Below are 115343 nucleotides of genomic sequence, written 5' to 3' on the forward strand. Positions count from 1 at the left end.
GTCGGATCTGCGGGTCGGTGACCTGGTGATCGTCCGGCCGGGCGGCAGCGTCCCCGTTGACGGCCGGATCACCGACGGTGCGGCCGATATGGACGAGTCGATGGTCACCGGTGAGTCGCGGACAGTGCGGCGGAGCGTGGGCGACGACGTCGTCGCAGGCACCGTCGCCACCGACTCCGGGTTACGGATCCGGGTGACCGCCGTCGGTGACGACACCGCCCTGGCCGGCATCCAACGACTGGTCGGCGAGGCGATGAACTCGTCGTCGCGGGCGCAGCGGCTGGCCGACCGGGCCGCGGGCTGGCTGTTCTGGTTCGCGCTGGGATCGGCAGTGCTGACGGCGCTGGCCTGGACTCTGTTCGGCGAACCCGATCAAGCCGTCGTCCGCACCATCACGGTGCTGGTGATCGCGTGCCCGCACGCCCTTGGCCTGGCCATCCCGCTGGTGGTGTCCATCGCGACCGAACGAGCCGCCCGCGGTGGCGTGCTGATCAAGGATCGGCTGGCGCTGGAAACCATGCGCACCGTCGGGGCGGTGCTGTTCGACAAGACCGGCACGCTGACCAAGGGCGAGCCGGCCGTCACCGCCATGGCGACCACCGACCGTCCGGACAACGATGTGCTGGCGCTGGCGGCGGCCGCCGAGGCCGACTCCGAACACCCGCTGGCCCGCGCCATCGTCGACGCGGCCCGGCGCCGCAACCTCGACATTCCGTCGGCGAGCGACTTCAGCTCGTCACCCGCGGTCGGTGTCAGTGCCGTGGTCGGTGGGCGCAGGGTGCAGGTCGGCGGACCCGCATTGCTCGATCAGGAGGGGCAGTCTGCGCTGCCCGATGCCTCCGGGTGGGATGGCGCCACGGTGCTGCACGTGCTGGTCGACGGGGAAGTGGCCGGCGCGCTGGCGCTGGCCGACGAGGTGCGCCAGGAATCCAGGCAGGCCGTGGACGCGCTGCACGACCTCGGGATCGAAGTGGTGATGATCACCGGAGACGCGGCTCCGGTGGCTTCGGCGGTGGCGGCAGAACTGGGTATCGACCGGGTCTTCGCCGGTGTGCGGCCCGAAGACAAGGCAGCCAAAGTCGCCGAACTGCAGGGCGAAGGTCTGACCGTTGCGATGGTGGGTGACGGCGTCAACGATGCGCCGGCGCTGGCCCAGGCCGACGTCGGCATCGCGATCGGCGCGGGAACCGACGTCGCCATCGCATCGGCAGGCGTCATCCTCGCCAGCTCGGATCCCCGTTCGGTGCTCTCGGTAATCGAGCTTTCCCGGCAGTCGTACCGGAAGATGAAGCAAAACCTTTGGTGGGCAGCGGGTTACAACCTGATCTCGGTGCCGTTGGCCGCGGGAGTGGCCGCTCCGCTGGGCTTTGTAATGCCGATGTCGGTCGGAGCGATACTGATGTCAGCGTCGACGGTTGTCGTGGCACTCAACGCGCAGTCGCTACGTCGCCTCGACCTACGGCCCGAGGCCGGCGTGCGCAGCGTTGCGCGGGCCTCGGGACGTTGATCATGCAATTCTAAGAATCTGACTAAGCTTTCGTGCAAATATTGATTGTTGATATAACGGCACTATAACGGCACAATGTGATGTGTATGGCAAACTAAATTGACGCATGGGGCTACTGCCGGGCCCGACGGGTGCTGAGATGCCCCCGATGGAGTCGGCATGAAACCCTAAGGGCTGCACTGGAATTCGCTGGTTTTTCGATCGGTCGGCAAGCGCGTTCCAAAGCCGCCAAGCAAGTATAGTTAGGCTTGGCTAAGTTGGCATCTGCCACGGTAGTTGCCTTATCGTTTTCTCCACTTATGGCGTGTGGGACATAGCCGTCGTCCAGTGCTGCACGGAGGCGCCCACGCCGAGCCGGCTTCTTCGTAGAAGCGTGTTGAAGGGCAAGGTGGGAATGGCGCCCAGCAAGGTCGGGCTGTACAACCCCGCATATGAACACGATGCGTGTGGTGTGGCAATGGTGGCAGACATCCATGGTCGCCGCAGCCGGGACATCGTGGACAAGGCGATCACAGCACTGGTGAATCTGGAGCACCGCGGTGCCCAGGGCGCAGAACCGAACACCGGCGACGGCGCAGGCATCCTGCTGCAGGTCCCGGATTCGTTCCTGCGCGAGGTCTGCAAGGACCTGGGCTTCGAGCTCCCCGCAGAGGGCAGCTACGCCACCGGCATCGCCTTCCTGCCGCAGTCGTCGCGTGACGCGTCGACGGCAGCCGAGGCCGTGGAGAAGATCGTCGAGGCCGAGGGCCTGACGGTGCTCGGCTGGCGCGAGGTGCCGACCGACGACTCGTCGCTGGGCGCACTGGCGCGCGACGCCATGCCGACCTTCCGGCAGCTGTTCATCGGCGGCGCCTCCGGCATGGACCTGGAGCGCAAGGCCTACGTCGTGCGCAAGCGCGCCGAACACGAGTTGGGCACCAAGGGCCCGGGCCAAGACGGCCCCGGTCGCGAGACGGTGTACTTCCCGAGCCTGTCCGGTCAGACCTTCGTCTACAAGGGCATGCTGACCACGCCGCAGCTCAAGGCGTTCTACCTGGACCTGCAGGACGAGCGGATGACCAGCGCGCTGGGCATCGTGCACTCCCGCTTCTCCACCAACACGTTCCCGTCCTGGCCGCTGGCCCACCCGTTCCGGCGGATCGCTCACAACGGCGAGATCAACACCGTCACCGGTAACGAGAACTGGATGCGCGCCCGTGAGGCGCTGATCCGCACCGACGTGTTCGGCACCGACGGGCTCGACAAGATCGTGCCGGTCTGTACTCCCGGCGCATCGGACACCGCCCGTTTCGACGAGGTGCTCGAGCTGCTGCACCTCGGTGGCCGCAGCCTGCCGCACGCGGTGCTGATGATGATCCCCGAGGCGTGGGAACGCCACGAGTCGATGGATCCGGCGCGCCGTGCGTTCTACGAGTTCCACGACTCCTTGATGGAGCCCTGGGACGGACCGGCCTCGGTGTGCTTCACCGACGGCACCGTCATCGGCGCCGTGCTCGACCGCAACGGCCTGCGCCCCTCGCGCATCTGGGTGACCGACGACGGCCTCGTCGTCATGGCGTCCGAGGCCGGCGTGCTGCCGCTCGACCCGTCCACCGTCGTCAAGAAGCTGCGCCTGCAGCCCGGCCGGATGTTCCTGGTGGACACCGCCCAGGGCCGCATCGTCTCCGACGAGGAGATCAAGGCTCAGCTGGCCAGCGAGCAGCCCTACCAGGAGTGGATCGAGGCGGGCCTGTTTCCCCTCGACGAACTGCCGCCGGGTGACTACGTCCGGATGCCGCACCACCGCGTGGTGTTGCGCCAGCAGATCTTCGGCTACACCTACGAGGAGCTGAACCTGCTGGTCGCGCCGATGGCGCGCACCGGGGCCGAGGCATTGGGCTCGATGGGCACCGACACGCCGGTCGCCATCCTCTCGGCCCGGCCGCGGATGCTGTTCGACTACTTCCAGCAGCTGTTCGCGCAGGTCACCAACCCGCCGCTGGATGCCATCCGTGAAGAGGTGGTCACCAGCCTGCAGGGCGTGATCGGGCCCGAGGGCGATCTGCTCAACCCGGGTCCCGAATCGTGCCGTCAGATCGTGCTCTCGCAGCCGATCCTGCGCAACGCCGACCTGTCCAAGCTGATCTGCGTCGACCCCGACCACGAGGTCCGGGGCCACAAGCACGGCATGCGCGCCGCCGTGATCCGCTGCCTCTACCCGGTCAACCGGGGCGGCCAAGGCCTCAAAGAGGCGCTGGACAACGTCCGCGCCAAGGTGTCGGAGGCCATCCGCGAGGGTGCCCGCATCATCGTGCTGTCCGACCGCGAATCCAACGAGACCATGGCGCCGATCCCGTCGCTGCTGTCCGTGGCCGCGGTGCATCACCACCTGGTCCGCGAGCGCACCCGCACCAAGGTCGGCCTGGTGGTCGAGGCCGGTGACGCCCGCGAGGTGCACCACATGGCCATGCTGTGTGGCTTCGGTGCCGCCGCGGTCAACCCGTACATGGCCTTCGAGTCGATCGAGGACATGGTCGACCGGGGCGTGATCTCCGGAATCAACAGCGATAAGGCCAAGGCCAACTACGTCAAGGCCGCGGGCAAGGGCGTGCTCAAGGTGATGTCCAAGATGGGCATCTCCACCTTGGCCTCCTACACCGGTGCACAGCTGTTCCAGGCGATCGGCATCTCCCAGGGAGTGCTCGACCAGTACTTCACCGGGCTGAGCTGCCCGGTGGGCGGCATCGAGCTCGACGACATCGCCGCCGACGTCGCCACCCGCCACTCGCTGGCCTACCTTGACCGTCCCGACGAGCGCGCTCACCGCGAGCTCGAGGTCGGCGGCGAGTACCAGTGGCGCCGCGAGGGCGAGTACCACCTGTTCAACCCGGACACGGTGTTCAAGCTCCAGCATTCGACTCGCACCGGGCAGTACTCGATCTTCAAGGAGTACACCGCCCTGGTCGACGACCAGAGTGAGCGGATGGCCTCGCTTCGCGGTCTGCTGAAGTTCCGTGACGGTGTCCGCCAGCCGATCTCGATCGACGAGGTCGAGCCGGCCTCCGAGATCGTCAAGCGCTTCTCCACCGGTGCCATGAGCTACGGCTCGATCTCGGCCGAGGCACACGAGACGCTCGCCATCGCGATGAACCGCCTTGGTGGACGGTCGAACTCGGGTGAGGGCGGCGAGAGCGTGCACCGCTTCGAGCCGGAAGAGAACGGCGATTGGCGCCGTAGTGCCATCAAGCAGGTGGCCTCCGGCCGGTTCGGTGTCACCAGCCACTACCTGACCAACTGTTCTGACATCCAGATCAAGATGGCCCAGGGTGCGAAGCCTGGTGAGGGCGGCCAGCTTCCGGGGCACAAGGTGTACCCGTGGGTGGCCGAGGTGCGGCACTCGACCCCGGGCGTCGGCCTGATCTCGCCGCCGCCGCACCACGACATCTACTCGATCGAGGATCTGGCGCAGCTGATCCACGATCTGAAGAACGCCAACCCCAGTGCTCGCGTGCACGTGAAGCTGGTGTCCGAGAACGGCGTCGGAACCGTCGCCGCGGGTGTCTCCAAGGCCCACGCCGACGTGGTGCTGATCTCCGGCCACGACGGCGGGACCGGAGCGACTCCGCTCACCTCGATGAAGCACGCCGGTGCCCCATGGGAGCTGGGCCTGGCCGAGACGCAGCAGACCCTGCTGCTCAACGGCCTGCGCGACCGCATCGTGGTCCAGGTCGACGGTCAGCTCAAGACCGGCCGCGACGTCGTGGTCGCCGCACTGCTGGGTGCCGAGGAATTCGGTTTCGCCACAGCGCCGCTGGTGGTTTCGGGCTGCATCATGATGCGGGTCTGCCACCTCGACACCTGCCCGGTGGGTGTGGCCACCCAGAACCCGGTGCTGCGCGAGCGGTTCAACGGCAAGCCCGAATTCGTCGAGAACTTCTTCATGTTCATCGCCGAAGAAGTCCGGGAACTCATGGCGCAGTTGGGCTTCCGCACAGTCAACGAGATGGTCGGCCAGGTCGGCGCCCTGGACACCACCAAGGCCGCAGAGCACTGGAAGGCCCACAAGCTGGACCTGACGCCGGTGCTGTACGAGCCCGAGTCGGCGTTCATGAACCAGGACCTGTACTGCAGCTCGCGTCAGGACCACGGCCTGGACAAGGCACTGGATCAGCAGCTGATCACCCAGAGCCGGGATGCCCTGGACAAGGGCGCCCCGGTCCGATTCGCCGCCAAGATCACCAACGTCAACCGCACCGTGGGCACCATGCTCGGCCACGAGGTCACCAAGGCCTATGGCGGGCAGGGACTTCCGGACGGCACCATCGACATCACGTTCGACGGGTCGGCCGGCAACAGCTTCGGTGCGTTCGTGCCCAAGGGCATCACGCTGCGGGTCTACGGCGATGCCAACGACTATGTCGGCAAGGGTCTGTCGGGTGGCCGCATCGTGGTCCGCCCGGCCGACGAGGCACCGGCTGACTTCGCCGCCGAGGACAACATCATCGCCGGCAACGTGGTGCTCTTCGGCGCCACCAGCGGCGAGGCGTTCCTGCGCGGCCAGGTCGGCGAGCGGTTCGCGGTCCGTAACTCCGGCGCCCACGCGGTCGTCGAGGGTGTCGGCGACCACGGCTGCGAGTACATGACCGGCGGCAAGGTCGTCATCCTCGGACCCACCGGCCGCAACTTCGCGGCGGGCATGTCCGGCGGTGTCGCCTACGTCTACGACCCGGCCGGCGTGCTGGGCGAGAACCTGAACACCGAAATGGTGGAGCTGGAAGGCCTCGAAGATTCTGATGTCGAATGGCTTCAGGGAATTCTCACCGCCCATGTCGACGCAACTGATTCGGCTGTGGGACAACAGGTCCTGTCTGATTGGGATGACAAGTTGAAGCACTTTGTGAAGGTCATGCCGCGCGACTACAAGCGCGTGCTGGCCGCGATCGCCGAAGCCGAACAGGCCGGGGCCAATGTGGACGAGGCGATCATGGCGGCCGCCAATGGCTGATCCGCGCGGTTTCCTCAAGCACACCTCGAAAGAACTCCCGACCCGCCGGCCGGTTCCGCTGCGCCTGAAGGACTGGAAAGAGGTCTACGAGGACTTCTCCCACGACAAGCTGCAAGACCAGGCATCGCGATGCATGGACTGCGGTATCCCGTTCTGCCACAACGGTTGCCCGTTGGGGAACCTGATCCCCGAGTGGAACGACCTGGTCTACAAGGACCGGTGGCGCGACGCGATCGAGCGGCTGCACGCCACCAACAACTTCCCGGAGTTCACCGGGCGGTTGTGCCCCGCCCCGTGTGAGGCTTCCTGCGTCCTCGGCATCAACCAGGATCCGGTGACCATCAAGCAGGTCGAGGTCGAGATCATCGACAACGCCTTCGACCAGGGCTGGGTTGTTCCGAAGATGCCCGACGTGCAGACCGGCAAGAAGGTCGCCGTCGTCGGGTCCGGACCGGCCGGACTGGCCGCCGCCCAGCAGCTCACGCGGGCCGGCCACACCGTCACGGTGTTCGAGCGTGCCGACCGCATCGGCGGCCTGCTGCGCTACGGCATTCCCGAGTTCAAGATGGAAAAGCGCCACATCGACCGGCGTCTGGAGCAGATGGCGGCCGAAGGCACCCAGTTCCGGCCCGGTGTCAACGTCGGCGTCGACATCACCGTGGCCCAGCTGCGGCTGAACTACGACGCGGTCGTGCTGGCCGGCGGTGCCACCGCCTGGCGCGATCTGCCGATCCCCGGCCGCGAGCTCGACGGCATCCACCAGGCCATGGAATTCCTGCCCTGGGCCAACCGCGTTCAGCTCGGCGACGACGTCCTCGACGAGACCGGCCAGCCGCCGATCACCGCCAAGGACAAGCACGTCATCATCATCGGCGGTGGCGACACCGGCGCGGACTGCCTGGGCACCTCGCACCGTCAGGGCGCGGCCAGCATCCACCAGTTCGAGATCATGCCGCGTCCGCCCGAGACCCGCGCGGACTCGACCCCGTGGCCGACCTACCCGCTGATGTTCCGCGTCTCCTCGGCTCACGAAGAGGGCGGCGATCGCGTGTTCTCGGTCAACACCGAGGAATTCACCGGCGCCGACGGTCGCGTGACCGGCCTGCGCGCGCACGAGGTCAAGATGAACGCCGGCAAGTTCGAGAAGGTCGAAGGCACCGACTTCGAGCTCAAGGCCGATCTGGTGCTGCTCGCGATGGGCTTCGTCGGGCCGGAGAAGGAAGGCCTGCTGAACAAGCTCGGCGTCGAGCTGACCGACCGCGGCAACGTTTCCCGCGACGACAACTTCCAGACCACGGTGCCCGGCGTGTTCGTCGCCGGCGACATGGGTCGTGGACAGTCGCTGATCGTGTGGGCCATCGCCGAGGGCCGGGCCGCCGCCGCAGGTGTCGACCGCTACCTGATGGGCAAGACCGCCCTGCCGGTGGTGATCAAGCCGACGGCAGCGCCGCAGCGCTAGGTTTCCGCGGTTCGACTCGCCAACCGGGGGTGGAGAGGTGAGGCTGCGACGTCGCATCGTCTCAGGTGCGGTGCTGGTGGCTGTGCTGGCACTGGTGGTGCACAACCACCTGGTGCCGTTCGGGACGCATTTCTTCGGGTTGACCGGGAACAATTTCGACCTGGACACCTACCGCGCCGGCGTGCACGCTTCCTGGGACGGTAGGAGCCTCTACCAGGAACCGGCGCTGCGCGGCGCCTGGTTTGTCTACCCGCCGTTCGCGGCCTTCGTCCTCGCGCCGTTCGCCTGGCTCGGTTTCGACGTCGCCAAATACCTTCTGCTGGCACTCTCGGTCTGCTTGTTGGCGCTCATCGCATGGCGGATCCTGCGCCTGGCCGGCATCCGCGCCGATCTGCGGCTCGGCGTGATGAGCGCCGCGCTCGCGGTGATCGTCGTCGACGTCGAACCGGTGCAGGCCACCCTGTGGTGGGGACAGATCAACGTCCTACTCATGGCGATAGCGGTGCTCGACCTGCTGCGCCCGGAACAAGCCCGATGGCGGGGGATCGGGCTGGGGATCGCCGCGGGCATCAAGCTCACCCCGCTGGTGTTCCTCCCGTACCTGTTGCTCACCCGGCAGTGGCGGGCCTCGGCCACGGCCGGGATCACCTTTGTCGCAACGGCGGCGTTCACCTGGCCGCTGCTGCCGAAAGACAGCGCCTGGTTCTGGACTCACCTCGGCGACACCGCCCACATCAGCTCGATCGATCACCTGGCCAACCAGTCGATCAACGGATTTCTGGCCCGGTACTTCGCCCCGAACCCGCGGCCGGAATGGCTGTGGATCGTGGTGAGCCTGCTGGTACTCGCGGCGTGCATGGCCATCGCGGCGTGGGCGCACCGACGAGGCGAACGAGCACTGGCCGTGGTGCTGGTGGGTCTGACCGGTTGCGCGGTGTCGCCGTTCAGTTGGGCGGCGCACTGGGTGTGGTTCGCCCCCGCCATCTTCTGGCTCGTCGCGAAGGCGTGTACGACGCAGGGGCAGTGGGCCCGTGGCTGGGCGTACCGGGCTGCCGGGCTGCTCACGTTGACCTTCATGTGGACGCTGCACCGGCCCGGCCGCAATCACACCACCATGTACTTCAGCGGGGTGTACTGGAATTTCCTGGACCTGCGACGCTTCTGGACCGGCCAGCTCGCGAGCGGGTGGTACCCGTTGGTGTTTGGGTGCTTCGTGATCGCGGCGGTCAGTTGGCTGCGGCTGAGCACGCCGCCGGAGCCGGACGATCCCGACGAGATCGCCATGACTACGGACGACCTCGACGACTACCCACCGGAGTTCCTCGACGAGGAGCTGGCTCGGGCCTAGATGTACACCTAGCGCAGCGAATACAGTTCGGTGCCGTCGTCAGACAAGCGCACCAGGGTGTCGCCCAGGCGGGTGACCCGGCCGAGTGGTCCGTTCCTCGGGATCGACCACACTCGTTCACACTTGGTGAGATCCCAGGCATCGGCCAGCAGGTCGGACTTCGGATTGACCGGAGCGCGCACCGCCACTGTGCCGTCGGATCCGAGATAGCCTGTGCTCAAGTTGAATTCGCACGGCTTGCCCTTGTTGCCGGTCCGCATGTCATACGGGCGATAGAGGTCTTGCTGGGTAGTTTTGTCGGTCTCACTTACCCACAGCGTGGTGCCGATCAGTTGTACGGCGGCACCGGATGGGCGCAGTAGTTTTGCGCCTTGCGGTGTGTACACCGCGTAGCCATCGGATCCATTGACCGTGATCAAGTTGGCTGTCGTGCTGGCGAGGGTGCCCTCGAAACGTTTGTCGGTGGTGAGTTTCCCTGTCGTGTCGAAGAATTGGACGAAGCCAGGACCTGGTGCGTCGGCGAACTGACCAACTAATCCGCCCTCGAAGAACTTTGCATTGCGTGTTTCGGCGTCGCTGGGAAACTCCGGGACGATCACCCCGCCGTCCTTGAGGGAGAACATGGTGGCGCTACCTTCTGTGCCCGTGCCCTGAACTACGAGACCATCGTTGTGGGGACCGATGACGCCGTTCCCGGGAACAAACCACGTGGTCTCGGCCTCGGAGCCCACTCCGTAGATGCCCTGCTTCTCGGTGGCCGCGACCAGATAATTGCCAACCTGTGCGGCCTTGAGCTTCCCCGTTATCAAACGCACGTCGGTCGGGCCCGTGAACGTCAGTTCCCCGGTGCGCTGGTCGATCACCCACGCGGTGGCTCGGTAATAGTCGTCTGCGATGCACATGACCGAAGGTCCGTTGATGAAGCAGCTCGGTGCTGTGTCCGTCACGTTCAGCGCGACTGGGGGAAACAACCGGTGGCCGTCCGCGGCGTCAACTCCGGTCAGCCACCACTGTGGTGCGGGCCCAGGACTACTGGCGATGAGGTAGGCGCGAGACGTTCCCGTTCTGACGATGGGGCCGGGCAGGCTCGGGTCGTCGCCGATGGTGATTCTCGAATCCGGGGGCAACCCAAGTGTTGCGACGTCAATCTTCCACCCAGGAACCGGCTTTGTGTGCATCGACGGCAGGAAAGTCTGCTCCGGGGGCGTCCAGCGATGCCGCGCCAAGGCTTCAGCGCCGGCCGAGAACCACCACATGATGGCACCGATGACGATAATGACGACCGTCACGAGTGCTGCGACAACGAATGGCCAACGTGAACGTCGTTTGGCCGGGAGCGGTTGGGAAATCAGTCGTCTCCGTCATCTCGGTACCGGGTAGCGAAGATCTGAGCTTTCTCGGCGAGCACGGCTTCGGCCGACGGTAGCCCTGCATCGTGCTCCAGATGGTTGCGGATCGAGGTTCGATCGGCGCCCAATCGCTCCAGGACGCTCGAAAGAATCAGGTTCTGTCCAGCCAGGGCTTGTTGTGCAGCGAGCCTCGCAATCACGAGGATCTCGTCGGCGAGTTGGCTTTCCGTCATATCGACTACTCGCGGTGAGAGGTCGACATGTGCAGGCTGACCACTCGTCATCGCACTGACCGACACTGTCCCTGGGGGATTTGTCACGGTGAAATAGACTGCCAGGACAGCGTCGTCGTCAGCATCGGGAGTCGGCGTCTCTGCTGCAGAGTTGTCCTCGGGCGGCTCGATCAGGTTCGTGAAGTCGAGTGCATCGAGCGACGACTCGTCTTCGGGATAGCCGTCCCAGGCGTCGTCATCCCAGTTGTCACCCACTCAAACCCCGCATGTATTGATGTTCCCGCCTTCGGCGGAGTCGGTGTTGTCGTAGTTGGCGGCCGCGGTGGTCAACTTCTCGGCGAGTTCGGTGGAAACCTTCTCCATCTTTCCACCGGCCGTCCGACGGGCAGCCTCGACCGCAGCCACAGCGAGATTCGTTGCACCGCAAATGAGTCCGTGGGTATCTAGAACATTCCGTGCAGGGTCGACAATCGACCGATTGGCTCCCGTGATCAGGTCGACTGCCGTGTGTTGCTTCTCGGACAGGTGTCGGATGTGATCGGTGAGGACCGAGAGGTTCTTCTCGTAATCGGTTGGCATTGAGATTCTTTCGCGATAATTCAGGATCGGGCAGTGGGCACGGGGGTTGTGCTTTCGGCGCGAACATCTGGGGTGACGGGCGCGCGTTGGCCGGTATGAGCGGCAGGTGCAGCAGCTGCCGGCACCTTGGGCGGCGGGGCCGCGGGTGGTGGCCCCGCAGCCGCTGGAGCTTTTGGTGTCGCGGGTGGGGGAGTACTCGGCGTGGTCGGGCTCAAGGGCGCTGGATTCCCGTAAGGCGTAGCCGGTGGGCCGTAGACGATGGGATCCTCGGGACTCGGAACGGTGTATTTCGTTTCGGGTCGCGACCGTGTCGGGGCCTCGATCGGGCTGTAAGGGTCCTCCGGCAGCTTGTCCGCCAACCTGTCATAGCGGGGAAGCTCTTCCTCGGGATTCTTTGGCATCGAAAATACTTCGCACGCACCGTCGGGGTTGCCTGAGGTGTCTCGTGCTCCGTTTTCGTACCCGTCGAGCTGATCGCGGATGCGCCAGGCGTTCTCCAAGCTGTTCTTGAACAGGACGCCGATCGCGGAACCCGCAATTCCCGTTGCGGTGGCGGCGGCGGCGGTATCCAGCAGCATCTTGAGTGCGGCGCTGGGACCGGTGGCATTCATCGCCATGGTTGCGTAGTCATAGACCTTGAGCCAGTCGATCTGGTCGTCGAGGGTTTCTCGGATGCGACCCACCTGTCCGGCCTCGGTGTCGAGGATGTTTGCAACTTCGATGTCAGCGTTCTGTACCTCGAACGTGACGCGTCGATGCGATGCGTTCACCGCGTTGTAGACCTGGGAGGCGGTTCCATCCCACCGATCAGTATGTGGCTCCGCGGCGATGAGAGTTGCTACCGCTGTCGCGAGGCGCTCGCTCGAGCCGCGGAACTCATCGCCGTTAGTGGGGTTTCCTGATCCCGTCGTCAACTTCATGCCGTCGATCGCCATTTGCGCTAGCCATAGGATCTTGGACTCGGCCGGCACAAGACTCTTCATCGATTTGAATGCTGTCGGTAGTGGCCCAACCCCGAATCCGAGGCTTGTGAGGCCCTCGACGATGTCACCGGCGTCGTCCGCAAGCTTCAAGCCATCTTGAAGGGCGCCCCCCATATCCCTGTCGAGTATGTTGTCGACGAAACTCGCGCCGTCTTTGGCACCGTTTACGACACCACTGACGAGTTTGAGTGGGCCCTCGGCGAAATTGGTCAGACCATCGACGAAACCCAACATGACCCCCTATATCCCGCGAGAAGTCTAGCGGTGGGACGAGTGGCTCCCGCGCGGCAATTTTCGTGTTCGCGCGCCGGAGCCTCACCATCGACGGTCGTAACTAAGCCGAGTTTGAGAGATCTCTTAATTAACTGCTGTGTGCTGCATCACAGCGCATGGACGCCTTGGCCAGCGTCTAGATGTGACCTGTATCTCGGAAAGGTCCGATTTTGCCGCCTCAATCACCACATCAGTAACATCAGAAACATCTGATTTATGTGCGGCGTGCCTCGCGCTGTTTGCCGGATGCCGGGTATTTAATGACGTGGTGAGAGTGCTGCGGTAACGTAGAACTACGGGTACAGCAACCAGTAATTCGCAGGAGTGATCACCGTGTACATCAATCCGATCAGCCGGTCGCGGATGGGTCGTATTGCCTGGTCATTGTTCCGTCATCCGATGAAGAGCCGTGAATTCCCAGCTAAGAGCGAACGCCTGGTCACGGCCGACGAGCTACTTCGCTTCGGGGTTTGACGGGTATCCGTCTCGATAGCTGAACGCCCTCGAATCGACGCAAAAGCGCCGATCCGAGGGCGTAGCCGTATGCGTCAGGCGGTGAGCTGGCCCGAGTCCCTGATCGCCTCGGCCAACGGTTCCAGCACGGCCGGATCGTAGGGCGGCGGCAGGTAGATGATCGCCAGATCCAGGCCTTCGGCGCCCAGCGCTGCGGCCTCGTCGACCACCTTCGCGACATCGTGGTCCGCACCGAGGCGCACGTGCGCCGACAGGGTGATCTCCTTGGGGTCGCGGCCGAGATCGGCGCAGTGCGCAGCCAACACATCGCGCTTGCGGGCGAACTCCTCGGGCGGACCGCCGACGAAGTTCCAGTGATCGGCGTACTTCGCGGTGATGCGCAACGTTCGCTTCTCGCCACTGCCGCCGATGCAGAACGGCGGATGCGGCTGCTGCGGGCCCTTGGGCTCGTTGCGGGCATCCTTGAGTTGGTAGTACTTGCCGTCGAACGTCGTCGTGTCCTGTGTCAGCAGTCCTTTCAGAACCTCGCAGGCCTCCTCGAACCGGTCGAAGCGTTCCTTGATCGAGCCCAACTCAATTCCGTAGGCACCCGATTCCTCCTCGTTCCAGCCGGCGCCGATGCCGAGCTCGAGGCGACCGTTGGAGACGATGTCGAGTGCTGACGCCATATTCGCCAGCACGGCGGGATGGCGGTAGTGGATACCGGTGACGAGCACGCCGACGCGCAACCGCTCAGTGGCCTGGGCCAGCGCGGTCAGCGTCGTCCAGCCTTCGAGGCAGGGGCCGGACGAGTCGGAGAAGATCGGATAGAAGTGGTCGAACGTCCAGCCGGATTCGAAGACGTCGATCGTGTCGGCCGCTTTCCAGATGGCAAGCATGTCGGCCCAGGTCGTGTTCTGCGGGGATGTTTTGAAGGCGAAGCGCACGCCTTCAGAAACTAGTCCCGTCGCGGCATTCATTCCGGGCGAACCGGTCCGTGCTGATTCCGTATCTTCGGTGCCATTTTGACGCCGCAATCGGTAGTCTCGGGCAGGGAAATATGCGGAATCACGCGATCAGACCATCTGGGAGTAGACATGAGCGAGTACGCAGTCACCGATCCGGCGACCGCAAAGGTGGTCGCCACCTACCCGACCTCGACCGACGCCGAGATCCAGGCCGCAATCGAAGCTGCCGCCAAGACCGGCCGCACCTGGGCACGTACCACCACGGTGGCCGAGCGGGCAGCACTCATCGGTAAGGTCGCCGCCCTGCACGAGCAGCGTCGCGAGCAGCTTGCCGACGTCATCGTCCGAGAGATGGGCAAGCCGCGCGACCAGGCCCTGGGCGAGGTCGACTTCAGCGCCGCCATCTACCAGTACTACGCCGACAACGCCGAAAAGTTCCTCGCCGACGAGACGATCACCCTGCTCGAGGGCGAGGGCAACGCGGTGGTCAAGCGGGGCCCGGTCGGTGTGCTGCTCGGGATCATGCCGTGGAACTACCCCTACTACCAGGTCGCCCGCTTCGCCGGTCCAAACCTGATCGTGGGCAACACAATTCTGCTCAAGCACGCTCCGCAGTGCCCCGAGTCCGCCGAACTGCTGCAGCTGATCTTCCTGGAGGCCGGGCTCCCGCAAGGCGCCTACGTCGACATCCGTGCCACCAACGACCAGGTCGCCGAGATCATCGCCGACCCCCGGGTGGCCGCGGTGTCGCTGACGGGTTCCGAGCGGGCGGGTGCGGCAGTGGCCGAGATCGCCGGCCGCAACCTCAAGAAGTGCGTGCTGGAACTCGGCGGGTCCGACCCGTTCATCCTGCTGTCCACCGATGATCTCGACGCGACGGTGGAAGCCGCCGTCGAGGGGCGGATGGAGAACACCGGGCAGGCCTGCAACGCCGCCAAGCGGTTCATCGTCGCGGAGGAAATCTACGACGACTTCCTGACCAAGTTCACCGACAAGCTGCTGGCGGCCGCCGACGGGATCGCCCCGCTCTCTTCGGAACTGGCCGCCGAACGGCTCGAGCAACAGGTCAAGGCCGCCGTCGCGCAGGGCGCCGAGCTCAAGTCGGCAGGTGAGCGCCGCGGCGCGTTCTATCCGCCGGCCGTGCTCACCGGAGTCACCGTGGACAACGACGCCTACCGTCAGGAGCTCTTCGGCCCGGTGGCCGTGGTGTACAAGGCAGGTTCGGAAGACGAGGCCGTCGAGATCGCCAACGACACCCCGTTCGGGCTGGGTTCCTACGTCTTCACCACCGACGCCGATCAGGCCGCGCGGGTGGCCGACCGGATCGACGCGGGCATGGTGTTCGTCAACGCGGTCGGCGCCGAAGGGGCCGAGCTGCCGTTCGGCGGCATCAAGCGGTCCGGTTTCGGCCGCGAGCTCGGAAGGTTCGGCATGGACGAGTTCGTGAACAAGAAGCTGATCCGCACGGTCACCTAGCGCTGACGTGCGTTCGCGCATGTGCGATCGCGTCGTCCAGCGAATCGAGCAGGTGGTTCTCGTGCCGTAGTGATTCGAACACGCCGACGTTGGCCAACAACTCGGCGTGTTCGGGTCGGACACCCTTGATGATCACCGTGATTCCGCGCGACTCCAGTTCGGTGGCGATCTCCGCGAGGGTGTGGGCTCCGGTGGCGTCGAGCATGCCGAGTTGCGACATCCGGATGATGACGACGGACGTGTGTGGATGTTCGGCGTCGACGATCGCGCTCGAAATGCGTTCGGCGGCACCGAAGAACATCGCACCGTCGAGCCGCAGCAGCGCGATCTCGTCGTCGCCGGGCAGGTGCGGACCGGGAAGTTCCTCTCGAACCACGCTGCTGCGCCGCGCCACGGAACGCAACGCGAAGAAAGCGGCGACGACGATGCCGATCTCGACCGCCTCGATCAGGTCGAAGCACACGGTCACCACGGCGGTGAGCACGAAAGTCAATGCATCGGATCGGGTGGAGCGCATAATCTTTCGCACCGTGCCCGCCGAGATCATCCGGAACGACGTCACCATCAGCACTCCGGCCAGCGCGGCGAGCGGAATGGTCGAGACCGGTCCGGTTGCCAGGTAGACCACGCCGAGCAGTACCAGCGAGTGCACGATCGCCGCGACGCGGGTTCGGGCGCCGGCCCGGACGTTGACCGCGGTGCGCGCGATCGCGCCCGTCGCGGGCATGCCGCCGAAAACGCCCGATGTCACTGACGCCAAACCCTGCCCGACCAACTCGCGGTCGGGGTCGTACGGTCCGGTCGGTGACATGGTGGCTGCAACCCGCGCCGAGAGCAGCGATTCGATGGCCGACAGCGCGGCGATGGCCAGCGCCGCGCCGAGCAGGGTCCGCAAGGCGCCCAGATCAGCGTTGGGGAGCACCGGCGCGGGCAGATGCGACGGCAGCTCACCGATCGCCGCCACCGGGATGTGGAGGAGGCTGACCAGCACGGTGACCACGATGACCGCGGTCAGGGATTCGGGAAGGGCGCGGTGCAGGCGGGGGAGCGCGACCATCAGGAGCGCGACAACCCCAACCACCCCAAGGGTTTTCGCCGCGGCTGTCCAGTCCGCCTGGGCGATCACCGTGATCGCGGCCGGCAGCGTGCGCTCACCGGCGGGCGCCTGCTGGGCGAATGCGGCGGGGACCTGCTGCAGGAAGATGATCATCGCGATGCCCAGGGTGAACCCCTCGATCACCGGCCACGGGATGAACGTCACCGCCCGGCCCAGTCCGGTGACGCCGGCGGCCAGCACCACCAGCCCCGCCACCACCGTCACCAGCGCGATGCTGCCGAGTCCGTGTTGCGCGACGATCGGCGCGAGGACCACCGCCATCGCTCCCGTCGGGCCGGACACCTGCACGTGCGAACCGCCGAATACGGCCGCGACCAGGCCCGCCACCACTGCCGTGACCAACCCGGCGGCGGCTCCCACACCCGAGCTGATCCCGAAAGCCAACGCCAACGGCAGGGCCACTACGCCGACGGTCACCCCGGCGAGGACGTCGCGGCGCCACGACCGCGGCAGTTCGGTGTAGTCGCCGCGATTGGGCAGTAGCCGAGACATGGCAGGACCTGACGAATTGATGGATTGAGGAATTTCTTAATCCACTGTAGGGCTGCCGGTCATACGGCGCAAATGCCCGTCCCGATGCGGGCACACTGGAGGTATGAACGGCGTCCTGTACTTCGACGGCAACTGCGGCATGTGTACCCGCAGCGTGAACGCTCTGACGAGCCGGCAGCGCACCGGCGATCTGCGGACCGCGCCATTCCAGGCCGCCGGCACCGCTGACCGGCTCGGCGTGCCGGCCGATCAGATGCTCGAAGCGGCGTGGTGGCAGGACTGCTCGGGCGAGGTGTACCGCGGCGCCGAAGCCATCAACGCCGCCGTCTCGGCCGGGTTCGGCACCCGGATCCCGTTGCACGTGTATCGGATGCCGGGGGTACGTCAACTGCAGAACGCGGTCTACCGCTGGGTCGCCACACATCGCTACCGGTTCCCGGGCACCACGCCGCACTGCGCGGCACGGCCGGGCGACTGCTGAGCAGTGCCCATGGACCCGGTGACCGCACTACGCCAGATCGCGTACTACAAGGATCGCGCCCGGGAGGACCCGCGGCGAGTGATGGCCTACCGCAATGCCGCCGATACCGTCGAGGCGCTGTCCGATGCCCAACGGGAACGCCTCGGCGCGACGAACGGTTGGCAGTCGTTGCCGGGGGTGGGGCCCAAGACCGCCAAGGTGATCGCGCAGGCCTGGTCCGGCCGGGAGCCCGACACTCTCGTCGAATTACGTGAGGCGGCTGTCGATTTCGGGGGCGGCGACATTCGGGCCGCACTCCGGGGAGACCTGCACGTGCACTCCAACTGGTCGGACGGATCCGCCCCGATCGAGGAGATGATGCTGGCCGCCCGCGACCTCGGACACGAGTACTGCGCGCTGACCGACCACTCTCCCCGGCTCAAGATCGCCAACGGGCTGTCCCCGGACCGGCTGCGCGAGCAGCTCGAAGTCATCGAGGAGCTACGCGAGGTTGTGGCCCCGCTGCGGATCCTGACCGGGATCGAAGTCGACATCCTCGAAGACGGATCGCTGGACCAGGAGCCTGAACTGCTGGAACGCCTGGATGTGGTGGTAGCCAGCGTGCACTCCAAACTGGCGATGGACTCCACGGCCATGACCCGACGCATGATCAAGGCCGTCTCGAATCCGCACACAGATGTGCTGGGGCACTGCACCGGACGCCTGGTCACCGGGGGACGCGGCATGCGGCCCGAGTCGAAATTCGATGCCGAGAAAGTCTTCACCGCCTGCCTCGAGCACGGCACGGCCGTCGAGATCAATTCCCGTCCCGAGCGGCGCGACCCGCCGACCCGGCTGCTCACGATGGCACTGGAGATCGGCTGCCTGTTCAGCATCGACACCGATTCCCATGCGCCCGGTCAGCTCGACTTCCTCGGCTACGGGGCCCAGCGGGCCCTCGATGCGGAGGTGCCGATCGAGCGCATCGTCAACACCTGGCCGGTCGACAAGCTTCTGGAGTGGACCTCAGGAGGCTGAGGTGAACGGATTGTGTTCGGCGATCAGCTTTTCCATCCTGGCCTCGTCGAGCCGGACCCGGACGGTGGTGGCTTCCTGCTGATCGCGGATGACCTTGGCCAGGGTGAACGAGCTCGTCACGAGGAACAGGACCGTCATCGCCAGGAACAGGCGCTGCCACAGATCCAGGGGCAGGAACAGGACCCCGCCGAGCAGACCCAGAAAACTGGCCCCGAAAGCGATGGCGGCCTGGAGGAAGAATGCGGCGGTGACCCTGGATGAGTCGTTGAGTGCGTTCATGTTTCGCAGCTTGTCGTAGTCCGGCGTGCTGCGGATGGGGGACATTACTCAGATTTCATGCTCAGTTCGCTGCCACGGCCGCAGCGCGATCTCGGTGGCCCGCCGTAAGGCCAGGGCGCGGGCCTTACGGCCTGGGGGTACGCCGGTGTCGACCATGGCCTGGACGGCGCCGGTCACCGCGCCAACGAAGGCCCCGACGATGGCACCCGCACCGATGGCGTCGAGCTCGTCCGCGTACGCCGTCTGCAAGTGCTGCGCGATCTCCCGCTGGGCGTCGAGTTGGTACTGCAGTGCTCGTCCCCGGATTGCCGGAATGGTCTGCACCAGCCGGAACCGCAGCGCACCCTGCTCGTCGGCGAAGTCGTGGCCACCGTCGATCACCGAGCCGAGGGCACGCAGCAGCACGTCGGCCGGACGATCCTCGGACCCGCGCTCGGCAATGGCGTCGATAGCCGCCTGCACCCGGGCGTCGGCACCGGGCAACAGCACGTCGTCCTTGCTGGCGAAATAGCTAAAGAACGTGCGCGGTGCGATATCGGCCGCCGCGGCGATATCGGCCACCGTCGTGCCGTCGTATCCGTTGGCGGCGAACAGCTTCAGCGCGGCGTCGACGATGGCGACACGGGTGCGCTCGCGCTTGCGCTCCCGTAGCGAGGCGGCAGCGGTATCGGAGGGCATGCATCGAGTGTATAACTGCAGTAAGTGCAATATTGCATTGACTGCAGAAAGGCGCTGAGATGAGGACGGTGCTCATCGTGGGAGCGGGGGTGGCCGGATCTACCGCGGCGTACTGGCTGGCTCGATCGGGAATGGCGGTCACCGTCGTGGAACGCGCCGGTGGTGACCGGTCCAGCGGCAGCCCCGTCGACGTGCGGGGTGCCGCCTATGGCGTCGCGGAACGGATGGGCGTGCTGCCCGCGCTCAGGTCCGCGGCAACCCGGGCCACCGGGATCAGTGCGGTGGACCGCCAAAGCCGGCGGATCGGGTGGGCACCGATGCAATGGGGAGACGGGATCGAGATTCCCCGCAGCGACCTGGCCGCGATCCTGGCCGATGCCGGTCGCAACGCCGCCGAGTTCCGCTACGACGACACGGTCACCGCGTTCGACCAGAATGCAGCCGGTGTCGAGGTCAGCTTCGAGCGTGCGAAGCCACAGCGGTTCGATCTGGTGGTCGGCGCCGATGGATTGCACTCGCGGGTAAGGGAACTGGCGTTCGGTGGCGGGCTCATCGAACATCTCGGACTGTACGTCGCCACCGTGGACCTGGCCGACGAGGTCGAAGGCGACACCGTCCTGATGTACAACGAGCCCGGACGGATGGCGGCGGTGCACCCGGCGACCGGTCGTGGGATCGCCGCGTTCATCTTCCGCCACCCGGCGCTGCCGGGCTTCGACCATCGCGACTCGTCGGCGCACAGAGACGTCGTCGCCCGCACTTACGCCGGCATGGGGTGGCGGGTACCCGACCTGCTGCGGCAGGTGCGGGAGGCCCCCGACATCTATTTCGACTCGGTCAGTCGTGTCCGTATGGACACCTGGTCGTGCGGGCGGATCGTTCTGCTCGGTGACGCGGCCTCGTGCGTATCGCTGCTCGGGGACGGATCGAGCCTGGCAATCGCCGGAGCGGCAACACTTTCCGAGTGCGTGGCCGCCTACCGGGGCGATCCCGCGAAGGCGCTGCGCGAATACGAACGCCGACACCGGCGCGTCGTGATGCCGAGGCAACGCTGGATGGGGCCAGGTTCCCGGGTGATCGTGCCGGCCAGTGCTGCCGGCGTGCTGGCACGCAATACCGCACTGCGGGTGACCGGCGGTATTCGACAGGCTCGTAAACTCACGCGATGCACGCGGAACTCGGCATCGACACCGTCATCACCCTGCTCGCCGCCGGCCTGATCTTCCTGCTGGCCCTGGTGCTCGGGGTGTGGAAGTACCGGCAGATGGCCACCAGCGAGAACCACCTGGCCCACCCGTACGTCGACATCGCCCACCGGGCCGCGCTGCTGTACTCCTTCGCGACGCTGCTGGTCGCCGTCTTCGTCGAACTCAGCGCCTGGCCCACGTGGGTGAACCTCACCGCAGCCATGGTGCTCGTGCTGTTCTTCGTCGTCGCCATCGCCGCCTACATCGAGCACGGCGCCAAACGCGACACCACCAACCAGTTCGAGAAGCCCACCGCATCACTGCACGCCGGGATGATCGCCCTCATCGCCGGCGAGATCGGCGGATTCGCCGTGCTGCTCGCGGGATTCGTTGCCGGACAATTCTTTTAGTACGCGCAATCTCCTAGTAGGGCAGCGTCGGCATCTCCAGACCGGGATCACGTCCGACCAGCACGCCGCGGGTCAGCAGCGCGTTGCCGAACCGCTGCCGCACCTCATCGATGGCGCCGTCGATCGCCACCGGATCGGGTTCCGAGTCGAAGGGCAGTTCCAACTGCTGGCTGCCCTGGTGGTCGATATTGGACACCGCGAACCCGATCAGGGTCAGCCCCCGCTCGGCGATCACCGGAGCCGCGGCTGTCACCAGCGCGCGGGCCGCGGCCAGGATCGCGTCGGTCGAGGCGGTGGCCCGGGGCAGGGTGTGCGACCGGGTGGCCCGGCCGAAATCGTCGAAGCGCAAACGCAATACGACGGTGCGTCCGGTACGGCCTGCCCCGCGCATCCGGCGGGTGATCCGGTCGACCAGGTTGACCACCACGATGTCCACCTCCGCGGAGGACATCGTGTTGCCGCGCCGGCCCAGGGCGCGTTGGGCGCCGACCGAACTTCGCCGGACTCCCGTCGTCACCCGGCGTCGATCGATGTTGCGCGACAACGCATACAGCTGTCGCGCCATCGCGCCGCCCACCATGGGACGAAGGGCCGACTCGGGCAGCTCGGCCACATCGGCGACCGTTTCGATCCCATGGGCGTGCAGCTTCTCGGCGGTCTTGGCGCCCACACCCCACAACCGGCGCACCGGCAGCGGATGCAGGAACGCCAACTCGCGATCGGGCGGGACCAACAGCAGACCATCGGGCTTGGCCACCTGACTGGCCACCTTCGCCAGGAACTTCGTCCGCGCGATGCCGACGGTGATGGGCAGGCCCACCTGCTCGCTCACCTGCTCGCGCAGCCGTCGGGCGATCTCCACCGGAGTGCCCGACACCCGGCCCAACCCGGACACGTCGAGAAACGCCTCGTCCACCGACAGCGGCTCCACCACGGGCGTCGTGTCGTGGAAGACCTCGAACACGTGCGCGCTGGCCTCCGAATATGCCGACATCCGAGGCGGCACGACGACGGCCTGCGGGCACAGCGCCCGGGCCTGACCACCGCTCATCGCCGTGCGGACCCCGAACGCCTTCGCCTCGTAACTGGCCGCCAGCACCACACCGCCGCCGACGATCACCGGGCGGCCACGCAGCGCTGGATCGTCGCGCTGTTCGACCGACGCGTAGAACGAGTCGAGATCAGCGTGCAGAATGCTCGCCGACGCAGTTTCCGACACGAACATATGTTCGCATAGCCGGCGGACGGGTCAGAGAGCCTCGCCGTAGATGCTGGTCAGCCAGATGTGGGCGAGGGTGTCGACCACCTTGTCGTAGTCGACCGCGGGTTGTTCGGCGCTCAGGGCCGCCATCATGGTCCGCTCGTTCATCAGGTTGAGCGACGTCGCGAGGTCCATGGCCGGAATGGTCTCCGGGGCGGCGCCGCGTTGGCGTTCGGCGGTGATCAGGGCAGCGGTCAGGGCGATCCACTTCTGCATGAGCCCCGACCAGAGTGCGCGGAACTCCGGGCTGCTGTTGAGCGCCTCGGTGCCGGCGCGGGCCGTGGCCGGATCCGATCCGAACGAGCTGAAGAAGATCTCGATGCCGCGGCGGACCGCCCGCTTAGGGTCGGCGGGCATGGCCTCCAGCGCGCTGTCGAAACCGGTGTCCGCGCGCTTGATCAGCGGATCGAGCAGCGACAACACGACCGCTTCCTTCGACGGGAAGTAGAAGTAGAACGTCGGCCGCGAGATCCCGGCGCCTTTGGCCAGGTCATCGACCGATATGTCGGCGAACTTCTTGGTCTCCAGCAGCCGCCTGGCAGTCGCGAGAATCGCCGCTTCGCGGTCGTCGCCCGACGGGCGGGTGGCACGGCGGCCGCGCGGGGCGCGCGTCGTGCTGGAGCTGGTCACAATCAAGCAGCCTAACACTGCGTTGAGTTTCTCAACACACTGTTGACCGACTCAACACGGTGTTGATACCGTCGGTCCCATGACCGAACATTTCGATGTTGTGATCGTCGGTGCCGGCATCTCCGGCATCAGCACGGCCTGGCACCTGCAGGACCGTTGCCCCACCAAGAGCTACGTGATCCTCGAGCGCCGCGAGAACATCGGCGGCACCTGGGACCTGTTCAAGTACCCGGGCATCCGCTCCGACTCGGACATGTTCACCCTCGGGTTCCGGTTCAAGCCGTGGGAGTCGGCCAAGTCCATCGCCGACGGACAGTCGATCTGGGACTACATCAACGAGGCGGCCGACGAGAACGGCATCAGGAACCACATCCGCACCGGCCACCGCGTGCTCTCGGTGGACTGGTCCGACGCCGACAACCGCTGGACCGTCGACGTCGACCACAACGGCGAAGCCAAGCAGATCACCGCGTCGTTCCTGTCGGTGTGCAGCGGCTACTACAACTACGACGAGGGCTACTCGCCTGAGTTCCCCGGGTCCGCGGACTTCAAGGGACAGATCGTCCACCCGCAGCACTGGCCCGAGGATCTCGACTACACGGGCAAGAACGTCGTGGTGATCGGGTCGGGCGCCACCGCCATCACACTCATCCCGTCGCTGGTCAGCGGCGGAGTCGGACACGTCACGATGCTGCAGCGTTCACCCACCTACGTCGGATCCCTGCCGCTGGTCGACCCGGTGGCCGTGAAGACCAACAAGTACCTGCCCAAGAACCTGGCGCACTTCGTCAACCGGTGGAAGCAGATCGGGTACAGCACCGGCCAGTACCAGGTCGCTCGCCGTTTCCCGTCGGTCTTCAAGCAGTTCCTGCGCAAGATGGGGACCCGCCGCCTGCCCGAGGGCTTCGACTACGACAAGCACTTCAGCCCGAGCTACGCCCCCTGGGACGAGCGAGTCTGCCTGGCCCCCAACGGAGATCTGTTCAAGGCCATCCGGTCCGGTAAGGCCGGCGTCGTCACCGACACCATCGAGACCTTCACCGAAACCGGCATCAAGCTGAGCTCCGGTGAGGAGCTGCAGGCCGACATCATCGTCACCGCGACCGGCCTGAACATGCAGCTGTTCGGCGGCGCGGTGGCCCACCGCAACGGCGAGCCGATCGACCTGACCAGGTCCATGACCTACAAGGGCCTCATGCTCTCGGGCGTGCCGAACATGGCCATCACGTTCGGGTACACCAACGCGTCCTGGACGCTGAAGGCCGACCTGGTGTCCGAGTTCATCTGCCGCGTCCTGAACTACATGGACGCCAACGGTTTTGACCGGGTCGAGCCGCAGCACCCCGGCGACAGCGTCGACGAGCTGCCGTTCATGGACTTCACCCCGGGCTACTTCCGGCGGGCCATGGACTCCCTGCCCAAGTCGGGCTCGGAAGCGCCGTGGAAGCTCAAGCAGAACTACTTCTTCGACATGCGGACCATCCGGTACGGCAAGGTCGACGAAGAGGCGCTGATGTTCACCAAACACCGTGCCGCTGTGACGGTTTAGCGCGGCGATGAACGAGAAAAGCCCCCACCGCGAGGTGGGGGCCTTTTTCGCGTAGGTCTTAGGGAGCGACGACGTGGCCTACTTGTCGTCTCCGACGACGACGATGCCGTCCTCGTCGGCGTAGGCGATCTCGCCCGGCGCGAACGTCACCCCGCCGAAGCTGACCTCGACGTCGCGCTCACCCTCGCCGGTCTTGGTGCCCTTGCGCGGGTTGGTGCCCAGCGCCTTGATCCCGACATCAATGGTGCGCAGCGCGGCGGCATCGCGTACCGCGCCGTGCACGATCACCCCGGACCAGCCGTTGTCGGCGGCCAACCCGGCGATGATGTCGCCGACCAGCGCGGTGTGCACCGACCCGTCGCCGTCGACCACAAGCACGCCGCCGTTACCCGGGGTGGACAGGATCGACTTCAGCAGGGCGTTGTCCTGGAAGCAGCGCACCGTGGTGATCGGCCCGGCGAACATGGTCCTGCCGCCGTAGTTCTGCAACTGCAGATCGCAGCTACGGACGTCGGGGTAGATCTCGTCGACCAGATCAGCGGTGGCGCGCGGTTCGATACTCACCCCGCGATTATCGCAGCCCGTCAGCGATCGACACTTTGCACGATGATGTCGTGCACGAACTGGGCCAGCCCAGGCTCTGCATCGTCGTAGTAGCGGGTGAACCGCTCATCTGCCAGATACATCTGCGCCAGGCACACATGCATGTCGTCGCTGCAGTCATAGAACCGCGAAATGTTGGCGCGATGCCGTGCTGCCAGCTCGTCGGCCTGCGCCGAGCCCGGTTCGACCCCGGCGCGCTTACCCTCGACCAGGGCGTCGAGCAGCGCGTCGTTCTCGGCCTTGAACTCGATCCAGTCCTGCTTGGTCATCTGCGCGGTCCGCTGCCGGGACTGTTTCCATTCCTCGGTATCGGCCCAGCGCCCTTCGGCCTCCTCCGCGTGCTCGTCGAAAACGGCGCTGCCGAAGATCTCCACCTGCTCCTCGGCGCTCAGCTGAATTCCTCTGTTGTGGGCGCTCATCAATTCCTCCACTGCCTTGATGGTCTGCTGCAGCTGCTCGGCCTGATCGCACAGGACGCTGTGCTGGCGTTGCAGGTGGGCGAGCACGTCGGCATCCGGATCGTCGAGCAGGGACCGGATCTCGTCCAGCGCCAGGCCCGCCGACCGGTACACCAGCACCAGGTGCAACCGCTCGATATCGGCGTCGGTGTAGCCGCGATAACCCGCCGCGGTACGCACGCTGGGCACCACGAGACCGATGTGGTCGTAGTGATGCAAAGTCCGCACCGAGATCTCCGTCAGTGCGGCCACCGCGCCGACGGATCTCACCTGCGGATCTGCGTGCATGAGGCCACTATCGACCCTGACGTCGCGTCAGGGTCAAGCCCAGCTCAGCTGTCCTCGGAATGCCGACGGCTGAGCACAACCAGGAGCAGGGCCAATACGCCGACGGCCACCGCCGCGGCCAGAGGCAGCTTGGACGACGGGCTCTCGCTCAGTGCAGACGGCACCGGGCCCGACACCGGATTGGCGGCCGAGGTGACAGTCGACTTGGCTTGGGCGGCCGTCTCTTTGGCTGCCTTGGCGACATCCGGCAGAGGGATGACGGGCGCGGGCGCCGGTTCGACCGGGGGCGGGGCGGGAGTAGCCGGGGCTGGGGCTGGAGCGGTAGGGGCCGGAGCCGCAGGCGGAGCGGGCGGGGCTTTCTTGGCTGGGGCCTTCTTCGCCGGAGCTTTCTTGGCGGCCTTCGCCGGAGCCTTCTTCGCCGGGGTTTTTTTGGCGGGGGCCTTCTTCGCAGCGGCCTTCTTGGCCGGCGGAGGACCGGGCTTGGGGGCCGGAGTGGGAGGGGCCGGAGTGGGCGGAGCAGGATCCGCGCCGGCCGCTGACGCGTCGGCCCCAGCCGACTCGGCCCCGGTTTCGGGCTTCTCGGCGGGTTGATCCTGCTGCTCTGCCATCTGGCTGCTCCTTTGCAGTATCCGGTGTTCCGCGCGAGCGCGGTGGGTAGGGCCGGCAGTGTTTCCCATCATGCCAGGCGCCGCAGCGGTCAACCCGTGACGGCCAGAACCGCGGCGAGGGTGACCGCCACAGCCATGATGCCCAACTCCACCAACGAACGGTTCTGTGACAGTGCGGCGCTGCTGCGGTGGGCCCGCGCCGCGGGCAGCCAATTCGACCGGTTACGCCAGGCCAACACCAACAGGGCCGCGGTCACGACCACCTTGGCCGTCAACACCTGGCCGTAGGCGGTCGTCCACAGATCGGCAGGCGAGTTCAGCCTGATCGCCGCCCCGGCCACGCCGGCGACCAGCAGCACGCCCACGCACGACAGCGACAACTGCGAGAACTTCGGCAACACCCTCGCCCACTGACCCCGGTGCGTCACGGTGAGCACCAGCGCGGCGAGCACGCCGCACCACACCGCGGCAGCCAGTGCGTGCACCGCCACGGCCATTCCGCCGACCGGACTCTCCGCGAGATGCCCGGCCAGTGTCCTGGCCGCCACACCGACCGCTGCCAGACCGACTGTCGCGACCGTGGTCGTCGCACCGCGCGGGGCCAGGATCGCCACCGCGGCGACGATCAACGCGGCCGCCACACCGACCAGCCCCGAACGGCCCGCCGTCGTATGGAGCCCGAAGTCGGTCAGGGTGTGGACGCCGATCTGCCAGAACCCGACGCCCGCGGTCTGCGCCGCGTCCGCCGTCAGCCGTACGACCTCGGTCAACAGCCATACGGCCGCCACCAGCCCGAGCGGTCCCGCGGCTCGGCGACGCAATTCGGCGCGGTAACGGTCGGATTCGAGCAGTGGCACCGCGGCCAGGCCGAGGGTCACGATGGCGGCGCCGTCAGCCAGCGCCCGGATCAGCGCGCCGGTCACCGCTGGCGCCGGACCGCCCACCAGGCTCCGCCGCCGATGAGTACGGCGGCGACCAGCACGAACGGCCACACCACGATGCCGCCGTCGGACTGCGCCGGCGTCGACGCGGCCGCGCCCGGCGTCCCCGATCCGGCCACCGTCAGGTCGAACGACCAGGAACCCGAAACGACGTGTCCGTCGGCCGAGGTCACCCGGTAGTTGACCGTGTACGTCCCGGCCGGGCCGAGCGGCCGGACCCCGACGCTGAGCACCGCGCCGGCCACCGTCGGATCGCCCTCGGACCACAGGTTGTTGTCGGGCCCGACGACCGTCATGTTGGCGAATGCGGGCTGCAGTGCCTCGTTGAACGTGGCGCTCACCCGCGGCGGCGAGCTGCTCAGCGCGGAATGTTCAGCCGGGTCGGTCGCGATCCGGGCCGCATGTGCGGACGCCGCGGGGGCTCCGAGCAGTGCGGACGCGGCCAGGATCAGTCCGCTCAGAAAGGCGGCCAGCAGGCGGCTCATGACCGGCGCCGGTTCAGCAGGGATGCGACCACCGCGGCCGCTGCCACGATCAACGCCCCGCCGGCCAGCCAGCGGGCGGAATTGTCGACGGTGCCTGCGGGCTGTGCGACGGCAGGAGCCGTCGGGCTGGGCGCCGGAGCGGCCTCGGTGCCGGTGAGTGCCAGCTGTGGAGCCGGATGTTCGGGCTCGCTGCCATCGGGCAGGGGCGGCTGATCCCAGCGGACCACCGAGCCGTCGGAGTAGGTCTGGGTGACGGGAAAGCTCGCGGTCGCCGCGTCGGGAAGCTTGACCGACACCCGGAACAGCGCGAACTGCTCGGATGAGATGCCCACCCCGGGCGCCGCCGTCCACGTCACCGTCCGGACCGTGCCCGCCGCGGTGTCACGGTCGAGCTTGGCGGCCCAGCCCGGCATCACCTCGGTGCGGGCCGAGGCCACGTTGGGCAGGTCGACCTTCAATTGTGTTGTCAGCGCACCGGTATCGGACTCGCCGGGAACCCGGAAGGTGAGTACCGAGGTGGTCCCCGGACTCGGATTGTCGGCGTCGACGTGGACATGGGCCCAGGCCGGTGCGGCGGTGAGTAGGCCGGTGACGGCTACCGCGGCGGTCGTGAGCAGGGCGCGCGAGGACGCCCCGGTGAAGGGTTGCATTGGTGTCTTTCTGAAATGGCTCGGGGTCGGATGGTCAGGCAGTGACGCCGACCGGCGGACCCCGATGCGACACCGAAGCGGCGAGGAGACGCGCGGAGTGCAACGGCTGATCGGCGCTGCGTGCCGTGCCGCCGGGCGCCGATCCGGGTACGACGCCGCCATTGCACACCATCACGCGGACCACCCGCGAAACCGCCGCCGACAGGCGCGCACCACACGCGATCAGACCCGCGCCCAGCGATACCGCTGCCAGGTGCGCGCCGAACATGGCCAGGCCGGGCTGCGCGCCGTGCGCGTGACCAGCCGTGGCCAACAACGCATGCGCCAGCAGTTGGCCGGTACCGAGCAGGCTCCACAGCACCGCGGTGCGGTTCGCGGCGGCCAGGGTCGCGGCCAACGCACCCAAGGTCACCGAGAGCACCAGGAGCTGGGCAGCCACGGCCCCGTCCGGCAGACCGCCCCCGGCGACGCCATGGGCGGCGATGGCCAGCGCAGCGGTGAGTGCGCCGACGGCCGTACCGCGCAGCGGGGCTGCGGTGTCGATACGGGCGGCGCCGGTCATGGAGCTGAGCTAGACCAGCCCGAGCCGAGCCATCAGATCGGCATCGATGCCGTCGAGCTGAGCGGCGATCGCCGCGTGGGCACCCCGGCGACGGGCGGTCGGCATGTTCTCTGCGGCCGTCACCGCTGCGGCCAAATCGGAGAGCCGCTCGTTGATCGCCGACACGAACTGCTTGGTCTCGGCGTCCTTGGGCTTCTTGTCGGCGACCTGTCGCAGCGTCTGCTCGGCCCCGGAAATCCGCGCGGACAACTCGGCGCCGTGCCCGGAGAACTGACCGAGCTGGGCCAGCGGAACGCCGAGACGATCAGCGCGACGTTCGTCCAGGGCGCCCCGGGCGGCCGTGGCGGCCCGGTAGATCAACGGCACGAGCACCGGTGCCAGCAAACGCGTGACGGTGAGGACACGGCGAATCCGCGCGGGGGAGAGCAGACGTCCCTCGCGGGCCGCCTTCAACTCGGTTTCGGCCACCTTGAGGGCATTGCGGTCACTGTCCCGCTGCGCTTTGACCTGAGCTTTGAGCGCCCGTTGCGCAGATTTTTGATCGGACTTGATGCGACGAGCCTCATTCTTTGCGGTGAGCCGGGCCTCCAGCTTGGCCTTGGCCTTGATGGCGCGGGCCTCGGCGCGGCGGGTGGCGCGGCTTTTTCGTCGCGTGAACAGGCCCATTCCGGTTGCCTCCCGGTCAATTCGTCGTGTGTTCGTGGTCACCGCAGAACTGCTGCAGACCCACAGTATCGTCCGGTGGATTTGCTCTGCTGCGGCTCCCCGCTCGTGGCCCGGGTAATCGCCTCAGCTAGCAAATTTGGCATGCCCGATTGTGCAAGAATCAGATTCATCAATCGAAGCTGTTGGGCGGTGCGCGAAAGGGTGGTGACATCGTGCGTTCGCGGTTGCGCGTCGCCGCCTCGACCGGTCTGGTGCTTACGGGCCTGATCACCGCCGGTGTCGGAGGGGCATTGGCATTTGCCGATCCCGATCGGGGTCGGCCCGATAGCGGCCAGGGATCCTCGAACAGCGCCGGCAATGGCCACGACGGGCACAGCGGTAAGGACCACGGCCAAGGCCATTCCCAGGACGGCGACTCCCAGGGCGAAGACGGCGACGGCAGCGGCTCGCCGGGCACGCGTCCGTCCCACAGCGGCACCCGGCCCACCGGCAAGCCGACCAAGACAACGGGCCGGCCGACCAAGCCAACCGGCAAACCGTCCGAATCCGGAGGGCCATCAGGGACCGCGCAACCGTCCGGCTCGCAGACCCCTCCGCAAACTGGGACCGACACCAACAGCCCGACCAACACTGCCACCGAGACCAAGACGGAGACGCCACCCACTTCGCAGCCCTCGGAGACGGAGACCCCCACGACTTCGGGCTCGGCGGTGACAACCACGGCGGCGACCTCGAGCGAGACCACCGCGACGACCACGCGCACCACGGAGACGACCGAGACGACTTCGACGAGCGTGCCGACTTCCACGACCGAGTCGACGACCAAGACAACCGAGCCGACCTCTGAGACGACAACGAAGACGACCGAGACCACCGAAACAACCGAGACCACCACGACCCTCGTCGGTGGTGCAGCCGGCGGCGGTGGTGGCGGCGGCGGAGGCGGTGTCCCGGCGCCGTTCAACTACCCGCGTCCCCCGGATATGTACGTCTCGGCAGGGCAGGCTCAGGCTCCCGACGTGGCCGTGCCACCCCCGCCCGGACTGGCCGCAGCGGCCGGGGTGCCGCCGATCGCCGTCCCGGTGATCGCCCTGCCGGTCATCGTGCCGCCGCTCGCAGTGCCGTTGGGTGCTCCGGGCTCTGATCGCGGGCCGCAGTCCGGGCCATGGTCGGGACCCGTCCAGCCCAGCATCAAGATGCGCACCGGGTCGCCGGCGCCCGCCGCTGTCGGGTTGGACGCGGCGATGCCCGTGGCCTTCCGGGCCGGGTACGCGGACTACCTGCGCACCGCGAACACGATGGAACTCGCGGCAGTGGCGCTGCCCGGGGTGACCGGGATGATGGCCCTGACCGGCCTCGGTGGATTGGTGGGCTACCGGCAGGCCAAAGCCGGCCGTACGGTCCGAATCGATGCCAGTCGGTTCATGAGTTAGCACGACTTGGAAGAATCCAGGGTGGAAAGGGGGGATCATGTCCGCCAGTCGAAGCGTCACGCGCGCTGTCAACGAGGTTCTCGACCTCGCCCCGCGACAGGGTGAAGTCACGTTGACCCGTCTGGTCGATGCGGTGAGCGAAGATCGCGGCAGACCCATCGAGCTGACCATGGCCGAACTTCCGCCCGGGGTGTGCGGGCAGTGGCGGCAGTACACCGACCGTGACGTCTTCCTCATCCAGCAGGGTCTGCCGGCCTGGGACCGCACCCTGGCTCACGAACTGGGACACCTGGTCCTGGGCCACGAAGGCATTTCGATCGTCGACGCAGCCGCGGCCACCGCCGAGGTGGCCACCTCGGATCTGATCAGCTACATGCTCAACCAGCGGACCGGCTGTATGGGACCCAACGGCGAGGACATCGAGCAGGAGGCCGAGGACTTCGCCGCGCTCCTGCTCTACCGCCTCGGCCGGTTGCCGTCCGACCGCTCATCGATCGTGCAGGTCCGCCTCGGAGAGGCGTTTGGTTGATCGTCTGGGTGATCGCCGGCCTACTCGGCTTGGCTACCGGCCTACGCATCGGTTGGGCTCTGGTCAACAAACAATCCCTGGTGAGCTCCGCGATGATCCTGTCGTTGGGCAGCCTCGGGGTCGTAGCCGCGCTGAACTGGGAGCCGCTCGCCCTGCTGATCGACACGGTGGTGCACTGGCCCAACATCGCGGCCGGCCTGAGCCAGGTCGCGTTGATCGCCTGTGCGGCAGGCAGTTGCGTCATGATCACGACCGCGTCCTCGGGCCATTCGGCCACCCTCACTCGTCGTATCGCGCTGATCCAGTACGGCATCGCCGGTGTCGTCGCGGTGATCAGCCTGGTGATCTTCTTCGGCGCCGGCAGACAACCGGAGATGTCCCCGGCCGAGTACCTGCGGCGGGACCTCGGGTCCCACGGCGCGTCGTGGCTGCTGCCACTGCTCTACGTGTTCCTGGCGCTCACCCTGGTGGTCTGGGCCGGCCTGCGCTACTCGAACCGCAGCCGTCGCGGACGGGCGCTGTTCCTGTTCACCGTCGGCATGGTGCTGATCGTGGCTGCCAGCGGCTTCGTTCTATTCAGAGCCGTGGGCCGGACCGAACCTGTCGGCGTCGGCGCTGCGGCCACCCTTCTCGGTTGTGCGATGGTCATCGTGGCCGCCGGATCGCTGCTGCCGAGCGTTGAAGACTGGTTCGGTGCGCACCACGAATTACGGACAATCAAGCCGCTTCTGAACGAATTGGCCCGGCGCCAGCCCGATGTCGGCATCGGCGTGCGTCCGCGCGGACCGTTGGTGTTCCGCGTCGCCGAACGGATGTCGCTGATCTCCGATGCGCTCTACCTGGAGGCGACCGCCGCCGACGTGCGTCAGCATGAAACGGCTGCGCCGCGTGACTCAAGCAGATCGGGAGAGCCAAGTGACACAACACAATTGGACGAGGTGGAGCGGCCTGACGTGCCGCCGCGGGAGCAGGCTGGGGCCATCGCCCAGTGGATCTACGACACCCGCGAGGGGGACAAGGATTCCGGGTTTCCGGGGCTCGCCTGGTTGAGCCAGCCCGAATCGTATTCCGACCGGGAATGGATTCTCGCGATTTCCGAGCGGTACCGGGAAATGAACGGCGCGGCCACGCGCAGCTGAAACCCGCGCGAGTGGGAACCGAATGGGGCCCCACTGACGTGGGTTTCAGCGCGCGAAGGTGCCGGCCGAAACCGACGAATCAGTCGTCGAGGTGTTCCCGGCGGCGCAGTTCATCGACCTTCTGGACCAGATCCTGCTGAGCTTCGTTGGACAGCCCGACAGTACGGGCAGCGATCCGGCGGATCCCCTCGTCACGCATGCTGGCCAGCCAGGTCAGTTCCTTGTCGAGCTTCTCGTAGTACTCGTCGTCGGTGAAGTAAGCCGGCTTGATCCGGAAGAAGTTGGCAAGTGCGGCCATGGTTGCCTGCGACGGGTTTGTCCGGTTGCCCGAACGGAGCTGGGACAGGTACGGAGCCGACATGGTGACGCCCTCGGACTTCAGTGCGGCGATCACCTCGGCAGACGTGTGGGGTCCGCGCCCAGGTGGATAAACCGTATCGAACAGGCGGTTTAGGCGGGCGGCGAACGTCTTGCTCATCGATTTGACCTCCACATGCTTCATGAGCGGTACGAATTAGGCGGCGTATTTGCTGACCATCGTAGCGAGTGTTGTGACGACAACCAAGTGCAAACGCCACAAAAGTTAAACTGGCTTTGCGTTTTGACCCCTCGGCTGCGGATACCCGGAGCTTCGCCGTGAGGGGTGTGCGGGATTGCACCGTCTGGCAATGCAAAAGGTGACGGTTGCGTTGTATTGGGCGCGGTGAGCTGCGAGCACAGGGGTGCCCGATCATGATCAACTTCTTGACCGGCAACCGATGCAGGGCCGTGACTAGCGGAAACAGATATTTGCTAGAGTACCGACCTCCGGTCGCGTCGGATTGCACGCGAGGCCGTTGTCGGACGACGTGGAACACGTTACAGCTTGGGCGGTGGAATGCCCGTCAACCCCCTCGCGCGCGATAGCCAGACGGGTCTGGCTGGATTCTGGCACTGATTCCGGAAGGTAGTTGCCGGGCGGAAACGGGCGGGGGTTTCCGTCGTCGCCAGACAATCACTGGCACAAATGCCGCAACGACCATGGTTGCGGCGGGACGCCACGGCTATCTGGAGCTCATGTCGGGTCGCCGACATCGGCGATCCTGCTATGACGCTGACACCTGCGCCTGCGGACATGGCGACCTTTCGACACACCGCCGATACCTGCCGCTTGCGCGGCTCACCCATATACGGTCGAAGGTGTCGCCCACCGCATCGCAGGTTGTCGGCCGGGCTCAAGGCCAGCATGTCGACACGACGATTGCGGGGCTTCCGCCCTTCGCTGATCTAGAGGACCATAGCCGCTGTCCGGCCGACCCGCCAGGTTTCTTATCCATTTTCGGTAGCTGGATTCTCCTTGTTGGAGAAGATGTCCCGCTCCTGGTGTACCTACGCCGCCAACAGCATCGCCAGAATCGCCGTATCGGGGTGACTGATCGGATCGACACCGACCCTGCTGACCATCGATGTCACCGTGCCGTCGGATTCGGCTTCCACCCAGGCCGCGCGGTGTTCCAGTCCGAGATGTGGCAGGCCGGGCAGTAACACGCAGCCAGAAGCGGCGCCGGTGCACTCGGGAAGCGACGGTGTTGTCTCCGAGGGCGGATGCAGCATCAGCAGTGCCGGCGGTTGGTGCTCGGCGAAATATCCGGGCGGGACGGCGGATTCGCCGACTACCGGACCTTCGGCGATGACGATGCCGACGGTGCCGGGGCGGGGTGTCTCGGGCAATTCCTCCCGAACCCCGAAAATCGTTGTGGTGGAAAGTAATCCAGGTAGCGAGGCGACCCGGACAGTGACCATGAGAAGCTGCGCCCACTCCTTGGTGGAATCGGGCCATCGGCCCAGCACCACAAACCCTTTGAGTGCACCACCGGAATGGAAGGGGGCGATCTCAATCGCCCGGCCGGACCCCGTCGTATCCATATCGCCTCCGGGACATCGGTGTTGGCTCGCCGGCTGGCCGGTGCTCCGACACGTCTGTGGGTCGATGACATCAGAATGCGGCAGCAACCCGAGCGGTGCAAGGCGACACGGGATCCGGACCGGTAACGAGTCGGCCAAGAACGACCGACCCCCGAAACGAGGGCGGGGCGTCACGCAATTTGCGTGACGCCCCTTGGTGAGAGATCAGAAAACCGATCCAGCCCTCAGTCGAACGAGACGGGAGCTAGCCGAAGATCAGGCCGTTGGTCTTGGAGGTGGCCGCCGCGTAGCGGTTCTGCACGTCCTCCCAGTTCACAACGTTCCAGAACGCCTTGACGTAGTCGGCCTTGACGTTCTTGTACTGCAGGTAGAAAGCGTGCTCCCACATGTCGACCTGCAGCAGCGGGATGATGCCGAGCGGCACGTTGGCCTGCTGGTCGTAGAGCTGGAAGGTCAGCAGCCGGTCGCCCAGGCTGTCATAGCCGAGCACGGCCCAACCCGAACCCTGCAGCCCGTTGGCGGCGGCGGTGAACTGCGCCTGGAACTTGTCGAACGAGCCGAACTGATCGTCGATCGCCGCGGCAAGGTCACCCGTCGGCTTGTCGCCACCGTTGGGGGACAGGTTCTTCCACCAGATCGAGTGGTTCACGTGGCCGCCGAGGTGGAAGGCCAGGTTCTTCTCGTTGAGGAAAATCGCCGCGTGGTCTCCGTTGGCCCGCGCCTCGTCGAGCTTGGCGACGGCGTCGTTGACGCCCTTGACGTACGCCGCGTGGTGCTTGCTGTGGTGGAGTTCGTTGATCTGCCCGGAGATGTGGGGCTCCAGCGCTCCATAGTCGTAATCCAGGTCCGGCAAGGTGTATTCAGCCACGAGATTCCTTCCTCATTATCGATCGATGGAGCCAGGCGTTCGTCAGAGATCGTCGAGTTCGAGCCTCAAGGTTCGACACTCAAGATCACCGCCAACATTGCTCCATCGCAGGGCGCACCGCAAGGACGCGTGCGCCGACCACACGTATACCCGATCGGGCGTCGGTCAGAACAAGACGATGACGGCCAGCACGCCGAGCAGCAGCACGGCGATCACGCTGGCCCGAAGGAAGGACATCAACTGGTTACGGGTGTGCAGATGCCCAGACGAATGCCATTCGGGCTGCGGAAGGGCTGATCCCGATCCGATCGGATGTGACGCCATCAACAACTCCTGACCTGCACGATCAATGCTTGCCCCCAGTGAGTTCTGTCACAACAGCTGGTGTGACGCCGATCATAGCCCGTGTAATGGCCAGGGGAAAATCGGCCTCCGCGTCGATTTAGGGGGGCCTGGAATCAGGCTGATCCCAAACCGGACCGGTCGGTGCCGGCGACCGAGGTTTAGCCGAGTGCTTAATTTCGCTCCGCGGCGGTGGTGGTTGTTGATCGCTGCCGTGAACCCCCCAGGTTTATCCACAGTGACGGCCAGCTACCGCACAGTAACTCCCATTTCGGGGGCTTTTCTCCAGGTGCCCGCCCTGTGGATGAACCTGTGGAAACTGTGGATAGCTTTCCGGTTGCTAACGCCGCGACCAGCCATCGGGGGCGGCTGCGCTCACCGGTGTCGGCATGCGAGCATTGACGGCATGGACGATGTGGAAGTCGGGCAGGCAGATATCGCTGCGGTACCCACCACGTTCGAAGGGGCTGTCGTGCTGCTGGACGTCCGTGAGGACGACGAATGGCAACGCGGCCACGCCGAAGGAGCCCAGCACATACCGATGGGTGATGTGCCGACACGAATCGCCGAGATCGACCCGGACGCCGAGCTGTACGTGATCTGCCATGCGGGCGGACGCTCCCTGCGGGTGGCGAACTATCTGGCCCGCAACGGGTACACGCCGGTCAATGTCGAGGGCGGAATGTTGGCGTGGGCCGGGGCCGGACGTCCCGTCGTCACCGACGCCGGTGGCCCGGGAACCGTCTGACCGCCAAGGACCTGTTCAGAGATCGTGGCTAGGCTGGTCGGATGATCCAGGTGTGTTCGCAGTGCGGGACGCGCTGGAACGTGCGTGACCGGCAGCGGTCGTGGTGCCCCCGATGCGGCGGGTCGTTGATGGCGCCCTCGGCGCCGTCGTCGTCCCAATCTCAGTGGGGACCTTCCGCGCAGCCTCCGGCGCCGGCACAGACATCGCCGACGGCGCAACGCACTCCGCCGCACCTCGCCCCCGGCTATCGCTGGATCGCCCTGCGTCCCGGCCCTCCGCCGCACCAGCGCAGGCAGCGGCGCGCGCTCGGCCCGACTCCGCACTACCGCTCGATTCCGAGTTGGGGGCTGCACCAACAGTTCGATCTCGAGGAACAGCCGCAGAAAACCGAGGGCGAGACCGACGCAGGCACCGTGCGCCTCATGCTCGTCGCAGCCATGGTGGTGCTCGGAATCGCCGCGTTCGCCCACGTGATTCGTTACGTGCTGCTGCTGATCAACCGCAGCGTGCTGCTGCATCCGCTGATCGCGATCGGCGGAGTGGCCATCGGGCTGCTGGCCAGCGTGGTGGCGATGGGCGTCGTGGTCGTCGCGGTGGTGTCGCTGGTGCGTTGGCTGATCACGCGGCGAGCCGCCGGGTACGCCGCACACGGTGAGGTGGATCCGCGCAGCACCAGGACACTGTGGCTGTGCTGCCTGGTGCCCGGGGTGAACCTCGTGATGGCACCGGTGTTCGTGTGGGAACTGGCCGCCCTCGAAGGGCGCCTCTCGCATCTGCGTCGCCAGATCGTGGTGTGGTGGATCGTCTGGGTGTTCAGCGCGGTCGTCGCGCTCGCGTCGATGGTCAGCACCGTGTACGTGACGTTCTTCAACGACACCCCGCAGAACATCGCGAACAACACCGTGACCGCGATCGTCGGGTATCTGCTGGCGCTGGCGGCATTCCTGCTGACCGCGAAGGTGTTCGTCGGGTTCGAGGGCAGCGGTGCGGCGGCTGCTGTGCGCAGCGTCCGGCGCTGGGTGGTGCTCGAGCCCGAATCTTCTGATCCGACACCCACTTCCGACCCGCCCCCGGTCGACACCGAGGCGGCGGACAGTTCGCAGAATCGTGAGGATTCCGCTGAATCCGCCGTTCCGGTTGAGACTCAGGGGCAGAACCCGGCAGCATAGGCCGTATGGAAACGGGCGACGGCGGAGCCGCTGCGCAGGCGACCCCGGGGCCTGGGCATCCGTTCGTGGTGGCCCACCGGGGAGCATCCGCCGAGAAGCCCGAACACACGCTCGCCGCATACGACCTGGCGCTGCGCGAGGGTGCCGACGGCGTGGAATGCGATGTGCGGCTGACCCGCGACGGGCACCTGGTGTGCGTGCACGATCGCCGGGTGGACCGCACCTCCACGGGCACCGGTCTGGTCAGCGAGATGACGCTGGCCGAGTTGCGCAAGCTGGACTACGGGTCGTGGCATGCCGGCGGGCGCTCCGAGGGCGGTGAAGGTTCAGCCGACGCCGACGCCGACTCCGACGACGCAGGCGACGAGGGCGCCATCGGAGACACCGGACTGCTGACCCTCGACGACCTCGTATCGCTGGTGCTCGACTGGAACCGGCCGGTCAAGTTGTTCATCGAGACCAAACACCCCGTGCGCTACGGCGCGCTGGTGGAGAACAAGGTGCTGGCGCTGTTGCACCGGTACGGCATCGCCGCGCCGGCCTCGGCCGATCTGTCCCGCGCGGTGGTGATGTCCTTCTCGGCGGCTGCGGTGTGGCGGATTCGCCGGGCCGCTCCGATGCTCCCCACGGTGCTGCTCGGTGAGACGTCGCGGTATCTGGGCGGCAGTGCCGCCACCACGGTCGGGGCCACCGCCGTCGGCCCGTCCATCGCAACATTGCGCGAGCACCCGGAACTGGTCGACCGGGCCGCCGCCCAGGGGCGTGCCCTGTACTGCTGGACCGTCGACCACTACGAGGATGTCCAGTTCTGCCGCGACATCGGGGTGGGGTGGGTGGCCACGAATCATCCCGGCCGCACCAAGAGCTGGCTGCAGAACGGCCTGACCGGCGCCGGCCGGGACTGACGGGATCTGAGGGCTAGAGGTTGCCGCCCGCGGCCTTCGGCGCCGCCGCGTCCGCACCGGCTGCACCGGCGAGTTCCCGGGCGACGAAGTCCTCGATGTGGAACAGATTGGAACCGGCGCGGTCGGCGATCCGCACCAGCGTCGCCATCGACGCGACCTCTTCGATCTGCTCCTTGAGGAACCACTGCATGAACTGCTCGCCGAGGTAGTCACCCTCCTCGCGGGCAACGCTGGCGAGCCGGCTGATCTGCTCGGTGACGGTGCGCTCCTGGCTGAGCGCCAGCGCGAGCGCGTCCCGGGGAGCGTCGAAGCGGTTGCACACCGCATCGACACCGGGGATCTCGGCGTCGATATCCCGGTCGAGCAGGTACTGGACCAGCATCATGGCGTGGTTGCGCTCTTCGACCGCCTGCGCATAGAAGTGCTTGGCGAGCTGCGGAAGGTCCGCGCCGTCGAAATAAACCGCAATTGCGATGTATTGCTGTGACGCGGTGAACTCGCTACGGATCTGGTCCTGAACAAGTGCGTGAAATTTCGTGTCGTGTTCGCCGGTCATCGTCATGATCGCGAGGATATAGCAGGTCAGAACCCATTGTCATCGAAGGTTGACCTCATTGAGGTCAGCTTTACCTTAGTTGGAGGGTGGCGGTGTGGCGCGCATTACATTAGCTGTAGCGAATTTGCTATCGCCGTTTTTAGCTTTGCCTAAGCTCAAGGTTGGGGTTTCTCGACCACATCGTCCGGAACGGCGGTGTCGTTGGCCAGTGCGGTGAACAGTCTGCTCGCCGCGTCGCTGTCCCACACCACCACCGCACCCGAATCGCTGCCGGTGAATTCGCCGATCGGCACCGTCGTCGTCACCATGTCGCCGTGCATCGCCCAGCCCAGCCGGCCCAGATCCCAGACGCGGGCGTCCTGGTCGACGGCCACCGAGTTGGTGGCCGCGCGGGCCATCGGCTGCCACCGCAGCGGGTTGAGCAGCACCTCCGGACTGGTGGCCCGGTGCAGCAATGCGGACATGAACGCCCGCTGATGGATCATCCGGTCCAGATCAGCGCGCGGCGTGGCGCGGCTGCGGACGTAACCGAGCGCGTTGCGGCCGTCGAACTCCTGGCAACCCGCCGGAAGGTCGATCCCGGCCAGCGGGTCGCTGATCGGTTCGGCCGGGCACATCGTCACCCCGCCGACGGCATCGACGAGCCCGGCGAATCCGTCGAAACCGATCTCTGCGTAATGGTCGAGGCGCAGGCCGGTTGCCTGCTCGACCGTCTGCGCCAGCAGCGGCGCCCCGCCCAGTGAGAACGCGGCGTTGACCTTGTCCTCGCCGTAGCCCGGGATCGGCAGGTAGGAATCCCGGGGGATCGAGACCATGGTGGCCGGTGTGTCCGAGCCGATCCCGGGAATGTGCACCAACAGGATCGTGTCGGTGCGGCCGTTGCCGATGTCCCCGCCGGTGGCCAGGTCGGCCTGCTGCTCGGGGCTGAGGTTCTGGCGGCTGTCCGATCCGACCAGCAGCCAGGTGGTGCCGTGCGCCGCCCCAGGCCGCTCGGGATAGTCGGCCAGCGCCGGAATCCGGTGCAGTGACGAGTCGATCCACACACCGCCGCCGATCAGCGCTAGCACGCCGACGAGCAGCACCACGAACACCAGACGGCCCCAGTGGCGTCGCCGGCGGGGCTTGCGCACCGGTGCGGGCGCGGGCGGCGGCGCGGCCGTGGTCCGGGGCGGGTGCGAACCTCGGGGTGGGCGGGGTGGAGGCGGCGGCGCCGACCTGGGCGGGGGTTGCCGCGGCGGGGGTTGCCTGGGTGGGGGCTGTCTGGGTGGCGGCGGCGTTCGTGGTGGCGTGGGCGGATTCGGCGGCCATGCCGGGCGGTAGTTCGGGTCGCGACGGATCACCTGGGACGGCTCGTTGCCGCGGCGGCGCGGTCCAGGACGCCGCGATCGCGGGTCGCGAGGTCCGCCCGAGGCAGTGAAGTCGTCCACAGCAAAAATGTACGTGCCGCAGGCGTCAATGCAGCCAACTGAGATGATCCGCCACCAGCGCGTAGCCGACGAACGCCACCGCGTCGATCAGAGTGTGCGCGATGATCAGCGGCCACAGCCGCCCGGTGCGCTGCCACGCGTAGCCGAACACCAGACCCATGACCACATTGCCCAGGCCCGCGCTGTAGCCCTGGTACAGGTGATAGGCGCCGCGTAGCAGGCTGGAGATGATCAGCGCCCGTCCCGGACTCACGTCGAGTTGACGCAGCCGGGTGAGCAGGAACCCCACCACGATGATCTCTTCGGCCCACCCGTTGGCGAACGCCACACCGAGCAGCATCGGGATGCGCCACCAGGTGTCATACAACTCGGCCGGTTCCACGTCGGCGCTCAGGCCCAGCGCGCGGGCCAGCACGTAGAACGCCAACCCGGGCAGGCCGATGAGCAGGGCCAGGCCGAGTCCGCCCAATCCGTCGCCGCGCCACTGCGGGCGGGACAGACCGATCTTGGCCGGCCCGAAACCGCTGCGCCACAACAGGTAAAGGGCCAGCGCGCCCCAGGCCAGCAGCTGCAGGATCACGGCCAGGTGCAGGCCGAGGTCGATCAGGTCGAACGGGGAGCGCTTCGGGTTGAGCGCGACGGTCTGCCCAGACAGTCCGAGGAGTACGGCCTCGATGAGCCGTAGGCCCGCGGTGTAGGCGCTGAGCCCGAAGGTCACCGCGAGCACGACGGCGATCTCGATCTTGAGCGTGCGGCGTTGCGGCTCGAGTTGCTCGTGGGGCCCGGTCACCGAAGCTACGGTAGCGGCGCCCAGGCCGTGCGGGTCAGATCCGGCGCGCGCGCAGGCCGTTGAGGAATGGGCAGCCCATCAATATCCGGATGGCCTGGCTCAGGCCGGTGACGTCGTCGACCGGCTTGGGGAACGGCAACCGGACGTCGTGGTCGCCGTGTTCGTTCTCCACCCGCAGTTGCACGCCGTAGCGGTCCAGGCCCAGCGGTCGGACCCGCCCCGTGCGCAGTGTCATCGGCAACCGGGTGGCCAGGCGTTCCACCACATCGCGGTGTGCGGACTCCATATGCTGCAGCCACCCGGATTCCATCGCGCAGAACGGGTCGGGCCGCGCCTGCAGCAGTGCTCCGAGTCCGACCGACTCGGCGCCGGTGGCGTCGGCCACGACCACGGACTCGATCTCCAGGCGCATCAGGGTGTGGTTGTCGTCGTCGTGGGCGTCGTTCGGCTGGGGCCTGGAATTCACCTGCAGCAGAGCCGGATTCGGGTTCTCGGCGGCGACCAGGTCGAGCAGGGCCGGGACCGCGTCGGTCGGCACGTGCTGCAGGCGGCCGCGGATCCACACCAGGGAGCGCACCGGTTCGCGCAGTGGGAGCGGCGCGTAGTCGGTCATCTCCAGCACGGCCTGCACCCCTGCCGAGCCGGCGGCCATCGCCATGCCGGCCAACGGGCCGGTCTCGGGGACGGTGATCGCGAACGAGCCGTCGTCGAGCAGGTGATGAACGGGTGAGGCGACGGGTTCGATGCCCTCGACCGCGACCATGGCGCCGCCGCCCCGTGCACATGCGCTGCGGATCCGCTCGGCTGTCGTCGGTGTCGCTATGGCCATCTCGCCGCCTTCGAAACTAGGTGAGGAACTTAGGTGAGGTAAGCCTAACTTAACTGGGAGGTGCCCGGCGGGCAAGGCTTCCGGTGAAACGCCCGGCTGGGCGTCATCAACCCATGACGCCGACGCCGACCCGATAGGGTTGGGATGTGCCGCGCATCGCCTACCTCGGGCCCGAGGGGACCTTCACCGAAGTGGCGTTACTGCAGATGGTGGCCCATGAGATGGTGCCCGGACTGGCCCCGGCATCCGTCGACGACAGGGCCCGCTTCACCCCGGTTCTGACCGACAGCACCCCGGGCGCGCTGGCTGCGGTGCGCGACGGCCGGGCCGATTACGCGTGCGTGCCGATCGAGAACTCGATCGAGGGGTCCGTGCTGCCGACCCTGGACAGCCTCGCGGTCGGGAAGCCGCTGCAGATCTACGCCGAGCTGACTCTCGACGTCGCGTTCACCATCGTGACCCGGCCCGGGCACAGCGGGCCCGTGCAGACCGTCGCGGCCTTCCCGGTGGCGCTGGCGCAGGTGCGTCGGTGGCTGGCCGCCAACCTGCCCGATGCCGACATCGTCCCGGCCACGTCCAATGCCGCCGCCGCCCACGAGGTGGCCGAGGGCCGGGCCCACGCCGGGGTGAGCACACGGTTGGCCGCCGAGCGCTGCGGCCTGGACATCCTCGCCGCCGACGTGGTCGACGAGGCCAACGCACGCACCCGCTTCGTCCTGGCCGGCCCGCCCGGCGCGCCGCCGGCAGCCACCGGCGCCGATCGCACTTCGGTGGTCCTTCGGCTGGACAACACCCCGGGCGCGCTGGTCACGGCGATGACCGAATTCTCGATCCGCGACATCGACCTGACCCGGATCGAATCCCGGCCCACCCGAACCGAGCTGGGCACCTACATGTTCTTCCTGGACTGTGTCGGACACATCGACGACGATCCGGTGGCCGAGGCACTCAAAGCGCTCTATCGACGTTGTACCGATGTGCGATATCTAGGTTCCTGGCCGACCGGGGCGAGCGCGGGTGCACCCCCGCCGCGCCTGGATGAGGCCTCACGGTGGTTGGCGGGCTTACGCGAGGGAGCGGACGACTCATGAGCGGACGGCTGATCCTCGTCCGTCACGGACAGTCCCACGGCAATGTCGCCCGGCGTCTGGACACGGTGCCACCCGGAGCCGACCTGACTGATCTCGGCCATGAGCAGGCTCGGAGATTCGCCGGAACGCTGAACCAGCGCCCGTCGATCCTGGCTCATTCGATCGCCCGGCGGGCAGCACAGACCGCCGCCGGTATCGGTGTCGAAACCGGGCTTGTCCCATTCGAATTCGATGGGGTCCATGAAGTTCAGGTAGGTGAGCTCGAGGACCGTAGCGACGATGACGCCGTCGCCGAGTTCAACCGGATCTACGAGCGCTGGCACCGGGGCGAACTGGACGTGCCGATGCCCGGGGGCGAGAGCGCCGAGGCGGTGCTGGCCCGGTACGTGCCCGTGCTCACCGAGCTGCGGCTCCGCTACCTGGACGACCACGACTTCGAGAGCGACATCGTGCTGGTGAGCCATGGCGCGGCCATCCGCCTGGTGGCCGCCGTGCTGGCCGGCGTCGACGGCAGCTTCGCCCTCGATCATCATCTGGCCAACACCGAATCGGTGGTGCTGGCACCGATCACCGACGGACGCTGGAGCTGCGTTCAGTGGGCGGCCGTGACACCGCCCTTCTACCCGGAGCCCCACGCCACGCCGGTCATCGACGCGGTGAAGTCCGAAACCGACCCGATGGGTTAACCGGCTCGCCGGATCGACTGTGCACTGTCTTGTGCACACGGGCAGCCAACCGACTCACAGTCGAGGCTGAACGTATGCGCTGCTTCCGGGGTGGTGCAGGTGTCGTCGGTGCATTCCACGCGGTACCGGACGTGGTGGATCAGGGTGCCGTGGCAATGCTCCAGACCGGCTGCGCACTCCCGGCACTGGATCGTCATAGCCCGTTGATAGCACTGCGGGCTGACAAAACCCGGTTGCCGCGCGGGCTCATCCCCAGCCCAGTTCGTGCAGCCGCTCGTCATCGATCCCGAAGTGGTGTGCGATCTCGTGGATCACGGTGATGGCCACCTCGTCGACCACATCGGCCTCGCTGTCACAGAAATCCAGCAGGGCCCCGCGGTAGATCGTGATGGTGTCCGGCAATGAGCCGGCGTACCAGGAATCCCGCTCGGTCAGCGCGACGCCCTGGTACAGGCCCAGGATCTCGGGCTCCTCGGGATCGCGGTCCTCCACCAGGATCACGACGTTGTCGATCGCGGCCGTCAACCGCGGAGGGATCAGGTCGAGCGCATCGGATACCAACTCGTCGAACCGCTGCGAGCTCATCCGCACCGGCACGGCTACGGCGCCGGCGGTACGGGGGCAGGCTCACCCGGAGGCGGGCCCGCGGGTGGTGCCGCACCATCGGGAGCCGGCGCGGGGCCCTGCTCGGGTGCCGGGGCCGGTGCCTGCTCGGGCGGCGGCGGGTTGAAGGTGTTGGCCTGCGTCGGAGCCGGCGCTGCGGTGGTCGAGGCCTGCGGCATGTGCTGGCCGCTCGACGAGGATCCCGACGAACCCGAGGACCCCGACGAGCTCGATGAGCCGGAACCGGACGAATTGGATCCCGACGAACCGGATCCCGACGACGAGGACGAACCTGACGACGAGGACGAACCCGACGACGAGGACGAGGACGAGGTCTCGTCCACATCCGGCATCGGGATGGGCGGCATGTTGAGCCGCTCCTCCGGGATGTCAGGCGGCGCCACCGGGGGCTGTCCGTTGATCATCAGCGGGCCCTTGGCGCTGTTGACCAGTGTCGACCAGCCGCCGTTGCCCAGCGTGGCGCCGATGCTGCACGACACCTGGTGGCTGCCCGCCGACCAGCTGGGCAGTGAGATCGTGCTGTAGCTCAGTGCCAGCGTGGTGGTGCGCAACTGGACCGGGGCGAGGTAGGTATCGGTCTGCGCGGTGCACGCGTCCTTGATGAAGTTGTCCTGATCGCCCTCGGCAGGCAATCCGCCCGGGAACTTCTCGGCGAGGTTGACCGCGCCGGTGACCTCCATGGCGTGCGGTGCCGCGCAATCGACCGGGACGTCGGTGGGCTGGTTGGTGGCGGCGTCGATTCCGAGGCACGTGCCGGCGGCCCAGACCTTCGACTGATCGACGTCGGATACCTTGCCCGCCGACTCCAACTGGCCGTCGCCGGGGCCGAGCAGTTGCAGCCCGCACAGCATGCGCCGCTCACCGGACTGCTTCCAGGCCTTCTCGCCCGACCACAGCAGCCCGATCGTGTACTTGCCGTTCGGGTCGTACTTCGGACCCAGGTAACTACGGACCGACGGGGTGCACTGCTCCTGGCTGATCTGCTTGATCCGGTCCACCGACGGCGGCGGCGCACCTGGCCCGTACTCGCTGCCGGGGAAGGTACGCATGTCGACGGCCTGGGCGACCTCGAAGCGATGGTTGTCCTTGCAGTCCACGATGTGGGCGGCGTCAGGGTTGCGGCCGGGCCAGTTCAGGCAGTCGCCGCGCTTGACGTGATTGAAGGTGTCGTTGCCGCGCGGCCCGAGGGCGATCGCGCCCGGTGCGGAGTTCGATCCCCCACCCATGGGCAACGCGGTGATCAGGCCGGCGATGAGCAGCGCGCCGAGCGCGGTCAACAGCAGCGCACGTCGCGTCGACGCGGCCGCAAGACTCTGCCACCACCGTTCCCTCGCGGGTTGTCCGTCCGGAAGAGGTTCGGCGAGCAGGGCCCCGTGCTCGGGGTACTCGGGGTGCTCGGGTGCTTCCAACATTGCCCTCCATTGTGACAGGCGTGTCAGCCCCTGTGACAAGTGATGCGGTTGTAATGTTGCGAGGTTGTGCCCGGAGGCCGTCACACTCGACCGGCGCCACCTGTTCGACCACCTCAGATGTACGTCTTCGCACTTCAAAAAGTAGGGTTGCGCCCGTGATCGACCTCAAGCTGCTGCGCGACAATCCCGACATCGTCCGTGCGTCGCAACGAGCCCGCGGGGAAGACCCGGCGCGCGTCGACGCCCTGCTGCAGGCCGATGCGGCGCGGCGGGCCGCGATCTCGACGGCCGACAATCTGCGGGCCGACCAGAAGGCCGCCAGCAAGCTGGTGGGCAAGGCGACATCCGAGGAACGTCCGGCCCTGCTGCAGCAGGCCAAGGACCTGGCCGAGCAGGTCAAGGCCGCCGAGGTGGCGCAGGCCGAGGCCGAGAGCGCCTTCACCGCTGCGCACATGGCGATCGGCAACGTGATCATCGACGGTGTGCCCGCCGGCGGCGAGGACGACTTCGCGCTGCTGGACACCGTCGGCGAGCCGCGGGCGATCGAGAACGCCAAGGACCACCTCGAGCTGGGCGAGGCGCTCGGGCTCATCGACATGGAACGCGGCGCCAAGGTGTCGGGTTCGCGGTTCTACTTCCTCACCGGTGCCGGTGCGCTGCTACAGCTGGGCCTGCTGCAGCTGGCCACCCAGGTGGCCGTGGCGAACGGGTTCACACTGATGATCCCGCCGGTGCTGGTGCGCCCGGAAGTCATGGCGGGCACCGGATTCCTCGGCGCCCACGCCGACGAGATCTACCGGCTCGAAGCCGACGACCTGTACCTGGTCGGCACCTCCGAGGTGCCGCTGGCGGGCTACCACTCGGGCGAGATCCTGGACCTGTCCGATGGTCCGAAGCGGTATGCCGGCTGGTCGTCGTGCTTCCGGCGCGAGGCCGGCAGCTACGGCAAGGACACCCGCGGCATCATTCGCGTGCATCAGTTCGACAAGGTCGAGGGCTTCATCTACTGCAAGCCCGAGGACGCCGAGTCCGAGCACCAGCAACTGCTGGGCTGGCAGCGCCAGATGCTGGCGGCGATCGAGGTGCCCTACCGGGTGATCGACGTCGCCGCAGGCGATCTCGGCTCCTCGGCGGCACGCAAGTACGACTGCGAGGCATGGGTGCCCACCCAGCAGACCTACCGGGAGCTCACCTCGACCTCGAACTGCACGACGTTCCAGGCGCGGCGATTGGCCACGCGCTACCGCGACGAGAACGGCAAGCCGCAGATCGCCGCCACGCTCAACGGCACGCTGGCCACCACGCGCTGGCTGGTGGCGATCCTGGAGAACCATCAGCAACCGGACGGCAGCGTGCGGGTACCCGAGGCGCTGGTGCCGTTCGTCGGCACCCCGGTGCTGGAACCCCGGTAACCGTCCACACCGCGGCCCAGTAGAACTGCGGACATGTCGGGGGACAGCGTGGTACGGGTGAGGGTGCTCGGGCCCGTACAGGCCTGGGTGGGCGGGCAGCCGGTGGATCTGGGGGCCCGGCTGCAACGGGCGCTGCTGGCGAGATTGGTTGTCGCACACGGACACACGGTGTCTGTCGACCGTCTCATCGATGACCTGTGGGAGGGCGAGCCACCGCCCAAGGCATTGGCGGCTCTCCAGGTGTACGTGTCGCATCTGCGGCGGGCACTCGAGCCGGGGCGGCAGCGTCGGGCCCCGGCCCGCATCCTGGTGAGCGCTGCGCCCGGATACTGTCTGCGACTGCCGGCCGACGCCGTCGACTCCTGGCATTTCGAGGCGAAAGTCACTGCCGCATATGGGGAATCGGATCCGCAGCAACGCGTGTTCCTGCTCGACGAGGCCTTGGCCGACTGGTCGGGAGACCCGTTCGCGGGGGCGGGCGATGCGCTGTGGGCAGCGCCCGAGATCGCCCGGCTGACCGAGCTCCGGCTGGCCGCGGTGGAGGCCCGGGCCGCTGCCCAGGTCGAGCTGGGCCGGTACGGCACCGCGATCGCCGCGCTGGAACGGCATGTCGGTGAGCGTCCCGGCCGCGAGGGTGCCGCTGCCGTGCTGGCGACGGCGCTGTATCAGACCGGACGCCAGACCGACGCGCTGGAAGTGCTGCGGCGCACCCGCGACCACCTCGTCGACGAGCTCGGTCTGGAACCGGGCCGCGCGCTGCGCGACCTCGAGAGCGACATCCTGCGCCAGGCCGACCATTTGGAGCCCTCCCGCCCGGCCCAGCCGGCGATCCCGGAGGTCGTCGCGCCCGGCGGCCCAGAATTGACCGCTTACGGCCGGGCCGAGGAATTCGCCGAGATCGACACTGCCGCACGCGCTGTCGCCGCCGGCAGCAGCGCCGTGCTGTGGATCGGGGGAGAGGCGGGATCCGGTAAGACCACCCTGGCGGCCGCGGCGACAGCCCGGTTGCGGGCTGCGGGCTGGCGCACCGTGCTCGGCCGTTGCCCAGAGGTCCACGGCGCGCCGGCGGGGTGGGCGTGGACCGAGGTGCTACGCGAGCTGCTGGAGGCGGGAGCATCGGCGGACGACGGAAGGCAGGCGTTGGCACCGCTGCTGCACGACGTCGCCGCGGTCGAGCCGGGCACGTTCTGGCTGGGGCATGCGGTGGCCGACGTGTTGAGCGCGGTCGCAGGCAGTCAGCCGTTGGCGGTGGTCCTCGACGACCTGCACCGCACCGACGGCCTGACCTTGGAGCTCCTGCGGCTGGTGGCCGACCGGATCAGGGATCTTCCGGTGTTGGTCATCGGCACCTATCGCCCGTCGGAGGACCGCGGCGAACTCGAGGTGGCGCGGGCGGCGCTGACGGTGCACACCGCGGCACATCTCATGCTCGACGGTCTGGACGCGGCGGCCACGGCCGCGCTGGCAGCGGACTACGGACTAACCGCCGCCAGCGGGGAGGCGCTGCGACTGCTGCGTGAGCGCACCGGCGGCAACCCGTTGTTCGTCCGCGAACTGGCCCGGCTGATGGCCGCCGAGGGGTCGGACGCAGTCTGGGCCTCGGTGCCCGTCGGTGTTCGAGATGTGTTGCGCCGCAGATTGGCCCGGTTGCCGGGCCCGACCATAACGGCGTTGCGTCAAGCGGCCGTGCTGGGCCGCGACATCGACGTCGACCTGCTAGCGGAACTGGGACGCAACGATCCCGACGACCTGCTCGACGCGCTCGAACCGGCCGTCCTGCTCGGTCTGCTCGACGAGCCGGCGCCAGGCCGATTGAGGTTCGCCCACTCGCTGGTCCGCGACACGCTCTATGAGGACACCTCCAAACTGCGGCGGTCGCGGCTGCACGGTGCGGCGCTGGAGTTGTTGCGCGCGCCTGGTCGATCCGTCGACCCCGCCGCCCTGGCACACCACGCGGTGGCGTCGGCGACAGCGGAAACTGCTTTGGCCGCCACGGCTTTCGCGACAGCAGCAGCCCGCGAGGCGGATTCGGTCGGTGCTCACGTAGAAGCCGCCCGGCAGTGGCGTGCCGCGGTGCAGATGCTGGAGTTGGCGGCAAGTCGCCGGCTGCGGCCCAGCGCCGAGGGTCTCGAGCCCGAGATCGATGCCCGGTGCGGGCTCATCTCCGCACTGGCCCAGTCCGGTGACGCCGTCGCCGCGCGCATCGAGTTGAAGGCCGCGCTGCAGTTGCTGACCGGGAAGTCGCGCGACGACCTCATGGTGCGGGTACTGACCGCGTGGGACACCCCGCTGGTGTGGCGGGACCGCGAATACGACGAATCCGATGCGCAGATGATCGGCCTGCTGCGCCAGGTGCTGGCCGGTGGCCAGACGGAAGTCGCTGCGGCTGAACGGATCCGGTTGCTCAAGGCGCTCTATGTGGAGCTGGAGGGCACCGATCCGGAGGGCGCATTGGCCGCCAGCACGGAACTCCTCGAGCTGGCGCGACGCGCCTACGCCGAGGACCCAGGATCGTCGGGCCGCTTGTTGTGCACTGCCCTCAATGTCCGGGCGTACTGCGCGCTGGGCCCCGACATCGATGGCGAGCGGGAATCGACCGCTGCCGAACTGCTGCAGACCGCCGAGGCTACCGAACAGGCCGACTATCAAGCGGTGGCGCACTGGCTGCTGTCGCTGGCGGCTGGTCATCGGTCCGATCTGGTGACCGCGAAACGACACGTGGACATCGCGGTGGCCCGGGCCGGTACCGGGCAGCTCGTCCATCTCCTCGGCGTGCTGGGACTGTTCCGTGCCCGGATGTATCTGCTCGCAGCGCGATTGGACGAGGCGGTGGGCGCCTACACCGACCTGGCGGCGCGGATGGTCGAGAACGGCGCCGCCAACGGAGCCAAGCTGGCGATGGTCGGCCGGGTGACGGGTGAGTTCTGCCTCGGCGACCTCGGTGTGCTGGCCGACGAGTTGGTGTTCTTCTACCGGGAGGTGTCGGTTGCGGCGCTGGACGCCGCGGTGCTGGCGCTGATCGCGCGCGGGCGCGAGGCGGAGGCTCGCGAACTCTGGTGCGACCGGCAACCGATCGAGCGGGCGTACTTCTGGCTTCCGTTCACCGTGCTGCGCGTCAATGCGGCTGTGGCGCTCGGCGACGTCGAGGAGGCCGAGGCCCGGGCGGCCGAGCTCGAGCCCTACTCCGGTCGCATCGCCGGACTCGGTGTCGACGGTCTCATGGTGGGTCCCGTCGACGAGGCGCTGGCCGTCGCTGCCGACGCGCTGGGCCGGCCGGAGCACGCGGGCGGTTACCGGGAGGCCGCCGCGAAGCTGAGGGACCGGTTGGCGGCCGAGGCGCGGCGCTTCATCGACTGAGGCCGGCGGTGCCGGCTTATCGACTGCCGCCGGCGGTGCCGAAGACAGCCCGCTCCCGGCGCCGGTGCAGCACCAGCAGCCCGGCCAGCAGGACCCGCTGGCCGATCCCGGTGTGCTGTGTCAGCGCGGCACGCTCGTCGTCGGTCATCACCGCCACCGAGCGCGGACCGTCGAACGACATCCGGCTGCCGTCCCGGGCGGCTTTCTCCACTGCCGCCCAATCGGCCACCGAGACGTGCTCGGTGATCAGCGGGAACACCTCCATCTCCTCGTCGTTGATGTGTTCGGTCAGCAGGGCCGCCAGTTCGGCCAGCTCCATGGCCATGAGGCCGGCGATGTGGCGATCACCCATCGACAGCCGGAACGCCGCGGCGCGGGCGCGCAGCTGCTCCAACCGCGGGTCCAGCGCGGCGTGGTCGTCGATCAGCTCGCTCAGGTCCACGTGGTCGCCCACACTGGCCCGGATCGCCGGCCAGAGCACCGCATCCTCGGTGGTGTGGTGATGGTGGATGCAATCGCACAGCAGCTCGACATACCGGGAGATGGCCCGGGCCCGGCCGGGAGTGCAGATCACATCCCGGTCGCGCACCGCCGCGGCCAGGTCTGCCAGGCGGAGCAGGTCGGCCAGCATCGCGCGGTGTGCCAACGCGATACCCAGTAGGTCCGGCGCGGGGTCGCCCGCGCGACGAGGTGAGACGGTGGCGGTTGTGGTGGTTGTCGGCACGGGACACTCCTCGGATTCGGCCGATCCGGCGTGGATCGGCACTCGCGGAGCACAGCCTGGTCCCGGCGACTTAAGAGCGACTTGTTACCGGCTTGTCGCGGCCACAGTAGGGTTGCAGCCATGATCGACATCGACCTTGCCGAATTGCGCAACTGGTTCGGCTTCGGCGTGGCGGGTAACTTCGCGGGGCACCTCGAACAGGCCGGGGAGGCCGGGGATTTCGTCAAGGTTGTTACCGAAGGGTATGCGCCCAAAGGTATCTTCCCGTGGTACGCGCCCGGCCGGGACGACTTTCTGGGCGAGTTCCCGCTGTCCAGCGACGCCATCGTGCTGCCCGAGGCCGGTGAGGTTGACGGTCCGCTCAACCTTCAGATCGAGCCCGAGGTCGGGGTGGCCTGCCGGGTGGTGTGGAACGGCGACACCGTCGTGCGGCTGGAGCCGTTCGCGCTCGGTGCCTTCAACGACTGCTCGATCCGCAGGCCGGGCGCACCCAAGATCAGCTACAAGAAGAACTGGGGTCCGGCCTCCAAAGGCGTTGCGCCGCAATTCTTCGAGATCAGTGATCTCACCCCGGACGGTCCGACGGCCACCATGCGGCTGGTCTGCTACCTGAGCGAGGACGGCGGCCAGCAGCACGCCTACGGCGTGGATTCACCTCTGGTGGGCTACTCGTACTACGGCGAGGTGCTGCTGGACTGGATCGTCGAACGCCTGGCCAACCAGAAGGGCTCGGCCGACACGCCGTTGGAGGATGTCGGTGCGTTGATGGTGGCGAGCGGCCATCCCGAGAACGTGCTGATCGGCATCGGAGCCACCCGCTACACCCCGTTGGGCGAGTCCACCTTCCTCAAGCCGGGCGACGAGGCCATCGTGCGGGTGTACGACAGTGCCTCGAGCGCGGCATCCGAACTGCGGCAGGTGGTCCGCGCTGCGGACTGACGGTCAGCGCCCCAGTAGTTCGTCGAGTACCGCGATGAACTCGGCGGGCCGCTGCGGGGTGAACGCCGGGTCGGGGCGAGTCCCTTTGACCTTCAAGGTGATCAACGTCGACTTGAGGGGCCGCCACACGTCCAGCGGCAGCCAGCGGCGCAGGTCTGAACTGCCCCAGATGCGGAACCGGTTGAGGACCAGACCGAGTGATTCGGCCCGGTACCCGCTGATGGACCGCAGCGGGATCACCTTCGAGGTTCCCGACGGGAAGTGATAGCGCCGCAACGTGATCGCCTCACGGTCCAACTGGATCAGACCGTCGTCGTAGTACTGGCGTGGGGCGGTCATGACTTGCTGCAGCGCAACTCGTGGCCCTTGGTGGTCAGGCATTTGCCGTTGTCCAGGTTCCACTGCCAGCCGTGCAGGTTGCAGGTGAGGGTGTTGCCTTCCACCACACCGAATTTCGACAGGTCGGCCTTCAGGTGCGGGCAGCGACGCTGGATCTCCCACCCGTCGAGGGTGATCGACGAGGAGTCGTCGTGGGCTTCGGCGAACCAGCCGTCGGCGTAGGCGATGCGCTCAGCGGTGAGGCATTTGAAGAAGGTGTACAGGTACTCGTTGTAACCGCCCACGCGCCAGGCTTTGAACCGGGTGGACAGGAAGATGGTGTTGACCCAGTCCGGTTCGTCGTCGCGCAGCACGGTGCGCACCAGCTCGGGCGGGATCGCGAAGCCGTAGCGGAACTTCTCGTCGGCGATGGGTTCGCGGACAAGGCGTTTCGGGAAGTCCAGCACCACGGTCTCGCTGTGGTCGGGGCCGGACAGCCGCAACTCCACCGGGTAGCCGATGCCGTCGCAGATCTGGTCGGTCTGGCTCATGATCGGCTCGAACAGTGCCCGCAGCCCCGGCAGCAGAGGTTCGCCCGCCGCCGGTGCCCACGAGGCCTTCTCGGCAGCCAGGACCGGGGCCATGCGCTGGGCGAAATCCTCGATGTAGGCAGCCTTGCCGGTGGTGAAGATCACCTCCGGGTCCTCGACCGGGTGGGTCAACGAATTGAGCTGTGAGCCGGTGAAATCGGCGGCACTCCCCGGGATCATCAGCAGCCCGCCGTCATGCCCGTGGCGCCGCATCTGGTCCAGGAACACCACCTGGTCGGGGAAGATGTTGGCCGGATCGCCGTGGTCGTCGTTCAGATCGCGCAACTCGGGGTCCAGGAAGCACGGCGGACCGGCCGAGGGGATCACCCAGGTCGCGCCGACCTGTGCGATGTACTGGCGGCACCGGTCCATCTGGCGCTGCCGCTTCTGGATGCCGAAGGCCTCCTTGGCGCGGGCAGGCATGTCGTAGACCATCGGATACCAGATAGCCCCCGAGTACTGCAGCATGTGGACGTCGATCTGGCCGAAGTCCGAGTGCAGCATGTCGAGATCTACGGGGCGCGCGTCGTTCATGTTGAAGACGACGGTCTCACCGTCGTCGACCACCAGGCCCGAATCACCGATCGGGCCGTCGGCCGGGGCGCGCAGCGCGATGATCATCACATCGAGGTCGCCCTTGGGGCCGCTGACGGTGTGTTTGACCGAATCGGTGGTCTCGAAGAACCGGTGGAAGCCCAGTGCCTGCAGCTCGCGCTGCAGATCGGGCACCGGGAAGTCGGGTAACAGCACCACGGCGTCCTTGTTGACGTGGCGGCGCAGGTTCTCCGGGTCGAAGTGGTCCTTGTGCAGGTGCGACACGTAGAGGTAGTCGACATTTCCGAGGGTGTCCCAATCCAACTGCGTGTTGTCGGGGAACGGGAACCAGGAGGCGAAGTAGGCGGGGTTGACCCAGGGGTCGCACAGAATGCTGCCAGCCTTGGTCTCGATCAGGAAGCCGGCATGCCCGACGCTGGTGACCTGCACAAACGGCCTTTCGATGGAGTACTTCGATGCCCGCCCAGCCTAGCCCGAGTTGGGTGACGCGCCGATCCGGGCTGGGATTAGGCTGGCTACGTGGAACCGGTGTACGGGACTGTCATACAAGTTGCTCGGGCTGCCTGGCGTTTGCAGGGGCTGAAGTTCACGGTGACGGGGGTGGAGAACCTCCCGGTCACCGGCGGTGCGGTGGTGGCCATCAACCACACCAGCTACTTCGACTTCACCTTTGCCGGCTTGCCTGCCTACCTGCAGAAGCGGGGCCGCAAGGTGCGGTTCATGGCAAAGAAGGAAGTCTTCGACAACAAGATCACCGGACCGATCATGCGCAGCCTGCGCCACATCGAGGTGGATCGCGACAGCGGGGCCGCCTCGTTCGAATCCGCGGTCGACTACCTCAAGGCCGGTGAGCTGGTCGGGGTGTACCCCGAGGCGACGATCAGCCGCAGCTTCGAGATCAAGGACTTCAAGTCCGGCGCAGCGCGGATGGCGATCGAGGCCGGGGTGCCGATCGTGCCGCACGTCGTGTGGGGCGCCCAGCGCATCTGGACCAAGGGCCACCCGAAGAATCTGTACCGGCCCAAGGTGCCCATCTCGATCGCCCTCGGCGAGCCGATCCAGCCCACCCTGCCCGCGCCGGAGCTGACCGCACTGCTGCATTCGCGCATGCAACATCTGCTCACCCAGGTGCAGGACGCCTACGGCCCGTATCCGCCCGGTGAATTCTGGGTACCGCACCGGCTCGGCGGTTCGGCCCCGACGCTGGCCGAGGCGAACCGGATGGATGCCGAGGAGGCTGCCGCCAAGGCGGCCAAGCGAGCCGAGGCCGGACCCGCGGGGCCCACCGAACCCACCGGACCTTCTGGACCCACCGGGCTCTCGGGGTAAGTCGCGTATGGAACCGGTCTTCCGAAGTTTGGAGATTGCCGCCGGGCTCGTGGTGCGGGCCACCGGCACCCGGATCACCTTCCGTGGGCTGGACAATCTGCCCACCACAGGTGGTGCCGTCGTCGCCATCAACCACACCAGCTACGTCGACTTCCTGCCCGCTGCACTGGCCGCGACCGAACGTGGCCGCCGGATGCGCTTCATGATCAAGGCGGAGATGGAGCAGGTGAAGCCCGTGGGCTACCTGATCAGACACACCGGGACGATCCCGGTGGACCGCAGGGCGGGAGCGGGTGCCTACAGCGCAGCGGTGGACGCGTTACGCCGCGGCGAGTTGGTCGGGGTGTACCCGGAGGCGACGATCAGCCGCAGCTTCGAACTCAAGGACTTCAAGACCGGTGCGGCGCGCATGGCCCTGGAGTCCGGTGTGCCGATCATTCCGCTGATCGTCTGGGGAGCCCAGCGCATCTGGACCAAGGACCACCCGAAGTCGGTGGGGCGCAAAAAGATTCCGGTTAGTGTGGCGGTCGGCGAGCCGATCTGGGCATCAGGTCCGGTCACCCAGATCGACGACACCCTGCGGGCCGCGATGTCGGCACTACTCGAGCAGGCCCATCAGGGCTACGCCGAACCTGCCGGGGCGTACTGGGTACCGAACCGGCTGGGTGGAAGCGCGCCGACACCGGCCGAAGCGAAGGCGCTCGACGAGGCAGAACTGGCCGAACGTGCGCGCAAGCGGGCGAGCGAAGCGCCGGGAAATAGTGGCCGGGCGAGCGAAGCGACGGGAAATAATTGATGAGCGACGAACGGGCGCCGGGGCTGATCGCCTCGGACGTGGACGGAACGCTGCTCGACGAGGACGAGAAGGTCACGCCGCGCACGCGGGCGGCGGTACAGGCTGCGGTCGAGGCAGGAACGACGTTCGTCCTGGCCACCGGACGCCCGCCACGCTGGATCGCACCGGTGGTCGACGGCCTGGGCCTCGCGCCGATGGCGGTGTGCGCCAACGGCGCCGTGATCTACGACCCCGCCACCGACCGCATCGTGTCGGCGCACACGCTCTCGACCGAGGTGCTCGGTGAGCTCGCCGAGATCGCCACGCGGGTGATCCCGGGCGCGGGGCTGGCTGTGGAACGCGTGGGTCGGTCTGCGCACGACGCCGCGACCCCGCAGTTCGTCAGCTCACCGGGATACGAACATGCCTGGCTCAATCCGGACAACACCGAGGTGTCGGTGGAGGATCTGCTCAGTGCCCCCGCGGTGAAGCTGCTCATCCGCAAGGCCGGCGCACGCAGTGCGGACATGGCCGCCGAACTGCTCAAACACGTTGGCTTGCAAGGTGATATCACCTACTCGACCAACAACGGGCTGATCGAGGTGGTGCCGCTGGGCATCAGCAAGGCCACCGGTGTGGCGGAGTTGGCCGCCCCGCTGGGACTCAGCGCGACCGACATCGTCACCTTCGGCGACATGCCCAACGACATACCGATGTTGAGCTGGGCCGGGCGTGGTGTGGCAATGGGCAATGCCCACCCCGAGGCGGTGGCCGCTGCTGACGAGGTCACCGTGACCAATGCCGAGAACGGTGTGGCCCACGTGCTCGAACGCTGGTGGTCCTGAGCCGCAACCGGTTTCGCCCGGTCAGGTGATCGGGGTGAAGCGCTCCAGCTGCACCGGCTGATCGTCGGGTGACGGCGGGGGCAACTCGGTCGGCACGCCGTCGACGACACGGGTGACCGTGCCCTTCTCGCGGTCGAAGTTCAGCGTGCCGTGCTGGAAGTTCTGCACGATCCACTGGGGTTCGGGGATCTCGGAACTGGTAGGCAGGCCCAGAACTCCCCGTTCGAAGCCAAGGGTTCCCCACGCCTCGTAGATGGCGCCGGAGACCGGTTCGGCACCGCTGTCGGGCGACCAGTACACGGCACCGCGTTCGAAGGTGGCGTAGCGGGTGGTGCCTTCGCCCGCGGTCTCGGGGGAGGTCGGATTGCCCAGCATTCCGGCCGGACCGCCTGCGGCCTGCCACCGGTTGTAGATCGCGCCGCCGCGCATCTGGTCGGCGAGATCCGCGGGGCCGGGTGGCTGGTTGAACCGGGCGGCGATGTCGCGGATGTGGTCCATCTGGGCGTACGCCGCGTTGCCCGGGCAGTCGGTGATGCCGACGTCGCGGTGGGTGAAGATCGTCGGCAAAGTGGGGGTGGCTCCGCGCGGGAAGTGGGTGAAGGATCCGCCGGCGGAGGTGAGCACGACGGTGCCGTGCGGGTCGATGTGATCGAGGCCGAGCCGCCAGCCCAGCAGACGGCCGGTGTTGCGCACCTGGATCTCGGTCGGTGGCACGACGTCGAAGTCGCCCATCATCGCCACGCCCCAGGTGTCGATGTTGAAACCGCCGGTGTGGGATCCCTCGACGGGCTTGTCCATGCCGCCCGCGCGGCCCTCGAACACCTGGCCGTATTTGTCGACCATGGCGTTGTAGGCGATGTCGCACCAGCCCAGCTCGCGGGTGTGGTACTCGTAGATCGACCGGATGATGCCGGCCGAATCCTCGGGGGCGTAATCGTTGCTACCTGCCGTGTGATGGACGATGCCGGCTCGGATGCCCTTGTCGTACACGGTGTTTCCGCATCGCATCGACTCGTTGGCGCCCCACTGTGCGCGGCTGATGATCGCCGGCGGTTGGCCGGGGTTGATGGCGGCGGTAGGCAGTGGGCCGACGTCGACGGGGGCCTGGGGTGGGCTGATCAGTACCGCCGTGACGTTCTGGCCGATGGGTGCTTCGACGTTGGCAGGTACGTAGCCGAGCGCCGGCCCGGCCTTCCCCTTCTTGCCGGGAGGCGGCGGCGGGGCCTGCGGCGCGCGGGTGACGGCGATCTGCACGGTGGTGGTGCGGCCGACGAACACCGGTTCGGTGCCACGTGGGCCCGCAGTGTCGGCGCCGACCCCGTCGAGATTCTCGGCCTGGTACCAGGGTCCCCAGCTGCCGTCGTCCTTGCGGGCGCGAACCCGGGCCGAGGTGCCACGCAGGTCCGGCGAGGTGAGCGCGACCATCGAGAACGGGGTGTCCTGATGGATCTCGCGGATGCTCTCACCGACCGTGAGATTGTCGAGTGGTTGCTGTGTGAGCTGCGGTGCAGCGCTTGCCGCACTTTGCTGTTCGCTGGAATCCGATCCGGAGATGGCCCACGGCACGATCACAACCGTCGCCGCAAGTGCGGTGAAGAGAATCGACGGCGCGGAACGGCGGGACTGCACGGACTGATGTTACGTATGGGTCTGGTGTTACGAATGATTCGACACGGCCCGCGCGTCGCCTTTCACACGCAACGGCACCGCAGAGCCGATGGCTTCTGCGGTGCCGTTCTTTCAACCGGGCTTACTTACTAGGCGGGCGGTGGCGGGACCGGGGCTGGTGCTGCGGGCACCGGCGGCTTCATCGCCGACGTGATCGCGGGCATCACCATCCCCTTCAGCAGATCGATCGCCTGGCCGGCGCCGAGCTGGTTGGCGGCGCTCGACAGATCGCCGAACAGGCCGCCGCCACCACCGGTGGTGGCAGGCATCGCGGACAACGAGGGATCGGCACCCAGCAGCGGGTAGGTGCCCGCGCTGGGATCCAGTCCGATCGGAGCCGAGATCGGCACCTCACCCGGGGCGCCCAGGCCACCGCTCAGGGCCGGGTCCAGGCCCGTCGGCGAGGTGAGGCCCCCACCGCCGAGGCCGGCGGGGGTGGTGGTCAACCCACCCGGCGCGGCACCGGCCGGCGTCAACGCCGGGTTGGTGAGCGAGCCGGTCCCCGGCGGGGTGAGCGCCGGGTTGGTCAGCCCACCGGGCGCGGCCGGAAGTCCGGCCGTCGGTGAGGTCAGGCTCGGCGTCGCGCCATTGGGGCTCGTCAGCCCGGCGTCAGGGGACGTCAGGCCCGGCGAGGCGAGCCCAGGCGACGTGAGTCCGGGAGAGGTGAGCCCCGGCGAGGTGAGTCCGGGTGAGGTGAGGCCCGGGTCGGTCAGGCCCGGCGCGGTCAGCCCCGGTGACGTCAGACCCGGCGACGCCAGACCGGGAGAGGTCAGGGTCGGCGAGCCGAGCGTCGGGGTCGGCGAGGTGCCGCCCAGCATGGGCATCGGCGGCAGGTTGATGCCGAACTGGGACAGGCCCTGCGAGAGTGCGGACATCAGTTCGCCCGGCAGGTCGGTGACCAGCGCTGCCTGGGTGAACTCGCGCTCCTGCGGCGCGGGGGACAGCTGCGACATGGCAACTAGGGCGACTGGACTTGCGACTGCCACTGCGGCGACTGCGCTCATGGCTGTCGAGAGCTTGCGTCGACGGCGGTTCGGCACGGAAGTCTCCTCAATATGTTTGCAGTTAAGGACTGCATTTCGGATTGCACGGGGTGCTCTCCGCTTGCTTCATCGGCGGTTCCGGACCAGGTGGTGTGGAGCCCATGAATGCCAACGAGATCGATGTTAAGGCTGTTACTCGTGTGTCTAGAGTGACGATATTGAATCGTGAGCGAATTGCGACCTGGGGCCTTTGTCGAATTCGGGGCACGGGGTCCGGTCGGATACCCTGGCTGCCGATGACGTCCTTATCTCCCCGGGTCGCTACAGACCAGTCCAGCGGACATTTCGACTTATTCGTCGTCGGTTCCGGTTTCTTCGGTCTGACGATCGCTGAGCGCGCGGCGACGCAGCTGGGCAAGCGTGTCCTTGTTATAGAACGGCGCCCGCATATCGGCGGCAACGCCTACTCGGAAGCCGAACCGCAGACCGGCATCGAGGTCCACAAGTACGGTGCCCACCTGTTCCACACCTCCAACCAGCGGGTGTGGGACTACGTCCGGCAGTTCACCGACTTCACCGGCTATCAGCACCGCGTCTTCGCGATGCATGACGGCCAGGCCTACCAGTTCCCGATGGGGCTCGGGCTCGTCTCGCAGTTCTTCGGGCGCTACTTCACCCCCGACGAGGCCCGCGCCCTGATCAAGGAGCAGGCCAGCGAGATCGCCGGGCACGAGGCGGCGAACTTCGAGGAGAAGGCCATCTCGCTGATCGGGCGCCCCCTCTACGAGGCGTTCATGAAGCACTACACCGCCAAGCAGTGGCAGACCGACCCGCGCGAACTGCCTGCGGCCAACATCACCCGGCTGCCGGTGCGCTACACGTTCGACAACCGCTACTTCAACGACACCTACGAGGGCCTGCCGGTCGACGGGTACACCGCCTGGCTGGAGAACATGGCCGTCGACGACCGCATCGAGGTGCGGTTGGACACCGACTGGTTCGACGTCCGCGACGAATTGCGTGCCGCCAATCCCGACGCCCCGGTGGTGTACACCGGGCCACTCGACCGCTACTTCGACTACTCCGAGGGCCGGCTGGGCTGGCGCACACTGGATTTCGATCTCGAAGTATTGACAGACTGCGGTGATTTTCAAGGCACTCCCGTCATGAACTACAACGACGCCGACGTGGATTACACCCGGATCCACGAGTTCCGGCATTTCCATCCCGAGCGGGACTACCCGGCCGACAAGACGGTGATCATGCGCGAGTACTCGCGCTTCGCCGAAGAGAGCGATGAGCCGTACTACCCGATCAACACCGAGGCCGACCGCGCCCTGCTGGCCTCCTACCGGGCCCGAGCCAAGGCGGAAACCGCCTCGGCGAAGGTGCTTTTCGGCGGCCGGCTGGGCACCTACCAGTACCTCGACATGCACATGGCCATCGCCAGCGCGCTGAACATGTACGACAACACCCTGGCACCGCACCTGGCTGACGGTGCGCCGCTGGTGAACGAGCAGACCGACAAGGAAAGCAGCAACGCATGAGTGACATCCCTTCCGGCGCACTGGAGGCCGGAGAGTCCAGGGCGGTCAGTCTGCTGGCCCGCGTGATCCTGCCGCGACCGGGTGAGCCACTGGACGTCCGCAAGCTCTACCTCGACGAAGACCCGACCAATGCCCGCCGGGCCCACGCGCCGACCCGGACGACGCTGGAGATCGGCACCGAATCCGGCATCTCGTTCGCGACCTACTTCAACGCCTTCCCGGCCAGCTACTGGCGGCGTTGGTCCACCCTGAAGTCTGTGGTGCTGCGCGTGGAGTTGACCGGTACCGCCCGCGTCGACGTCTACCGGTCCAAGGCCACCGGCGCCCGGATCACCGTCGGCGGCGCCCCGGTCTCCAGCGAGACCGTCGGAACCGCCACTGAATCCATGGGCGGCCCCGCCGCCGTCGAATTCGAGATCGACCTCGCCCCCTTCGAGGACGGCGGCTGGATCTGGTTCGACATCACCAGCAATACCGCGGTGCGGGTCCACAGCGCCGGTTGGTACGCCCCGACGCCCGCGCCGGGCCGGGCGAACATCGCCGTCGGCATCCCGACCTTCAACCGTCCCTCCGACTGCGTCAACGCGCTCGCCGCGCTGACGTCGGATCCGTTGGTGGACGAGGTGGTCAGCGCGGTCATCATCTCCGATCAGGGCACCAGCAAGGCCAAGGATCATCCCGGTTTCGAGGCCGCCGCGGCAGCGCTGGGCAACCGGCTCACGATCCACAACCAGCCCAACCTCGGCGGGTCCGGCGGCTACAGCCGGGTGATGTACGAAGCGCTGAAGAACACCGACTGTGAGCAGATCCTGTTCATGGACGACGACATTCGCATCGAGCCCGATTCGATCCTGCGCGCCCTGGCCATGAACCGGTTCGCCAAGGAACCGATCCTGGTGGGTGGCCAGATGCTCAACCTGCAGGAGCCGTCGCACCTGCACATCATGGGCGAGATGGTCGACCGGACGAACTTCATGTGGTCGGCAGCCCCCAACGCCGAATACGACCACGACTTCGCCAAGTACGCGCTCGACGACACCGACTCCGACCGCAGCAAGCTACTGCACCGCCGGATCGACGTGGACTTCAACGGCTGGTGGATGTGCATGATCCCGCGGCAGGTGGCCGAGGAGCTCGGACAACCGCTGCCCTTGTTCATCAAGTGGGACGACGTCGAATACGGACTGCGCGCCGCCGAACACGGGTACCGCACGGTCACGCTGCCCGGCGCCGCGATCTGGCACATGGCCTGGAGCGACAAGGACGACGCCATCGACTGGCAGGCGTACTTCCACCTGCGCAACCGGCTGGTGGTGTCAGCGCTGCACTGGGACGGCGACGCGCGCGGGCTGCTGGCCAGCCACCTCAAGGCCACATTCAAACATCTTCTGTGCCTTGAGTATTCGACGGTCGCCATCCAGAACCGGGCCATGGAGGACTTCCTGGCCGGGCCGGAGCACATCTTCTCCATCCTGGAATCGGCCCTGCCCGACGTCCGTGCGATGTGCCAGGAGTACCCCGATGCCGTCGTAGTGGGCGGTGCCACCGAACTGCCGGCGGCCTCGGACCTCAAGCGCAAGAAGATCGGCATCCCGGTCTCCAAGCCGGCGATCGTCGTGAACCTGGCCCGCGGCGTCGTCCACCAACTGCGTCAGCACGACCCGGAAACCCATCTCCGGCCGCAGATCAACGTGGCGACCCAGGATGCCCGTTGGTTCTCCCTGTGCCGGGTCGACGGGGTCACCGTCACCACCGCCGACGGGCGCGGTGTGGTGTACCGCCAGCGGGATCGCGCCAAGATGTTCGCGTTGCTCCGTGCCTCGCTGCGCCAGCAGTTGCGTGTGGTCCGTCAGTTCGACCGACTGCGCAAGGTCTATCGTGAGGCGCTGCCGGTGCTGTCCAGCACCCAGAAGTGGGAGACGGTGTTGCTGACAGAGTCGGCGGAGAAAAACTGACATGACCGATGCCCCGCGCGGCGAGGACGCCGTGTTGGTTGCCGTGCAGTCTGCCCTGGCCACCCGGCCGGGCGTACTGACCGGCGCTCGTGCGCTGTCGCATTTCGGCGAGCACAGCCTGGGTTGGCTCGGGCTCGCAGCTGCCGGTGCGCTGGCCCAGCCCGCCAAGCGCAAGTCATGGATCGCTGTGGGCCTCGGTGCCTTTGCTGCCCATGCCGCCGCGGTCCTGATCAAGCGGGTGGTCCGCCGCGAGCGGCCGCACCACCCCGATATCGCCGTGAACGTCGGGACACCGAGCCGGTTGAGTTTCCCCTCGGCACATGCCACCTCGACCGCCGCCGCTGCCGTGCTGCTGGCCCGGACCACCGGTCTGCCGGTGCGTGCGGTGCTGGTGGTGCCCATGGCGCTGTCGCGCCTGGTGCTGGGCGTGCACTATCCCACCGATGTGCTCACCGGCGTGGCCGTCGGGGCGGCCGTGGGTTCGGTGGTCGGAAGAACTGCCGGTGTCGGGACTGAGGAGACCGTGGCCAAATGAGTGAGGAAGTGGTGCCGGAACTCGGTCCGCCGAAGAATCTGGCCGCGGGGCTGATCAAGGCCGTCCGTCCGCGTCAGTGGATCAAGAACCTGCTCGTGCTGGCGGCCCCGCTGGCCGCCGTCGGCAGCGGCATCGAGTACGACTACGGCGACCTCGCCTACAAGGTCTCGATCGCGTTCGTGGTGTTCTGTCTGGCCGCGTCGTCGATCTACCTCATCAACGATGCCCGTGACGTCGAGGCCGACCGCGCCCATCCGACGAAACGGTTCCGGCCCATCGCCGCCGGCGTGGTACCGGAGTGGATGGCCTACACACTGGCCGTTGTTCTCGCGGTGGCCTCGCTCGGCATCTCGTGGCTGCTGACCCCCGACCTGGCGCTGGTGATGGCGGTCTACATCGCCATCCAGCTCGCGTACTGCTTCGGACTGAAACACCAGGCCGTGCTCGACATCTGCATCGTGTCCTCGGGGTTCTTGCTCCGCGCGATCGCCGGTGGCGTGGCCGCCGATATCCCGCTGTCACAGTGGTTCCTGTTGGTGATGGCCTTCGGCTCGCTGTTCATGGCCGCCGGAAAGCGTTATGCCGAGCTGCAACTGGCAGAGCGCACCGGGGCCAAGATCCGCAAGTCGCTGGAGAGCTACACGAGCAGCTACCTGCGCTTCGTGTGGACGTTGTCGGCCACCGCGATGGTGCTCTGCTATGGCCTGTGGGCCTTCGGGCGCGACAGCGCCAACGACGCGCTGGGACTCGACGGCCAGGACGCATCCTGGTACGCGATCACGATGGTTCCGTTCACGATCGCGATCCTGCGCTATGCGGTTGACATCGACGGTGGCATCGCCGGTGAGCCTGAGGAGATTGCGCTGAAAGACCGAGTGCTGCAGATCCTGTTCCTGGCCTGGATCGGAACCATCGGTGCAGCCATCTACTTCAGCTGACCGGATTACGCTGCGCCGCCTGGCCGGCGGCGTGGGTGCGCGGTTGGCGCGGTGGCCGGTGTTTCCCTACGACGTCTCGGTGCGGGTCAGCCTGTGGGTGAGTGTGGTCGTGGTGGCCGGGCTGTTCGGCTGGGGCGCCTGGCAACGCCGCTGGATCGCCGACGACGGTCTGATCGTGCTGCGGACGGTCCGAAACCTGCTGGCGGGCAACGGTCCCGTCTTCAATGCGGGTGAGCGGATCGAAGCCAACACCTCGACCGCGTGGACCTATCTGGTGACGCTGGGTGCCTGGCTCGGCGGCTCGGTCCGGATGGAGTACGTGGCGCTGGCCCTCGCGCTGACGCTGAGTGTGCTCGGTGTCGTCCTGGCAATGCTCGGCACCGGCCGGTTGTACGCCCCGAGCCTGCAGGGCCGCCGTGCCCTGTTGCTGCCCGCCGGTGCGCTGGTCTACATCGCCGTCCCGCCGGCCCGCGACTTCGCGACGTCGGGGCTCGAAAACGGTTTGGTACTGGCCTATCTGGGCCTGCTGTGGTGGATGTTGGTGTGCTGGTCGCAGGCCTTGCGCGCGGCTCCGGCGACGCGCCGCGGCGTGGCCAAGGGGGCACCGAATCCGGCGTCCAGCAAGTACTTCGATGGTGCGCTGGCGACCCTGGCCGGGCTCAGTGTGCTGATCCGCCCCGAGTTGGCGTTGATCGGCGGTGGCGCTCTGGTCATGATGCTGATCGCCGCGCGGGGCTGGCGTCGCCGCGTCCTGATCTTGGTGGCCGGCGGACTGCTGCCGGTCGCCTACCAGATCTTCCGGATGGGTTACTACGGGCTGATCGTGCCGGGCACCGCGGTGGCCAAGGACGCGTCGGGGTCCAAGTGGGCTCAGGGCCTGACCTATCTCACCAATTTCAACCACCCGTACCTGCTGTGGGTGCCGGTGCTGTTGCTGGCCGCCCTCGGCGCGGTGCTGCTGACCACGCGGACCCGGCCGTGGTGGGTGCGCCATCAGGTGCCCCGTGGCTACGGCTGGCTGGCCCGCACCGTCCAGAGTCCTGCCGCCGTAGTGCTTTTCATGTTCGCCAGCGGGTTGCTGCAGGGCATCTACTGGGTGCGCCAGGGTGGTGACTTCATGCACGGCCGAGTGCTGCTGACCCCGCTGTTCTGCCTGCTGATGCCCGTCGCGGTCATACCGGTCGTGATGCCGGACGGCACCAGGTTCACCCGGGAAACCGGGTACCTGCTGGCCGCGGCCACCAGCGTGTTGTGGGCCTCGGTGGTGGGCTGGTCGATCTGGGCCGCCAACTCGCCGGGCCTGGGGGCCGACGGCACCCGGGTCACCTACACCGGAATCGTCGACGAGCGCCGGTTCTACTCGCAGGCCACCGGTCATGCGCACCCGCTGACCGCCGCCGACTACCTGGACTATCCCCGGATGCGTGCGGTGCTGACCGCGATCAACAACACCCCCGACGGGGCGTTGCTGTTGCCGTCGGGCAACTATGACCAATGGGACGTCGTCCCCGCGTATCCGCCGCCGGCGGACCTGAGCCCGACGGACCGTCGGGCGCTGAAAACCCCGCACACCGTGTTCTTCACCAACATGGGCATGCTCGGCATGAACGTCGGACTCGATGTGCGGGTCATCGACCAGATCGGTCTGACGAATCCGCTGGCGATGCACACCCAGCGGCTCACCGACGGCCGCATCGGCCACGACAAGAACCTGTTCCCGGACTGGGCGGTGGCCGAAGGGCCCTTCCTCAAGACCAAACAGTGGATCCCGCCCTACCTGGACGAGGACTGGATCTCGCAGGCGGAGGCCGCACTGGACTGCCCGGCCACCGAGTCGATGCTGAACTCGGTCCGCGGGGAGATGAGCCCGCGGCGGTTCCTGTCCAACTTGGTGCACGCGTACGAGTTCACCAAGTACCGGATCGACCGGGTGCCGCTCTATGACCTGAAGCGGTGCGGACTGCCGGTGCCCGAGCCCAAGAACCCGCCGTACACGGGGATGCCCGCCACCGGACCGTGACCGCGCGCGAGATCGTAGGACCGAATTCTGTGTATTCGGTAACGCCCGGGCGGGCGGCACCGATACCCAGACGAGCCCGCGTGATCGATCTTGAACGGACGGTACGAGAAACCGATGCTGACCTCTGGTGTCTCCGGTATGCGCCCTTGGGGTCCGCGCTTACCGACGGCCGCAGCCGGTGTGTTGTCTCGCGAGACCTTCCTCACACAGAAGTTCCCGGCTTATATTGCCGCCGACAGGCAGGTCGTCCGGGCCGGCAACGCCGCGCAGGGATTGCCGCTGTCGGGCGGGGCCGCGTCGATCATGTCGGCCTACCACCCGGGCCGGCCCACCCGTGCCACGTCGCTGCCGGCATTGCGCACCGGCGCCAGGACGCGCAACGACCCGATCAAGTGCAACAAGGACTTTCACGCTGCCCACGGCAACGCGGCCGGCAGCAACGTGAGCTCTCATTTTCCCCCGGCGGGCAACCACGCCCGGCCGGATCGGGCCGCTCAACCGAGGGCCTTCAAACCAGACCTGATCGCGACCATCAACGGCTGAGGGGCGACCAGGGACGACAACTGCTGCAGAGAAGCAACACGAGTTCGTGTGGTTGACTACACGGGCACGTGAGCCGCTTACGTCGGTGTGTATCGATGTGCGGAATACGAAGAAGAGATTCAGATAGGGAGCGGTATGAAGTTCGTTGGGAAGATGCGCGGCCTGTCGCGCCGGTTGACGGTTGCGGTCGCCGCAGCAGCCGTGCTGCCTGGCCTGGTTGGCGTCGTAGGCGGCTCGGCAACCGCTGGAGCCTGGTCTCGGCCCGGCCTACCGGTCGAGTATCTCGAAGTCCCGTCGGCAGCGATGGGACGTGACATCAAGGTCGAGTTCCAGAGCGGTGGCGCGGGTGCACCTGCGCTCTATCTGCTCGACGGTATGCGCGCTCGCGAAGACCAGAACGGGTGGGACATCGAACTGCCGACGTTCGAGTGGTTCCTGAACTCCGGCATCTCGGTTGTCATGCCGGTCGGTGGCCAGTCCAGCTTCTACAGCGACTGGTACAAGCCGGCCTGTGGCAGCAAGGACGGCGGCTGCAAGACCTACAAGTGGGAGACCTTCCTGACCCAGGAGCTCCCGGCGTGGCTGGCGGCCAACAAGGACGTGAAGTCGACCGGCAGCGCTGTGGTCGGTCTGTCGATGGCCGGTTCGTCGGCGCTGATGCTTTCGGCTCGCCACCCGGATCAGTTCATCTACGCCTCCTCCCTGTCGGGCACGTTGAACCCGTCCGAGGGCTGGTGGCCCATGCTGATCGGTATCTCGATGGGTGACGCCGGCGGCTACAAGGCCGACGACATGTGGGGCAAGACTGGCGATCCGGACAACGCCTGGAAGGCCAACGACCCGACCGAGAACGTCGCGACCCTGGCCAACAACGGCACCCGGCTCTGGGTGTACTGCGGTAACGGCAAGCCGGGCGAGCTCGGTGGCGCCGACATGCCCGCCAAGTTCCTCGAGGGCTTCGTGTGCCGCACGAACTCCACCTTCCAGGAGAAGTACATCGCGGCCGGCGGCAAGAACGCAGTGTTCAACTTCCCGCAGAGCGGTACGCACAACTGGGCCTACTGGGGCCAGCAGCTGCAGGCCATGAAGCCTGACCTGCAGCGCGTCCTGGGCGCCACGCCGACCGCCTGATCCGGCGGTAGGTGGCGACCTGACACGTACGACGCCTGACGGCGGCGATCCCCACGGGGTCGCCGCCGTCAGCCGTTTCCGGACCTGGTGATTCACCCCGGCTGTGAGGTCGATGTGGTTCACTACAACGCGGGTTACGTGTGCGGTGGGCCCAAATGTGTAGGACACAGCGAAGTCCGGCAGGCAGCAGGAGAGGTTGATGATGAGACGTGCGTTGAGTCTGATGCGGGCGATGCTGCTGGCCCTGCTGGCGCCGGTACTGGGCGCCGGCCTGTGGACCGTGTCCGCGATGGCGGGCGCACCGGCTCGGGCCGATGGTGTCGAATACCTGATGGTTCCGTCGGCGGCCATGGGTCGCGACATTCCGGTGGCCTTCCAGGGCGGTGGCCCGCACGCGGTGATCCTGCTCGATGCGTTCAACGCGGCCCCTGATGTCAGCAACTGGGTCAACGCAGGTCATGCGATGTCGACCCTGGCCGGCCGAGGTATCTCGGTGGCGGCCCCGGCCGGCGGCGCGTTCAGCCTCTACACGAACTGGGAGCAGGACGGCAGCAAGCAGTGGGAGACCTTCCTCTCCGCCGAGCTGCCGGACTGGCTGGCCGCCAACAAGGGGCTGGCCCCCGGCGGGCACGGGGTCGTGGGCGCCTCGCAGGGCGGCACCGCCGCGCTGACACTGGCCGCATTCCACCCCGACCGGTATCGCTTCGCCGGATCGCTGTCGGGTTTCCTGACTCCGTCGGCCACCACTCTCAACGGCGCGATCACCGCAGGCATGGCGCAGTTCGGCGGGGTGGACAGCTACGGCATGTGGGGTGCCCCACAGCTGGGCCGCTGGAAGTGGCATGACCCCGACGTGCACGTGCAGTTGCTGGCCGATGCCAATACCCGGCTGTGGGTGTACAGCCCCGCCGCGCTGACATGCAGCGATCCGGCTGCCATGATCGGTGTCTGCGATCTGGCGCAGGGCAGCAACCGGTCCTTCTACCAGCACTACCGCTCGGTCGGCGGCAGCAACGGCCACTTCGACATGCCGGCCGGGGGCCAGCATGACTGGGGTAGCTGGGCGCCGCAGCTGGCACAGATGTCGGGTGAACTGGTCGCGACCATCAAGTAGCGGTCCGGGCGGGCGGCCGTGGTGACCAGAATCAGCTGCGCCGGGGCACTTTTCACCAGCCGGTACGGTGGAAGCGTGCAGCACACGGTACGGTCGGCCACCCTGGTGGCAGCGGTGTCCGCTGCGTCGTTGCTCACGGCGTGCGACGCCGGCGGCGACATCATGGCGCCGCTGGCCCTGCCGACGTCACAGGTCAACGGGGCACAGCCGCAGGCGGTGTCCGCGCAACCCCAGCAGGGCCGCCCCGGTGAGCTGGACCTCACGTCGCAGCAGCACACCTATCTCGACAAGCTCAAGGACACGGGGATCAACCCGTCCAGTGAGCTGCTGGCGCTGTCGATCGGGTCGTACGTGTGCCAGGCTCACGCCGCCAAGCTGAACGACCAGGCGGTACGGGATTTCGTCCTGCCGTTGGTGCGTAGCGATGTCCGGGCTGCCCATACCTCGGAGAGCCCGACGTCCGGCGAGATCGACGCCGCCGCCACCGACTACATCCGTATCGCCACCGAACATCTCTGCTGACAAGCAGATCACCGCACCGCACGCGAGGAGCCCGAGTAACCCATGGCAAAAAATGCCGGCCGCCGGAAGCGGCACCGCATCCTGGCACTGATCGCCGCCGGGGCGATGGCACTCGTCGTGGTGCTGGTGGTGTCCATCGTGGTGATCTACCTGCGTCGTCCCGAGAGCCCGTCGGCGCCGCCGTCGGCCCAGCCGCCGGTCGGGGTTCCGGGCCCGTCGACGACGCGTAAGCCGCGCCCGGAGTTCCAGTCCGCCGACTGCCCCGACGTGATGCTGGTTTCGATCCCCGGTACCTGGGAGTCCTCGCCGCAGGACGACCCGTTCAACCCGACGCAGTTCCCGCTGTCGCTGATGACGAATATCAGCCGGCCGATGGCCGAGCAGTTCGGCAAGGACCGGCTCGAGGTCTACACGGTGCCCTACACCGCGCAGTTCCATAACCCGTTCGCCGCCGACAAGCAGATGTCCTACAACGACAGCCGCGCCGAGGGGAAGCGCACCGCGGTCAAGGCGATGACGGACATGAACGACCGGTGCCCGCTGACCAGCTATGTGATCGCCGGGTTCTCGCAGGGCGCGGTGATCGGTGGGGACCTGGCCAGCGACATCGGCAACGGCCGCGGGCCGGTGGACGAGGACCTGGTGCTGGGCGTGACATTGATCGCCGACGGGCGCCGCCAGCTCGGTGTCGGGCAGGACATCGGTCCCAACCCGCCGGGTCAGGGCGCCGAGATCACCTTGCACGAGGTGCCGGTGCTGTCCGAGATGGGCCTGACCATGACGGGACCGCGGCAGGGCGGTTTCGGGGCGCTCAACGACCGGACCAATCAGATCTGCGGCAAGGGAGACCTGATCTGTTCGGCGCCCGAGGAGGCGTTCTCGATCTTCAACCTGCCCAAGACCCTGGAGACACTGACCGGCAGCGCGGCCGGGCCGGTGCACGCCCTGTACAACACCCCGCAGTTCTGGGTGGAGAACGGGGAGACCGCCACGCAGTGGACGCTGAGCTGGGCCAAGGGCCTGGTGGACAACGCGCCGCACCCGAAGCACGGTTGACACCGAACACGCCCGGACCGCGACTCGCGTGGCGGATTTGGCCGGGACCGTCACGGTCCCTTAACATTAAGAGAAAAATAAGAGCTTTGCGCGTGCGTGGTTGGTTGACTAGAGCCGTCAGCTGACTCGTAGGCGTGGTCGCCGCGCCCGGTACGATCGTCCGGGTTTGGGTACGTACGGCCGCCCGAGTGGCTGCAACGCACCTCCAGTGACGTGCGACAACGCGACGAGTACGGCTCTGACAGGAGAGTTATATGCCGTTCATCAATCCGTTCATCAAGGACGGTCAGATCAAGTTCCCTGACGGCGCTAGCATCGTCGAGCACGTCGAGCGTTGGGCCAGGGTTCGTAGCGACAAGCTGGCATACCGCTTCCTGGACTTCTCGACCGAGCGCGACGGTGTCGCCCGCGACCTGACCTGGGCGCAGTTCAGCGCCCGCAACAAGGCGGTGGCCGCACGGCTTCAGCAGGTCACCCAACCCGGTGACCGGGTCGCCATCCTGTGCCCGCAGAACCTCGACTACCTCGTCGCCTTCTTCGGTGCGCTCTATGCCGGACGCATCGCGGTGCCGCTGTTCGACCCGTCCGAGCCCGGCCACGTCGGCCGCCTGCACGCGGTGCTGGACGACTGCCACCCCGCGGCGGTCCTGACCACCACCGAGGCCGCCGAGGGCGTCCGCAAGTTCTTCCGCAGCCGACCGGCCAACCAGCGTCCCCGTGTCATCGCGGTCGACGCCGTGCCCGACGACGTCGCCGCCACCTGGGTCCATTTCGAGGACGTCGACGAGTCCACCATCGCCTACCTGCAGTACACCTCCGGCTCGACCCGGATCCCGACCGGTGTGCAGATCACCCACCTGAACATGGCCACCAACGTCGTGCAGATCGTCGAGGCGCTCGAAGGTGAGGAGGGCGACCGTGGCCTGTCCTGGTTGCCGTTCTTCCACGACATGGGTCTGGTCACCGGGCTGATCGCCCCGATGATCGGCCACTACTTCACCTTCATGACCCCGGCCGCATTCGTGCGCCGGCCGGAGCGCTGGATCCGCGAGATGGCCCGCAAGGAAGGCGACACCGGCGGTGTCATCTCGGTGGCGCCGAACTTCGCGTTCGACCACGCCGCTGCCCGGGGTGTCCCGAAAGAAGGTGAGGCGGCGCTCGATCTCTCCAACGTCAAGGCCGTGCTCAACGGCAGCGAGCCGATCTCGGCGGCCACCGTGCGCCGGTTCAACGAGGCCTTCAGCCCCTTCGGCTTCCCGGCCAAGGCCATCAAACCGTCCTACGGTCTGGCCGAGGCCACGCTGATGGTGTCGACCACCCCGGCCGCCGAAGAGCCCAAGATCATCTACGTCGACCGCGACGAGCTCAACACCGGTCGCATCGTCGAGGTGGACGGCGATTCGATCAAGGCGGTCGCGCAGGCCTCGGCCGGCAAGGTCGGCGTCTCTGAGTGGGCCGTCATCGTGGACGCCGAGACCGCCACCGAGCTGCCCGACGGACAGGTCGGCGAGATCTGGATGAGCGGCCAGAACATGGGCACCGGCTACTGGGGTAAGCCCGAAGAGACCGTCCAGGTATTCCAGAACACCCTCAAGTCGCGGACCAGCCCGTCCCACGCAGAGGGTGCCGACGACGACGCCACCTGGGTTCGCACCGGCGATTACGGCGCCTTCTACGACGGCGACCTCTACATCACCGGCCGCGTCAAGGACCTGGTCATCATCGACGGCCGCAACCACTACCCGCAGGACCTGGAGTACTCGGCGCAGGAAGCCAGCAAGGCGCTGCGCACCGGCTACGTCGCGGCTTTCTCGGTGCCGGCCAATCAGCTGCCCGCCGAGGTGTTCGAGAACGCGCACGCCGGCCTGCACCGTGACGACGACGACAGCTCCGAGCAGCTGGTCATCGTCGCCGAGCGCGCACCCGGCTCCCACAAGCTCGAGGTCGGCCCGATCACCGACGACATCCGCGCGGCGATCGCCGTGCGCCACGGTGTCACCGTGCGCGACGTGCTGCTGACCGCCGCCGGCGCCGTCCCGCGTACCTCCAGCGGCAAGATCGGTCGCCGGGCCTGCCGCTCCGCGTACCTGGACGGCTCTCTGCGCGCCGGGAAGATCGCGAACGACTTCCCGGATGAGACGGACTGACCGAACCTCTAAGCCAACGACACGTGGCCGACCAGCCCGTTCTGATGCAAGGTGACCTGAATATGGATGAAACACAAAGCAATTCGAATCTTCCAGAGGGCACCCAGCCCGCTGCGACACCGGCGCAGCGCCCCGACCTGACCGTCGCGGAGATGCGGGAGTGGCTGCGTAAGGCGGTGGCAACCGCCACCAGTCAGTCGCCTGACGCGATCGACGAGACCACTCCGCTGATCGAGCTGGGTCTGTCCTCGCGCGACGCGGTGGCCATGGCCAGCGACATCGAGGACCTCACCGGGGTCACGCTGACCGCCACGGTGCTGTTCCGGCACCCGACCATCGAGTCGCTGGCGACCGTGATCATCGAGGGCGAACCAGAGCCCGAGAACACCGATGACGCGGACTGGTCGCGCGACGCCGATGTCGAGGACATCGCGATCGTCGGCGTCGCAACCCGCTTCCCAGGGGACATGAACTCCCCTGACGAGATGTGGGAGGCGCTGCTCGAAGGTCGCGATGCCATCACGGACCTGCCCGAGGGCCGCTGGGAGGAGTTCCTCGCCGAGCCGCGGATCGCCGAACGTGTCGGCAAGGCCAGCATCCGCGGCGGCTATCTCTCGGATATCAAGGGTTTCGACTCCGAGTTCTTCGCGCTGTCGAAGATGGAGGCCGACAACATCGATCCGCAGCAGCGGATGGCGCTCGAACTGACCTGGCAGGCCCTCGAGCATGCCCGCATCCCGGCGTCGAGCCTGCGCGGCACCAATGTCGCGGTGTACGTGGGTAGTTCGAACAACGACTACCAGTTCCTCGCCCTGATGGACCCCACGGCCGCGCACCCTTACGCGATCACCGGCACCGCCACCTCGATCATCGCCAACCGGGTGTCGTACTTCTACGACTTCCGCGGGCCGTCGGTGTCGGTCGACACCGCCTGCTCCAGCTCGCTGGTCGCCGCGCACCAGGGTGTGCAGGCGCTGCGCTCCGGCGAGGCCGATGTGGCCATCGTCGGTGGTGTCAACGCCATGATCACCCCGATCGTCACCATCGGTTTCGACGAGGTCGGCGGAGTGCTGGCCCCGGACGGCCGGATCAAGTCCTTCTCCTCCGACGCCAACGGTTACGCCCGCTCCGAGGGCGGCGGCATGCTGGTGTTCAAGCGGGTCTCCGATGCCCGCCGCGACGGGGACACCATTCTTGCCGTGATCGCCGGCAGCGCGGTCAACCACGACGGCCGTTCCAACGGCATGCTCGCGCCCAACCCGGACGCGCAGGAAGACGTGCTGCGCAAGGCCTACAAGGACGCCGGGATCAACCCGCGCGACGTCGACTACATCGAGGCGCACGGCACCGGCACCATCCTGGGTGACCCGATCGAGGCCGACGCACTGGGCCGCGTGGTCGGCCGCGGTCGCGATGCCGACAAGCCCGCCCTGCTGGGCGCGGTGAAATCCAATGTGGGACACCTGGAGTCGGCTGCCGGCGCGGCCAGCCTGGCGAAGATGACCCTGTCGCTGCAGCGCGACAAGCTGCCCCCGTCGATCAACTACGCGGGCCCCAACCCGTACATCGACTTCGACAAGGAACACCTCAAGGTCAACGACACCGTCTCCGAGTGGCCGCGCTACAGCGGACACGCCATCACCGGTGTCTCGGGCTTCGGCTTCGGTGGCGCCAACGCGCACCTGGTGCTGCGCGAGGTGCTGCCGTCGGATCTGGTTGAACCAGAACCGGCGCCGCAGTCCGCCGAGGACAAGTCGTCTTCCGAGGACGCCGACGCCGTGTACGTCGGCGGGGTGCGGATGGACGAGTACGGCGAATTCATTCACGACGAGGCTGAGTCTGATTCCGGGGCCGGTGAGTACCCCGCCTACGACGAGGCGAACCACGAACTGCCCGGCCTGACCGACGAGGCCAAGCGGCTGATCGAGGCGGCCCGCGAAGAGCTGGCCGCGGCTGACGCCGCCGAGCCCGTCAAAAAGGTTGTCCCGCTCGCGATCTCGGCATTCCTGACCTCTCGCAAGAAGGTCGCCGCGGCCGAGCTGGCGGACTGGATCGACAGCCCCGAGGGGCGCGAGGCGTCCCTGGAATCCATCGGACGCTCGTTGTCGCGCCGCAACCACGGCCGTTCCCGCGCCGTGGTGCTGGCCCATGACCACGACGAGGCGATCAAGGGCCTGCGGGCGATCGCCGAGGGCAAGCAGCATCCGACGGTGATCTCGGCCGACGGCCCGGTCACCAACGGCCCGGTCTGGGTGCTCGCCGGTTTCGGTGCGCAGCACCGCAAGATGGGCAAGAGCCTCTACCTGCGCGAGCCGGTCTTCGCCGAGTGGATCGACAAGGTCGATGCCTACATCCAGGACGAGCGCGGGTACTCGATTGTCGAACTGATCCTCGACGACGCGATCGACTACACCAACGACACCTGCGAATACCCGATCGAAGTGGTCCAGACGGTGATCTTCGCCCTCCAGATCGCGCTCGGTGAGTTCCTCAAGGCACACGGAGCGAAACCCGGTGCGGTGGTGGGACAGTCGCTCGGCGAGGCGGCCGCCGCCTACTTCGCGGGCGGCCTGTCGCTGGCCGATGCCACCCGGACCATCTGCTCGCGCGCGCACCTGATGGGTGAGGGCGAGGCGATGCTGTTCGGCGAGTACATCCGGCTGATGGCGCTCGTGGAGTACTCGGCCGACGAGATCAAGACCGTGTTCGCGGACTACCCGGGCCTCGAGGTGTGTGTCTACGCCGCCCCGACCCAGACCGTCATCGGTGGCCCGCCGGAGCAGATCGACGCGATCATCGCCCGTGCCGAAGCCGAGGGCAAGTTCGCCCGCAAGCTGCAGACCAAGGGTGCCAGCCATACCCAGCAGATGGATCCGCTACTCGGTGAGCTGTCCGCCGAAATCCAAGGTATCGAACCGCATCCGCTGACCACGGGCTACTTCTCGACCGTGCACGAGGGCAAGTTCATCCGTGCCGGCGCCGAGCCGATCCACGACGTGGAGTACTGGAAGAAGGGGCTGCGGCACAGCGTCTACTTCACCCACGGCATCCGCAACGCGGTGGACAACGGTCACACCACGTTCCTCGAGCTGGCGCCGAACCCGGTGGCGCTCATGCAGGTTGGGCTGACCACCGCATCGGCCGGTCTCCACGACGCGCAGCTGATCGCGACCCTGGCCCGCAAGCAGGACGAGGTCGAGTCGATGGTCACGGCCATGGCCCACCTGTTCGTGCACGGCCACGACCTGGACTTCCGGACCCTGTTCCCGCGCAAGTCCAGCGGTTTGGCTGGTGCCCTGGACTTCGCCAACATCCCGCCCACCCGCTTCAAGCGCAAGCAGCATTGGCTGGATGCCCAGTTCACCGCGGACAGCTCGGCAGTGATGCCCGGCAACCACGTCGCGACACCCGACGGCAAGCATGTCTGGGAGTTCGTCTCGAAGGGCGCCGCTGACCTCGCCGCACTGGTGAAAGCGGCTGCCGCGCAGGTGCTCCCGGATGCCAAGCTCACCGCGTCCGAGCAGCGTGCGGTGCCCGCCGAGGGCTCGCGTCTGGTCACCACGCTGACCCGGCACCCCGGCGGTGCCTCGGTGCAGGTGCACGCCCGGTTGGATAACGGGGGCGAGTCTTCCTTCTGTTTGGTCTACGACGCGATCGTGAGCCGCGGCGGTGCCGCGGCTGCGCTGCCGACTGCCGTCGGCGCCGGCGTTGTCGCCGAGCAGGTTTCGGCTGCCCCGGCAGCGGCTGAGCCCGTGGTCGAGGACGACGCGGCCATTCTGTCCGACAACCTGACCAAGGGCGCGGGCATGGGCGCGGGATTTGCCAAGTGGTCGGCCGATTCGGGTGAGACGGTCGCGCAGCGCCTCGGCGCCATCGTCGGCGGTGCCATGGGCTACGAGCCAGAGGACCTGCCCTGGGAGGTGCCGCTGATCGAGCTGGGCCTGGATTCCCTGATGGCGGTCCGGATCAAGAACCGGGTCGAGTACGACTTCGACATTCCGCCGATCCAGCTGACCGCGGTGCGCGACGCCAACCTCTACAACATCGAGGAATTGCTCAAGTACGCGATCGAGCACCGCGACGAGGTCGATCAGATCGCCGAATCCCAGAAGGGCAAGACGGCCGAGGAGATCGCCGCCGAGCAGTCCGAACTCCTGGGTGGTGCCTCGACGGTCGCTGAGCTCGAGGCCAAGCTGGCCGAGTCCGGGCATCCGTTGGGGGAGCAGGACTCCGAGGACAGCGGGGTGGATCCCGCTGCCGAGGCCGCCGCCATCGAGGGCCTGGAGATCCCACCGCCCCCGAGTGATCCGAGCGGACCGGCCGTGCCGGCGCCGCCGAGCGATCCGAGCGGACCCAGCAAGGCCACCGCGGCTGCCGCAGCTGCCAAGGTGCTCACCCAGGAGGCGGTCACCGAGGCGCTCGGCGCCGACGTACCCCCGCGTGACGCCGCGGAGCGGGTCACCTTCGCCACCTGGGCGATCGTCACCGGCAAGTCGCCGAGCGGCATCTTCAACGAGTTGCCCTTCGTCGATGTCGAGACCGCGACCAAGCTGTCCGAGCGGCTCTCCGAGCGCGCTGAGGGCACCGTCACCGTCGAACAGGTGCGTTCGGCCAAGACCATCGAAGAGCTGTCCACGATCGTGCGCGATCAGCTCGAAGAGGGTGTGGTGGACGGATTTGTCCGTACGCTGCGTGCTCCACGCGAAAACACAGCGGGCGCGTCCAAGGTTCCCTTGTTCGTGTTCCACCCCGCCGGCGGATCCACCGTCGTCTACGAGCCGCTGATCAAGCGGCTGCCTGCCGATACCCCGATCTACGGAATCGAGCGGGTCGAGGGTGCGATCGAGGAGCGTGCCGCCGAGTACGTGCCCAAGCTGCTGGCGATGCACAACGGTCCGTTCATGCTGGCCGGCTGGTCGCTGGGCGGGGCACTGGCCTACGCGTGTGCGATCGGGCTGAAGCAGGCCGGTGCCGATGTCCGGTTCGTCGGGCTGATCGACCTCGCGCTTCCTGGCGAGCCGATCGACCAGAGCAAGGAAGGTATGCGGGCCCGTTGGGACCGCTACGCCCTGTTCGCCCAGCGCACGTTCAATGTCGAGATCCCGGCGATTCCCTACGAGGAGCTGGAGCAGCTCGACGACGAGGGCCAGGTGAAGTTCGTCCTGGACGCGATCAAGGACAGCGGTGTGCAGATCCCGGGCGGGATCATCGAGCATCAGCGCACGTCGTACCTGGATCAGCGGGCTCTGGCCACCATCGAGGTCCAGCCGTACGACGGCCACGTCACGCTGTACCTGGCCGACCGGTACCACGATGACGCCATCGTCTTCGAGCCCGCGTACGCGACCCGCAAGCCCGACGGCGGCTGGGGCGAGTACGTCAAGGATCTCGAGGTGGTGCCCATCGGGGGCGAGCACATCCAGGCCATCGATGAGCCGTACATTGCCAAAGTCGGTGCTCACATGAGCGAAGCGATCAACCGTATCGAAGCCGAGAGCGAGAGCAAGTGACGAACAAGACCACGGCTGAACTCCTGGCCGAGCTCCGCGAGAAGCTGGAACTGGCCAAAGAGCCGGGCGACCCCAAAGCCATTGCGCGACGGGACAAGAAGGGCATCCCGAGCGCCCGTGCCCGCATCCACGCACTGCTCGATCCGGGCAGCTTCCTGGAGATCGGCGCACTGGCCAAGACCCCGGGTGATCCCAATGCGCTCTTCGGCGACGGCGTGGTCACCGGGCACGGAACCATCAACGGCCGCCCGGTCGGCGTGTTCAGCCACGACCAGACGGTGTTCCAGGGTTCGGTCGGTGAGATGTTCGGCCGCAAGGTCGCCAAGCTGATGGAGTGGGTGGCCATGGTCGGCTGCCCGATCATCGGGATCAACGACTCCGCCGGCGCCCGCATCCAGGACGCGGCGACCTCGCTGGCCTGGTACGCCGAACTCGGCCGCCGGCACGAGATGCTGCGCGGTCTGGTCCCGGAGATCTCCATCATCCTGGGCAAATGCGCTGGCGGCGCGGTCTATTCGCCGATCCAGACCGATCTGCTGGTGGCGGTGCGCGACCAGGGCTACATGTTCATCACCGGCCCGGACGTGATCAAGGACGTCACCGGTGAAGATGTGACGTTCGACGAGCTTGGCGGCGCCGACGTGCAGGCCCAGCGCGGCAACATCCACAAGGTTGTCGAGGATGAGGCGGCCGCGTTCCAGTACGTGCGCGACTACCTTTCGTTCCTGCCCGCCAACCACTTCGACGATGCCCCGATCGTGAACCCGGGTCTGGAACCCGAGATCACCCCGCACGATCTCGAGCTGGATTCGATCGTGCCGGATTCCGACAACACGGCGTACGACATGCACGAGATCCTGCTGCGGATCTTCGACGACGGTGACGTCTTCGAGATCGCCGAGCAGCGTGGCCCCGCGATGATCACCGCGTTCGCGCGGGTGGACGGTCGGCCGGTCGGTGTGATCGCCAACCAGCCGATGTTCCTGTCCGGTGTGGTGGACACGGATGCCTCCGACAAGGCCGCGAGCTTCATCCGGTTCTGCGACTCCTTCAACCTGCCTTTGGTTTTCGTGGTCGACACCCCGGGCGCCATGCCGGGTGTGCAGCAGGAGAAGGACGGCATCATCAAGCGTGGTGGCCGGTTCTTCAACGCGATCGTCGAGGCCGATGTGCCGAAGGTGACCATCGTCGTCCGCAAGGCCTACGGCGGCGGGTACGCGGTGATGGGCTCCAAGCAGCTCTCGGCGGACCTGAACTTCGCCTGGCCGACCGCGCGTATCGCGGTGATCGGCGCCGAGGGCGCGGCGCAGCTGTTGGTGAAGCGATTCCCGGATCCGACCGCGCCCGAGGTGCAGAAGATCCGTGCCGACTTCATCGAGGGCTACAACCTCAACCTGGCCACGCCGTGGATCGCGGCCGAGCGCGGATACATCGACGGGGTGATCCAGCCGCACGAGACCCGGTTGCTGCTCCGCAAGTCCCTGCACCTGTTGCGGGACAAGCAGAACATGCCCAAGGTTCAGCGCAAGCACGGGCTGACCCCGATCTAACCTTCGTTTCCAGGGCGTACGGCAGGAGGGCACCACGCATGACTACCGCGCTTGTGGTCGGCGCCGGGCCCAACGGTCTCGCGGCCGCCATCACCCTGGCCCAGGCCGGACTGGACGTCACCGTGCTGGAGGCTGCCGACGAGATCGGCGGTGGGGTACGTTCCGGCGAGGGCGACATCGCGGGCCTGGTTCACGACCAATGCTCGGCGATCCATCCGATGGCGGTCGGCTCGGCGTTCCTGAGCGGCCTGGGGCTGGAACGCCATGGACTGCACTGGAAATGGCCTGAGATCGATTGCGCGCACCCGCTCGACGACGGGGAGGCCGGCCTGCTGTATCGCAGTGTCGAGGACACTGCAGCGGCTCTCGGGTCGGACGGCCGCCGCTGGCGTCGGGCCTTCGGCGGGCCGTCGGCGAACTTCGACCTCCTGTCGGAGGACATCATGGGGCCGCTGTTGCGGGTGCCAAGGCATCCGGTGGCATTGGCCCGTTTCGGTGCGCCCACCGTGCTCCCGGCGTCGGCATTCGCCCGGCTCTTCCGTACCGAACCGGCCCGGGCATTGTTCGGTGGCGTTGCGGCACATACTTTCCGGCCCCTCCACTATCCGCTGACGTCCGCCATCGGCCTCGGCATCATCACGGCCGGGCACCGGCACGGCTGGCCGGTGGCGCAGGGCGGTTCGCAGGCCATCACCGATGCGTTGGCTGCGGTGCTCGCGGACCTCGGCGTCAAGGTGGAAACCGGTGTCCGCATCACGTCGGCAGCGCAGCTCCCACGGGCCGAGGTGACGATGTTCGACCTTGCGCCGACGGCCGTCGTCGACATCCTGGGGGACCGACTGCCACGGCGGGTGGCCCGCGGCCTGGGTGGATTCCGTTACGGTCCAGGTGCATTCAAGGTCGACTTCGCGGTCCAGGGTCCGGTGCCGTGGACGAATCCCGCGGTCAAGGATGCCGGCACCGTACATCTGGGTGGAAGCTTCGCCGAGGTCGCGGCGACGGAGCGGGAGATCCACGCCGGCCGGATGCCGCAGCGACCGTTTGTACTCGTCGGGCAGCAGTATGTGGCCGATCCCAGCCGCTCGGTCGGCGACATCAATCCGGTGTATTCGTATGCCCATGTGCCACATGGCTATACCGGTGACGCGACCGAGGCGATCATCGGCCAGTTCGAGCGGTTCGCCCCCGGGTTCCGCGACCGCATCGTCGGGATGTCGGTGCGGTCGACGACGGAGATGTCGGTGTACAACGCCAACTACGTCGGCGGGGATATCTGTACGGGCGCCAAGGACATCCGGCAGTTGATGTTCGGCCCACGTACTACGCTGCAGCCGTACCGAATTGGTGTCCCCGGCATGTACCTGTGTTCGGCGGCCACCCCGCCAGGGCCTGGGGCGCACGGTATGTGCGGCGCCAACGCCGCCGCGGTCGCCCTGGCCGCTCTTCCACAGTGACACCGGTCGGGGTTTGCGACAGGCCGCCGACGCACAACCTTACTCACAAGCGTGTAATTCAAAAATGTGCCGCCTGAAAAGCTGTGATGCTTGGGCTGTCGAAAACTATCCACAAGTTGTCCACAGGACACTCGTGTTCGCTACGGTTAGGCCCGCAGGCCTGCGATGAAGATCTCCAGCAGCCGGCTCACGGTTGCCTCGAAGTCGGTGACCATGGTGTTGCGCCCGGGCGAATGCGGGGTCGCCCACGTCCAGGCGGTGCCGGTGAAGGCGTGGACGGCGGCGGTCAGGGACCGAAGCTGTTCGTCGGACAACGGAAGTGACTGCTGCAGCGCTGCGCCGAGCCGCTGCTGTGCCGCTTCGGCCTGAGCGGTCAGGGCGCGGAAGTCCTGCGGGCCGAGCCGATTGATGAGCACGGGCGAGGCCGCGATGAGATCGCACAGCACCGGGCGATCTGCCAGGGTGCGAGCCAGCGCCGCCGCGGGCGTTGTCCGGCCGAGTTCGTCGGCGAGGGCCTCGATCCAGGTCAGGTGCGCGTCGTACATCACCTGCAGCAGCAGTGCCTCGCGTGACCCGAAGTACCGCAGGATGCCCGATTTCGCGAGTCCGGCTGCTGCGGCCACGTCACCCAATGTCAGTGTTGCCGCGCCGGTTTCCTCGAGGCATCGCCGCGTTGCGGCCAACACGTGGGACGTCCGGTCCTGACGTTGCGCGTCGCTGCGTGCGCGGGTGAACGGCGGAGCGGATTCTGACATTCCGCAATAATAGAACACTGTTCTGTTATTGTCTCGACCGTGTACCGCCACTTCGAATGCGTTGTCCGTCGCCGCACCACGGCGTCGCCGCACGCCCTGTTCGCCATCGTGTCCGACGGATCCCGCTGGTCCGAGTGGGCCGCACCCCTGATCCCCTATTCGGCATGGGAGACGCGGGGCCCGGCCGATGACGGCGGGGTCGGGGCGATCAGGGCCGTGGGCACGCGCAGGAAACCGACCCGCGAGATGACCACCATCCACGAACCCGATCGCCGGCATGGCTACACCATGCTCACCGACGGCCCGATCCGCGACTATCAGGCGCAGGTGACGTTTGACGAGGTGGCCGACGGTACCGAGGTGACCTGGCGGGGACGGTACGAGACCCGTTGGCGGGTGGTCGGACTGGCCTACTGGCTGGTTCTGCGGGTAGTGCTCGGGACGCTGGCCCGCAAGCTGGTGACGGCCGCGGAGCGCGGTACCTCATAGCGCGAGTGGCCAGTTATGACACGGTTTTTCGTCGTACCCGTGTCACAACTGGCCACTCGCCGCCTCTGCCGGAACGTTACGGCTTGATACGGATCCGGCCCGGCTTGTAGAGCCCGGAATGTGTTGCCGTCCCGAGCTCGACCTCGGCGGGTGTCGCGTCGACGATGGTGTCGAACTTGCGCAGCGAGCCCCAGTCGCGGCCCCAGTCCTTGTTCAGGTAGGTGGCCATCACATGCTGGCGCAGCAGCAGGTCACTGATGCCCAGCAGACCGCCGTTGATGCCGTCCTCCCAGGTGTCGGTGTCCTTCATCTTGGCGTTGTAATCCGGGGTGATGCGGAACTTCGGCACCTCGGTGACACCGTTGGCGTGCAGCATCGGCTGCTGGCACGGGAAGGCCAGGCCCACAGCCCAGTCCATCAGCACGGGCTGTTGTGAGCCGATGTACTCCTGCACGGTCTTGACCTCGGGAACGCGGGGCGGGGTGACCGCGATCCAGTCGCCGAGAGACAGCGACTTGTCCTCGGCGATCACCCGGACGAACGTCGCGTCCGCCGGGATCTCGCTGCGGTCGAAGCGCAGGTTGCGCCAGGACGGGATCGGACCGAGGTCGTAGGGCGTCACGCGTCCGGCCGGGACGGCGGCGCCGTCGGGCCCGGACCGTCCGTACTCCAGCTCGACCGCCTGTCCCTCGGTTCGGCCGTTGAAAATGCTGTTGCCGGTGATGGTTCCGGCCGCGGTGACGACCACCAGCGGGTGGGCGGCATCGGGAGCGGGCAGCTGGTACCAGGCGGAGGCCAGCTTGCTCTCCTGCTGGGCCGGGCCTTCGACGTAGCTGCCGGCCAGCGGCACCCGGGCCGGGTCAAGTCCGTAGGGCAGCGGCACGGTCGAGCCGTTGATGCCCGGGGTCTTCAGCTCGGCGGGCGCATTCCAGTCGGCGTCGATGCCCGGCATCGGGACGGTGATCCGAATCGCCTCGGCGACAATGTGGTCCGGAACGCCGTTCGGGGTGAACCCGGTCGGTGCCGTGCCGCCCAGCGGTCCCAGCGGGCCGTAGTCCCCGGGCGCCGGGGTCAGGAACCCGTCGTTGGTGTCGGGTTCGACCAGCACATCGTCGGCAAGGCCGCAGCCGCCGGCGAAGGCCCGCAGGTTCGCGGACGCGTTGGAGTAGGTGCCGTCCTGGCGCACCACGCCGTAGAGCATCGAACCGACGAACACCACGACCATGAACCCGGCCGCGATCGGCACCGGTGCGGTGGTCAGTGCCCGCGCCACCCGGCCCTCGGCAGAGGGTCTCAGGTGCAGCCAGTACGCCCACAGCGCGGCGACGGCGAACAGCGCGAAGAAGATGGCGCTCACGGTGATTCCGCCGATGTTCGGCTTGTCGTTGTTGAACGGCACGCCGTAGCTGGACACGTACCACCAGCCGTTGGTGGTGGCGAAGCACAGCGCAAGCACGAACAGCACGGCCGCGGTGAAGGCCATCCGGTTACGGGCCGAGCGCAGGACCGCAGGCCCGGCCAGCACCGTGACCACCGCTGCCATCGCCGCGCCCACGGCGGCGAACAGGCCGAAGTGGTGCACCCACTTGGTGGGGGTGAACATCAGGCAGAACATCGTCGCGAAGATGATGCCCATCAGTCGCCATACCGGCCCGCGGGCCACACCGGGAACCCGCTTGCGCCGCAACATGATGAACAGCGAGGCGAACAGGCTCAGTGCGGTGATGATGAAACCGAACCGGCGCGACAGCGAGCCGTCGACGGTGGGCAGGATCAGGTAGTAGTAGCGCAGGTTCTCGGTGTACCACTCCTGGCTCGGGCCGATCGCGGTGCGAATCCTGGTGGCCTCCAGCACCGTTGCCAGCGTCTGGTCGGCGAACACCACGGTCAGGATCACCGTGCCCGCGGCGAGCAGCGGCAGCACCAGCGGCCACACGCCCAGCACGCGGCGGCGGCGCACCAGGATGCGCAGCAGCGGACGACCACCGGCGAGCAGTGCGGCGACGGCGATCAGGCCAGTCGGCTGGATGCCGAGGGTGAAGGCTGCGGAGATGATCGCCATGGCGGCCGGCGTGAGCCGTCCGGAGATGATGGCCCGTTCGATCAGCACGTAGGTGATCAGGGCGCCGGTGGCGATCTGGCCCTCGGGGCGCAGGCCGTTGTTGAACGGCATCCAGGCGGCCATCAGTACCAGGCCCGCGGCCCACAGCGCGGGCTTGGAGGCGATCACCGCGGGGCCGAGGCGGGGCAGCACCTCACGGGACAGCAGCAGCCAGCAGACCAGCGCGCAGATCAGGTCGGGCAGCCGCATCCAGATGCTGGCGTCGCTGACATGGGTCATCAGGGCCAGCAGGTTGTAGAACCAGCCGAACGGGTCCTCGGGACTGCCGAACCAGCGGAAGTAGTTCGACATGTAGCCGGCGTGGTCGGCCACCCGCGCCATCTGCAGGATGTAGCCGTCGTCCGACGAGTTCGCGCCGATCACGTGCCAGCTCAGGAACCCGCCGACCACCACCACGTCGACGGCGCTGAAGGTGCGCCAGCGTGACGGGATCAGGTGGTGCATCCGCCGTCCGTCGAGCCGGTCGAGGCGCCACAGCGCCAGCAGCGCCACCACGGTGGCGGCGATGCCGAGCAGGATCGCCACCAGCTTCAGTGCGGTGGGTTTGGAGGTGAACCGGGTGTCGATCGTGGCCGACAACGAAAGACCTTGCGGTGCAGCTCCGCTCAGCTCGGTGAAGACACCGACGATCTGGGGCCGCAGGTTGGGGTCGGCGAAGCCGGTGCGCAGTTCCTTGCCGTCAGTGCCGGTGAGACCGACGAACGTGGCGAAGGTTCCGGCGTCCGACGAGGTGATCTCGATGCGTTCACAGGCAGGCGAGTTCACCTTCTCCCGCACCACACTGGCGATCACCACGTTGCGGTCGGTGATGTCGACGCGCTTGGCGTTGACGTTGACGAACAACGCGTTGAGCGCGGCCTGCCTGCCCTCCTTGGGAGCAGTGCCGAGCACCATCGCACCCTCGGGCGGGACCGAGCGGATCACCTCGCACGGCACCGTCACCGACATGGTGACCGGAGTCTGGGTGATCAGCGGGGCGGTGACGTTACTGAGCTGACCCTGCTGGGGCCAGTTCAGCGTTGCAGTCGTCTGCACCACCGGAAGTAGCGGTGTGGCCACCGCGCACAGGAAGCCGATGAGTCCGGCGATCATCGCGACCCAGCGGGTCAGCTGAACGCCCTTGTCTGCGCTGTGTTCGCGCACCGTGGTGCTCATGGCAGGGCCCGGATCGGTCCGGGCCGGCTGAAGCCGAACACTCGCTGGGTTCCTTGATCGATCGTGGCGACGGGCGCCTGCCCGGCCGGTACCACGGGGTTGTACTTCTCGATCGAGCCCCAGTCCCGGTACCAGTCGTCACGCAGATACGTCGGAATGGTCGACGTGCCCAGCAGCGCCTGGATGAAGAGGAAGGGACCACCCTTTTGGGCGGACTGCCACATGTTCGACGACACCACCACTTGCTTGACGTTGGGAAGGATCCGGTACTCCGGCAGCTCGGCGACACCGAGATGTTCGGAGAACGGGCGCTGGCACGGGAAATTCGCGGCGGTCGCGATGTCCATCAGCACCGGGGTCTGCGCGCCGAGGAACTGCTGCGCGGTCTGCAGGGTCGGCACCCGCGGCGGGGTGAAGCCGAACCACTGGTCTTCGGAGAGGTTGGGATCGTCGGCGACGATCCGGGCCACGTTCGCCTCCGGCGGTGCCCACGCCAGCGGGAAACGCAGGTTGCGCCAGGCATATTGGGCGAACACGTCGATCGGCTGGACGGCGTCGAGCGCCTGGAAGCTGCCGTCGGGGCGGTGTACGCCCCACTGCAGTTTCAGCGACTGCCCGTAGTGGAACTCGTGTTCTTCGTCGTAGTACCAGATGGCGCCGGCGGCGGCGACCGTCACGAGGGGGCGGTCCGCGGTGCGGGGCGGCAGCTGGTACCAGGCCGAGGTGGCCTTGGCGGCGACGGTGTTCTCCTTGTAGCTACCCATCACCGGAGTTCGGGCCGGGTCGAGGCCGAACGGCAGGTACACCCGGGAGCCGTTGACGCCGACGGGTCCGTAGCCACCACCGGTGCCTGCGGCGTACGCGATGCCGACGTTGGGCTTGTTGGGTGAGCCGTCCGAGTTGACCGTGCCGGGGTTGGCGACCACGGGCTTCGGCGGTTCCAGGGTGTCGCTGATCCCGTTGGGGGTGAACCCAACTGGGTTCTCGCCGCCCAGCGGCCCGTACTCGCCGTAGGTCTGGCCCTCCACCGGTTGCAGCATGCCCGCGTTGGTGTCGGCCTCGACGAGTACGTCGTCGGCCATGGCGCAACTGTTGGACGACAACCCCGAGGTCAGCGCCGAGATGTTGGCCTTGGCGGTGGTGTAGACGGGGTAGCGCTGGACGAATCCCTTTGCCATCGAGCCGACTTCGAGCACCACCATGATGGTCGCGACCACCAGCAGCGGTGTCGACGCCAGCACGCGGTTGCGTCGGGTGTCGGCCACCTCGGTGTGCCCGGCGTAGTCGATCCGGAAGTGCAACCAGCCGGCCAGTACCGCGGTGATGATGGCCAGGGCCAGGAAGATGGTGGTCACCGGGAACCCGGCGATCACGGGCTGGCGGTCGAACCAGGGCACGCCGTAGTTGCCGACATAGAACCAGCCGTTGGTGCCGGAGGTGGCCCACGCCAGGACGAACAGCAGCGCCGTCACGTACAGGGCGAGGTTGCGTCGGCTGTGCAGGCCCACCCGGGCGAAGGCGAACGCCGTCACCGCGCCGAGCGCGGCGGCCAGCCCGGCGAAGGCACCGAACTGCACGGCCCACTTGGTCGGGGTGAAGTGCAGCAGGAGCAGGCCGATCGCGGTGGTGCCGATCAGCCGCCAGACGGGTCCGCTGGCCAGCCCGGGTACCCGGCCCTTGCGCAGCAGGACGGCGATCATGCCGAACAGGCACAACATCATCGCCAGGACCGCGAACCGCCGCGTCAACGAGCTGTCGACAGAATCTTCGACGGTCAGGAAGTAGTAGCGCAGGAACTCCTGGTACCACGAGATGGTCGGGCCGACGGTGTATTTGATGCGGGCCGATTCGGCGACGCTGGCCAGGGTCTGGTCGCGGAACACCACGACGAAGATCAGTGCCGCCGACCCGGCGAGCGCGGCCAGTGCGGGCAGTGCGATGCGCCGGGCTTTGATGATCCTGACGACGGTGCGGGCGCCGACCAGCAGCGGGGCCAGCGCGATGAGGCCCTGCGGGGCCAGCGTGACGCTGAACGCCGCGACGATGATTGCCAGGCAGGTCGGCCACAGGCGGTGGGTGGCGATCGTGTTCTCGACCAGCGCCCACACCGCCAGCACGCCGAAGGCGATCAGTGGTTCGGGGCGCAGGCCGTTGTTGAACGGCATCCAGGCGGCCAGGAACACCGCGCCGGCGGTCCACACGGTGACGCGGTTCAGTGCGACGCGTCGCCCGAGGCGGGGGAGCACCCAGCGGCTCAGCAGCAACCAGGTGCCGATGCCGGCCAGGGTGGCGGGCAGCCGCATCCACACCCCGGCCGTACTGATCGCCGCGAAGTGGCCCAGGACGGACTGGTACCAGTCGAACGGGGCCTCGGTGGTGCCGAAGTAGCGGAAATAGTTGGCGGTGTACCCGGCGTCGGCCGACACCCGCGCGATGGTCAGGTTGTAGCCGTCGTCGGAGGAGATGGCGCCGATGACGTGCCACACCAGCAGGCCGCCGATGACGCCGATGTCGGCGATCCAGGTGGCGGCCGGGACCTTCACGAACCGGCGCCAGGCGCGACGAAAGCGACTGCTACTGGCCTGAATGTCGCCGCCGGGGCGGCTCCGGCGGTCCAGCACGGCGAGCGCCAGGATCGACGCCACCACGCACACCACTCCGAGCGTCATCACGAGCAGCTTCAGTGCGGTCGGCGTGGTGATGAAGCGGGTGTCGATGTCGACGCGGGCGGACAGTCCCGGCTGCGGCGCCATCTTCAGGTCGGTGAACAGGCCGGCAACCTGAGGCTTCTTCTCCACGGCCGCGGTGCCGGTGGCGCCGGGGATGCCGACGAAGTCCGCGCCCACGCCGCCGAGGTTCGCCCACAGGTGCAGCGCGCTGCAGCCGCCTGCGTTGATGGCGGCCCGGGGCGCGACGGCGGCCACCGAGTCGCGGAACGCCACCACCACGGTCTCGGGGTTGGCTCGCACGAACAGGCCGTTTCGGCTGGCGTCGATGCCGCCCGAGGGGATCGTCGAGAACACCAGGCCGCCCTCGGCGGGCAGTGTCGCGATCGCCGAGCACGGGATGGACACGTCGAGGGACTGCGGGGCACCCGACACCAGCGGGGCCGTCACCGAGGTGACGTTGCCTGCGGCATCGGTGCCCTGCGGCCACTGGATGGTCGCGGTGGTCTGTTTGACGGGCAGCAGCGGCACCAGCGCGCACAGCACCACACCCGCGATGCCCGCGACGATGGCGATCAGGCGTGCGATGCCCACAACACGGTCGGTTGGCTCATCGGAAGGCACGAGGCTCGATGTTATGCGACCCGTATGTGAGGCCCGGTTCTCCGTCGCCCTTTTGGTGAGAGTGTGTGCGAACTTCTAATCAAGCAGCCTCATCGAGACGGTGCCTGCGCGGCGGATCACTGTTCGGTGTGGTGACTGCGATCCGCCGCGTAGTGCCCGACATCTGGCCCCTGCCGCGCTCGTCCTAGCTGTGCCTCAGCGGCGCCGGGCTCCACAATCCACTGCGGATCGCGGTGCCCAGGTCCAGGCGGGCCGTTGTGGCGTCCGGGTACCAGGGGGTGAGCCGTTGCAGCGAGCCCCAGTCCCGGAACCAGTCGTCCTTGAGATACGTCGGCACGCTCGACGGCCGCAGCAGCAGTTCGGAGATGCCCAACGGGCCGCCGCCCAGGTAGTCCATCACCGGCGAGTTGGCCTCGGCACCGAAGCGGTCCGGCAGGATCCGCCACTTGGGCACCTCGGTGACGCCGTACTGATGACCGAACGGGCGCTGGCACGGGAATGCCAGACCCACCAGCCAGTCGAGCAGCACCGGGTCCTCTGAGCCGACCACGTCCTGCAGGCTGCGCAGTTCCGGGATCCGCGGCGGGGTCACCGCGATCCAGTGTTGCGGGGCCAGGTCGTCGTCGGAGGCGACCAGGCGGATCTGGGTGGCCTCGTGTGGGATCGCCGCCATCGGGGCGCGCAGATTGCGCCAGGCCGGCGCGGCGCCCACGTCGGCGAATCCGACACCGCCGCCGGGCTTGTTCTCGGCGGCCTGGGCATCGGTGGCCCACTGCACCACGACCTCACCCGGATCGAAGCGGCCCGCGGCCGAGACGACCAGCAGCGGTCCGGCCTTGTCCCGGTCGGGAAGCCGGTACCAGGCCGAGCGCATGATCGCAGGCTGCTGGGTGCCGGCCCGCCAGCTTCCGAGCACCGGGGTGGTGGCGGGGTCGAGTCCGTAGGGCAACCGGGCCCGGGATCCGTTGACCCCGGCCGCGGCGGTGGTCCCGCCTTCGGTGCCGACCTCGCTGCCCGTCACGGTGCCCGAGTCGGTGTCGGCAAAGTTGCCCGCACCGGGCTGTTCCATCACCGGGTCGGCCGAGACGTCCGAAGGGATGCCGTTGGGACCGAATCCCTGCGCGGTGACCGCGCCGAGCGCCTGCCCCGGCGGCTCGCTGATCGGTGCCAGCAGGCCGGTGTTCGCGTTCTCCTCGACCATTACGTCGTTGGCCAGTCCGCAGGTCTTGCCGGTGAGCGCCTCGAGGTTGGAGCGCCCGACCGACCAGGCCGGGTACTGCTCGGTCATCGCCAGGGTCAGCGAGACCACCTCGAACATCACCAGCACCCAGGCGGCGATCGCCAGCGGCGATTGCACGATCCGTTGCCAGCGGCGCTGCGGCTCGTCCGGGGACTGGTCGCGGTCGGTGAAGTGGAACCAGGCCGCCAGCAGAAGGGCCAGCACCGACAGGCCCAGCAGCATCGTGGTGAATCCGAAGTGCCACTCGGGGAATGAGTTCGACCACGGCACTCCGAAGTTGGATACGTACCACCAGCCGTTGACGGTCGCGAACGACAGCGCCATCACGAACAGCACGAGTGCGGCGAACATCGACCGGTTGCGCCGGGACTTCATCGCTGCGGCGGTCACCGCGACTGCGGCCAGCGCGCCGAGCGATCCGGCCAGCCCGGCGAACACGCCGAAGTGGTGGGTCCACTTGGTCGGGGTGAACATCATCGCGAGGAACGAGATGATCGTGATGCCGATGATGCGTCGGCTCGGACCGGCGGCGGTGCCGGGGATGCGGCCCTTGCGCAGCGTCATCGCCACCGACACGGCCAGCGCCACCAGCAGCGTCAGCACCGCGAAGCGCCGCGCCACCGAACCGTCCGGGCTCGAGGTGAACAACCGCGAGTAGCGGATGTGCTCGTCGAACCACGCCAGGCTGGGGCCGACGGCGGATTTGAAGGTGCTGGCCTGCAGCTCGCCGGCCAGGGTCTGGTCGCGGAAGATCAAGATGATCGTCACGGTGCAGGCGGCCAGGATGGGGGCCAGCAGCGGCAGGTGCCCAAAGCGTGAGGTATGCCGGGCCACAATCGTTTTCAGCGGTCCCACGGCGACCAGCAGGGCGCCGACGGCAGCGATGCCGGTGGGCCCGGAGAACAGTGTCAGCGCGCCGATGATGATCGCGATCGCCACCGGCAACATGCGGTTGGTGGCCACCCCGCGCTCCACCGAACACCAGGTCAGCAGGATGCCGAGGGCGATGATCGGTTCGGGGCGCAGGCCGTTGTTGAGCGGCAGCCAGAACGCCAGGAACATGCCTGCGGCGGTCCAGGCCGCGGCGCGGTTGGTCTTGACGGCACGGCCCAGGCGGGGGAGCACCTCGCGGCTGATCACCCACCAGCAGGCGAGTGCCATCACGAGCGTGGGCAGCCGCATCCAGACGCTGTTGGTGGAGACGTGGGCCCACAACGCCAGCAGGTCGTAGTACCAGCCGAACGGGGCCTCGGGAGTGCCGAACCAGCGGTAGTAGTTGGCCATGTAGCCGGCGTGTTCGGACACCCGGGCCATGGTCAGGATGTAGCCGTCGTCCGATGTGTTCGCTCCGACGAAGTGCCACCACACGAGGACCGCGGTGACCAGTCCGTCAAGCGGCGTCATCGACCACCAGCGGGGCGGGAGGAAGCGCCGGTGCCGGACGCCGTCGGCGGTGTCGAGACGGTGCAGGGCGCCCAGCGCGATGACGGTCATCGCCACCCCGATGATCATCGCCAGCATCTTGAGCAGCGTCGGGGCGCTGCTGTAGCGGGAGTCGATGGTGGCCGAGAACTTCAGGCCCTCGGGCGCCGGCCCGGACAGGTCGGTGAAGACGCCGACGATCTGCGGACGGAAGTCGTAGCCGCCGCGCTCGCCACGCAGAGGTGCGGTCGGGTCGTCGGCGGTTTCGCTGGCGTCGCCCTGTGTCAGCCCGACGAATTCACCGGTCACCTTGTCGGCGTGCGCGGTGAACGTCAGCGACTGGCAGGCCGGGCTGAGCACCGCGGCCAGCGGCGCGCTGACCACTGGGGTGTTGCGCACGATGACCAGCAGGTCGTTGTTGACCCGCTCGATCAACAACCCGCGGTCGATTGCCTTCGGGGCCTGCTTGGGCACGGTGGACAGAAGGACGGTGCGGCCGCGATTCTCCGGTCCGGCCAGTCCGGCGGCGGCCTGGCACGGCACGGTGATGGTCAGGTCGGTGGCGACATACCCGATCAGCGGCGCGTTGATGCTCTGCCAGGTGCCGTTCTGCGGCCAGTTCAACTGGGCGGTGGTCTGCTTGACCGGAAGCAGCGGTGTTGCCACCGCCATCAATACGCCGAGCAAACCGGCGACGATCGCGATGAGCCGCACCGTCCGGTGATTGCTGCCGGCGGTTCCCTGCGGTCCCGTCACGGGCTCTGATGCTATCGGCGTATCTGCGCCGGAACTAATGGCCATCGGGGGTTGGCTTTCTGATCGCCAGGACAAATGGGCCGATGTCGGTCACCTCGAAACGTGGATCTTTGAACAGGGCCGCGTCGAGCGCCACGTGGTAGCGGCGCACGTTCGGCTGATTGGGGTAGACGTCGGAGGCCAGGCGCAGCGTGTAGGTGTCGTTCGCGCCGTGGCGCATGAGGAACACGGTGGGCGCCTTCCACGGCATCTCGTCGAGCGCCTTCACGAACTGGTCGGCGTTGCCCATCGTGGCCCAGCCCTCGATGGCCTTGGCGCGCTTGTCGAATTCGGCCAGCGGGTTCGCGTAGTGCGACGTCAGGCCCTGGAACCCGTAGTAGGGGTAGAACGACAGGAAGCTGTAGTCGGCGGTCAGCACCACGGTCTGGTTGCGCGGCACCCCGGTGACCTCGGCGATCTTGGCGTCGATCTCGCGGTAGTACCGTTCGGCTCCCGGTGCCCGGCGGTCGGCCCGCAGTCCGGTGCCGTCGGTGTCGGTGTAGGCCACGTTGATGTCGGGGCGCAGCACATCGGGGATGTCCTGGCTGAAGGTGACGGCGCCGATCGCGCCGACGGCAGTGGCTGCGGCGACCACCCGCCGCGCGGTTTCCGGCTGATACCGCCTGGAGATGGCTTGCGTCGCTTCGATGAACCCGAATGCTCCTGCGGTGGTGAGCAGGACGGTCAGAGCGGGCTGAAGCCGGAAGGACAGCAGGGTGGTGCCGGCCAGGGTGGTCAGCATCGACAGCAGCGACCAGGCGTAGACGGCGAGCACCGCGATGGCCAGGGCTCCGGCCCGGGTCGAACTGCGGGCGCGGACCACCAGCCACAATGTGCCGAGCATGCACAGCGCGCCGAGCAAGGTGAAGCTCAGCATGGGGAATGTCAGCTGGGCGCCGGCGTCGGGCAGGTAGTGCTGGGCGGTGCCCTTCTCGGCGGGGGTTCCGCGCAGCGACGCCAGTAGGTACGGGGCCCAGGTGAGCAGGGCGATGGCTCCGGAGATCACGGCGACAACCGTGAGGCGCAGCAATGGGTCGATGCTGCGGCGGGCGACGGCCAGCACCAACGCCATCAGGGCCAGAGTGAACGCGCAGTAGGCCAGCAGCAGCGTGTAGAAGAGGGCGGCGAAGCCGAGGAAGATCCCGACGCCGATGACGGCGGCCCAGCCCCCGTTGCGGGTCTTACCCCGGAGCCCCGACCAGGCCAGCACGAACACCGGCGGCAGCAGCACGGTGATGATCGCGGCGTAGGGCTCGGTCGAGGAGTAGGCCAGCGTCGCCGCGCTGCTCGCGGTGGTGACGATGAGCGCGTATTCGAAGCGAATCATGGCTGCCCACAACACGAATGCCAGGGCGACGGCGATGGTGATCGAAACGATCGACCACGGCTTGAACATCTCCCAGGCCGGGGTGTCGGTGGCCGCGGCGATGCGTCCGCCCATCCAGAACCAGCCGGCCGGGTAGTAGGGCGGCAGCCCGAAGTAGGTCATGTCGTGCAGGCCGGGAGTATCGGCCAGCCGGGTCAGGTATTCGGTGCGGAACTGCTGGTCGACCGAGACCCCGAACAGGTACAGCTTGGTGGCGCCCAGCGGCATCGCCAGGGTGACCACCGAGAACGCCGACAGGAAGATCAGGCCGACCAGTCGGGCCAAGGTGCGCCGGCCGCGCCGCCAGATCAGGCCGGCGGCGAAGATTCCGGCCAGCGCGCCGACCTGGCCCACCGTGGTGAGTGCGTGCAGTTGGTTGGACGTGTTGTAGGCCGGCCATTGGACCTGGGCGATCGCCGCGATCGACACCCCGGCCACCGCCGAGGCGAGCATCAGGGCGATCACCATGTGTCCGGCCACCCTGGCCGGACCGGCCACTCCGGCCGACATTAGATGGGGAGCTTGCGGAAGATGGAGCGCGGGATGTGCCGCAAAACCATCATCACGTAGCGGAACGCGCCCGGCGCCCAGACCAGCTCCTTGCCCTTGGCCGACGCGGTGACGGCCAGTTCGGCGACGTATTCCTTGTCGACGGTCAGCGGGGCTTCCTTGACGTGGGCGCTCATCCGGGTGCGGACCTGCCCGGGCCGGATCACCAGCACCCGCGGGCCGTATTCCCGCAGCGCCTCGCCGAGGCCGAGGTAGAACCCGTCGAGCCCGGCTTTGGTGGAGCCGTAGACGAAGTTGGAGCGACGCACCCGCTCGCCGGCGGCCGAGCTCATCGCGATGATCTGGCCGTAGCCCTGGGCCCGCATCTTCTCGCCGACCAGGACACCGACCGAAACGGCTGCGGTGTAGTTGATCTCGGCGATCTGCACGGCCTTGCGCTGGTTCTGCCACAACTCCTCGGCATCACCGAGCAGACCGAACGCGACGATCGCGACATCAACGTCACCCGAGGCGAACGCCTTGTCGATCACGTCGGGGTGACTGGCGGTGTCTACGGCGTCGAAGTCGATGACCTCGACCGCGCTGGCGCCCGCTTTGCGCAGCTGGGCGACCGCGTCGTCGCGGCCCGGATCACCGGGCAGGGCGGCCAACACGATGCGGGCCGACGCGTCGCGCAGATAGCGCTCACAGATCGCCAGCCCGATCTCTGAAGTGCCGCCGAGCAGCAGAATCGTCTGGGGGTTACCTACGGCGTCGAACACCATCTAGCGCAGCTCCAAGCCTCGTGGGACATCGTGACGAGGGTACCGTGCGTCCCGTCCCGCGAGGTCGAACGTCCAGGCCAGGCCATGGGGGCTCAGAAGTAGTGGCCGAGCGCGAGGTCGGCGAGCAGTCCGATCTCGGTCGGCGTCCAACCGAACCGGTCCCTGGTGTGCACGCTCGATGCGGGGACATCGAGCGAGAAGATCGTGCCGATCCATCCGAAGTGCTCCGTCGCGGCGTCCGGGGCGATGCCCGTGACGGGCAGTTGCAGTTGCCTGCCGATGACGCCGGCGATGTCGCGGACCGGCATGCCCTCCTCGGCGACCGCGTGAAGTCGCGAGCCGGCGGGCGCCGATTCGACGGCCAGCCGGAACAGTCGCGCAGCGTCGAGCCGGTGCACGGCCGGCCAGCGGTTGGAGCCGTCACCGGGGTAGCCCGATTCACCGCGTGCCCGGGCGATCTCGATGAGCTGCGGGACGAATCCGTGATCGCCCGGCCCGTGTACCGAGGGTGGCAGCCGCACCACCGACGAGCGCACGCCGCGGTCGGCGAACGCCAATGCCGTCGCCTCGGAGACCCGCGGTAACCCGGGCGTCGCCGCGTCGTCCTCGGTGGAGACCTCCCCAAACCGGATGCCGGTGGTGCCGGACGCCACGACCAGTGGGCGGTCCGACCCGGTGAGTGTCTCGCCGAGTGTCTCGATCGCGCGGCGGTCGATCTCGCTCGCGGCGGCGAACTCGTTGAAGTCGTGCACGAAGGCCAGGTGGATGACGCCGTCGGCGTCCTGTGCGCCTGACCGGAGGCTGTCCAGGTCGTCGAGGTCGCCGCGGTGGACTTCGGCCCCGGCGGTTCGCAGCGCTGCTGCCGACGCGTCGGAGCGGGCCAGGCCGAGGACCTGATGCCCGGCCCCGATGAGCTCGGGTACGACGGCCGAGCCGATGAAGCCGGATGCGCCGGTGACGAATATCCGCATGGGAACCTCCGCAGTGATGTCAGTTGCTGTCATCGCCGACGATACGCATGATGTCAGCAACTGTCATCACATAGAATCTCGGGATGGCGCGATGGGAACCCAATGCCCGTGGCCGGCTGGAAGGGGCTGCGCTCGAGCTCTTCGGGGAGCAGGGCTTCGAGCAGACCGCCGTCGCCGAGATCGCAGAGCGGGCCGGGCTTACCGAGCGCACCTACTTCCGTCATTTCGCCGACAAGCGCGAGGTGCTGTTCTGGGGTGAGCACCTGCTGGGCGACACCCTGGTGGGTGCGATCGCGGACGCGCCGGAGTCGGCCTCCGCGCTGGACATGGTCAGGGCGGGGCTCGCGGCGGTGACGGCGATCTTCGTCGAACGGCGGGACCACGCCCGCCGGCGGCAGGCTGTCATCGACGCCAACCCGGGCTTACAGGAGCGCGAGCTCGCCAAGCTCGCCGCGCTGGCTGCCGCCACTGCCGAGGCCCTGCGCGCCCGTGGCGTTGCCGAGCCCGCTGCGAGCCTTGCCGCGCAGGCCGGCATCGCGGTATTCAAAGTGGCCTTCGCGCAATGGATCTCGGCCTCCGACGGTGCCGATCTGGCTGATCTGATCGACGCGGCGTTCGCCGAGCTCAAGGCCGTCACCGCGCTCTGACCTCTGAGCCGGGTCGATCTCCGTCGGAAAATTCGGGCGCAGGGTCTTGACCGCATTTCCTACACGTCGTAGCTTTTTTCTACACCGTGTAGGAAATGGGGGAGATCATGACGATCCGTGACTGGCTGACACTGCCCGACACAGAACCGGGCGAGGACTACGGATTCTTCGGTCCCGATTCGGTGACCTGGAAGGTGTGGAGTTATCCCACCTCGCTGTCCATCGGGTTCCAGCGAGCCGTCGTCATCGAGGAACTCGACCCAGCCCTGGTCGCGGCGGTCGACAAGACCCATGAGATCTACGCGCGGCCCCGCACCCGCTATGACCGGACCCTGCGGTACTTCGCGATGGTGGCGTTCGACGACAGTCGATCCACGACGAAGGCCGCCGACGTCCTGGTCAAGATCCACTCCAAGGCCATCGGCACCGACCCCGTCACCGGAAAGACGTATGACGCCAACGATCCCGGTTCGCAGTTGTGGATCCACCTGACCGCCTGGCATTCCATCCTGGTGGCCTACGAGAAGTACGGCCCCGGCCCGCTGTCGCCCGAGGAGGAGTTGCAGTACTGGCGGGAATGCGCGATCGCCGCCGAACTGCAGACCTGCGATCCCTCCGACGTTCCCCTGACCCGCGATGGCATCCGCGAGTACTTCGAGCAGATGCGGCCCCAGCTGATCGGCTCGGACATCGCCCGCCAGGCCATGCATCACCTGCTCGGTGCCGAGGTGATGTTGCCCAGGATGCCGCTGCTGCTGCGCCCCGGCACCACGGTCATCACCGCCTTCCTGCGCCGCGGCACCCTGGCGACGATGCCGCGCTGGATGCGGGAAATGGCCGGGCTCAGCACTTCCCGAGTTCTCGACGCGCTGGCCGTGCTGCCGCTGCGGATCGGGTTCCGGGTGATCGCGATGAGTACCCGGCTCGAGCTGATCCTGCTGCGACTGCTCTCGCCGGCGACCCTGCCCATCGGTGCCCGGGTACTGCTGTCCGTCCCGCCGAAGGATCCCGTGACGACGACGCCGCGAGAGGCCCAACGCCGCTTCGGTTACGACGCACCGAGCCAGGCCCACTTCGCGCTTCGCGACAGGCAGGCCGTCCGGGTGTTCGGCGAGGGCCGCGCGCCGAGTGACGAGGGAATCGTGGAATCACAGCCGATCCTTGGCACCATCGGTTGACATGGAAGATGCCGCACTGGCCAGCCGGGGCCGCGCTGAACACCTGGGCCCGGACCGCCGCCGGCCGCAGGTGCTCGACACCGCGTTGGACATCGCCGCGCACCAGGGTCTGGCCGACGTGACGATGGGGACGATCGCGCGATGTCTGGGCGTCACCCGGCCGGTGGTCTACGCCTGCTACCCCGGCCGCGGGGAAGTGCTTGCGGCACTGCTGGACCGGGAAACCGATGCGGTGCTTGCGAGCCTGCTCGAACTGTTGCCACCCGAGCGCACCGGATCCATCGAGCAACTGTTTGTCGATGGGTTCCACGCACTGCACAGCACGGTCCGTGAGCGCCCGGCCTCGTGGCGCATCATCTTCGCGGCCGATCCGGATCCGGTGCTGACCGCGGCGATCGTTGCCGGCCGGGAGCGGATCCGGGGGCAGCTCGCCACGGCGATGCGCCCACTGCTGCAACGGTGGCAGGTCGCCGACGTCGATGTCACGCTGCCCATGCTGGTCGAGGTGTTCCTGGCGATCTGTGAGGCGGCGGTCCGGAAGATGCTCGCCGACGATGGCGATGCCGAGTTGGTGGCCGAGACGTTCGGTAAGGCGGCCTATCGGGCGATGCGGGCAAAAGGCCAGTGAGACAACAACACCCCGCGAGCCGGAGCCCGCGGGGTGTTGAGTTACTGATCAGATCAGACGTCGAACCGGTCGGCGTTCATCACCTTGTTCCAGGCAGCGACGAAGTCCTTGACGAACTTCTCCTTGGAATCGTCCTCGGCGTAGACCTCGGCGAGCGCCCGCAGCTGCGAGTTCGAGCCGAACAGCAGGTCGACCCGGCTGGCGGTCCACTTCGGCGAGCCGCTGGCGCGGTCGGTGCCGACGTAGGTGCCGTCATCGGCCGGAGCCGGTGCCCACTTGATGCCCATGTCGGTGAGGTTGACGAAGTAGTCGTTGGTCAGCTGACCCTTCTTGTCCGTCAGGACACCGACATCCGAGCCACCGTGGTTGGCGCCCAGCACGCGCAGGCCGCCGATCAGCACTGTCAGCTCCGGACCCGACAGGCCGAGCAGGTTGGCCCGGTCGATCAGGCGGTACTCGGCAGGCAGGCTGTCACCCTTGGCCACGAAGTTGCGGAAGCCATCGCCCTTGGGCTCCAGGTAGGCGAACGAGTCGACGTCCGTCTGCTCCTGGGTGGCATCGCCGCGACCCGAGGTGAACGGCACCGCGACGTCGAAACCGGCGTCCTTGATTGCCTTTTCGAGGCCGACGACACCGCCGAGAACCACCAGATCGGCGAACGACACCCCGGTGTCAGACGCCTGCTGGATCTCCTCGAGCTTGGCGATCACCGGGGCCAGCTCCTCGGTCTCGTTGACCTCCCAGCCCAGCTGCGGCTGCAGCCGGATCCGGCCGCCGTTCGCGCCGCCACGCATGTCGCTGGAGCGGTACGAGGCCGCCGCCTTCCACGCGGTGTCGACCAGCTGCTGGGTGGTCAGACCCGAATCCGCGATCGCCGCCTTGAGAGTGGCGACGTCGGCATCGGACAGCTGCTTACCGGCCGGAATGATGTCCTGCCAGAGCCAGGTCTGCTTGGGCACCAGCGGACCGAGGTAGCGGGTCACCGGACCCATGTCGCGGTGGATCAGCTTGAACCAGGCCTTGGCGTACTCCTCGGCCAGCTCCTCGGGGTGATCCAGCCAGCGGCGGGTGATCTCGCCGTAGATCGGGTCGAACCGCATCGACAGGTCGGTGGTCAGCATCGACGGGTGGGTCTTGCCGGTGCCCTGCGCCATCGGCACCGAGTTGGCCCAGCCGCCGTCCTTGGGCTTCCACTGGTTGGCGCCCGCGGGGCTCTTGGTCAGCTCCCACTCGTTGCTGTAGAGGATCTCCAGGAAGCTGTTGTCCCACTTGGTGGGGGTGTGCGTCCAGGTGACCTCGATGCCGCTGCTGACGGTGTCGTTGCCGAGGCCGGGATTGGCCCAGCCCAGGCCCATCTGCTCCAGCGGTGCAGCCTCGGGCTCGACACCGTTCTCGATGTCGGTGGCACCGTGGGTCTTGCCGAAGGTGTGGCCACCGACGATCAGCGCCGCGGTCTCGATGTCGTTCATCGCCATGCGGCCGAACGTCTCGCGGATGTCGATGGCGGCGGCCAGGTAATCCGGATTGCCTTCGGGCCCTTCGGGGTTGACGTAGATCAGACCCATGTGGCTGGCGCCCAGCGGGTTCTCCAGCTTGGTGCGGTCACCGTCGGCGCCGGCGTAGCGTTCCTGCGACCCCAGCCACTCGTGCTCGGCGCCCCAGTAGATGTCCTCCTCGGGCTCCCAGAAGTCCGGGCGGCCGAAGGCGAAGCCCGCGGTCTTGAAGCCCATGTGCTCCATCGCCCGGTTGCCGGCGTAGACGATCAGGTCGGACCACGAGATCTGCTTGCCGTACTTCTTCTTCAGCGGCCACAGCAGGCGGCGGGCCTTGTCCAGGCTGACGTTGTCGGGCCAGCTGTTCAGCGGGGCGAAGCGCTGCATGCCGCGTCCGCCGCCACCGCGGCCGTCCTCGACGCGGTAGGTGCCCGCGGCGTGCCAGGACATCCGGACGAACAGGGGGCCGTAGTGACCGAAGTCGGCGGGCCACCAGTCCTGCGAATTGGTCAGCAGCTCATCGAAGTCGCGCTGGAAGGCCTCGACATCGAGAGACTTGACGGCCTCGCGGTAGTCGTAGCCCTCGTCCGACGGGTCGATGGCGGGGGGATTCTTCTGAAGGATCTTCAGATTGACCGCGTTGGGCCACCAGTCGCGGTTGCTGCCGCCCTCGACGGGGGGCTTGATGACCATCGGACAGCCGCTTTCGGCGGGTTCCGTCTGTGCTTCACCAATCGGGGGGTGAGTTTCGGCGTCGGCCATGACAAATCCTTTCCGGGGCTGGCGGGTTAAGGGTTATCTAGTTGGGGCAGTGGAACATTCGGGGCAAGTACCCCAATAGATGACCTCGGCTTCATCGATCTCGAAACCGTGGTCATGTGACGCGGTCAGGCATGGGGCAGACCCGGCCGCGCAGTCCACGTCGGCGATTGCGCCACACGATCGGCACACGACGTGGTGGTGGTTGTCGCCGATACGTGATTCGTATCGGGCGACCGAACCGGATGGTTGGATGCGCCGTACCAGGGCTGCTGCGGTCAGCGCATGCAACGAGTCATACACGGCCTGGTGGGAGACCTCGGGCAGGTCTTCACGCACCGACCGGATGATCGTTTCCGTATCGGCGTGCGGATGTGCATGGACTGCATGCAGCACCGCCACTCGGGGGCGGGTCACACGCATGTCGGCACTTCTCAGCATCTGCTGGAAGTCCGCGGTTGTCGCCACGGGACCGAGTCTGGCCCGTTTTCTGGAATTAGTCAAGAATAAAATTCTCGCCAATCCGAGGTGAACGGTGAGGAGCTAGACGAGCTCCAGCCGGCGTGCCATGTCCGAGACGAACAAGCCGTCGGGATCGACCTTGCGTCGCACCGCCAGCCACTCTTCGATGCGCGGGTACATGGCGTGGAACGTCTTGGCCGTGGTCCGTGAGTCCTTGGCGGTGTAGAGCCGGCCGCCGAATTCCATTACGCGGCGGTCGAGTTCGGTGAGGAACTCACTGAGGCCTGCCTTGATCTGGAAGTCGACGCAGACGTTCCACCCAGGGATCGGGAAGCTCAGAGGCGCCTGGTTGCCCGGGCCGAACAGCTTGAACACATTGAGGAACGAGTAGTGCCCGGACCGCTGGATGTCGATCATGATGCGCTTGAACTCGTCGACGGCCTCGGTGGGCACCACGAACTGATACTGGGTGAATCCGCTCGAACCGTACGCGCGGTTCCATTCACCGACCATGTCCAGCGGGTGGTAGAACTGCGTCAGGTTCTGCGCCTTACCCCGGTAGGTCTTGCCCAACCGGTACCACGCCTCGGTCATCGCACCGAAGATGAGCTTGTTGCCCAGGCCGTTGGGGAAGATGTCCGGCGCAGTGAAGTACTGCGGCGCATCGAATTTCAGCGGATCGCGCTGCAGGTTGGCAGGCAGTTGGTCGAGTTTCGCCAGCGAGCCGCGGGAGATCACGGCGCGGCCCAGCTTGGGCGGGGCGCTCATCGCATCGAACCAGGCCGACGAGTAGGTGTAGTTGTCCTCGGTGCCGTCGCTGTGGAACTCGATGGTCTCGTCGAGGCCGTGGGTCACATCGCCGTCGGCGATGAAATACGCGGTCTCCGTGGGGGTCATCTCGATCGTGGCCCGCAGGACGATGCCGGTCAGGCCGTTACCGCCGACCGTCGCCCAGAACAGCTCGGCTTCGGGGCCGTCCGGGGTGAGCTTGCGGATCTCGCCACTCGCGGTCAGCAGATCGATCGAGCGCACGTGGTTGCCGAAGCTGCCTGCGCTGTGGTGATTCTTGCCGTGGATGTCACAGCCGATGGCGCCGCCGATGGTGACCTGCCGGGTACCCGGCAGCACCGGAACCCACAGACCGTGGGGCAGTGCGGCGCGCATCAATTGGTCGAGGTTCACCCCGCCGTCCACGTCGACCAGCCGGGAACCGGCGTCGATCGAGTGGATCTGGTTCAGCGCGGACATGTCGATGACGAGCCCGCCACCGTTCTGCGCGTTGTCGCCGTACGAACGGCCCAGGCCGCGGGCGATCACGCCCCGGCCCTTCTCCTCGGCGGCCCTGGTCACGGCCTTGACAATGACCTCGGGATCGCTGGTAGAGAGCACCTGTGCCACGGTCGGTGCGGTCCGGCCCCAGCCTGTCAGGCGCTTGGGAGTGGTCGGCAAGTCAGTAGTCGACATCGCAGAGAAGCGTACCCGGCAGTAGTCACGGACCGGCCGGACTGAACGCCGAGTGTGACGTGATGGTTGTCAGATCGGTGCGCAGAACAGCCCCGGCGTCACTTTCGCGGAGGCGATGCCAACCTCAGCGCAGTTTGAAGATCACCGCACGTTGCACGATGAAGTTGATCACCGTCGCGGTGCCCTGGGCGATGACGAAGGCCACCGGCACTCGCCAGGGCTGGTTCTCGAACTGCATGTAGAACACGAAGTTGATGCCCACCTGCACCGCGTACGTGAGTGCGTAGAGAACGCAGACTGCGATGAACCGGGCCCGGCTGGGCGGCGCCTGGAAGGTCCAGCGCCGGTTGATCAGGTAGGCCGTGGTGGTTCCGGCGATGAAGCTGATGGTCTTGGCGACGTTGACCCGGATGTCCTCGTCGACGTGCCAGACCGTGGCGAACAGCCGAAGGAGGGTGACGTACAGGCCGAAGTCCACGATCGCGGCCAGTCCACCGGTGACGAGGAACCGGAAAGCCTGCGTTTTGAGGTCAAGAGTCGGCGACATGACAGGTTCGGCCACCCGGGCAGCTTAGCGAGGGCCTAACGTTCAGTCGTGTTGCAGACGGTGCTCAACGACCTCGGGATCGCGGTCTTCGCGTCGTCGGGGGTCATGGTGGCGATCCGCAAGGGCTTCGATCTGTTCGGGATCGCGGCCCTGGGCGTGCTGACCGGCGTGAGTGGCGGGGTGATCCGTGACGTCTTCCTCGGCGTCCATCCGCCCGTCTCCATTCAGCACTGGCCGAACATCACGGTGGCGCTGGCGGCGACGGTGGTGGCCACCCTCACCGCGAAGTACCTCATCCGGTTCAACCACATCGTGTTGCCGCTGGATGCGATCGGCATGGGTTTCTTCGCGACCTCGGGCGCGGCGTTCGCCGTCGACCACGGAGCCAGCTGGTTCGCGGCCGTGCTGATCGGCATGACCACCGCCATCGGCGGCGGCATCATCCGCGATGTGCTGGTCCGCGAGATCCCGATGTTGATGCGGCCTGCCGATCTCTATGCCGTGCCCGCCTTGATCGGTGCGACGGCCTACGCCGTCATCGACTATTTCGGACCGCAGTGGATCGGCCTGGTGGTGGGCTCGGTACTGGCGACGACGCTTCGGCTGGCCGGATTGATATTCGGGTGGCGGCTGCCCACCGGGCCGGCAGACCTGATCGTCGGTGAGGGCTCCTAACGCAACGTAGCTGAAAGTACGCCGCGCAACGCGTCGACCGCAGGACCGAAGGCATGCTCGGCGGGCGCCCCGAATCCGATGATCACCCCGTCGGGGTCGGGGGTGTCGGGTCCGGCCAGCGGGTGACGCATGAGCGACAGCCCGTTCAACGCGATGCCGGCGTCCCCGGCCCGGCGCAGCACCTCGGGTTCGGCGCCGTCAGGCAGCGTGAGCAGCATGTTGACTCCTGCAGCCAGACCGCCGATGCCCAGGTCGAACCCGGCCAGTGCGGCCACAAGGATGTCGCGTCGTTGCCGATAGCGGTTGCGCATCCGCCGGATGTGCCGGTCGTAGCCGCCGCTGCGGATGAAGTCGGCCAGCGTCAGTGCCGTGAGGGCGTCGACGTGGTACTGCGCCCCGCCGGCCGCCGCGATGACCGGATCGATCAACGCCTCGGGCAGCACCATCCAACCCACGCGCATCACCTGCGCCATGCTCTTACTGGCCGAGCCCAGGTAGACGACCCGTTCGGGGTCCAAGGACTGCAGGGCGCCGACGGGCTGACGGTCGTAGCGGAACTCGCCGTCGTAGTCGTCGTCCAACACGTATCCGTTGGCGCGTTGTGCCCAGTCGATGACCGCGGTGCGGCGGGCCGGGTGCAGCGCCATGCCGAACGGACTCTGGTGCGCAGGAGTAAGTAGTACGGCGGACACATCGAGTCTCTCCAGATCGCCGATCACCGCACCGTGGTCGTCGACCCCGATCGGCATCGTCGGCACGCCCAGCGCCGCGAGCACGTCGCGAAAGATGAACAGCCCGTGGGCTTCTACCGCGATGGGGCGGCCGGTGCCCAGCACCCGCCCGATCAGGTCGACGCCGTCGCGGACCCCGGAGCAGATCACGACCGACTCCGGTGTCGTCCGCACGCCCCGCACCCGGCCCAGGTATTCGGTGAGTGCCTCGCGCAGCACCAGCGGTCCGCGCGGATCGCCCATTCGCAGCGCGGATACGGGCGCATCGGTGATGGCCCGGCGAGCCGATGCCAACCAGGCCGACCGTGGGAACTGAGAGACATCAGGGGAGCCGGGCATCAGATTGTGCCGAGGGGCCGTGGGAATGCGGCGAGGGCGCGGCGCCGACGGCGGGACCGTGGTCCGCGCTACCCAGGTGCCCGCTCCCTGACGGGAGCCCAGCCAGCCCTCGGCGACCAACTCGGCGTAGGCCTCGGCAACGGTGTTGCGGGCCAGACCCAGATCGGAGGCCAGCGTGCGTGACGGTGGCAGTCGGGTGCCGGCACTCAGGCTGCCGGTCCGGATTCCGTCCCGGAGTGCGGTGAGCAGCTGTTCGCGGGCGGTACGGCTGCCCGGTTCGATCTTCGTACGCAGCTCGAGGTGTAGATCCCGGCCAAAATTGGCCCATGAAGTCACCATAGTATTAAACCATCTGGGCGGTACTTTCCCGGCTAGCGTTGGTGGCATGACACAGACACTCGAGCCCGCCGCCACCGTGGACCGCCTCAAGATCTACAAGGTCTCGCCCGGGCTCTACGACGCGATGATGACGCTGTCGAACGCCGCCGCCAAAGACCTCGCCCCGACCATCGGCGAGCTGGTCAAGATCCGCGCATCTCAGATGAACCTCTGCGCCTTCTGCCTCGACATGCATACCCACGACGCCCGCCAAAGCGGGGAGACCGAGCAGCGGTTGTCTCTGATCGCCGCCTGGGAAGAGGCAGGCGATCTGTTCACCGAGCAGGAGCAGGCGGCATTGGCGTTGACCGAGGCTGTCACTGATCTGACCCGCGGACCCGTGTCCGACACCGTCTACGCCCGTGCGGCGGCGGCCTTCACCGAACGCGAGCTGGGTCAGGTCATCTCCATGGCGGTGACGATCAATGCGTGGAACCGCATCAATGCGGTGGTGAAGGCGGTTCCGCCCAGGCGGCGATGACCGCTGAGCGGCCCCGGAAGCCACGTTCTCCATCGCTGCAAGTGTGATGTCGGCCACAAAAAGGAATAACGGCTGCGGGGTCGCCGAAGGATCTTCGGCCGGTGTAGTTAATCCAGACGTTCCGCGGCGCGTAACGGGACGTTTACACAGCAAGCGCAAACGTGGAGCCGTCGGCGGGGTGGGTTGCGATATTGACGATGGTGACGGCAATCCTTCTGCTCAGCGTGATTGACTCCCCGGCTGTCCACGGAAATGGCGAAATAGCAGTTCCGGCGCCATGGCGAGGGCTTGTGGCGGTGTTCTCGCGGCGCGCGTAGGCGAACGCGACGCCCGGTTCTCTCAGGTAACGGACAGCGACGGTGTGACACGTTCGGCTGCTGATCCAGCAAACTTTGTGCCAAGGTTTGTCTGCTCGGTGGCCGGAAACCGTTGGCGTTGCCGCCCGGGTAATGCCCGGTTACGTTGCTCCTGCCAATCATGAGCACGGCATGAGAACCGGATGTGACCTGCCTAATCGGGTAGCGCATCGCCCATGTATCTCTGGGGTGGGGACCCTGGTTGGTGAAGAACGAATCGGATCACCGACACAGCTAGGGAGAACATGTTGGCATTCAGTCGGGTGCTGGTCGCATTGGTGACCGCAATGGCAGGGGTCTTTGCGGGCCTCTTCATAGGCACGGCCACCTCTCATGCGGGCCTGGACAATGAACTGAGCCTGGTCGATGGTCAGGATCGGACCCTGACGGTTCAGCAGTGGGACACCTTCCTCAATGGTGTGTTCCCGCTGGACCGCAACCGGCTGACCCGCGAGTGGTTCCATTCCGGCCGCGCCAAGTACACCGTCGCCGGCCCGGCTGCCGATGACTTCGAGGGCACCTTGGAGCTGGGCTACCAGATCGGCTTCCCCTGGTCGCTGGGCGTCGGGATCAACTTCTCCTACACCACCCCCAACATCCTGATCGACGATGGTGACATCACCGGCCCGCCCTTCGGCCTGAACTCGGTGATCACGCCGAACCTGTTCCCAGGTGTGTCGATCAGCGCGGACCTGGGCAACGGCCCCGGCATCCAGGAAGTCGCCACCTTCTCGGTGGACGTCAAGGGTCCCGCCGGTGGTGTGGCGGTGTCCAACGCACACGGCACCGTGACCGGCGCGGCCGGTGGCGTGCTGCTGCGTCCGTTCGCCCGGTTGATCGCCTCGACCGGTGACAGCGTCACCACCTACGGCGAGCCCTGGAACATGAATTAAGGACATCAAGGTCCAGTAGTCGTTCCCGATCGGCGCGTCCCGCTTCTTCTTCGAGGAGCTGGGCGCGCCGATTGTCTTTTCGGCGCTACGGTGGCCCCATGACGCAGCAGGGCCCGGTTTCGGTGCTCGGGGAAGACGAGTGCTGGCAGTTGTTGTCCAGCGTGACGCTGGGGCGCCTGGTCACGACGGTCGGCACCCGGCTCGAAATCTTCCCGGTCAACTTCGTCGTCCAGCGTCGCACCGTGTTGTTCCGCACCGCCGAGGGCACCAAGCTGATCAGCGCCCTGTGGAACGACCGGGTGCTGTTCGAAGCCGACGAGCACAACGTCGTCGGGGGCTGGAGTGTGATCGTACGGGGCGAACCGCAGCTTCTTGAGACGCCGGATGAGATCGCCGAGGCCGAGAGCGGGCAGCTGCTCTCATGGATTGCCACCACGAAACGTCGCTACGTCCGCATCCGTCCGAAGGAGATCTCCGGACGGAGCTTCGTGTTCGGCTCCGAACCGGAGGATGGGTAGCGGTCTTACACCCAGTAGGGCACGCGTGCCCGGTACTGGCGCATGGCGATCGCCGCGAAGCCCCAGCCGATCGCCGTCAGGACCAGCACCACAATCCAGTGCCGTGCTTCCTGATCGGCGCCCAACAGTGGGGCTCGCACGATGTCCAGGTAGTGGAGCAGCGGATTGATCTCGACGATCTTCGCCCACGATCCGGCGCCCTGCTGTTGCAGCGTCGACTCGTTCCAGATGATCGGAGTCATGAAGAACAGCAGCTGTACCACCGAAGCCAGCAGCGGACCGATGTCGCGGTAGCGGGTGGCGAGGATGCCGAAGCAGATCGACACCCATACGCAGTTCAGCACGATCAGCCCGAGTGCCGGGATGACCGCCAGGTCGGTCCACTTCCATGGTTTCGGATAGACGATCGCGATGATCACGAAGATGACGATGTTGTGGCCGAACAGGATCAGCTGCCGCCACACCAACCGGTAGACGTGAACCGACAACGGGGTCGGAAGTTGTTTGATCAGACCCTCATTGGCGATGAACACCTCGGAGCCCTCGAGGATCGACGCGTTGATCAGATTCCAGATGATCAACCCGAGCGTGACGTAGGGCAGGTGCTCCTCGAGGGGCAGCTTGAACAGCTTCGAGTACAGCAGGCCCATCGCCACCGCGGTGGTGCCGGTGGCGATCGTGATCCAGAACGGGCCGAGCACACTGCGCCGGTAGCGCTGCTTGATGTCCTGCCAGCCCAGGTGCAGCCACAGCTCGCGCTTGCTGAAACCTTCGCGCAGATCGCGCACGGCCCGGGCCATGGTCTTGGAGTCGGACGCCGCGTCGGTGAACGTCATCTGTTACTACCCCCGTCGCTTCGCTCGGCCCGGAAAAACCTTTCGCTACTGCCCAACCGCCGCAGGCGGATCCATTCGCGCAGACCCGCCGGGTCGCGGCGGGATACCAGAAAGTACCAGCCGAACCGCACCCACTCCTGCGGCAGCAGTTTGCGCAGACCTGGCTGGGACAGCAGGTAGCCCCGGTTGCGGTAGGTGAAGAATCGCTTCGTCTCGTCGTCCGGATATTGCGTATGCATCCGGCCGCCCAGGATCGGCTTGAACTCATCGGTCCCGCACGGGTGCAGATAGCTTGCGGTCAAACAGGTTCCGAACGGCAGGCCGGAGCGGACCAGTCGCCGGTGTAGCTCGACCTCGTCGCCGCGGACGAACAGGCGCAGATCCGGGACGCCGACGGACTCGACTGCGGCGGCCCGGAACAGGGCACCGTTGAACAGTGAGGCGATACCGGGCAGCAGATCACCCTCACCCTCGGTGCGTAACTCGCTGACCAGTCGACGCCACACCAGCCCGCGGCGCAGCGGGAACGCCAGGCGCTCCGGATCGTCGAGGTTGCACACCATGGGCGAGACCTCGGCCAGGCTGTACTGCTCGGCACAGGCCAGCAGAGTGGCAAGCACCGTGTTGTCGGCGGGACGGCCGTCGTCGTCGGCCAGCCAGACCCAGTCGGCTCCCTGGGCCAGGGCATGCAGCATGCCCAGCGCGAAACCGCCTGCGCCACCGAGGTTTCGGCGGGATCCGAGATACGTTGCCGGTACCGGCTGGCTCAGGACCAGCTCGCGTACCTCCTCGTCGTTGTCATTGTCGACGACGATCAGGTGATCGGGTTTGCGGTCCTGGTTGACCACGGCCGCCAGGGATTTGGTGAGCAGTTCACGACGCCGGTGCGTGACGATGACCGCGATGACGGTTTCAGGCTCCACGCGCCGTTTCCTCCAACACCTCGCGCACATGCCGGGCCGCATCCGGACCCTCGTAGGCGCCGACGACCTCTTCGATACCGCCGGTCATCCGGATGGTGCCGTGGTCGATCCACATCGCGGTCTTGCACAGGCGGGCCAGGAACTCGTTGGAATGGCTTGCGAACACCAGGATTCCGGAACGTTCGACCAGGCTCTGCAGCCGTGACTGCGCCTTCTTCAGGAACTCCGCGTCGACGGCCCCGATGCCTTCGTCGAGCAGCAGGATCTCGGGGTCGATGCTGGTGACCACGCCCATCGCGAGGCGCACCCGCATACCGGTCGAGTACGTCCGCAACGGCATCGACAGGTACTCGCCCAGTTCGGTGAACTCGGCGATCTCGTCGACCTTGGCCAGCATCTGCTTGCGGGTCTGCCCGAGGAACAGTCCACGGATGATGATGTTCTCGAAGCCCGAGATCTCAGGGTCCATCCCGACACCGAGGTCGAACACCGGAGCCACCCGCCCACTCACCGTGGCCGAGCCTCGCGTCGGCTCGTAGATACCCGAAAGTAGCCGCAGCAGTGTGGATTTGCCGGCGCCGTTGTGGCCGACCAGCCCGACCCGGTCGCCCATTTTCAGCGACATCGTGATGTCGCGCAATGCCTCGATGACGACGACGTTGGACTCGTTGCGTCCGATGGCGCCGCCGGCCTTGCCGAGGAACGCCTTCTTCAGCGAGCGGGTCTTGGCATCGAAGATGGGGAACTCCACCCACGCTTCGCGCGTCGAGATAAACGGTTCAGACAACTCAGACCTACAGGTACTGACCGGTGCCGGAGTGCGACGGGCCGCCGCGCTGCCCGCCCGGGACCTGTAGTCCTGGCGGAAGTGCGCCCTGGCGCATCTGCTCGAGCTGTGCGCGGGCCGCCATCTGCTGGGCGAACAACGCCGTCTGGATGCCGTGGAACAGGCCTTCCAGCCAGCCCACCAGCTGGGCCTGCGCGATGCGGAGTTCGGCGTCCGACGGCACGCTCTCCTCGGTGAAGGGCAGCGTCAGCCGCTCGAGTTCGTCCCGCAGTTCAGGGGCCAGACCGTCCTCGAGCTCGCGGATGCTGGTCCGGTGGATGTCGCGCAGCCGCTCCCGGCTGGCGTCGTCGAGCGGAGCGGCGCGCACCTCCTCGAGCAGCTGCTTGATCATGGTGCCGATGCGCATGACCTTGGCCGGTTGTTCGACGAGGTCGGTCAGCGCCTTGCCGTCGGCGTCGGCATCGGTCTCATCGGCCGTGCTGGCGAGGATCTCGATGTTGTCATCGTCGGGGTTGATGGTCATGGCCTTCCCTTGGATCGGTCGTGTCAGTTCGTCTTCTTCGCCGCGTTCTCTCCGTGCCAGCGGTAGATGCGGTCCTCACCGTTGTCGTAGATCTTCTCCCACGACCGTGAGCTGTCTAGCGACACTAGTCCGTCGGGCATGACGAACCCCCGGACCACCGGTGTGCTGGTGAGCACGTAGCGGATGTTGAGTGCCTCGACCGCCTCGGCAACGCGGGAATCGGTGTCGGCATCATCTGCGTATGCCCAGAAAATGAACCGGTGATACCCCGGACCTTGCTGCATCGGGTAGTCGTAGTGGGTCCACAGCGGGTGTAGCCCCGAAACCGCGTACATCCAGGCGGTGCCGTCGGTGTTGGCGTCGCCGATCAACGTGGTGCGGGCATCCGGCAGTTCGGCCAGGTAGGCGAAGGCCTCGAGGTCCTTCGCGCCGATCATCACCGAGTCGTACTTCTGCCCGAACAGGTACTTGTGCCGGGGAAAGTAGTGCCAGGCCAGGCCCACTGTGGTGGCGACCAGTGCGACGGCCGCCGTCGCGTGGATCCAGGTCGGGCGGGCGCCGGCCCGGCGCAGCGCAGCGGCGCCCAACAGGACCAGTGCGCCCAGACCGATCGCCGCCATCGGCGCGTACAGAAGGGTGACCACCGCCGACAGTCGGCGCGGATCGCTGTAGAACAGGTCGCTGAACTTGCCGGTGATGGCGCCCACCGGCCCGCCGAAGGGTGCGCCGGAATGCACGATCGACGCGATGAGGATCAGCCACACGGCGAGCGGCCACCAGATCTTCTTGACCAGCATGACCAGTCCGCCGATGGCGGCCAGAGCGATGAGGGCGTTCTGGATCGGGAAGTCGTTGAGGTGGCGGGTGTGCTGGACGACGGCCGCGAACAGCGAGTACTTCTTGCCGAGGTGGTTGACGAAGGCGTGGCCGACGATGATGTCCGCTTGCTGAAGGACCCCCAGAAACTGGGGGAGCAGGATCAGCAGGGTCGGCACCGCAACGGCGGCCAGCGTCAGGAAGTCGGACAGCCGGCCGCGCACCGGCTGCCACAGCGCATGCCCCAGCCACCAGACGGCCACCAGCAGCGCCGTCACCACGCCACCCGTCAGGTGCACCGAGAAGACGCCGACCGTGGCGAGCACGGCCAGGCCGATGCGGTCGCGATGGGCCGGGGTCGAGGCGATCAGGGCGAACACCGGCACCGCGAGGCCGTAGGCCACCAGATTGGGCATGGCCGCCACATCGAACTCGACGTAGGGCACCGCGGTGAACGACGCGGCGAGTGCGGCGGCAGTGCCCGCAACCACAGCGGTGCGCATCTGGCAGGTGTGCGGGCGAACCATCTTCCACGTCAGCACCGCGGCGCTCACCGGGAACAGCCATACCGCCGCGACGACCGAACTCACCGTGTACGCGGTGGTCGCGGCGGCACCGGTGACCTGGCAGTAGACAGCCGCAAGGGCATGGAAGGCCGACGGGTAGTAGAGCGCCTCGTGGGTCTCGACGTTGCGCAGTTCGCCCATGTGGGTCGGAGAGGCCTGGCCGGTGTCGAGGATCCACCGGATGGTGTTGGCGTGCCACACCGAGTCCCAGGTGCTGGGGACGGATTGCCAGTGCACGAGTCCGGCGAATGCGGCGGCGGCGATCAGGACGGCGCCGAGCACCACCCCCACCGCAACCACCGATGCCGGCCGCAGCGCGATGCCCGACGCCTCGGCGTCGCGGTCCCGATAGCGGGCCAGCAGCCTCCGCAACCCGGCCGCAATGGCGGCAACGATGGCTACAGCAAACAAAGCTGACCATGCGTTCCACGGGACGCCGATGGCCCCGAGTGGAACGATCGTCAACGCGACGGTGCCGTAGGTCAAGGCTGGACCCACTGCGACCGCCGTCGACACGGTGAGTCCACCCGCCCTGGCTATCAACGCCCCGGGTATTACCAGCAACAACAGTGCGATTAGCACTCCGAACCCGAAGCCCACTGGACTAGTATGGCTGCCCAGGGCGACCCGGTCCGAGCATGGTCTCGGAAGTGCAAACGTGCGGTCGGGCGCTCACCAAATCGTGTCGGTTTGTGATATTCGCGGACGCTCTAAGGTGGCTGGCATGGCATACGACGTCGCCCGGGTGCGTGGCTTGCATCCGTCATTGGGCGATGGGTGGGTCCACTTCGATGCCCAGAACGGCATGCTGGTGCCCGATTCCGTCGCAACGACGGTGTCCACTGCGTTCCGAGGCTCGATGCCCACGGCAGTGGGACCGCACCCATCGGCACGCCGCAGCGCGGCCGTCCTCACCGCTGCCCGTCAGGCTGTCGCCGACCTGGTCAACGCCGATCCGCGGGGCGTGGTGCTGGGCGCCGACCGGGCCCAACTGCTGACCTCGCTGGCCGAGGCCTCCTCCAGTCGGGTCGGGCTCGGCTACGAGGTCGTGGTCACCCGCCTGGATGACGAGGCGAACATCGCGCCCTGGTTGCGGGCGGCGAATCGCTATGGCGCCAAGGTCAAGTGGGCCGAGGTCGACATCGAGACGGGTGAGCTGCCGTCCTGGCAGTGGGAAGGGCTGATCGACAAGCCGACCCGTCTGGTGGCCATCGCTTCGGCATCGTCGACGTTGGGGACCGTCACCGATCTGGGTGAGGTGACCAAGCTCACGCATGAGGTCGGCGGAATGGTGGTCGTCGACCACTCGGCCGCGGCCCCGTACCGGCTGATCGACATCAACGAGATCGACGCCGATGTCGTTGCTCTCAACGCTGTGCCGTGGGGTGGCCCTCCGATCGGCGCCCTGGTGTTCCGCGACCCGTCGGTGATCGACTCGCTGGCCTCGGTGTCGTTGAACCCCCAGGCGACCGGCCCGGCCCGCCTGGAGGTGGGCATGCACCAGTACGGCTTCCTGGGCGGCGTGGTGGCCAGCATCGAGTACCTGTCGAATCTCGATGACACGGCCAGCGGCTCGCGGCGCGAACGGCTGGCCGTGTCGATGCAGTCGGCCGGGGCGTATCTGGACCGCCTGTTCGAGTACCTGGTGGCCTCGCTGCGCTCGTTGCCATTGGTGATGGTGATCGGCAGGCCGGAGTCGCAGATTCCGGTGCTCAGCTTCGTGGTGCGGGACGTGCCGGCCGAGCGGGTGGTGCAACGGCTGGCCGACAACGGCATCCTGGCGATCTCGAATGCCAGCTCCCGCGTGCTGGACGTGATCGGGGTGAACGACATCGGTGGCGCGGTGACCGTGGGGTTGTCGCACTACTCGACGGGCGCCGAGGTCGATCAGCTCGTGCGGGCCCTGGCCTCGCTGGGCTGATCGCGCTACACCGTCAGGACGATCTTTCCCGACACCTCGCCGGAGGCGAGCAGTTCGTGGGCCTGCTGAGCCTGCTGGATGGGCAGTTCGGCACCGATGATCGGCCGCACCCGCCCGTCGGCGATCATCGGCCACACGTTGTCGAGGACCGCCCGCACGATCTCGCCCTTGCCGCCGGGTCCGTCGACGGGCCGGGGACGCAGCGAGGTGGCGATGACGCCGGCGCGCTTACCGAGCAGCTTGGCGATGTTCAGCTCGGCCTTGATGCCGCCCTGCATGCCGATGATCACCAGCCGTCCCCCGGTGGCCAGGGCGTCGACATTGCGGTCGAGGTAGGCGGCGCCCATGATGTCGAGGATCACGTCGGCGCCGGAGCCGCCGGTCTCGGCCCGCAGCCGCTCGACGAAGTCCTCGTCCCGGTAGTTGATCGTGACGTCGGCGCCGAGCTCGCGGCACAGGGCGAGTTTCTCCGCCGACCCGGCAGTTACGGCGACCCGCGCGCCGAGCGCGTGGGCCACCTGGGTGCCGTGGGTGCCGATGCCGCTGCCGCCGCCGTGGAACAGGACGAGCTGACCGGCCTCCAGGCCCGCGGTCATCAT

Annotated in this window: 98 protein-coding genes and 1 pseudogene (2 of these 99 cut by a window edge); 47 read left to right on the plus strand and 52 right to left on the minus strand. The window is 67.2% G+C overall.

Going from position 1 to position 115343, the window contains the following annotated elements; translation table 11 throughout:
• The 4 genes from AC4LGL_RS16000 to AC4LGL_RS16015 all read left to right on the plus strand — a co-directional run.
• Positions 1-1507 carry the 3' portion of a heavy metal translocating P-type ATPase gene (locus AC4LGL_RS16000; protein WP_491839613.1) on the plus strand. 551 nt of this gene lie to the left of the window's left edge, so 1507 of the gene's 2058 nt are visible here — the last part of the coding sequence; the start codon falls outside the window, past its left edge; the stop codon is at positions 1505-1507.
• Between the two features lie 394 nt (positions 1508-1901).
• Positions 1902-6491, plus strand: a complete 4590-nt coding sequence (gene gltB / locus AC4LGL_RS16005; RefSeq protein ID WP_491839709.1) for a glutamate synthase large subunit — start codon at positions 1902-1904, stop codon at positions 6489-6491.
• Positions 6484-7950 carry a glutamate synthase subunit beta gene (locus AC4LGL_RS16010; RefSeq protein WP_491839614.1) on the plus strand — a complete coding sequence of 489 codons (1467 nt, stop codon included), beginning with the start codon at positions 6484-6486 and terminating at the stop codon, positions 7948-7950. Before gltB ends, AC4LGL_RS16010 begins: the two co-directional genes overlap by 8 nt.
• A 37-nt stretch (positions 7951-7987) precedes the next feature.
• Positions 7988-9298 carry a glycosyltransferase 87 family protein gene (locus AC4LGL_RS16015; RefSeq protein WP_491839615.1) on the plus strand — a complete coding sequence of 437 codons (1311 nt, stop codon included), beginning with the start codon at positions 7988-7990 and terminating at the stop codon, positions 9296-9298.
• 8 nt (positions 9299-9306) lie between these two features.
• Here the strand turns inward: AC4LGL_RS16015 and AC4LGL_RS16020 are convergent, their stop codons facing one another.
• From AC4LGL_RS16020 to AC4LGL_RS16040, 5 genes are all read right to left on the minus strand, one after another.
• Positions 9307-10587, minus strand: coding sequence for a 9-bladed beta-propeller domain-containing protein (locus AC4LGL_RS16020; protein ID WP_491839616.1), 1281 nt, complete (start codon positions 10585-10587; stop codon positions 9307-9309).
• Between the two features lie 59 nt (positions 10588-10646).
• A complete protein-coding gene (locus AC4LGL_RS16025) occupies positions 10647-11135 on the minus strand; it encodes a YbaB/EbfC family DNA-binding protein (RefSeq protein WP_491839617.1) in 489 nt (162 codons plus the stop codon).
• Complete coding sequence (locus AC4LGL_RS16030) at positions 11136-11459, minus strand: ESX-1 secretion-associated protein (protein ID WP_491839618.1); 324 nt, start codon at positions 11457-11459, stop codon at positions 11136-11138.
• 20 nt (positions 11460-11479) lie between these two features.
• Positions 11480-12676 (minus strand): EspA/EspE family type VII secretion system effector, encoded by a 1197-nt coding sequence (locus tag AC4LGL_RS16035; protein WP_491839619.1) that lies wholly within the window; start codon positions 12674-12676, stop codon positions 11480-11482.
• A gap of 587 nt (positions 12677-13263) precedes the next feature.
• Entirely contained in the window at positions 13264-14115 is an 852-nt protein-coding gene (locus tag AC4LGL_RS16040) for an LLM class F420-dependent oxidoreductase (protein ID WP_491839620.1), read from the minus strand.
• Positions 14116-14265: 150 nt separating this feature from the next.
• Between AC4LGL_RS16040 and AC4LGL_RS16045 the strand changes: the two genes are divergently transcribed.
• On the plus strand, positions 14266-15612 hold the full coding sequence (locus AC4LGL_RS16045) for an NAD-dependent succinate-semialdehyde dehydrogenase (RefSeq protein ID WP_491839621.1): 1347 nt from the start codon (positions 14266-14268) through the stop codon (positions 15610-15612).
• On the opposite strand, the gene AC4LGL_RS16050 is transcribed toward AC4LGL_RS16045, so the two are convergent.
• Positions 15605-17221 (minus strand): SulP family inorganic anion transporter, encoded by a 1617-nt coding sequence (locus tag AC4LGL_RS16050; RefSeq protein WP_491839622.1) that lies wholly within the window; start codon positions 17219-17221, stop codon positions 15605-15607. The two genes, AC4LGL_RS16045 and AC4LGL_RS16050, sit on opposite strands and share 8 nt — an antisense overlap.
• A 103-nt stretch (positions 17222-17324) precedes the next feature.
• Here AC4LGL_RS16050 and AC4LGL_RS16055 point away from each other — a divergent pair, with 103 nt between their 5' ends.
• Together AC4LGL_RS16055 and AC4LGL_RS16060 are read left to right on the plus strand one after the other, a co-directional pair.
• Positions 17325-17702: a thiol-disulfide oxidoreductase DCC family protein gene (locus AC4LGL_RS16055; RefSeq protein ID WP_491839623.1), complete on the plus strand. Its 378-nt coding sequence runs from the start codon at positions 17325-17327 to the stop codon at positions 17700-17702.
• A 9-nt stretch (positions 17703-17711) separates the two neighbouring features.
• Positions 17712-18719 (plus strand): PHP domain-containing protein, encoded by a 1008-nt coding sequence (locus AC4LGL_RS16060; RefSeq protein WP_491839624.1) that lies wholly within the window; start codon positions 17712-17714, stop codon positions 18717-18719.
• Here AC4LGL_RS16060 and AC4LGL_RS16065 read toward each other — a convergent pair.
• Together AC4LGL_RS16065 and AC4LGL_RS16070 are read right to left on the minus strand one after the other, a co-directional pair.
• Positions 18708-18998, minus strand: coding sequence for a YiaA/YiaB family inner membrane protein (locus AC4LGL_RS16065; protein WP_491839710.1), 291 nt, complete (start codon positions 18996-18998; stop codon positions 18708-18710). The genes AC4LGL_RS16060 and AC4LGL_RS16065 overlap by 12 nt on opposite strands.
• A 48-nt stretch (positions 18999-19046) precedes the next feature.
• A complete protein-coding gene (locus AC4LGL_RS16070) occupies positions 19047-19676 on the minus strand; it encodes a TetR/AcrR family transcriptional regulator (RefSeq protein WP_491839625.1) in 630 nt (209 codons plus the stop codon).
• 59 nt (positions 19677-19735) lie between these two features.
• Here AC4LGL_RS16070 and AC4LGL_RS16075 point away from each other — a divergent pair, with 59 nt between their 5' ends.
• A complete protein-coding gene (locus tag AC4LGL_RS16075) occupies positions 19736-20896 on the plus strand; it encodes an FAD-dependent oxidoreductase (protein WP_491839626.1) in 1161 nt (386 codons plus the stop codon).
• Positions 20842-21273, plus strand: coding sequence for a hypothetical protein (locus tag AC4LGL_RS16080; protein ID WP_491839627.1), 432 nt, complete (start codon positions 20842-20844; stop codon positions 21271-21273). Before AC4LGL_RS16075 ends, AC4LGL_RS16080 begins: the two co-directional genes overlap by 55 nt.
• 13 nt (positions 21274-21286) lie before the next feature.
• On the opposite strand, the gene dinB is transcribed toward AC4LGL_RS16080, so the two are convergent.
• A complete protein-coding gene (gene dinB, locus AC4LGL_RS16085; protein WP_491839628.1) occupies positions 21287-22498 on the minus strand; it encodes a DNA polymerase IV in 1212 nt (403 codons plus the stop codon).
• A gap of 24 nt (positions 22499-22522) precedes the next feature.
• Complete coding sequence (locus tag AC4LGL_RS16090) at positions 22523-23164, minus strand: TetR/AcrR family transcriptional regulator (protein ID WP_491839629.1); 642 nt, start codon at positions 23162-23164, stop codon at positions 22523-22525.
• Between the two features lie 79 nt (positions 23165-23243).
• Here AC4LGL_RS16090 and AC4LGL_RS16095 point away from each other — a divergent pair, with 79 nt between their 5' ends.
• A complete protein-coding gene (locus tag AC4LGL_RS16095) occupies positions 23244-24713 on the plus strand; it encodes a flavin-containing monooxygenase (protein WP_491839630.1) in 1470 nt (489 codons plus the stop codon).
• A 78-nt stretch (positions 24714-24791) separates the two neighbouring features.
• On the opposite strand, the gene rraA is transcribed toward AC4LGL_RS16095, so the two are convergent.
• From rraA to AC4LGL_RS16135, 8 genes are all read right to left on the minus strand, one after another.
• A complete protein-coding gene (rraA, locus tag AC4LGL_RS16100) occupies positions 24792-25277 on the minus strand; it encodes a ribonuclease E activity regulator RraA (protein ID WP_491839631.1) in 486 nt (161 codons plus the stop codon).
• 20 nt (positions 25278-25297) lie between these two features.
• Positions 25298-26062, minus strand: coding sequence for a MerR family transcriptional regulator (locus tag AC4LGL_RS16105; RefSeq protein ID WP_491839632.1), 765 nt, complete (start codon positions 26060-26062; stop codon positions 25298-25300).
• Between the two features lie 44 nt (positions 26063-26106).
• A complete protein-coding gene (locus tag AC4LGL_RS16110) occupies positions 26107-26670 on the minus strand; it encodes a hypothetical protein (protein WP_491839633.1) in 564 nt (187 codons plus the stop codon).
• A gap of 89 nt (positions 26671-26759) precedes the next feature.
• The gene (locus AC4LGL_RS16115; protein ID WP_491839634.1) at positions 26760-27614 is read right to left on the minus strand and encodes a CopD family protein; all 855 of its coding nucleotides are present in this window, start codon (positions 27612-27614) and stop codon (positions 26760-26762) included.
• Positions 27590-28096 (minus strand): copper resistance CopC family protein, encoded by a 507-nt coding sequence (locus tag AC4LGL_RS16120; protein ID WP_491839635.1) that lies wholly within the window; start codon positions 28094-28096, stop codon positions 27590-27592. The genes AC4LGL_RS16115 and AC4LGL_RS16120 overlap by 25 nt, the downstream gene beginning before the upstream one ends.
• Positions 28093-28746 (minus strand): YcnI family copper-binding membrane protein, encoded by a 654-nt coding sequence (locus AC4LGL_RS16125; protein ID WP_491839636.1) that lies wholly within the window; start codon positions 28744-28746, stop codon positions 28093-28095. Before AC4LGL_RS16125 ends, AC4LGL_RS16120 begins: the two co-directional genes overlap by 4 nt.
• Before the next feature lie 34 nt (positions 28747-28780).
• Positions 28781-29308: a hypothetical protein gene (locus tag AC4LGL_RS16130; protein ID WP_491839637.1), complete on the minus strand. Its 528-nt coding sequence runs from the start codon at positions 29306-29308 to the stop codon at positions 28781-28783.
• 9 nt (positions 29309-29317) lie between these two features.
• Complete coding sequence (locus AC4LGL_RS16135; protein WP_491839711.1) at positions 29318-29974, minus strand: DUF6474 family protein; 657 nt, start codon at positions 29972-29974, stop codon at positions 29318-29320.
• Between the two features lie 212 nt (positions 29975-30186).
• On the opposite strand from AC4LGL_RS16135, the gene AC4LGL_RS16140 reads away from it, so the two are divergent.
• From AC4LGL_RS16140 to AC4LGL_RS16150, 3 genes are read left to right on the plus strand one after another with little or no spacing between them, the layout of a single operon-like run.
• Entirely contained in the window at positions 30187-31407 is a 1221-nt protein-coding gene (locus AC4LGL_RS16140) for a hypothetical protein (RefSeq protein WP_491839638.1), read from the plus strand.
• A gap of 37 nt (positions 31408-31444) precedes the next feature.
• On the plus strand, positions 31445-31936 hold the full coding sequence (locus AC4LGL_RS16145; protein WP_135459462.1) for an ImmA/IrrE family metallo-endopeptidase: 492 nt from the start codon (positions 31445-31447) through the stop codon (positions 31934-31936).
• The gene (locus AC4LGL_RS16150; protein ID WP_491839639.1) at positions 31933-33075 is read left to right on the plus strand and encodes a hypothetical protein; all 1143 of its coding nucleotides are present in this window, start codon (positions 31933-31935) and stop codon (positions 33073-33075) included. Before AC4LGL_RS16145 ends, AC4LGL_RS16150 begins: the two co-directional genes overlap by 4 nt.
• 79 nt (positions 33076-33154) lie before the next feature.
• On the opposite strand, the gene AC4LGL_RS16155 is transcribed toward AC4LGL_RS16150, so the two are convergent.
• From AC4LGL_RS16155 to AC4LGL_RS16170, 4 genes are all read right to left on the minus strand, one after another.
• Positions 33155-33553, minus strand: coding sequence for a secretion protein EspR (locus AC4LGL_RS16155; RefSeq protein ID WP_055120869.1), 399 nt, complete (start codon positions 33551-33553; stop codon positions 33155-33157).
• An 890-nt stretch (positions 33554-34443) separates the two neighbouring features.
• Complete coding sequence (locus AC4LGL_RS16160; RefSeq protein ID WP_064884533.1) at positions 34444-34980, minus strand: hypothetical protein; 537 nt, start codon at positions 34978-34980, stop codon at positions 34444-34446.
• 244 nt (positions 34981-35224) lie between these two features.
• Positions 35225-35848: a superoxide dismutase gene (locus AC4LGL_RS16165; protein ID WP_003883955.1), complete on the minus strand. Its 624-nt coding sequence runs from the start codon at positions 35846-35848 to the stop codon at positions 35225-35227.
• 165 nt (positions 35849-36013) lie between these two features.
• Positions 36014-36172 carry a hypothetical protein gene (locus tag AC4LGL_RS16170; RefSeq protein WP_164681027.1) on the minus strand — a complete coding sequence of 53 codons (159 nt, stop codon included), beginning with the start codon at positions 36170-36172 and terminating at the stop codon, positions 36014-36016.
• 424 nt (positions 36173-36596) lie between these two features.
• Here AC4LGL_RS16170 and AC4LGL_RS16175 point away from each other — a divergent pair, with 424 nt between their 5' ends.
• From AC4LGL_RS16175 to AC4LGL_RS16185, 3 genes and pseudogenes are all read left to right on the plus strand, one after another.
• Positions 36597-36938, plus strand: a complete 342-nt coding sequence (locus AC4LGL_RS16175; protein WP_491839640.1) for a rhodanese-like domain-containing protein — start codon at positions 36597-36599, stop codon at positions 36936-36938.
• Positions 36939-36979: 41 nt separating this feature from the next.
• A complete protein-coding gene (locus AC4LGL_RS16180; protein ID WP_491839641.1) occupies positions 36980-38107 on the plus strand; it encodes a DUF4328 domain-containing protein in 1128 nt (375 codons plus the stop codon).
• Positions 38108-38154: 47 nt separating this feature from the next.
• Positions 38155-39012 (plus strand): annotated as a pseudogene (locus AC4LGL_RS16185) (glycerophosphodiester phosphodiesterase); the annotation flags it as partial.
• 13 nt (positions 39013-39025) lie between these two features.
• Here AC4LGL_RS16185 and AC4LGL_RS16190 read toward each other — a convergent pair.
• The 4 genes from AC4LGL_RS16190 to AC4LGL_RS16205 all read right to left on the minus strand — a co-directional run bounded on the left by AC4LGL_RS16190 (position 39026) and on the right by AC4LGL_RS16205 (position 42614).
• Positions 39026-39574: a ferritin gene (locus tag AC4LGL_RS16190; RefSeq protein ID WP_491839642.1), complete on the minus strand. Its 549-nt coding sequence runs from the start codon at positions 39572-39574 to the stop codon at positions 39026-39028.
• A 149-nt stretch (positions 39575-39723) separates the two neighbouring features.
• Positions 39724-40995, minus strand: coding sequence for an LCP family protein (locus AC4LGL_RS16195; RefSeq protein ID WP_491839643.1), 1272 nt, complete (start codon positions 40993-40995; stop codon positions 39724-39726).
• Positions 40996-41020: 25 nt separating this feature from the next.
• Positions 41021-41785: a CPBP family intramembrane glutamic endopeptidase gene (locus tag AC4LGL_RS16200; RefSeq protein ID WP_491839644.1), complete on the minus strand. Its 765-nt coding sequence runs from the start codon at positions 41783-41785 to the stop codon at positions 41021-41023.
• 34 nt (positions 41786-41819) lie between these two features.
• Complete coding sequence (locus AC4LGL_RS16205) at positions 41820-42614, minus strand: DUF2470 domain-containing protein (protein WP_491839645.1); 795 nt, start codon at positions 42612-42614, stop codon at positions 41820-41822.
• A gap of 146 nt (positions 42615-42760) precedes the next feature.
• On the opposite strand from AC4LGL_RS16205, the gene pheA reads away from it, so the two are divergent.
• Positions 42761-43705 (plus strand): prephenate dehydratase, encoded by a 945-nt coding sequence (pheA, locus tag AC4LGL_RS16210; protein ID WP_491839646.1) that lies wholly within the window; start codon positions 42761-42763, stop codon positions 43703-43705.
• Positions 43702-44391, plus strand: a complete 690-nt coding sequence (locus AC4LGL_RS16215) for a histidine phosphatase family protein (RefSeq protein ID WP_491839647.1) — start codon at positions 43702-43704, stop codon at positions 44389-44391. The genes pheA and AC4LGL_RS16215 overlap by 4 nt, the downstream gene beginning before the upstream one ends.
• Here AC4LGL_RS16215 and AC4LGL_RS16220 read toward each other — a convergent pair.
• The 3 genes from AC4LGL_RS16220 to AC4LGL_RS16230 are packed head-to-tail and all read right to left on the minus strand — an operon-like array spanning position 44388 to position 46427.
• Positions 44388-44588, minus strand: coding sequence for a hypothetical protein (locus AC4LGL_RS16220; protein WP_491839648.1), 201 nt, complete (start codon positions 44586-44588; stop codon positions 44388-44390). The two genes, AC4LGL_RS16215 and AC4LGL_RS16220, sit on opposite strands and share 4 nt — an antisense overlap.
• Positions 44589-44637: 49 nt before the next feature.
• The gene (locus AC4LGL_RS16225) at positions 44638-44988 is read right to left on the minus strand and encodes a metallopeptidase family protein (protein WP_491839649.1); all 351 of its coding nucleotides are present in this window, start codon (positions 44986-44988) and stop codon (positions 44638-44640) included.
• Between the two features lie 2 nt (positions 44989-44990).
• On the minus strand, positions 44991-46427 hold the full coding sequence (locus AC4LGL_RS16230; protein WP_491839650.1) for a septum formation family protein: 1437 nt from the start codon (positions 46425-46427) through the stop codon (positions 44991-44993).
• 155 nt (positions 46428-46582) lie between these two features.
• On the opposite strand from AC4LGL_RS16230, the gene serS reads away from it, so the two are divergent.
• A complete protein-coding gene (gene serS / locus AC4LGL_RS16235; protein ID WP_491839651.1) occupies positions 46583-47839 on the plus strand; it encodes a serine--tRNA ligase in 1257 nt (418 codons plus the stop codon).
• A gap of 33 nt (positions 47840-47872) precedes the next feature.
• Complete coding sequence (locus AC4LGL_RS16240) at positions 47873-51196, plus strand: ATP-binding protein (protein WP_491839652.1); 3324 nt, start codon at positions 47873-47875, stop codon at positions 51194-51196.
• Positions 51197-51212: 16 nt separating this feature from the next.
• Here the strand turns inward: AC4LGL_RS16240 and AC4LGL_RS16245 are convergent, their stop codons facing one another.
• A complete protein-coding gene (locus AC4LGL_RS16245; RefSeq protein WP_491839653.1) occupies positions 51213-51920 on the minus strand; it encodes a hemerythrin domain-containing protein in 708 nt (235 codons plus the stop codon).
• Between the two features lie 120 nt (positions 51921-52040).
• Here AC4LGL_RS16245 and AC4LGL_RS16250 point away from each other — a divergent pair, with 120 nt between their 5' ends.
• The gene (locus tag AC4LGL_RS16250) at positions 52041-52859 is read left to right on the plus strand and encodes a DUF5718 family protein (protein ID WP_491839654.1); all 819 of its coding nucleotides are present in this window, start codon (positions 52041-52043) and stop codon (positions 52857-52859) included.
• Between the two features lie 3 nt (positions 52860-52862).
• Here AC4LGL_RS16250 and AC4LGL_RS16255 read toward each other — a convergent pair whose 3' ends face one another.
• Entirely contained in the window at positions 52863-53198 is a 336-nt protein-coding gene (locus AC4LGL_RS16255; protein ID WP_448446133.1) for a hypothetical protein, read from the minus strand.
• Entirely contained in the window at positions 53195-54751 is a 1557-nt protein-coding gene (locus tag AC4LGL_RS16260; protein ID WP_491839655.1) for a Rieske 2Fe-2S domain-containing protein, read from the minus strand. The genes AC4LGL_RS16255 and AC4LGL_RS16260 overlap by 4 nt, the downstream gene beginning before the upstream one ends.
• 90 nt (positions 54752-54841) lie before the next feature.
• Between AC4LGL_RS16260 and AC4LGL_RS16265 the strand changes: the two genes are divergently transcribed.
• The 3 genes from AC4LGL_RS16265 to AC4LGL_RS16275 are packed head-to-tail and all read left to right on the plus strand — an operon-like array spanning position 54842 to position 57271.
• Entirely contained in the window at positions 54842-55651 is an 810-nt protein-coding gene (locus AC4LGL_RS16265) for a lysophospholipid acyltransferase family protein (RefSeq protein WP_491839656.1), read from the plus strand.
• A gap of 7 nt (positions 55652-55658) precedes the next feature.
• A complete protein-coding gene (locus AC4LGL_RS16270; protein ID WP_491839657.1) occupies positions 55659-56447 on the plus strand; it encodes a lysophospholipid acyltransferase family protein in 789 nt (262 codons plus the stop codon).
• A complete protein-coding gene (locus AC4LGL_RS16275; protein ID WP_491839658.1) occupies positions 56447-57271 on the plus strand; it encodes an HAD family hydrolase in 825 nt (274 codons plus the stop codon). Before AC4LGL_RS16270 ends, AC4LGL_RS16275 begins: the two co-directional genes overlap by 1 nt.
• Positions 57272-57292: 21 nt before the next feature.
• Here the strand turns inward: AC4LGL_RS16275 and AC4LGL_RS16280 are convergent, their stop codons facing one another.
• Together AC4LGL_RS16280 and AC4LGL_RS16285 are read right to left on the minus strand one after the other, a co-directional pair.
• The gene (locus AC4LGL_RS16280; protein ID WP_491839659.1) at positions 57293-58900 is read right to left on the minus strand and encodes an N-acetylmuramoyl-L-alanine amidase; all 1608 of its coding nucleotides are present in this window, start codon (positions 58898-58900) and stop codon (positions 57293-57295) included.
• Positions 58901-59028: 128 nt separating this feature from the next.
• Positions 59029-59979 (minus strand): hypothetical protein, encoded by a 951-nt coding sequence (locus AC4LGL_RS16285; protein ID WP_491839660.1) that lies wholly within the window; start codon positions 59977-59979, stop codon positions 59029-59031.
• A 239-nt stretch (positions 59980-60218) separates the two neighbouring features.
• Here AC4LGL_RS16285 and glf point away from each other — a divergent pair, with 239 nt between their 5' ends.
• The 14 genes from glf to AC4LGL_RS16355 all read left to right on the plus strand — a co-directional run bounded on the left by glf (position 60219) and on the right by AC4LGL_RS16355 (position 81944).
• A complete protein-coding gene (glf, locus tag AC4LGL_RS16290; RefSeq protein WP_491839661.1) occupies positions 60219-61469 on the plus strand; it encodes a UDP-galactopyranose mutase in 1251 nt (416 codons plus the stop codon).
• A complete protein-coding gene (locus AC4LGL_RS16295; RefSeq protein ID WP_491839662.1) occupies positions 61466-63424 on the plus strand; it encodes a glycosyltransferase in 1959 nt (652 codons plus the stop codon). The genes glf and AC4LGL_RS16295 overlap by 4 nt, the downstream gene beginning before the upstream one ends.
• Before the next feature lies 1 nt (position 63425).
• Positions 63426-63959: a phosphatase PAP2 family protein gene (locus tag AC4LGL_RS16300; protein WP_491839663.1), complete on the plus strand. Its 534-nt coding sequence runs from the start codon at positions 63426-63428 to the stop codon at positions 63957-63959.
• Positions 63956-64897, plus strand: coding sequence for a decaprenyl-phosphate phosphoribosyltransferase (locus AC4LGL_RS16305; protein WP_491839664.1), 942 nt, complete (start codon positions 63956-63958; stop codon positions 64895-64897). The genes AC4LGL_RS16300 and AC4LGL_RS16305 overlap by 4 nt, the downstream gene beginning before the upstream one ends.
• Complete coding sequence (gene aftB / locus AC4LGL_RS16310) at positions 64875-66917, plus strand: terminal beta-(1->2)-arabinofuranosyltransferase (RefSeq protein ID WP_491839665.1); 2043 nt, start codon at positions 64875-64877, stop codon at positions 66915-66917. Before AC4LGL_RS16305 ends, aftB begins: the two co-directional genes overlap by 23 nt.
• 114 nt (positions 66918-67031) lie before the next feature.
• Positions 67032-67460: a hypothetical protein gene (locus AC4LGL_RS16315; RefSeq protein ID WP_491839666.1), complete on the plus strand. Its 429-nt coding sequence runs from the start codon at positions 67032-67034 to the stop codon at positions 67458-67460.
• Between the two features lie 135 nt (positions 67461-67595).
• Positions 67596-68591 (plus strand): esterase family protein, encoded by a 996-nt coding sequence (locus tag AC4LGL_RS16320; protein ID WP_055118679.1) that lies wholly within the window; start codon positions 67596-67598, stop codon positions 68589-68591.
• A gap of 202 nt (positions 68592-68793) precedes the next feature.
• Entirely contained in the window at positions 68794-69705 is a 912-nt protein-coding gene (locus tag AC4LGL_RS16325) for an alpha/beta hydrolase-fold protein (RefSeq protein ID WP_491839712.1), read from the plus strand.
• 75 nt (positions 69706-69780) lie between these two features.
• The gene (locus AC4LGL_RS16330) at positions 69781-70227 is read left to right on the plus strand and encodes a hypothetical protein (RefSeq protein ID WP_064882834.1); all 447 of its coding nucleotides are present in this window, start codon (positions 69781-69783) and stop codon (positions 70225-70227) included.
• Between the two features lie 42 nt (positions 70228-70269).
• The gene (gene culp6 / locus AC4LGL_RS16335) at positions 70270-71283 is read left to right on the plus strand and encodes a carboxylesterase Culp6 (RefSeq protein ID WP_491839667.1); all 1014 of its coding nucleotides are present in this window, start codon (positions 70270-70272) and stop codon (positions 71281-71283) included.
• Positions 71284-71537: 254 nt separating this feature from the next.
• Entirely contained in the window at positions 71538-73430 is a 1893-nt protein-coding gene (fadD32, locus tag AC4LGL_RS16340; RefSeq protein WP_491839668.1) for a long-chain-fatty-acid--AMP ligase FadD32, read from the plus strand.
• Between the two features lie 62 nt (positions 73431-73492).
• Positions 73493-78940: a polyketide synthase Pks13 gene (gene pks13 / locus AC4LGL_RS16345; protein WP_491839669.1), complete on the plus strand. Its 5448-nt coding sequence runs from the start codon at positions 73493-73495 to the stop codon at positions 78938-78940.
• Positions 78937-80490 (plus strand): acyl-CoA carboxylase subunit beta, encoded by a 1554-nt coding sequence (locus AC4LGL_RS16350; protein ID WP_055118670.1) that lies wholly within the window; start codon positions 78937-78939, stop codon positions 80488-80490. Before pks13 ends, AC4LGL_RS16350 begins: the two co-directional genes overlap by 4 nt.
• Before the next feature lie 38 nt (positions 80491-80528).
• Positions 80529-81944, plus strand: a complete 1416-nt coding sequence (locus AC4LGL_RS16355) for a phytoene desaturase family protein (RefSeq protein WP_491839670.1) — start codon at positions 80529-80531, stop codon at positions 81942-81944.
• A gap of 146 nt (positions 81945-82090) precedes the next feature.
• On the opposite strand, the gene AC4LGL_RS16360 is transcribed toward AC4LGL_RS16355, so the two are convergent.
• A complete protein-coding gene (locus tag AC4LGL_RS16360) occupies positions 82091-82699 on the minus strand; it encodes a TetR/AcrR family transcriptional regulator (RefSeq protein ID WP_491839671.1) in 609 nt (202 codons plus the stop codon).
• Positions 82700-82738: 39 nt separating this feature from the next.
• Here AC4LGL_RS16360 and AC4LGL_RS16365 point away from each other — a divergent pair, with 39 nt between their 5' ends.
• The gene (locus tag AC4LGL_RS16365; RefSeq protein ID WP_418021164.1) at positions 82739-83188 is read left to right on the plus strand and encodes an SRPBCC family protein; all 450 of its coding nucleotides are present in this window, start codon (positions 82739-82741) and stop codon (positions 83186-83188) included.
• 76 nt (positions 83189-83264) lie between these two features.
• Here AC4LGL_RS16365 and AC4LGL_RS16370 read toward each other — a convergent pair whose 3' ends face one another.
• The 6 genes from AC4LGL_RS16370 to AC4LGL_RS16395 form a co-directional block, all read right to left on the minus strand.
• Entirely contained in the window at positions 83265-86465 is a 3201-nt protein-coding gene (locus AC4LGL_RS16370; protein ID WP_491839672.1) for an arabinosyltransferase domain-containing protein, read from the minus strand.
• Entirely contained in the window at positions 86462-89755 is a 3294-nt protein-coding gene (locus AC4LGL_RS16375) for an arabinosyltransferase domain-containing protein (RefSeq protein ID WP_491839673.1), read from the minus strand. Before AC4LGL_RS16375 ends, AC4LGL_RS16370 begins: the two co-directional genes overlap by 4 nt.
• Before the next feature lie 184 nt (positions 89756-89939).
• On the minus strand, positions 89940-93218 hold the full coding sequence (locus AC4LGL_RS16380; RefSeq protein ID WP_491839674.1) for an arabinosyltransferase domain-containing protein: 3279 nt from the start codon (positions 93216-93218) through the stop codon (positions 89940-89942).
• Positions 93208-95088, minus strand: coding sequence for a galactan 5-O-arabinofuranosyltransferase (locus tag AC4LGL_RS16385; RefSeq protein ID WP_491839675.1), 1881 nt, complete (start codon positions 95086-95088; stop codon positions 93208-93210). The genes AC4LGL_RS16380 and AC4LGL_RS16385 overlap by 11 nt, the downstream gene beginning before the upstream one ends.
• Positions 95088-95852, minus strand: coding sequence for a decaprenylphospho-beta-D-erythro-pentofuranosid-2-ulose 2-reductase (gene dprE2 / locus AC4LGL_RS16390; protein WP_064882760.1), 765 nt, complete (start codon positions 95850-95852; stop codon positions 95088-95090). The genes AC4LGL_RS16385 and dprE2 overlap by 1 nt, the downstream gene beginning before the upstream one ends.
• A gap of 92 nt (positions 95853-95944) precedes the next feature.
• Positions 95945-96823 (minus strand): SDR family oxidoreductase, encoded by an 879-nt coding sequence (locus AC4LGL_RS16395; RefSeq protein ID WP_491839713.1) that lies wholly within the window; start codon positions 96821-96823, stop codon positions 95945-95947.
• 83 nt (positions 96824-96906) lie between these two features.
• Between AC4LGL_RS16395 and AC4LGL_RS16400 the strand changes: the two genes are divergently transcribed.
• From AC4LGL_RS16400 to AC4LGL_RS16410, 3 genes are all read left to right on the plus strand, one after another.
• Positions 96907-97470 carry a TetR/AcrR family transcriptional regulator gene (locus tag AC4LGL_RS16400; RefSeq protein ID WP_491839676.1) on the plus strand — a complete coding sequence of 188 codons (564 nt, stop codon included), beginning with the start codon at positions 96907-96909 and terminating at the stop codon, positions 97468-97470.
• A gap of 95 nt (positions 97471-97565) precedes the next feature.
• Positions 97566-98648, plus strand: a complete 1083-nt coding sequence (locus AC4LGL_RS16405; RefSeq protein WP_491839677.1) for an oxygenase MpaB family protein — start codon at positions 97566-97568, stop codon at positions 98646-98648.
• A 1-nt stretch (position 98649) separates the two neighbouring features.
• Entirely contained in the window at positions 98650-99276 is a 627-nt protein-coding gene (locus AC4LGL_RS16410; protein WP_491839678.1) for a TetR/AcrR family transcriptional regulator, read from the plus strand.
• Between the two features lie 53 nt (positions 99277-99329).
• Here AC4LGL_RS16410 and katG read toward each other — a convergent pair whose 3' ends face one another.
• From katG to AC4LGL_RS16430, 4 genes are all read right to left on the minus strand, one after another.
• Positions 99330-101531, minus strand: a complete 2202-nt coding sequence (gene katG, locus AC4LGL_RS16415) for a catalase/peroxidase HPI (RefSeq protein ID WP_491839679.1) — start codon at positions 101529-101531, stop codon at positions 99330-99332.
• A 33-nt stretch (positions 101532-101564) separates the two neighbouring features.
• A complete protein-coding gene (locus AC4LGL_RS16420) occupies positions 101565-101969 on the minus strand; it encodes a Fur family transcriptional regulator (RefSeq protein WP_064931554.1) in 405 nt (134 codons plus the stop codon).
• A 102-nt stretch (positions 101970-102071) separates the two neighbouring features.
• On the minus strand, positions 102072-103454 hold the full coding sequence (dprE1, locus tag AC4LGL_RS16425) for a decaprenylphosphoryl-beta-D-ribose oxidase (protein ID WP_491839680.1): 1383 nt from the start codon (positions 103452-103454) through the stop codon (positions 102072-102074).
• Between the two features lie 124 nt (positions 103455-103578).
• On the minus strand, positions 103579-104001 hold the full coding sequence (locus AC4LGL_RS16430; RefSeq protein ID WP_491839714.1) for a GtrA family protein: 423 nt from the start codon (positions 103999-104001) through the stop codon (positions 103579-103581).
• 48 nt (positions 104002-104049) lie between these two features.
• On the opposite strand from AC4LGL_RS16430, the gene AC4LGL_RS16435 reads away from it, so the two are divergent.
• Positions 104050-104676, plus strand: a complete 627-nt coding sequence (locus AC4LGL_RS16435; RefSeq protein WP_491839681.1) for a trimeric intracellular cation channel family protein — start codon at positions 104050-104052, stop codon at positions 104674-104676.
• Here the strand turns inward: AC4LGL_RS16435 and pdxR are convergent.
• Complete coding sequence (gene pdxR / locus AC4LGL_RS16440; protein ID WP_491839715.1) at positions 104673-106082, minus strand: MocR-like pyridoxine biosynthesis transcription factor PdxR; 1410 nt, start codon at positions 106080-106082, stop codon at positions 104673-104675. The genes AC4LGL_RS16435 and pdxR overlap by 4 nt on opposite strands.
• A gap of 49 nt (positions 106083-106131) precedes the next feature.
• Between pdxR and AC4LGL_RS16445 the strand changes: the two genes are divergently transcribed.
• The 3 genes from AC4LGL_RS16445 (at position 106132) to AC4LGL_RS16455 (ending at position 108372) form a co-directional block, all read left to right on the plus strand.
• Positions 106132-106605, plus strand: a complete 474-nt coding sequence (locus AC4LGL_RS16445) for a carboxymuconolactone decarboxylase family protein (RefSeq protein ID WP_491839682.1) — start codon at positions 106132-106134, stop codon at positions 106603-106605.
• Between the two features lie 601 nt (positions 106606-107206).
• On the plus strand, positions 107207-107854 hold the full coding sequence (gene mspA / locus AC4LGL_RS16450; RefSeq protein WP_491839683.1) for a porin MspA: 648 nt from the start codon (positions 107207-107209) through the stop codon (positions 107852-107854).
• A 98-nt stretch (positions 107855-107952) separates the two neighbouring features.
• Entirely contained in the window at positions 107953-108372 is a 420-nt protein-coding gene (locus tag AC4LGL_RS16455) for a pyridoxamine 5'-phosphate oxidase family protein (RefSeq protein ID WP_491839684.1), read from the plus strand.
• A gap of 5 nt (positions 108373-108377) precedes the next feature.
• Here AC4LGL_RS16455 and wzm read toward each other — a convergent pair whose 3' ends face one another.
• Genes wzm through AC4LGL_RS16480 form a run of 5 tightly spaced genes read right to left on the minus strand, consistent with a single transcriptional unit; the run spans position 108378 to position 113423 of the window.
• Positions 108378-109208: a galactan export ABC transporter permease subunit Wzm/RfbD gene (wzm, locus tag AC4LGL_RS16460; RefSeq protein WP_491839685.1), complete on the minus strand. Its 831-nt coding sequence runs from the start codon at positions 109206-109208 to the stop codon at positions 108378-108380.
• Positions 109205-110131, minus strand: coding sequence for a galactofuranosyltransferase GlfT1 (glfT1, locus tag AC4LGL_RS16465; protein WP_491839686.1), 927 nt, complete (start codon positions 110129-110131; stop codon positions 109205-109207). Before glfT1 ends, wzm begins: the two co-directional genes overlap by 4 nt.
• Complete coding sequence (gene wzt / locus AC4LGL_RS16470) at positions 110121-110918, minus strand: galactan export ABC transporter ATP-binding subunit Wzt/RfbE (protein WP_491839687.1); 798 nt, start codon at positions 110916-110918, stop codon at positions 110121-110123. Before wzt ends, glfT1 begins: the two co-directional genes overlap by 11 nt.
• Before the next feature lie 7 nt (positions 110919-110925).
• On the minus strand, positions 110926-111441 hold the full coding sequence (locus AC4LGL_RS16475) for a bacterial proteasome activator family protein (protein WP_491839688.1): 516 nt from the start codon (positions 111439-111441) through the stop codon (positions 110926-110928).
• A 23-nt stretch (positions 111442-111464) separates the two neighbouring features.
• Positions 111465-113423: a DUF6541 family protein gene (locus AC4LGL_RS16480; protein WP_491839689.1), complete on the minus strand. Its 1959-nt coding sequence runs from the start codon at positions 113421-113423 to the stop codon at positions 111465-111467.
• Positions 113424-113547: 124 nt separating this feature from the next.
• On the opposite strand from AC4LGL_RS16480, the gene AC4LGL_RS16485 reads away from it, so the two are divergent.
• The gene (locus AC4LGL_RS16485) at positions 113548-114744 is read left to right on the plus strand and encodes a cysteine desulfurase-like protein (protein WP_491839690.1); all 1197 of its coding nucleotides are present in this window, start codon (positions 113548-113550) and stop codon (positions 114742-114744) included.
• A gap of 5 nt (positions 114745-114749) precedes the next feature.
• Here the strand turns inward: AC4LGL_RS16485 and AC4LGL_RS16490 are convergent, their stop codons facing one another.
• Positions 114750-115343, minus strand: partial view of an NAD(P)H-quinone oxidoreductase gene (locus AC4LGL_RS16490; protein ID WP_491839691.1) — the 3' portion only. 384 nt of this gene lie beyond the right edge of the window; 594 of the gene's 978 nt are visible here — the last part of the coding sequence; its start codon lies off the right edge, out of view; its stop codon occupies positions 114750-114752.

This window comes from Mycolicibacterium arcueilense, assembly GCF_058536225.1.

Coding starts and splice junctions, on each gene's coding strand:
- gltB (WP_491839709.1), top strand. CDS start 1,902: ATGGCGCCCAGCAAGGTCGGGCTGTACAACCCCGCATATGAACACGAT.
- AC4LGL_RS16010 (WP_491839614.1), top strand. CDS start 6,484: ATGGCTGATCCGCGCGGTTTCCTCAAGCACACCTCGAAAGAACTCCCG.
- AC4LGL_RS16030 (WP_491839618.1), bottom strand. CDS start 11,459: ATGCCAACCGATTACGAGAAGAACCTCTCGGTCCTCACCGATCACATC.
- AC4LGL_RS16035 (WP_491839619.1), bottom strand. CDS start 12,676: ATGTTGGGTTTCGTCGATGGTCTGACCAATTTCGCCGAGGGCCCACTC.
- AC4LGL_RS16045 (WP_491839621.1), top strand. CDS start 14,266: ATGAGCGAGTACGCAGTCACCGATCCGGCGACCGCAAAGGTGGTCGCC.
- AC4LGL_RS16050 (WP_491839622.1), bottom strand. CDS start 17,221: ATGTCTCGGCTACTGCCCAATCGCGGCGACTACACCGAACTGCCGCGG.
- AC4LGL_RS16055 (WP_491839623.1), top strand. CDS start 17,325: ATGAACGGCGTCCTGTACTTCGACGGCAACTGCGGCATGTGTACCCGC.
- AC4LGL_RS16060 (WP_491839624.1), top strand. CDS start 17,712: ATGGACCCGGTGACCGCACTACGCCAGATCGCGTACTACAAGGATCGC.
- AC4LGL_RS16065 (WP_491839710.1), bottom strand. CDS start 18,998: ATGAACGCACTCAACGACTCATCCAGGGTCACCGCCGCATTCTTCCTC.
- AC4LGL_RS16070 (WP_491839625.1), bottom strand. CDS start 19,676: ATGCCCTCCGATACCGCTGCCGCCTCGCTACGGGAGCGCAAGCGCGAG.
- AC4LGL_RS16075 (WP_491839626.1), top strand. CDS start 19,736: ATGAGGACGGTGCTCATCGTGGGAGCGGGGGTGGCCGGATCTACCGCG.
- AC4LGL_RS16080 (WP_491839627.1), top strand. CDS start 20,842: ATGCACGCGGAACTCGGCATCGACACCGTCATCACCCTGCTCGCCGCC.
- dinB (WP_491839628.1), bottom strand. CDS start 22,498: ATGTTCGTGTCGGAAACTGCGTCGGCGAGCATTCTGCACGCTGATCTC.
- AC4LGL_RS16095 (WP_491839630.1), top strand. CDS start 23,244: ATGACCGAACATTTCGATGTTGTGATCGTCGGTGCCGGCATCTCCGGC.
- AC4LGL_RS16105 (WP_491839632.1), bottom strand. CDS start 26,062: ATGCACGCAGATCCGCAGGTGAGATCCGTCGGCGCGGTGGCCGCACTG.
- AC4LGL_RS16110 (WP_491839633.1), bottom strand. CDS start 26,670: ATGGCAGAGCAGCAGGATCAACCCGCCGAGAAGCCCGAAACCGGGGCC.
- AC4LGL_RS16120 (WP_491839635.1), bottom strand. CDS start 28,096: ATGAGCCGCCTGCTGGCCGCCTTTCTGAGCGGACTGATCCTGGCCGCG.
- AC4LGL_RS16125 (WP_491839636.1), bottom strand. CDS start 28,746: ATGCAACCCTTCACCGGGGCGTCCTCGCGCGCCCTGCTCACGACCGCC.
- AC4LGL_RS16130 (WP_491839637.1), bottom strand. CDS start 29,308: ATGACCGGCGCCGCCCGTATCGACACCGCAGCCCCGCTGCGCGGTACG.
- AC4LGL_RS16135 (WP_491839711.1), bottom strand. CDS start 29,974: ATGGGCCTGTTCACGCGACGAAAAAGCCGCGCCACCCGCCGCGCCGAG.
- AC4LGL_RS16145 (WP_135459462.1), top strand. CDS start 31,445: ATGTCCGCCAGTCGAAGCGTCACGCGCGCTGTCAACGAGGTTCTCGAC.
- AC4LGL_RS16155 (WP_055120869.1), bottom strand. CDS start 33,553: ATGAGCAAGACGTTCGCCGCCCGCCTAAACCGCCTGTTCGATACGGTT.
- AC4LGL_RS16160 (WP_064884533.1), bottom strand. CDS start 34,980: ATGGATACGACGGGGTCCGGCCGGGCGATTGAGATCGCCCCCTTCCAT.
- AC4LGL_RS16170 (WP_164681027.1), bottom strand. CDS start 36,172: ATGGCGTCACATCCGATCGGATCGGGATCAGCCCTTCCGCAGCCCGAA.
- AC4LGL_RS16175 (WP_491839640.1), top strand. CDS start 36,597: ATGGACGATGTGGAAGTCGGGCAGGCAGATATCGCTGCGGTACCCACC.
- AC4LGL_RS16180 (WP_491839641.1), top strand. CDS start 36,980: ATGATCCAGGTGTGTTCGCAGTGCGGGACGCGCTGGAACGTGCGTGAC.
- AC4LGL_RS16190 (WP_491839642.1), bottom strand. CDS start 39,574: ATGACGATGACCGGCGAACACGACACGAAATTTCACGCACTTGTTCAG.
- AC4LGL_RS16205 (WP_491839645.1), bottom strand. CDS start 42,614: ATGGCCATAGCGACACCGACGACAGCCGAGCGGATCCGCAGCGCATGT.
- AC4LGL_RS16215 (WP_491839647.1), top strand. CDS start 43,702: ATGAGCGGACGGCTGATCCTCGTCCGTCACGGACAGTCCCACGGCAAT.
- AC4LGL_RS16220 (WP_491839648.1), bottom strand. CDS start 44,588: ATGACGATCCAGTGCCGGGAGTGCGCAGCCGGTCTGGAGCATTGCCAC.
- AC4LGL_RS16230 (WP_491839650.1), bottom strand. CDS start 46,427: ATGTTGGAAGCACCCGAGCACCCCGAGTACCCCGAGCACGGGGCCCTG.
- AC4LGL_RS16240 (WP_491839652.1), top strand. CDS start 47,873: ATGTCGGGGGACAGCGTGGTACGGGTGAGGGTGCTCGGGCCCGTACAG.
- AC4LGL_RS16250 (WP_491839654.1), top strand. CDS start 52,041: ATGATCGACATCGACCTTGCCGAATTGCGCAACTGGTTCGGCTTCGGC.
- AC4LGL_RS16255 (WP_448446133.1), bottom strand. CDS start 53,198: ATGACCGCCCCACGCCAGTACTACGACGACGGTCTGATCCAGTTGGAC.
- AC4LGL_RS16270 (WP_491839657.1), top strand. CDS start 55,659: ATGGAACCGGTCTTCCGAAGTTTGGAGATTGCCGCCGGGCTCGTGGTG.
- AC4LGL_RS16275 (WP_491839658.1), top strand. CDS start 56,447: ATGAGCGACGAACGGGCGCCGGGGCTGATCGCCTCGGACGTGGACGGA.
- glf (WP_491839661.1), top strand. CDS start 60,219: ATGACGTCCTTATCTCCCCGGGTCGCTACAGACCAGTCCAGCGGACAT.
- AC4LGL_RS16295 (WP_491839662.1), top strand. CDS start 61,466: ATGAGTGACATCCCTTCCGGCGCACTGGAGGCCGGAGAGTCCAGGGCG.
- AC4LGL_RS16300 (WP_491839663.1), top strand. CDS start 63,426: ATGACCGATGCCCCGCGCGGCGAGGACGCCGTGTTGGTTGCCGTGCAG.
- AC4LGL_RS16305 (WP_491839664.1), top strand. CDS start 63,956: ATGAGTGAGGAAGTGGTGCCGGAACTCGGTCCGCCGAAGAATCTGGCC.
- AC4LGL_RS16315 (WP_491839666.1), top strand. CDS start 67,032: ATGCTGACCTCTGGTGTCTCCGGTATGCGCCCTTGGGGTCCGCGCTTA.
- AC4LGL_RS16320 (WP_055118679.1), top strand. CDS start 67,596: ATGAAGTTCGTTGGGAAGATGCGCGGCCTGTCGCGCCGGTTGACGGTT.
- AC4LGL_RS16325 (WP_491839712.1), top strand. CDS start 68,794: ATGAGACGTGCGTTGAGTCTGATGCGGGCGATGCTGCTGGCCCTGCTG.
- culp6 (WP_491839667.1), top strand. CDS start 70,270: ATGGCAAAAAATGCCGGCCGCCGGAAGCGGCACCGCATCCTGGCACTG.
- fadD32 (WP_491839668.1), top strand. CDS start 71,538: ATGCCGTTCATCAATCCGTTCATCAAGGACGGTCAGATCAAGTTCCCT.
- pks13 (WP_491839669.1), top strand. CDS start 73,493: ATGGATGAAACACAAAGCAATTCGAATCTTCCAGAGGGCACCCAGCCC.
- AC4LGL_RS16355 (WP_491839670.1), top strand. CDS start 80,529: ATGACTACCGCGCTTGTGGTCGGCGCCGGGCCCAACGGTCTCGCGGCC.
- AC4LGL_RS16360 (WP_491839671.1), bottom strand. CDS start 82,699: ATGTCAGAATCCGCTCCGCCGTTCACCCGCGCACGCAGCGACGCGCAA.
- AC4LGL_RS16370 (WP_491839672.1), bottom strand. CDS start 86,465: ATGAGCACCACGGTGCGCGAACACAGCGCAGACAAGGGCGTTCAGCTG.
- AC4LGL_RS16380 (WP_491839674.1), bottom strand. CDS start 93,218: ATGGCCATTAGTTCCGGCGCAGATACGCCGATAGCATCAGAGCCCGTG.
- AC4LGL_RS16385 (WP_491839675.1), bottom strand. CDS start 95,088: ATGTCGGCCGGAGTGGCCGGTCCGGCCAGGGTGGCCGGACACATGGTG.
- dprE2 (WP_064882760.1), bottom strand. CDS start 95,852: ATGGTGTTCGACGCCGTAGGTAACCCCCAGACGATTCTGCTGCTCGGC.
- AC4LGL_RS16395 (WP_491839713.1), bottom strand. CDS start 96,823: ATGCGGATATTCGTCACCGGCGCATCCGGCTTCATCGGCTCGGCCGTC.
- AC4LGL_RS16400 (WP_491839676.1), top strand. CDS start 96,907: ATGGCGCGATGGGAACCCAATGCCCGTGGCCGGCTGGAAGGGGCTGCG.
- AC4LGL_RS16405 (WP_491839677.1), top strand. CDS start 97,566: ATGGGGGAGATCATGACGATCCGTGACTGGCTGACACTGCCCGACACA.
- AC4LGL_RS16410 (WP_491839678.1), top strand. CDS start 98,650: ATGGAAGATGCCGCACTGGCCAGCCGGGGCCGCGCTGAACACCTGGGC.
- katG (WP_491839679.1), bottom strand. CDS start 101,531: ATGGCCGACGCCGAAACTCACCCCCCGATTGGTGAAGCACAGACGGAA.
- AC4LGL_RS16420 (WP_064931554.1), bottom strand. CDS start 101,969: ATGCTGAGAAGTGCCGACATGCGTGTGACCCGCCCCCGAGTGGCGGTG.
- dprE1 (WP_491839680.1), bottom strand. CDS start 103,454: ATGTCGACTACTGACTTGCCGACCACTCCCAAGCGCCTGACAGGCTGG.
- AC4LGL_RS16430 (WP_491839714.1), bottom strand. CDS start 104,001: ATGTCGCCGACTCTTGACCTCAAAACGCAGGCTTTCCGGTTCCTCGTC.
- AC4LGL_RS16445 (WP_491839682.1), top strand. CDS start 106,132: ATGACACAGACACTCGAGCCCGCCGCCACCGTGGACCGCCTCAAGATC.
- mspA (WP_491839683.1), top strand. CDS start 107,207: ATGTTGGCATTCAGTCGGGTGCTGGTCGCATTGGTGACCGCAATGGCA.
- AC4LGL_RS16455 (WP_491839684.1), top strand. CDS start 107,953: ATGACGCAGCAGGGCCCGGTTTCGGTGCTCGGGGAAGACGAGTGCTGG.
- wzm (WP_491839685.1), bottom strand. CDS start 109,208: ATGACGTTCACCGACGCGGCGTCCGACTCCAAGACCATGGCCCGGGCC.
- AC4LGL_RS16475 (WP_491839688.1), bottom strand. CDS start 111,441: ATGACCATCAACCCCGACGATGACAACATCGAGATCCTCGCCAGCACG.
- AC4LGL_RS16485 (WP_491839690.1), top strand. CDS start 113,548: ATGGCATACGACGTCGCCCGGGTGCGTGGCTTGCATCCGTCATTGGGC.